General features: G+C 41.0%; 86 protein-coding genes (1 of these 86 running past the window's edge). 46 read left to right on the top strand and 40 right to left on the bottom strand.

Annotated elements, in window-relative coordinates:
- The 11 genes from EHS11_RS01855 to EHS11_RS01905 all read right to left on the bottom strand — a co-directional run.
- On the bottom strand, positions 1-457 hold a 457-nt coding region (locus EHS11_RS01855), incomplete at its 3' end, for a hypothetical protein (RefSeq protein ID WP_135762725.1).
- 106 nt (positions 458-563) lie between these two features.
- Entirely contained in the window at positions 564-1,334 is a 771-nt protein-coding gene (locus tag EHS11_RS01860) for a transposase (RefSeq protein ID WP_135762726.1), read from the bottom strand.
- Positions 1,335-1,972: 638 nt separating this feature from the next.
- Positions 1,973-3,016 carry a fatty acid desaturase gene (locus tag EHS11_RS01865; protein ID WP_135762727.1) on the bottom strand — a complete coding sequence of 348 codons (1,044 nt, stop codon included), beginning with the start codon at positions 3,014-3,016 and terminating at the stop codon, positions 1,973-1,975.
- Positions 3,017-3,124: 108 nt separating this feature from the next.
- The gene (locus tag EHS11_RS01870) at positions 3,125-4,231 is read right to left on the bottom strand and encodes a helix-turn-helix domain-containing protein (RefSeq protein ID WP_135762728.1); all 1,107 of its coding nucleotides are present in this window, start codon (positions 4,229-4,231) and stop codon (positions 3,125-3,127) included.
- 23 nt (positions 4,232-4,254) lie between these two features.
- Entirely contained in the window at positions 4,255-5,118 is an 864-nt protein-coding gene (locus EHS11_RS01875) for an Ig-like domain-containing domain (protein WP_135762729.1), read from the bottom strand.
- Positions 5,119-5,297: 179 nt separating this feature from the next.
- Positions 5,298-6,170 (bottom strand): Ig-like domain-containing domain, encoded by an 873-nt coding sequence (locus EHS11_RS01880; RefSeq protein WP_135762730.1) that lies wholly within the window; start codon positions 6,168-6,170, stop codon positions 5,298-5,300.
- A 1-nt stretch (position 6,171) separates the two neighbouring features.
- A complete protein-coding gene (locus EHS11_RS01885; RefSeq protein ID WP_135762731.1) occupies positions 6,172-7,005 on the bottom strand; it encodes an LA_0442/LA_0875 N-terminal domain-containing protein in 834 nt (277 codons plus the stop codon).
- Between the two features lie 183 nt (positions 7,006-7,188).
- Positions 7,189-9,267 carry an adenylate/guanylate cyclase domain-containing protein gene (locus EHS11_RS01890; RefSeq protein WP_135762732.1) on the bottom strand — a complete coding sequence of 693 codons (2,079 nt, stop codon included), beginning with the start codon at positions 9,265-9,267 and terminating at the stop codon, positions 7,189-7,191.
- Positions 9,268-9,620: 353 nt separating this feature from the next.
- On the bottom strand, positions 9,621-11,171 hold the full coding sequence (locus tag EHS11_RS01895; RefSeq protein ID WP_135762733.1) for an FMN-binding glutamate synthase family protein: 1,551 nt from the start codon (positions 11,169-11,171) through the stop codon (positions 9,621-9,623).
- A gap of 58 nt (positions 11,172-11,229) precedes the next feature.
- Positions 11,230-11,631 (bottom strand): response regulator, encoded by a 402-nt coding sequence (locus EHS11_RS01900; protein WP_135762734.1) that lies wholly within the window; start codon positions 11,629-11,631, stop codon positions 11,230-11,232.
- Positions 11,632-13,506, bottom strand: coding sequence for a PAS domain-containing sensor histidine kinase (locus tag EHS11_RS01905; RefSeq protein WP_135762735.1), 1,875 nt, complete (start codon positions 13,504-13,506; stop codon positions 11,632-11,634).
- A gap of 180 nt (positions 13,507-13,686) precedes the next feature.
- On the opposite strand from EHS11_RS01905, the gene EHS11_RS01910 reads away from it, so the two are divergent.
- Positions 13,687-14,040 (top strand): single-stranded DNA-binding protein, encoded by a 354-nt coding sequence (locus EHS11_RS01910; protein ID WP_135762841.1) that lies wholly within the window; start codon positions 13,687-13,689, stop codon positions 14,038-14,040.
- Between the two features lie 47 nt (positions 14,041-14,087).
- Here the strand turns inward: EHS11_RS01910 and EHS11_RS01915 are convergent, their stop codons facing one another.
- Both EHS11_RS01915 and EHS11_RS01920 read right to left on the bottom strand, forming a co-directional pair.
- A complete protein-coding gene (locus EHS11_RS01915; protein WP_135762736.1) occupies positions 14,088-15,335 on the bottom strand; it encodes a hypothetical protein in 1,248 nt (415 codons plus the stop codon).
- Between the two features lie 151 nt (positions 15,336-15,486).
- Positions 15,487-15,987 (bottom strand): DUF3332 family protein, encoded by a 501-nt coding sequence (locus tag EHS11_RS01920; protein WP_135762737.1) that lies wholly within the window; start codon positions 15,985-15,987, stop codon positions 15,487-15,489.
- Between the two features lie 125 nt (positions 15,988-16,112).
- On the opposite strand from EHS11_RS01920, the gene EHS11_RS01925 reads away from it, so the two are divergent.
- From EHS11_RS01925 to EHS11_RS01955, 7 genes are all read left to right on the top strand, one after another.
- Positions 16,113-17,606: an MBOAT family O-acyltransferase gene (locus EHS11_RS01925; RefSeq protein ID WP_135762738.1), complete on the top strand. Its 1,494-nt coding sequence runs from the start codon at positions 16,113-16,115 to the stop codon at positions 17,604-17,606.
- Between the two features lie 50 nt (positions 17,607-17,656).
- On the top strand, positions 17,657-18,007 hold the full coding sequence (locus EHS11_RS01930; protein ID WP_135762739.1) for a PilZ domain-containing protein: 351 nt from the start codon (positions 17,657-17,659) through the stop codon (positions 18,005-18,007).
- Positions 18,008-18,108: 101 nt separating this feature from the next.
- Positions 18,109-18,807, top strand: a complete 699-nt coding sequence (locus tag EHS11_RS01935) for a Rossmann-fold NAD(P)-binding domain-containing protein (protein ID WP_135762740.1) — start codon at positions 18,109-18,111, stop codon at positions 18,805-18,807.
- Between the two features lie 2 nt (positions 18,808-18,809).
- Complete coding sequence (locus EHS11_RS01940; protein WP_135762741.1) at positions 18,810-19,541, top strand: lysophospholipid acyltransferase family protein; 732 nt, start codon at positions 18,810-18,812, stop codon at positions 19,539-19,541.
- 32 nt (positions 19,542-19,573) lie between these two features.
- Positions 19,574-20,740 (top strand): methionine adenosyltransferase, encoded by a 1,167-nt coding sequence (gene metK, locus EHS11_RS01945; protein WP_135762742.1) that lies wholly within the window; start codon positions 19,574-19,576, stop codon positions 20,738-20,740.
- Positions 20,741-20,743: 3 nt separating this feature from the next.
- Positions 20,744-21,709: a transketolase family protein gene (locus tag EHS11_RS01950; protein WP_135762743.1), complete on the top strand. Its 966-nt coding sequence runs from the start codon at positions 20,744-20,746 to the stop codon at positions 21,707-21,709.
- A gap of 17 nt (positions 21,710-21,726) precedes the next feature.
- Positions 21,727-22,053, top strand: coding sequence for an ATP-dependent Clp protease adaptor ClpS (locus EHS11_RS01955; protein ID WP_135762744.1), 327 nt, complete (start codon positions 21,727-21,729; stop codon positions 22,051-22,053).
- Between the two features lie 408 nt (positions 22,054-22,461).
- On the opposite strand, the gene EHS11_RS01960 is transcribed toward EHS11_RS01955, so the two are convergent.
- Positions 22,462-23,337, bottom strand: a complete 876-nt coding sequence (locus tag EHS11_RS01960) for a glycogen-binding domain-containing protein (protein ID WP_135762745.1) — start codon at positions 23,335-23,337, stop codon at positions 22,462-22,464.
- Positions 23,338-23,482: 145 nt separating this feature from the next.
- On the opposite strand from EHS11_RS01960, the gene EHS11_RS01965 reads away from it, so the two are divergent.
- Positions 23,483-27,112, top strand: coding sequence for an ICP22 family protein (locus EHS11_RS01965; protein WP_135762746.1), 3,630 nt, complete (start codon positions 23,483-23,485; stop codon positions 27,110-27,112).
- 2 nt (positions 27,113-27,114) lie between these two features.
- Here EHS11_RS01965 and EHS11_RS01970 read toward each other — a convergent pair whose 3' ends face one another.
- Positions 27,115-27,930, bottom strand: coding sequence for a WecB/TagA/CpsF family glycosyltransferase (locus EHS11_RS01970; protein ID WP_135762747.1), 816 nt, complete (start codon positions 27,928-27,930; stop codon positions 27,115-27,117).
- A 135-nt stretch (positions 27,931-28,065) separates the two neighbouring features.
- Here EHS11_RS01970 and EHS11_RS01975 point away from each other — a divergent pair, with 135 nt between their 5' ends.
- Genes EHS11_RS01975 through EHS11_RS01990 form a run of 4 tightly spaced genes read left to right on the top strand, consistent with a single transcriptional unit; the run spans position 28,066 to position 32,778 of the window.
- Positions 28,066-29,082 (top strand): hypothetical protein, encoded by a 1,017-nt coding sequence (locus tag EHS11_RS01975; RefSeq protein ID WP_135762748.1) that lies wholly within the window; start codon positions 28,066-28,068, stop codon positions 29,080-29,082.
- Between the two features lie 2 nt (positions 29,083-29,084).
- Entirely contained in the window at positions 29,085-30,446 is a 1,362-nt protein-coding gene (locus EHS11_RS01980; protein WP_135762749.1) for an MFS transporter, read from the top strand.
- Positions 30,447-30,454: 8 nt separating this feature from the next.
- Entirely contained in the window at positions 30,455-31,171 is a 717-nt protein-coding gene (gene mtnC / locus EHS11_RS01985; protein WP_135762750.1) for an acireductone synthase, read from the top strand.
- 44 nt (positions 31,172-31,215) lie between these two features.
- Complete coding sequence (locus tag EHS11_RS01990; protein WP_167884314.1) at positions 31,216-32,778, top strand: hypothetical protein; 1,563 nt, start codon at positions 31,216-31,218, stop codon at positions 32,776-32,778.
- A gap of 244 nt (positions 32,779-33,022) precedes the next feature.
- Here EHS11_RS01990 and EHS11_RS01995 read toward each other — a convergent pair whose 3' ends face one another.
- Genes EHS11_RS01995 through EHS11_RS02010 form a run of 4 tightly spaced genes read right to left on the bottom strand, consistent with a single transcriptional unit; the run spans position 33,023 to position 38,955 of the window.
- The gene (locus EHS11_RS01995) at positions 33,023-35,023 is read right to left on the bottom strand and encodes a 7TM-DISM domain-containing protein (protein WP_135762752.1); all 2,001 of its coding nucleotides are present in this window, start codon (positions 35,021-35,023) and stop codon (positions 33,023-33,025) included.
- On the bottom strand, positions 35,020-36,975 hold the full coding sequence (locus EHS11_RS02000; protein WP_135762753.1) for a sensor histidine kinase: 1,956 nt from the start codon (positions 36,973-36,975) through the stop codon (positions 35,020-35,022). Before EHS11_RS02000 ends, EHS11_RS01995 begins: the two co-directional genes overlap by 4 nt.
- A complete protein-coding gene (gene fliH / locus EHS11_RS02005) occupies positions 36,972-37,895 on the bottom strand; it encodes a flagellar assembly protein FliH (protein ID WP_135762754.1) in 924 nt (307 codons plus the stop codon). Before fliH ends, EHS11_RS02000 begins: the two co-directional genes overlap by 4 nt.
- Before the next feature lie 4 nt (positions 37,896-37,899).
- A complete protein-coding gene (locus EHS11_RS02010) occupies positions 37,900-38,955 on the bottom strand; it encodes a FliG C-terminal domain-containing protein (RefSeq protein ID WP_135762842.1) in 1,056 nt (351 codons plus the stop codon).
- A gap of 554 nt (positions 38,956-39,509) precedes the next feature.
- On the opposite strand from EHS11_RS02010, the gene EHS11_RS02015 reads away from it, so the two are divergent.
- The 5 genes from EHS11_RS02015 (at position 39,510) to EHS11_RS02035 (ending at position 50,856) form a co-directional block, all read left to right on the top strand.
- A complete protein-coding gene (locus tag EHS11_RS02015) occupies positions 39,510-41,684 on the top strand; it encodes a hypothetical protein (RefSeq protein ID WP_135762755.1) in 2,175 nt (724 codons plus the stop codon).
- 279 nt (positions 41,685-41,963) lie between these two features.
- Positions 41,964-44,060, top strand: a complete 2,097-nt coding sequence (locus tag EHS11_RS02020) for a hypothetical protein (RefSeq protein WP_135762756.1) — start codon at positions 41,964-41,966, stop codon at positions 44,058-44,060.
- 232 nt (positions 44,061-44,292) lie between these two features.
- The gene (locus tag EHS11_RS02025; RefSeq protein WP_135762757.1) at positions 44,293-46,428 is read left to right on the top strand and encodes a hypothetical protein; all 2,136 of its coding nucleotides are present in this window, start codon (positions 44,293-44,295) and stop codon (positions 46,426-46,428) included.
- A gap of 247 nt (positions 46,429-46,675) precedes the next feature.
- A complete protein-coding gene (locus EHS11_RS02030; RefSeq protein WP_342775407.1) occupies positions 46,676-48,730 on the top strand; it encodes an adenylate/guanylate cyclase domain-containing protein in 2,055 nt (684 codons plus the stop codon).
- On the top strand, positions 48,730-50,856 hold the full coding sequence (locus EHS11_RS02035) for a 7TM diverse intracellular signaling domain-containing protein (RefSeq protein ID WP_246047517.1): 2,127 nt from the start codon (positions 48,730-48,732) through the stop codon (positions 50,854-50,856). The genes EHS11_RS02030 and EHS11_RS02035 overlap by 1 nt, the downstream gene beginning before the upstream one ends.
- A gap of 130 nt (positions 50,857-50,986) precedes the next feature.
- Here the strand turns inward: EHS11_RS02035 and EHS11_RS02040 are convergent, their stop codons facing one another.
- Both EHS11_RS02040 and EHS11_RS02045 read right to left on the bottom strand, forming a co-directional pair.
- Positions 50,987-52,213, bottom strand: a complete 1,227-nt coding sequence (locus EHS11_RS02040; protein WP_135762760.1) for a hypothetical protein — start codon at positions 52,211-52,213, stop codon at positions 50,987-50,989.
- 183 nt (positions 52,214-52,396) lie between these two features.
- A complete protein-coding gene (locus EHS11_RS02045) occupies positions 52,397-53,770 on the bottom strand; it encodes a hypothetical protein (protein WP_135762761.1) in 1,374 nt (457 codons plus the stop codon).
- Positions 53,771-54,855: 1,085 nt separating this feature from the next.
- Between EHS11_RS02045 and EHS11_RS02050 the strand changes: the two genes are divergently transcribed.
- The 3 genes from EHS11_RS02050 to gatB all read left to right on the top strand — a co-directional run bounded on the left by EHS11_RS02050 (position 54,856) and on the right by gatB (position 58,403).
- Positions 54,856-56,331 (top strand): aldehyde dehydrogenase family protein, encoded by a 1,476-nt coding sequence (locus EHS11_RS02050; protein WP_135762762.1) that lies wholly within the window; start codon positions 54,856-54,858, stop codon positions 56,329-56,331.
- 169 nt (positions 56,332-56,500) lie between these two features.
- A complete protein-coding gene (locus tag EHS11_RS02055; RefSeq protein WP_135762763.1) occupies positions 56,501-56,920 on the top strand; it encodes a hemerythrin domain-containing protein in 420 nt (139 codons plus the stop codon).
- Between the two features lie 19 nt (positions 56,921-56,939).
- Positions 56,940-58,403: an Asp-tRNA(Asn)/Glu-tRNA(Gln) amidotransferase subunit GatB gene (gatB, locus tag EHS11_RS02060; protein WP_135762764.1), complete on the top strand. Its 1,464-nt coding sequence runs from the start codon at positions 56,940-56,942 to the stop codon at positions 58,401-58,403.
- Here the strand turns inward: gatB and EHS11_RS02065 are convergent.
- Genes EHS11_RS02065 through cobT form a run of 3 tightly spaced genes read right to left on the bottom strand, consistent with a single transcriptional unit; the run spans position 58,400 to position 60,908 of the window.
- Entirely contained in the window at positions 58,400-58,996 is a 597-nt protein-coding gene (locus EHS11_RS02065; RefSeq protein ID WP_135762765.1) for a histidine phosphatase family protein, read from the bottom strand. The two genes, gatB and EHS11_RS02065, sit on opposite strands and share 4 nt — an antisense overlap.
- Positions 58,981-59,838: an adenosylcobinamide-GDP ribazoletransferase gene (locus tag EHS11_RS02070; protein WP_135762843.1), complete on the bottom strand. Its 858-nt coding sequence runs from the start codon at positions 59,836-59,838 to the stop codon at positions 58,981-58,983. The genes EHS11_RS02065 and EHS11_RS02070 overlap by 16 nt, the downstream gene beginning before the upstream one ends.
- Before the next feature lie 8 nt (positions 59,839-59,846).
- Positions 59,847-60,908, bottom strand: coding sequence for a nicotinate-nucleotide--dimethylbenzimidazole phosphoribosyltransferase (gene cobT, locus EHS11_RS02075; protein WP_135762766.1), 1,062 nt, complete (start codon positions 60,906-60,908; stop codon positions 59,847-59,849).
- Positions 60,909-61,090: 182 nt separating this feature from the next.
- Between cobT and dnaE the strand changes: the two genes are divergently transcribed.
- From dnaE to EHS11_RS02090, 3 genes are all read left to right on the top strand, one after another.
- Positions 61,091-64,591 (top strand): DNA polymerase III subunit alpha, encoded by a 3,501-nt coding sequence (dnaE, locus tag EHS11_RS02080; RefSeq protein WP_135762767.1) that lies wholly within the window; start codon positions 61,091-61,093, stop codon positions 64,589-64,591.
- 2 nt (positions 64,592-64,593) lie between these two features.
- A complete protein-coding gene (locus EHS11_RS02085) occupies positions 64,594-65,715 on the top strand; it encodes a helix-turn-helix domain-containing protein (protein WP_135762768.1) in 1,122 nt (373 codons plus the stop codon).
- A gap of 70 nt (positions 65,716-65,785) precedes the next feature.
- On the top strand, positions 65,786-67,681 hold the full coding sequence (locus tag EHS11_RS02090) for an AMP-dependent synthetase/ligase (protein ID WP_135762769.1): 1,896 nt from the start codon (positions 65,786-65,788) through the stop codon (positions 67,679-67,681).
- 76 nt (positions 67,682-67,757) lie between these two features.
- On the opposite strand, the gene EHS11_RS02095 is transcribed toward EHS11_RS02090, so the two are convergent.
- Positions 67,758-68,702, bottom strand: a complete 945-nt coding sequence (locus EHS11_RS02095) for a M23 family metallopeptidase (RefSeq protein WP_135762770.1) — start codon at positions 68,700-68,702, stop codon at positions 67,758-67,760.
- Between the two features lie 45 nt (positions 68,703-68,747).
- Between EHS11_RS02095 and EHS11_RS02100 the strand changes: the two genes are divergently transcribed.
- Genes EHS11_RS02100 through EHS11_RS02115 form a run of 4 tightly spaced genes read left to right on the top strand, consistent with a single transcriptional unit; the run spans position 68,748 to position 72,992 of the window.
- On the top strand, positions 68,748-69,665 hold the full coding sequence (locus EHS11_RS02100) for an RNA polymerase sigma factor (protein ID WP_135762771.1): 918 nt from the start codon (positions 68,748-68,750) through the stop codon (positions 69,663-69,665).
- Positions 69,666-69,708: 43 nt separating this feature from the next.
- Positions 69,709-70,446, top strand: coding sequence for a hypothetical protein (locus EHS11_RS02105; RefSeq protein WP_135762772.1), 738 nt, complete (start codon positions 69,709-69,711; stop codon positions 70,444-70,446).
- A gap of 12 nt (positions 70,447-70,458) precedes the next feature.
- Positions 70,459-72,279 (top strand): CHAT domain-containing protein, encoded by a 1,821-nt coding sequence (locus EHS11_RS02110; protein ID WP_135762773.1) that lies wholly within the window; start codon positions 70,459-70,461, stop codon positions 72,277-72,279.
- Positions 72,276-72,992 (top strand): hypothetical protein, encoded by a 717-nt coding sequence (locus EHS11_RS02115; RefSeq protein ID WP_135762774.1) that lies wholly within the window; start codon positions 72,276-72,278, stop codon positions 72,990-72,992. Before EHS11_RS02110 ends, EHS11_RS02115 begins: the two co-directional genes overlap by 4 nt.
- 27 nt (positions 72,993-73,019) lie before the next feature.
- On the opposite strand, the gene EHS11_RS02120 is transcribed toward EHS11_RS02115, so the two are convergent.
- Positions 73,020-73,286, bottom strand: a complete 267-nt coding sequence (locus tag EHS11_RS02120) for a sigma-54 down-regulated protein (protein WP_135762775.1) — start codon at positions 73,284-73,286, stop codon at positions 73,020-73,022.
- A gap of 112 nt (positions 73,287-73,398) precedes the next feature.
- Between EHS11_RS02120 and mtnA the strand changes: the two genes are divergently transcribed.
- Together mtnA and msrA are read left to right on the top strand one after the other, a co-directional pair.
- Entirely contained in the window at positions 73,399-74,469 is a 1,071-nt protein-coding gene (mtnA, locus tag EHS11_RS02125; RefSeq protein WP_135762776.1) for an S-methyl-5-thioribose-1-phosphate isomerase, read from the top strand.
- Positions 74,470-74,475: 6 nt separating this feature from the next.
- Positions 74,476-74,985 carry a peptide-methionine (S)-S-oxide reductase MsrA gene (gene msrA / locus EHS11_RS02130; protein WP_135762777.1) on the top strand — a complete coding sequence of 170 codons (510 nt, stop codon included), beginning with the start codon at positions 74,476-74,478 and terminating at the stop codon, positions 74,983-74,985.
- Positions 74,986-74,993: 8 nt separating this feature from the next.
- Here the strand turns inward: msrA and EHS11_RS02135 are convergent, their stop codons facing one another.
- The 4 genes from EHS11_RS02135 to EHS11_RS02150 form a co-directional block, all read right to left on the bottom strand.
- The gene (locus EHS11_RS02135) at positions 74,994-76,433 is read right to left on the bottom strand and encodes a DUF342 domain-containing protein (protein WP_246047520.1); all 1,440 of its coding nucleotides are present in this window, start codon (positions 76,431-76,433) and stop codon (positions 74,994-74,996) included.
- 94 nt (positions 76,434-76,527) lie between these two features.
- On the bottom strand, positions 76,528-77,562 hold the full coding sequence (locus EHS11_RS02140; protein WP_135762779.1) for an alpha/beta hydrolase family protein: 1,035 nt from the start codon (positions 77,560-77,562) through the stop codon (positions 76,528-76,530).
- 14 nt (positions 77,563-77,576) lie between these two features.
- Positions 77,577-78,086, bottom strand: a complete 510-nt coding sequence (locus EHS11_RS02145; protein ID WP_135762780.1) for a chemotaxis protein CheX — start codon at positions 78,084-78,086, stop codon at positions 77,577-77,579.
- Positions 78,087-79,196 (bottom strand): hypothetical protein, encoded by a 1,110-nt coding sequence (locus EHS11_RS02150; RefSeq protein WP_135762781.1) that lies wholly within the window; start codon positions 79,194-79,196, stop codon positions 78,087-78,089.
- A 79-nt stretch (positions 79,197-79,275) separates the two neighbouring features.
- Here EHS11_RS02150 and EHS11_RS02155 point away from each other — a divergent pair, with 79 nt between their 5' ends.
- Complete coding sequence (locus tag EHS11_RS02155) at positions 79,276-80,016, top strand: class I SAM-dependent DNA methyltransferase (protein ID WP_135762782.1); 741 nt, start codon at positions 79,276-79,278, stop codon at positions 80,014-80,016.
- 42 nt (positions 80,017-80,058) lie between these two features.
- The gene (gene lpdA / locus EHS11_RS02160) at positions 80,059-81,486 is read left to right on the top strand and encodes a dihydrolipoyl dehydrogenase (RefSeq protein ID WP_135762783.1); all 1,428 of its coding nucleotides are present in this window, start codon (positions 80,059-80,061) and stop codon (positions 81,484-81,486) included.
- A 367-nt stretch (positions 81,487-81,853) separates the two neighbouring features.
- On the opposite strand, the gene EHS11_RS02165 is transcribed toward lpdA, so the two are convergent.
- Positions 81,854-82,690, bottom strand: a complete 837-nt coding sequence (locus EHS11_RS02165) for an alpha/beta fold hydrolase (protein WP_135762784.1) — start codon at positions 82,688-82,690, stop codon at positions 81,854-81,856.
- Between the two features lie 47 nt (positions 82,691-82,737).
- Here EHS11_RS02165 and EHS11_RS02170 point away from each other — a divergent pair, with 47 nt between their 5' ends.
- Both EHS11_RS02170 and EHS11_RS02175 read left to right on the top strand, forming a co-directional pair.
- A complete protein-coding gene (locus tag EHS11_RS02170) occupies positions 82,738-83,127 on the top strand; it encodes a DMT family transporter (protein ID WP_135762785.1) in 390 nt (129 codons plus the stop codon).
- Positions 83,124-84,929: a sulfatase gene (locus EHS11_RS02175; protein WP_281282542.1), complete on the top strand. Its 1,806-nt coding sequence runs from the start codon at positions 83,124-83,126 to the stop codon at positions 84,927-84,929. Before EHS11_RS02170 ends, EHS11_RS02175 begins: the two co-directional genes overlap by 4 nt.
- 1 nt (position 84,930) lies before the next feature.
- On the opposite strand, the gene EHS11_RS02180 is transcribed toward EHS11_RS02175, so the two are convergent.
- On the bottom strand, positions 84,931-89,568 hold the full coding sequence (locus tag EHS11_RS02180) for a beta strand repeat-containing protein (protein WP_246047524.1): 4,638 nt from the start codon (positions 89,566-89,568) through the stop codon (positions 84,931-84,933).
- A 125-nt stretch (positions 89,569-89,693) separates the two neighbouring features.
- On the opposite strand from EHS11_RS02180, the gene EHS11_RS02185 reads away from it, so the two are divergent.
- The 3 genes from EHS11_RS02185 (at position 89,694) to EHS11_RS02195 (ending at position 94,348) form a co-directional block, all read left to right on the top strand.
- Positions 89,694-90,887, top strand: coding sequence for a CaiB/BaiF CoA transferase family protein (locus tag EHS11_RS02185; protein ID WP_135762787.1), 1,194 nt, complete (start codon positions 89,694-89,696; stop codon positions 90,885-90,887).
- A 69-nt stretch (positions 90,888-90,956) separates the two neighbouring features.
- Positions 90,957-92,036, top strand: coding sequence for a metallophosphoesterase family protein (locus EHS11_RS02190; protein WP_135762788.1), 1,080 nt, complete (start codon positions 90,957-90,959; stop codon positions 92,034-92,036).
- Positions 92,037-92,038: 2 nt separating this feature from the next.
- Positions 92,039-94,348 carry an ATP-binding protein gene (locus EHS11_RS02195; RefSeq protein WP_135762789.1) on the top strand — a complete coding sequence of 770 codons (2,310 nt, stop codon included), beginning with the start codon at positions 92,039-92,041 and terminating at the stop codon, positions 94,346-94,348.
- Here EHS11_RS02195 and tpx read toward each other — a convergent pair.
- The 3 genes from tpx to EHS11_RS02210 form a co-directional block, all read right to left on the bottom strand.
- The gene (tpx, locus tag EHS11_RS02200) at positions 94,345-94,860 is read right to left on the bottom strand and encodes a thiol peroxidase (RefSeq protein ID WP_135762790.1); all 516 of its coding nucleotides are present in this window, start codon (positions 94,858-94,860) and stop codon (positions 94,345-94,347) included. The genes EHS11_RS02195 and tpx overlap by 4 nt on opposite strands.
- 60 nt (positions 94,861-94,920) lie before the next feature.
- Positions 94,921-96,051 carry an LBF_2804 family protein gene (locus tag EHS11_RS02205; RefSeq protein ID WP_135762791.1) on the bottom strand — a complete coding sequence of 377 codons (1,131 nt, stop codon included), beginning with the start codon at positions 96,049-96,051 and terminating at the stop codon, positions 94,921-94,923.
- 297 nt (positions 96,052-96,348) lie between these two features.
- A complete protein-coding gene (locus EHS11_RS02210) occupies positions 96,349-98,085 on the bottom strand; it encodes an ATP-binding protein (protein ID WP_135762792.1) in 1,737 nt (578 codons plus the stop codon).
- 1 nt (position 98,086) lies between these two features.
- Here EHS11_RS02210 and rsgA point away from each other — a divergent pair, with 1 nt between their 5' ends.
- The 4 genes from rsgA (at position 98,087) to EHS11_RS02230 (ending at position 105,348) form a co-directional block, all read left to right on the top strand.
- Positions 98,087-99,100, top strand: coding sequence for a ribosome small subunit-dependent GTPase A (gene rsgA / locus EHS11_RS02215; RefSeq protein ID WP_167884319.1), 1,014 nt, complete (start codon positions 98,087-98,089; stop codon positions 99,098-99,100).
- A gap of 67 nt (positions 99,101-99,167) precedes the next feature.
- A complete protein-coding gene (locus EHS11_RS02220) occupies positions 99,168-100,127 on the top strand; it encodes a FecR family protein (RefSeq protein WP_135762793.1) in 960 nt (319 codons plus the stop codon).
- Entirely contained in the window at positions 100,124-101,755 is a 1,632-nt protein-coding gene (locus EHS11_RS02225; RefSeq protein WP_135762794.1) for an LIC10124 family lipoprotein, read from the top strand. The genes EHS11_RS02220 and EHS11_RS02225 overlap by 4 nt, the downstream gene beginning before the upstream one ends.
- Positions 101,752-105,348, top strand: coding sequence for a tetratricopeptide repeat protein (locus tag EHS11_RS02230; RefSeq protein ID WP_135762795.1), 3,597 nt, complete (start codon positions 101,752-101,754; stop codon positions 105,346-105,348). The genes EHS11_RS02225 and EHS11_RS02230 overlap by 4 nt, the downstream gene beginning before the upstream one ends.
- A 5-nt stretch (positions 105,349-105,353) precedes the next feature.
- Here the strand turns inward: EHS11_RS02230 and trmB are convergent, their stop codons facing one another.
- Positions 105,354-106,013 carry a tRNA (guanosine(46)-N7)-methyltransferase TrmB gene (gene trmB / locus EHS11_RS02235; protein ID WP_135762796.1) on the bottom strand — a complete coding sequence of 220 codons (660 nt, stop codon included), beginning with the start codon at positions 106,011-106,013 and terminating at the stop codon, positions 105,354-105,356.
- A 91-nt stretch (positions 106,014-106,104) separates the two neighbouring features.
- Here trmB and EHS11_RS02240 point away from each other — a divergent pair, with 91 nt between their 5' ends.
- Complete coding sequence (locus tag EHS11_RS02240; protein ID WP_135762797.1) at positions 106,105-107,052, top strand: MBL fold metallo-hydrolase; 948 nt, start codon at positions 106,105-106,107, stop codon at positions 107,050-107,052.
- Positions 107,053-107,076: 24 nt separating this feature from the next.
- Here EHS11_RS02240 and EHS11_RS02245 read toward each other — a convergent pair whose 3' ends face one another.
- The 4 genes from EHS11_RS02245 to EHS11_RS02260 form a co-directional block, all read right to left on the bottom strand.
- Positions 107,077-108,366: a type II toxin-antitoxin system HipA family toxin gene (locus EHS11_RS02245; RefSeq protein ID WP_135762798.1), complete on the bottom strand. Its 1,290-nt coding sequence runs from the start codon at positions 108,364-108,366 to the stop codon at positions 107,077-107,079.
- Positions 108,366-108,710 carry a helix-turn-helix domain-containing protein gene (locus EHS11_RS02250; RefSeq protein WP_135762799.1) on the bottom strand — a complete coding sequence of 115 codons (345 nt, stop codon included), beginning with the start codon at positions 108,708-108,710 and terminating at the stop codon, positions 108,366-108,368. Before EHS11_RS02250 ends, EHS11_RS02245 begins: the two co-directional genes overlap by 1 nt.
- A gap of 166 nt (positions 108,711-108,876) precedes the next feature.
- A complete protein-coding gene (locus EHS11_RS02255) occupies positions 108,877-109,899 on the bottom strand; it encodes a hypothetical protein (RefSeq protein WP_135762800.1) in 1,023 nt (340 codons plus the stop codon).
- Positions 109,900-109,943: 44 nt separating this feature from the next.
- Entirely contained in the window at positions 109,944-110,372 is a 429-nt protein-coding gene (locus EHS11_RS02260; protein ID WP_246047525.1) for an LIC_13246 family protein, read from the bottom strand.
- Positions 110,373-110,461: 89 nt separating this feature from the next.
- Between EHS11_RS02260 and EHS11_RS02265 the strand changes: the two genes are divergently transcribed.
- The 4 genes from EHS11_RS02265 to EHS11_RS02280 form a co-directional block, all read left to right on the top strand.
- Positions 110,462-111,037 carry a hypothetical protein gene (locus tag EHS11_RS02265; RefSeq protein ID WP_135762801.1) on the top strand — a complete coding sequence of 192 codons (576 nt, stop codon included), beginning with the start codon at positions 110,462-110,464 and terminating at the stop codon, positions 111,035-111,037.
- Between the two features lie 45 nt (positions 111,038-111,082).
- Positions 111,083-112,294, top strand: coding sequence for an NADP-dependent isocitrate dehydrogenase (locus EHS11_RS02270; RefSeq protein ID WP_135762802.1), 1,212 nt, complete (start codon positions 111,083-111,085; stop codon positions 112,292-112,294).
- A 256-nt stretch (positions 112,295-112,550) separates the two neighbouring features.
- Positions 112,551-113,798, top strand: a complete 1,248-nt coding sequence (locus EHS11_RS02275; RefSeq protein WP_135762803.1) for an adenylate/guanylate cyclase domain-containing protein — start codon at positions 112,551-112,553, stop codon at positions 113,796-113,798.
- 7 nt (positions 113,799-113,805) lie between these two features.
- A protein-coding gene (locus EHS11_RS02280) for a PAS domain-containing hybrid sensor histidine kinase/response regulator (RefSeq protein WP_135762804.1) crosses the window boundary here: on the top strand, positions 113,806-115,343 show its 5' portion. The gene runs 424 nt beyond the window's last position; only the first 1,538 of its 1,962 coding nucleotides appear in the window; the start codon lies at positions 113,806-113,808; its stop codon lies beyond the right edge, outside the window.

Consider the following 115,343-nt stretch of genomic DNA (forward strand, 5'->3'; position numbering starts at 1 on the left):
TACGAAGAGTTTTAATATATTTGGAAACCGATTTTTCCGAGATCATAAACCCTAGTTTAATCATCGTTCCATGGATTTTGGTAGCACCCCAGATAGGATTTTGTTTCGCGATTTTCCGGGTAAGTTTGATCAGATCCCATCGGATCATAGGTCTCCCTGATTTTTTAGAGGAAGAAACGAGATTCCAAAAAAGTTTCCACTTTTTCTTTCTCCAGGAAATGAGAGTATTCGGAGTAACGAGTATAAGGGAAGCTTTCCAATCGGAGCCTAGATAAGAAAGCATGACGAGCTTACATCGTTCCCAGGAAGTTGTATGAAAGACTTTTTGTTTTCTTTTGTATGCGGCAAGTTGGGTTTTGAGAATCAGGTTTTGGATCATTAAGGTTTTGTATTGCAAACAAGAACACACATATAGGAATGGAACTCCAAAAACGAATAAAAAATAAACTAAGGACATAAAGTTTTCTATAAATTTGATTATGCGCAAATAGTCGCCATTTACTAAATTTCTCAAATAACAGAAAATGAAAATACCCCCTCGCGCCACCGGCTTACTATGCGAACTAAGTCAATAAAATTTTATGTATAGATGTTTTTTTGAATAAATCGGCAGAATAAGTAGAATTCTTTTTCCAAATAGTAAAAATGATCTTTGCCCATTTATTAGAAAGAGATCGGAGAGTAACGGAATTAGCCTTTCCCTTTGCTCTCTGTGCGTCGTAAAATTGTCTAGCCCATTCCCCCCGAGTCAATGAATTGAATGCAAGCCAATAAAGAGCGTGTCGTAAATGTTTGTTACACGCACGTCGCATAACAACCAGCTTCTGCGATTTTCCGCTTTGCCTGGAGACCGGAGAAGTTCCTGCGTATGCCTGAAAAGCCCGATAATCCCGGAACCCTCTTGATTCATCGGAGAGTTCGGCGAGAAGAGTTGCACCTATCATGGTTCCCATAGCAGGGATGGAACTGAGAATGCGGCTACCGGAATGATTGTTGTAAAGACTCTCAATATCTGAATTCATTTTTGCAATCTGATGATCAAGAAGATTGATCTGCTCTATTAAATGCATCGTATATACGATACATTCGGATTGCCTGCTTGTTTCATACTCAGGTGATTCATAATTAAGATTTTCATAAATTTGAATCTTTCTTTTTTCACTCCATCTGATACTTTGAATCCCAGCAAGAAATGAATCGAGAGATAAGGAACGAAGTTTTGTAGGCGACTCTAAAAAAAGAAGAAGGGGTAAAACCGGTTTTGTAATATCCCTAAAAATCCTCGAAAAACCAGGGAAATAAGACTGCAAATTGATTCTAAGGCGAGTGGTCAAACGACGTCTGTCTTTCTTGAAACTCTCCAAATGGTAGTTTAAACCAGCTTTGTTGCATCTTTCGGTTTTTCCCGTGCTGCATTCAACAGCACTCTATCGCTGCAACGACATGACCCTTTCGATTATAACGATCGATTACTTCATCGAGCTTTTTGAATCCATCTCTTGTTACCTGTATTCTCTCTTCCAAGAGAATACTTTCACTTTCACTCAGAGCTGTTAGATCTATGAAATCACGACTCCAATCAATTCCAATGTAAATAGTTTTCATAAAAAATCTCCGAAAACGGTATCAAACCCGAGATCCCATGAATCCTATAATGAAGTTCTTATACAAAGAAACATCTTACTATGAATGGTGATGATCAGGGAAAAGGCTTCGGGAGAAAGTGAGCCTTGGCAAGTCCTGTGTGCGGACAGATCGTAGCGGAAATCAAACGGAAAACATTCCCCGCTCTTTTTCGCGGAACATCCTGTTCCGACGAAAAAACTCCGGCCATCCTTTGGCCTCCGTTACCGCGAGAATTGTTTTCCGTTTGATTGAAGCGAAGAGCCCGGTCGGTTAACAAAAGAAAGCTGGAAATTGAAAAACATTCAAGGCGCCCAAACCAAATAAATATTTCTACCGACCTTTGTTTTTAGCCTTTGGTATGATTTGTTTCCCGATTTGCGTGGGCGATGCTTTCGAAATCATTGAAAGGGATTCCGTATTTTTTCAAAATCGGTTTTATCTTAGGTGCGACTGCTTGTCTTAAGTAAAACGGTTGTGTTACGATGAAATGGTGAATCCCGTGGGTAGCGCCAAAATTAAAACAAAACAACTGCAAAGGAAATGTCAGCCAGGAATCCAATACTTGCGTTTGTCGGAATAAACTTTTCACTTCTCCGTAATAATGCATATTGGAAGAAACGATTTGTATTGCTGATTGTCTCAACCAACAAGGAATCAAATATACGACTGCAGTCGTATTTAAGACAGAATGAATGTTTGCTATAATTCCTGTTTCATGGAATGAGCTACCAATCACCAGGTTCACTAAAGAAAAAAGCCCCCAACACAAAAAAGAATACCAAAGCAAAAGATGAATGTATTGATATGGTCCTTTAGTAGCGGGGGATTTGATTTTCCTTAAATATCGAACCGCATCTTTTTTGATTTTCGGTCCTTGTAGTACGACTGCCATAATCGGATCGATCATTACTAAAATCCTTTTCCATCCCCAAGGCATTCCGTTGCTGATAAATCTTTCTTCTATATCTTCCTTGTTTCCCGATACTTTATGGTGCAAAAGATGGATTTCTTTTCGAAACCAAGGATTGACCACATTAGCTCTGAACAACCACGCCATCCAAAAAAGAAAGTTTTGTATTCTGGGGTTTTCTTTAAAGTAAATGTTATGGATGAGATCATGTTCCATTTCATGTAGGAAGGAAGCAAAGATGGCATTTCCTATGATGCAAATCCAAAAAGGAATGAGTTCTGCGATGTACAGGCTTCCCAATAGAATCATTCCCGAAGTGGAACCGATCACAATTCCAAAACCGATTGCATTTTGGTAGCGTAGGAAGGTGAATCGTTTTCTCAGTTTCGAATCGGAGTACCGTATCCATTTCATGATTCGTTTTGTTTTTTCTTTTTCGGATAACTTTTCCGTTTTTCTTTCCAGTACTAAAGAGGTCATTGCATTCTCCTATCGACGATAGATTGTATCTTAGTGGATTTTTCCAAAGCGGTCGTTCCATTTTATAAACCGGCACCCGATGAGTGGAATCGAATGATAGATTGTTACTTACAGATGGGAATTCTTTTCTCTGTATTCGGACGGAGTCAGACCGGTTTGTTTTAAAAATGCCCTATGGAATGCGGTTTTGCTTCGAAATCCCACTTCGTACCCAATGTCTAAAATCGATCTTTCGGGTTCCATTTTCAAAAGTTCGCAAGCTTCTTTGATTCTGTATTCGTTTACAAAAATGGAAAAGTTTTTTCCCATTTCTTTGTTGATCAGTTCGGAAAGCTGGTGGGGAGTAAGTGCCAGCTCCTCGGCAAGGTTTGTGAGACTTAAGTCTTCTTCCTTATATAGTTTTTCCTTTTCCATACTTTGGATTAAATTGTTTCGGAGAGTTTCCAAATCCATCCCGATGAGCAAAGAACGATTGTATTTGTGTAAGGTTTCTCTTGCGACTTCCTGCAAATTTTGGAAATACGCAGGATACCTTCTTCCGATCAAATAGGCAATGCATAAGCTGAGCGCCATCATATCTGCGCTTGCCAAGAGAAAGATTGGATCCTTATGAAAAAGATAAAGAGCCCCGACCGTATGATTTGTTATGGTAGCGAGAATGATATAAAGTAGAACACGGGCAGTCCATTCTTCTTTTAATACGCTCGATTTGAAAAGGATTCTACTTCCTCTAAACAATGCTGAAATGTAAGCACCTAATATAAGTAAGGGTATATAAAAAACAAAGTCTAACAGAGAGTTTTTTGAGATAAAAATCCGGATCGAATCAGACAATTCCCGGGTTTCCGTCATAAGAATATTTCCATACCAGACCCAGAAGAGCCCGGGCAGGATGAAATGTTTTCTTCCTAATCCCAACAAGGATTTTTCAAATTCCGAATCCTGGATGATTTTATGAATTCCGTAAAGAACGGGACCAACTGTTGCCAAGACCGGGATATGCAGGATTATGATCTTGGGAAGAAAGGAATGGAATCCCAGCACCAAACATAGCCCGGTTCCCTGCAATATGCCGAGACAAATAAATAAAATGGCGAGTAGTCTATTTAAGGAAGTTTTTCTTTCTAAGATACATTGTCCCAAACAAAGAAGAAAACCCAAATAAGTCCCGAAGACTGAGAAGGAAATAAAAACCCATAAGACGGAAAAATCCAAGGTCCCTCATTTATAGATTATAACTATAACTGCATTGCAGAAAGCATGGTTCTAAAGTTAATAGTTGTGGTTGATAAACTATTTCCTATTAGATCTTTAATCTCCGAGCTTAGGGTGATTACATAATCCGTGTCATTGGAAAGCTCGGAAATGGTCGCTATATATTCCCTTGATGTGTTCGCTATTACACTGACGGAACGCCCGGGAACAGTGACTGTAGAACTGTTAATAGTTGATGAATCCATATCTGTATTAAAGGTTAATATGAAAATTGCTTGGAAAATACCGTTGAGAGCAACGGAAGTGTTTCCATTTTCCGGTGAAGAGCTTATAAGACTTGGAACCGGGACCGTCGACGAATCATCGGAAGAAAGAGTCACTATAACGCCTAATTCATGTTTTTCTATATTGGAGACATTGAACTGGGAGTTGGAATCAGTGGTTTGTACTACCGAGTCAGCCGAGAGGGTCAGATTGAAGCTTCCCAATACCAATCCGGAAGAGTTCATGACCGAGATCTTTGTTATGCCGATAGGAAGATTCAAAAGAAATCTGCCTGCCCCGTTTGTTGTTGTGGTTACGGAAACCGCTGTGTTTCGAACCGAGCCGGAAGCGGAGCTTGCAGACAATGTTGTCCCTGAGAGAGAATTTCCATTCAAGTTTTTCAATTGGCCGGACACTTGGAAGGCAGCTGCACTCGTTGTAGCACCTCCCGCAAACAAAGCCAAAAAACCGATCGGACTTGTTGTTTCTTTCGGGGGATTTGTAACCGATTGCACTGCAGGGTTCATCAAACATTGACAAAACAAAACCAGTAAAAACGCAGCAGATAGAAGACTGATCAAAATGCTTTTACGAACCGATAGATTGGATGAATTGGCTTTCATATAACTTCCTTCGGATTGTCACGGAAAAAATAACTTGCTCCGGACAACGAACGACCTGTTACTAAGGTCCATTTCATTCTATCTATGAAATATGGATTTCAATTGTATTTATTAGAAATTTATAATTTTTTAACGAGACATAAGCTTTAATATTTTTTAAAAATTCGGATCTAAAAGGTCTACTTGCCTCCGGATGTGACAGTAAAAGGAATCGTAGTTGTCGGGAGTGAGCTTCCGGTAATACTTTTGATCGTGCTTGAAAGATTGATTGTAAAAGTTTGACTGGCGATTAGATTTCCAATTTGAAATGTAACAACTGTTCCGCTGGTGGAAAGTGAAGTAACTGTACCGGGGTTTCCCGGGTCGCCGTCGTTAATGACCTGAATCGTAGAGGAATCGATTGTAGAGGAATCCACGGATAAGCTGAAATTCAAAGTCGCATTTGTGTTAGGTGCTGCTGAAGAATCAAGCTGTGCTCCTGAGGCAGGAGTAGAAGAAGTGAGAAGAAATGTCACTGAAGAATCGGAATCGGTTGTTATATCCGGTGTTTCATCGATTGTATATCTTCTCAGGCTGGATACAACCAAAGATGAAGAATTTGATTTTTCGGTAATATCTCCTTCCGTTGGTACATTCAATTCAAAACTACCTAAATCATTTCCATTGGCATCGGAAACACTGATTTTGGGTGTACCCGGCTTCAAAGATAAAACGAATTTACCGATTGAATTGGTAGTGGTTGTAGTGGAAACGGCAACTCCTCTCACGGCAGAGGAACCATAAGAAACCGTTAGGTTTCCATTTACCAAATTGAGTCCGTCTGTTTTCAATTGTCCGGTAATTTGAAGAGTCGCTATATCGGAAGAAGTGCTTCCTCCTCCTCCCAATAGAGCTAAAACACCGGCGGAAGATGATTTGGATTCCAGTGGATTGATTATGGACTGAATCGCCGGATTGAGATAACAATTGGAAACAAATGCAATTGCCAAAACCCAGCTAATATATGTTAGTAATCGAAAAGCGGAAAAGGTTTTTGCAATTGGAGTATTCATATCACTGTCCTTGTTTTTGTTTCTCTAAATGCTCCAGGTCTTTCTCCAGGAGTTCCAAATCTAATTTTTCTTCTATATCTTGCAGATCTTGTTTTGTTTTGAGTTCCGAATCAGCGGAACTAGGTATACCTGTTTGATTGTAGGAACGGGCACCTTCACCTTCACAGATTTCGACTACCAATGTTTTTCTTGTGACTGTAATTAAAAATCCGCCTAGGAGTGTGAGAGCAACATCCTTGTAAGTGGAAACTTGGGAAATGCGAATCGGTCTGTCTTCTTTAGGAAACAATTCGGTATATTTCGGTTCTTTGAACCGGAAGGCACCAAACATCCAAAAGTATTCGGGATATTCCGAGTACGGCTGGCATTTTTGCCCCGGAGAGGCAAGTAGTATCGGATGAGTCGGATTCGGAGAATGCAATAAAAAGGAAGTGCGAAGGGAATCCGATTTCAAAGGAGTATTTGCAGATTCCAAAACTCTTTTTCTTTCTTCCGCTTTTTTTGCTGTTTCCGAGTTTTGTAGCGTTAGGTTTTCTTGGTTGCGGATTTCGAGAAGCCTTGTTTTTTCAAGATCTCTTTTGGTCTGTTCTTCTTTTCGGATCTTTGCTTCTTCTTCTTCGGCAAGATCTTTGTAGATAATTTTTAAGACGGATTTTTTAGAAACGATTACATGTTTTCCGTCGGCGCGATTGATTTCTACTGAATCCAAGTTCTGGCTTGAAACGATTCCTTTGATGGACTTTCCATTTTTCAAAAGAATTGTATTAATGGCGATTAGGGGCAGACTAGATAAAAATAGTCCGACGAATAAGAGTAGAAATCGATATTTTTTCATTTGATTTGGCGCTCATTTTTCTGCTTATAAACAAATCCTAATGCAAGGAAAGTGTTTGGGAAGAAGAAAAGTTATTTCCATACAAAAAACCAGGACTTCGACTGGAAATTTTTTATCCCCCGTTCGAGTAGTGTTTTTTATGGATTTTCTGTGAAAAAATATATTACATTAACATCGGTAAGGTTATATTCTCCGCTCTTGATTTAACAAATGAATATATGATTTCGACTTTTCTAAAAAAATCCTGGAAACGGAATCATGAGGAACTTCATCGAGGATGCTCGAAAAACCTTCTTCCGCTTCTTGATAGTCCTCTCTTCGGTATGCTTCAAGCGCGATGATATAGTCATCCTTTCGTTTGGAGAGTAATTCTTTTTTTTCCAGATCATATCCATCCAATACTTCCACTACGAAGACCGAATCGGTTTTCCCTTTTATGTTCACTCTATCCAAAAGCCTATAGTCATAACCTAAATCTTCCGACGCTTCAATGAAAGTATCCGCACTGATTACAATGTTTGCGCCGAACATCTTTGTTACCCCTTCGATACGGGAAGCAAGATTGACTGCGTCGGAAATGACAGTGCCTTCCATCCTTTCATGTTCTCCCAGGATTCCTAAAATCAATGTACCGGTATGGATGCCGATTCCCACTTGCACAGGTTTGTAATTGTAATTGGCTCTATGCATATTGTAGAGACGAATTTCGTTCTGCATCTGCACTGCGGCACGAATGGCATGATTGGGATCATCGGGAAAGAGCGCCATGATGGCGTCCCCGATGAATTTGTCTATAAAGCCGCCGTTATGACGGATAATAGGTCCTACTCTTTGAAGGTAGGAATTTAAAAAATCAAAATTTTCCTTAGGTGTTAGTTGCTCGGAAAATTCCGTAAAGGAACGGATATCGGCGAAAAGAATGGTCATCTTTTTCTGAACTTGTTGGCCTAGCGAGATGTCTCTGATATCGGTTTTTCCGAGGAAGTTTAAAAATTCCTTAGGAACAAATCTACTGTAAGAAGAATTGAGAGAACTTAATTTGAGAGCTAACTCTTTGCTATGATTCAAACTTTTGCGAAAGGATTTTCCGAAGGTGAATACCTGTAAAAAGACAAAACAAACGACAGTTAGAGGGCCAATGTACGTCGTATGCCAGATCGCTTCCGCATGTAACGTATCGTTGATCGCACCGATGAGTAGGAGAGCTGTTCCGAATAATAAGGTTTGTGAATCAGATCTTTTTTTAAGATAACTTTTGATCAGAAAAAAGAGCAAAAAACAACCGTTAAGTATGAATATGATCGGATAAAAGGAGGCGGTCTCCGTGAAATACTCGGAAGGAAGAAGCAAAACAAGTGTTAATATCAGAGAAGTCAGATAAAAAACATTTCCGATCTTTTTTGAAAAGTCAATCGGGAAGATAGTTTGGAAATAGTGATATAAAACAGGAGCGGACCAGAACCAGGAAAAGTATTCGATTCGTAAAATAACCTGATAGGGAAGATGCACCCAATCCAGTAAAATCCTTTCACCTGTAGAAATATTTCTAAGCAATATGATAAAGGAAAAAGCGAAAATTCCCAATGTATGGGTTTCGTTTTTATCAAAGAAATAGAAAAACAAAAAAAACAAAGCAACGAATCCGAGAACGGAAGCAAGGATTGTTTCATTCATCTTTCTGTTGGTAAGTCTTTCCTGTGCTTTTTGGAAAGGAGCGAGAACGATATCATTCCAAGGTCCTCCTTTTCTATGTGCAAAATTGGAGACAACCAAATCCAAATCGATTTCTTTGGCACCGGTAAAAGGAATGATTACGATGGAAGATTGTACTTGGGAAATGGTAGTTTCTTTGGAATTGCCCGGTTTCCCGGATCCGCCTATGTATTTCCCATTTATATAAATCGCGTGTGAGCTATCTTGTTCTCCCGTTAAAACCGCCAAAGGAAAAACAGTCTGGTCCTTGGGCAAAAGGATATGGACTCGGAATGTTGCAAACCCTTGTCCTGTCAGTTCCTCTTCTTTTTCCTTACGGTGGTTCCAATGCGCGGGAAGTATAATGGAACTGGGAATGTCCGTCGCAAGAATGGTTTCAGACGTTTTGTTCCAGAAAAAGTCCCATTCTCCTGTGAGCGTTAAAAAAGGGGAGTCGGTAAAGGAATGGGATTCTAAGTTTAGCGTTCCTTTTTGGATGTTTGCTTTTTCATCCCGTCCCGCGGGACCGCAGCTCAAGGAAAGAAAGATAAGCAAGATAATAAATTTCAATGAAGAATCCTACTCCTAGAAATAAGAGATGAGTAAATTTCAAATCATAAAATGATTACCGAATGAAAAATTTTGCGCTTCGAATACCGTTATGGTCTGCAAACGAGCCGGTTCCGATGCTCGGGTGCTTTGGGTTTACTGTGATGGCTTGACGTTAGGCGGAAGATTTGATTGAAGGTTCCCCAATGGTTTGGAAATCTTGTCTCTTATGCGCTTTGATGTAAGTGCAAGTTGGAGTTACCCCTAAAAAGTGGTTTGTATACGAAATTCCACATGCCATCGATGTTAATCGTGATCCAAAGTATTTGGCAAGATAGCCAGCAAAGACTACCGTGACCGGCATCTTGACTGGATTACATTCTTCCCGGAAAATCGGTATAATCGGCAAACTTTGTAAAAGAGATCGGATCCCGCTTGTAACCGAGCAAATCTTCCAAAGGCTGATAACGGTTCATACCCATACTGATTTCTATATCTCTTCCTGTAAATTGCAAGGGATGTTCGTAACCGCAGGAATGTGCGAGAGATAGAAGTTCCTTGCGGAAACCTTGCAGATATTTGGTGGCACGTTTGCCTTTGATTTCAGGGTCGACTCCTCTTTGCAGCCACCAATTTTGAGTGGCAACTCCCGCCGGGCAATGATCCGTATGGCATTTTTGCGCCTGGATGCATCCGATCGACAACATGGCTTCCCGTGCAATATGAATCAAATCGCATCCCATTGCAATTGCAACGACTGCGCGATCGGGAAAGCCCAATTTGCCCGAACCGATCCAAACGATATTCTGAGTTAGGTTGTGTTTTTGAAATAACGTATAAACTCTTTGAAATCCGATTTTGAATGGCAAGGAAACATGATCGGCATAAGTGAGAGGTGCTGCACCCGTTCCACCTTCCCCTCCGTCGATTGTGATAAAATCAGGACCTTTTCCCGTGGCTTGGATGACTTGTACAAGCTCTTCCCAAAATTCAATTTCACCTACTGCACTTTTGATTCCGACGGGAAGTCCGGTTGTATCCGCAACCTTTTCGATGAATTCGACTAGCTCCGAAACATTTTTGAATTCGGAATGAGAATTGGGAGATATGCAATCTTTGCCTATTGCTACATGGCGGATTTTTGCAATTTCTGCGTTTACCTTTGCTGCAGGAAGAATTCCACCTTTACCCGGTTTGGCGCCTTGCGACAGTTTGATTTCGATCAGGCGGATATTTTTGTTTTTTTCTACTTTCTCTTTTGCCTTTGCCAAATCGAATTTTCCATTTTCATCTCTCGCTCCGAAATATCCGGTTCCGATCTGCCACATGATATCGGCACCTTGCAAATGATATTGGGAAAGTCCACCTTCGCCTGTGTTATGATAGGCGCCTGCATCTCTTGCACCCCGGTTCAATGCCATCACGGCATTTTTGCCAAGAGAGCCGAAAGACATTGCCGAAATATTAATGATGGAATAAGGTCTGTAAGGAAATTTTCTTTTATGCCAAGCTCCGATCACCTTTAGGCTTGGAATACAAGAAGGATCTTTTCCTACGATATGAGCCTTGGCTTCGGGAAAAGGAAAGGCATGATGTTTGATGATAGGATAACCCGGCTCGTACTGCAATTCCGTTGTACCGAATCCGAAGTTATTGTTTTGTCCTTTTGCAGTAGCATAGATCCAACTGCGCTCTGTTCTATCAAAGGGCCTTTCTTCCTTGTCATTTGCAACCCAATACTGACGAAGTTCGGGACCAATCTTTTCTAAAAAATATCTAAGATGGCCTACAATGGGAAAGTTGCGTTGAATTGTGTGTTTCTTTTGAGTTACATCTCTTACAAAAACGACTATGAAAAAACTAATACATACAATCCCAAAGGAGACCCAAGGGTTTGTAGAAATCCAATTTGTTATTTGATCCATGATACCGTCCGCGGGAGTATTAGACGAAAAGGATCATACAAAAGAAAAAAATGACAAGCTAAGATTGAAAAAACGAGGTAGCTTCGATCAGTTTTTCTTTGGTAAACGGTTTGAAAATATATCCGGATAACAGATTGTTTTCCGAGGCACGTTTCGTATCAGCTTCATCCACGGAAGAACTGACCAGATAAATGCGAATGGGTTTCAGAATCTCTGCATGTATTTTTGCATAAGCTTCCAAAAACTGCCATCCATCCATATAAGGCATATTGATATCCAAAAAGATAACATCGGGCAAAATTTCTTTGTTTTGTTTGGAAGCTTCAAAAAATTCAATGGCTTCTTCTCCGTCCGAAAAAGTTAAAATTTCTTCCGCAAGTTTGGAATTGGAGATGATTTTTTTAGTGGTAAATTGATAGATTTTATCATCATCGATCAAACAGATTTTGATTTGACTCATTTATGCATTCACCTGGTTCAAAAAATGGAGTAGAAAGGTGGTTCCGTGACCAGGTTGGGAGCGGACTTCAATTTGGCCACCCATTGATTCGATTTGATATTTTGTCAGGAACAATCCCACGCCTCTTCCCGCTTTGCCTCTGTGAAATGTTTTTTTCAACTGGAAGATTTGTTTTCCATATCGCTCCAGATCAATCCCTGAGCCATTGTCAGTAAAACTAAGTGTTACGGATTTTCCGATACTGAAAGATTGAACTTGGATATAAGGGTTTTTTCCTGGCGCGGAGTATTTAAGCGAATTGCTTAAAAGATTGGTGAGAATGCTTTCCAGATAAAGTTTTGGAAAATAGATTTTGGGAGAAGAAGAAAAATCATAATCGATTTCCGCATCCAGATTTTGAATTTCTCCTATCATCAGTTTTTGGACTCTTTCGAAACTGTCTTTGAAATCTAAAAGTTGCGGTTTGATTTCATGGTTTTGTTGGATGCGAAGTGCCGAGATTAAATCTTCAAGAGTGGATTCCAAATTTTCAGCCACAATCTTCAGATGGGAATGGTATTCCGTTTTTTCAATCGGATCTTCCGTTTCGTCGATAAGCCCAAGCAAAGTTCGCAGATTGCTGATTGGTGAACGCAGATTATGAGAAACGATCTGGTTGTAAGATTGAAGTTGTTTGTTTTGATTTGTCAAAGAATTCGTAACAGATGTTAGTTTTTCGTTGGTGAGTAATAATTTAAGTTCCGCTTTTTTTCTGGAATCAATATCAAAAACCTGCGAGATAAAGTAAATAGGATTCCCTGTTTTGTCCCGGACTAAAGTAGCGGAAAGATGTCCCCAGAGAATATGGCCGTCTTTGTGGACATATCGTTTTTCCATTTCGAAAAAACTGGATTCATTCGCGATTACCTTCCGGCGTAATTTCATATTTGCTTCGAAGTCCGCAGAATGACTGACAGATTCGATTGTCATATTTTTCAGCTCTTCTTCGGAATGACCGATGAATTTGGAAAAAGCCAAATTGACTTCGAGGAATTTTCCTTCGATCGAAGTGATGGCGAGTCCCCCCACTGAAAAATGAAACGCTTCTCTGAATTTTTTTTCAGAGATTTCCTTTTCCAATTCCGCATTTTTTTGGGCGGTGACATCGTATAACGCACCATAAATGCGGGAAGGTTTGTCATTTAAAAATTCAACCTTGGCAAGTGCACGAACCCATTTGTGTTTTCCATTGGCAGAAACGAAAGGCAATGTTAAATCATATGGAAGGCCTTTTTCAACCGCAGTCATAAGGCTTTCCCGAACGATTTCGTCCCCGGGAGAAGGAAAAAAAGAAATACAAGTCTCGATCGGAGGAATATCGGGAGGTTCAATTTCATGAATGTGAAATATCATTTCACTCCACATAGGTTTCATGGTAATCAAATCCAATTCCCAACCGCCTACCTTTGCCACGTTATTGGATTCACGGAGTAGTCTCTCCCGTTGGATCAGTTTTTCGCGTAGTTCTACTTGGTTGGAAACATCACGGGAAGAGGTATGGATTTTTACAGATTGGTTTTCATTGTTTTTTACAATTTGACTGAGAGTTTGTAACCAGACATACGACCCGTTCTTGTGCAAAAATCTATATTCTGTTAGATTGTCTGTTTCTCCCTTTAAAATGGGCAAATGGGTCTCTTCCAGGATTCTTTTTCTATCTTCCGGATGAAAGAAATCGTATGCGTTTTTCCCTACCAGTTCGGAAGGAAGGTAACCAATGATTTTTTCGGAAGATGGGCTGACAAAGCTATATGTACCATCTTCAGTGTGGAGGCAAATTAGCTCCCGACTGATATTACTAAGAAGTTGATATATCTCGTAATCAGGTACTAACATAGTTCTCCCTAAATTTGAATTTGGATTTAGGTTTGTCTATTCTTTCCATAAGTTAAAGTGCGAACTTTCAGAAATTTATTTCTAAAAAATAAAAAAAAAGGGGTCCAAAGACTCAAGTTTTTTTACCCATTTACGTAGTAGGCGGCCACCTAAATTAGTTTAAAGGATCACTCTATGAGTATTAAAAATCTATCATATATCATTCTGGATGGGAATTTAACCCAGGACCCGGAATTAAAACGAACAAACAATGGCAAAAATGTTACGAATTTCACAGTTGCTGTGAATCATTCCAACCATTTTGGAGAAGAAAAAGACGCAGATGATGTGTCTTTTTTTGAAGTAGAGGCGTGGGAAAAGCTGGGAGACAATTGTTCCGAATATCTAAAGAAAGGGAGCAAGGTCACCGTCATGGGAAATCTGAAACAGAACCGTTGGAAAACAAACGATGGAGAGAACCGATCCAAAGTAAAAGTGGTGGCATCCACCGTGCGGTTTGACAGTCAGAAAAAAAAAGAAGCCAAGGCGGCCTAAAAAGAGAGCGGTGTGCGAGTCATTTGTTTGACTCGCACATTAGAATATTATGGTGTATAGATAGTCTTTTTTTTGTGTTTCGTATGGTTCGGTTTATCAAAAATACTTTCAGGATGTTCCGATGTCGCGTCTTTGGTTTTTTCCGATTCGGAATTTTCCTTAGGCAGAGTGGGTAGGATCTTTTTTTCCTCTTTGTCTTTCGCTTCTTCTACTACGGATTTTCCGTTTTTGATTATGGATTGGATTTTGAAAAACCGTGGAAAAGAAACCAGATTCCATTCTCTATAAAAATATTTGTTCCCATCGTAGTTCTGAGTTTGGTCTACAAATGCGTTGATAGTGCCTACTTTCTCCGACCCATTAACAGTCGTTTTGGTTTCTTTGAAGACTGTGGGTGCAAAACCTGAACCGGGAAAGGAGCGGTTGCTTTTGATATTGGCCGGTTCTTGGGGAAGGCTGGAGTTCCGCGAATTGTTGAGAGCAAAAATCTTATCTTTGATGATCTTTTTCTCGGATTCCACTTCTTCCGCCGTTAGAGATTTGAATTTGCGAAAATCTCCTTCTTCATAGCTTCCTCGCAGAGATTCCAATTCGAGCCTGTTTCTTTCCGCAATATGACGAAATACGATCACCTTGTCTTTTTCGCAGTCCAAATTGATTTCATCGCATACACCTTCCAAGAACGGATTAACGTACGTTATTTCTAAAAATATACTGATGAATTCTCCTGCACTAGGAACTTTTTTCTGATCCAGTTCCAGGGCTTGGGGGATGGGAGAATCGTCCGAATAACGTCTCGGTTCGCTTTCCTTGTAGGATTTGCTTTCTTTGCCAAGGTCGGAGAGTTTGAATTTTTCCTGGGTTTCGCCGATGACGACTTTGTTTCTGACTTTTTCAATTTTGGTTTCGGTAACTTCGTAGGCTTGGAAATTCACCGGTTGAGCGGAGATTGTTTCGCCCTTATGGTTTTTCACAACGATTTTGTGCTCTAGTATGGTTCCGTTTTTGATTTCTTCAATGATATTGAGTCCGGAGTCTTTGAAATAAAGTTCCAATCGGATGAACGGTTTGTTATTTTCCGAGTATTCCACGTTGACATAGGGGTCGGGAGATAATTGGACTTTTTTCGTGTCCTCGGAATCCGATTCCGCCTCCTCTTCTTTCGCAGCTTCCGCAGCGGTGATCATCTTCACCAAATTTAAGTTTATCTGTTCGGAGGGAACCTTGTAAACTATCGTCTTACAGTCCAATAACCAGAGTAAAACGAAAAGCGGAAGAATTTTGGCATATCTCATAGTTTCATTATCGGTAATGACTCGGTATGAGGCAAATATCTTTCTCTTGTTTTTAGGGAGGGATTTTGTTCGGGAAAACTGCCGGGAGCTCCCGATTCGGGAACAAGAAGAAAATCAATTCCTTCTTGTTTGTGAAATCATTTGATACTTTTTAGAGCGCGAATCCGGGAGGAAGAGCAGGACCTTCCGCTTCCGTTCTTTCTACCAGAGTTCCGTTTTCTTTTTGGAAAAGTTTGCCTGGTTTTTCAGCAAAAGCAAAGAAGGTTACTTTTCCTTTATTCCCTTCCGCTTCGATCATCATTTCTTTTCCCCATTTCGTATAAGTCAAACGCAAGGATCCTCCGTTCTCACGGAATTCTTTTACTAACTTTCCTTCAAAGTCATATTCTGCGGCAGCGATCGGGTTGCTGTCTGTCCAGAATTCAATCAAATTGAAAAGAACCAGGTCAAGGAAACTGGCAAATCCGTAGACCCAGAAGAACGGGATGTACATTAAAATCGTACGAACCAATTTTGCAACAAAACCCGATCCGACATTGATTCCCGCGTGGAAGCCGTACATGGTTTTAAGAACACCGAATTTACCAAAACAATTTGCGAAAGATCCGAAAGAGAACATTAAAATGCTTAAAATTACAAGTAGCTTTTTCATTCATTTACCTCAAGAATTTGTGATTTTTAGAAGATTCTTGCGAAAGGGAATGAGATTAGCAAGCCGAAATGATTGACGTGTATCTTTTTTCTGAGTGAATCGTTTGAGTATTAGGAAAATTCTTTTTGATCTTCTCCGACTTCGAATATTTCATCTTTTTTCTATTTGTCTTTTTGACAGTCTGGTATCTTTTTCCCGCTGTTTTCAAAGATCCTTCAAAAGAAACCCGCATCCTACATATATTTTTGCTGATCGCCAGTTATTTTTTCTATATGTCCTGGGACTACCGGTTCGGGGCTTTGATTTTACTTTCCACTTTTATCGATTATTTCGTGGGATGGAAATTGGGAAAAACGGAAAACCGAAAGTTCAGACTCTTCTATTTATATTTCAGTCTTATCACCAATCTTGTTTTCATTTTAGGGTTTTTTAAGTATTATAACTTTCTGGCAAGTTCTACCAACTCGATTTGGACTCCTCTTTTCGGAAAAGAGGCGTTGCCTATTTTAAATATCATTCTTCCCGCAGGGATTTCCTTTTTCACATTTCAATCTTTGAGTTATACGATTGATGTATATAGAAAAGAAATCAAACCTGAGTTGGATTTTATCAAGTTTTCCCTATTTGTAAGTTTTTTCCCCCAATTGGTTGCAGGTCCCATCGTCACTGCAAAAACATTTATCCCTCAGCTTTACGAAGAGAAAAAATTTTCAGACATTCCCTTTCGGATAGCGATTCGTTTTTTTATATTAGGTTATTTTAAAAAAGCGGTTTTGTCCGATCAAATTGCTCCTACAATCGAGGCGATTTTCGGAAATCCTGCAGGCCACCATACATCTGCTTTGTGGATTGGAGCTGTACTCGGAGGAGTGCAAGTGTATTTGGATTTCAGCGGTTACTCCGATATGGCGATCGGCAGCGCTTTGTTACTCGGTTATAAGCTGCCTATCAATTTCAATTTGCCTTTCATTGCAACTTCCGTCTCAGGGTTTTGGAGACGTTGGCATATGACGTTGAATGCCTGGCTTCGTGATTACGTTTATTTTACAATGGGGGGAAGCAGGGTTGGTGCCGCGAGACGAAAGCTCAATCTTTGGTTCACCATGTTTGTCAGCGGGGTTTGGCATGGAGCGAATTGGACCTATGTTTTCTGGGGATCTCTGAACGGAGTTTTTTACGTAATCGAAGAATTTTATCATGATTTTTTCCCTGTGAAAAAAGACGCAAAAGCGGAGCCGAAAAAAGGTTCTGCTTTAAAATTAAAAATTTTAAAATGGATTCAACCTCTCCAATGGGTTTTGCAGAATAGTTTAACAAACATTGCATTCTTTGTAGGGGCGGTATTTTTCCGTTCATTGACTTGGGATGCTTCTTGGATTCATATCAAGGGATTGTTTTTTTTCCAAGAGGGGACGATTCGTCCTTATATGTGGAAAGATTTCGCCTGGATTGTCGGCTTACTTGCGGTGGGTCACGTGATCGGGCATTGGATTTTTGAAAAAGGAAGGGGAAAGAACATCCCCAGAACTTTGGAATTTTGCTTTTATCCTGTAATTGTGCTCATTCTTTGCCTGGCCACTCCGGAAAATTCAGTTCCTTTTATATACTTCCAGTTTTAGATAATGGCTTTTTTCGTTTTCACGAAATCACTGTCTTTTACATTGTTTCCATGGGTAGCGAAAGCGAGCGCAGACTTCCAAGGATCTCTCCGAGAGAATTTCGTGATTTCGAAGTTCAATTGGATTTAGAAGGGATCACTCTTACCGGAAAACTAGGCAATATTTCCGAGGAAGGGCTTTGTTATCTGGGCGAAGACGATATGCTTTCCGATGAATTGGATAATGTCGTAATCGGGACCATTCTCTGGTCTCTGGGCAACAAACGTATGTTTTTTGAAGGCAAAATCGTTTGGACCCAAACAGCTGTCATCCGAGGGGTTCAATACTTTCTGGCAGGGATTCAGTTTTCGGAAAAATTAAACCTAACGGATTCAATGCTTGCCCGTAGCTTGGAAATTTAGCAAGTGTCCTTTCGAAAACTTCCTTTTATCGTTCCAATCATTTCCCATTTTCATTGCAAAACCGTGGAAAAGCACAATTCCAAAAAAACAGAGGCGTCTTTATGAGCGGATACAAAGTATTATTGTTAGGTGGGACCGGGCTTGTAGGTTCGGAAGTGCTGAAGGTACTTCCTTTATTTAAAGAAGTAAAAAAGGTTTTTGTTTGGGCGAGGATTGAAAATCCGAGTAACACCGAATCTCCGATTGAAATTCAAGCTGTTACCTGGGAGTCTTTTTCATCAGGAAAAGTACGGATACCGAAAGGAATCGATGCGGTTATATGTTGTCTTGGCACTACAATTGCGAAAGCCGGAACTCAGGAAAAATTCAAAGAAGTGGATTATGAATATCCTTTGCTTGCGGGACGAAAGGCAAAGGAAGCAGGTGTTCCTGCATTTCTGATTGTGACTGCAATGGGAGCTAACTCAGGTTCGTTTGTATTTTATAATCGGGTCAAAGGTGAGATTGAAAATGCTCTGATCGGTTTAAAATTTCCTTATCTGGGGATTTTCCGCCCTTCCGTTCTTGTGGGAGACCGGAAAGAAACAAGGATCGGGGAAAAAATGGCCGAGGCGATTGCTACGATCATACCTTTTTCACTTATAGGTATGCGTAAATACAAACCGATTCCCGCTCAGTTTGTAGCTGTTTCCTTATTAAAAAGCCTAATCGCGGGCCTTGGTAAAATAAAAGAAACAAACACTCCCAAATTGGAAATTATAGAATCCGATCAAATGTTGGATTTGGGAAAAGGATTATAAGAATGGCAAGTGCGTCTCCGGGAAAACCATATAACAAAACAAAATACATCATCTTAAGTTTTGTGGTTCATTTTATAGTTCGCTTTTGGTATTTATTCGTCAGAAACAGAGAGCTTTTGATTCCTGCCGCCTCACAAAAGTTTATCGATTCGGGAAGAGGGTTTATCATCGCCGTTTTCCATGAGACTACTCTTTCTCTTTACAGGCATGCCACAGTGTATTTGCAGAAAAAGAAAAAAGCCTCTATGTTTGCACTTGTATCCCAATCCAAAGACGGGGAGATCATTCACCAAACGTTTGCTCGCTCGAATTTGCGAAGCGTTCGGGGCAGTTCCACCCGAGGGGGAACGGGGGCTTTTCGAGCTATCCTCAAGGAAATGAAATCGGGTGGAGTTCCTATTTTCACAGTCGACGGACCCAAAGGTCCCAGGCATGAAGTGAAACCTGGTGTAATCGCCACGGCTTCTCTCACAGGTGTTCCTATTTTGTTTTTGGACTCGCAATACGACCATGCCTGGCGATTCAATAGTTGGGACCGGCATTTTTTCCCAAAATTCGGGGCAAATCTATACATCTCTTACGGGGAGCCGTTTTTTGTTCCTAAGGCTTTGGATGAAGCGGGAATGGAAGAATGGTCTAAAAAATTAGAGGAAAAGATGAAAGAAAAGCGTAAAGAACTGGAAGCATACATGCGGGAAAAACACCCGAACAATTCTATTGACAGTGCATCATAATTGAAAAGTTTAGCGAAGTAAGGTAAAAAATAATGTCTTCTCTACAAAATTTCATTTTTACGTCCGAGTCGGTTTCCGAGGGACACCCAGACAAAGTCTGCGATCAAATTTCAGATGCCATTTTAGATGCATTTCTTGTACAGGATCCAAAATCCAGAGTTGCTTGCGAGACTTTAGTAACTACCAACCTTGTAGTGATCGCAGGTGAAATCACCAGTAAGGGAAAAGTAGACACTTCCGAAGTCGCTCGTGATGTGATCCGTAAAATCGGATATAACGATATCAATTTATACTTTGACGCGGATTATGCGGTAGTTTCTTCCCATGTTCACAGCCAGTCTCCCGACATCGCACAAGGTGTGAATGAAGGAGAAGGTTTGTATACGGAACAAGGTGCCGGAGACCAAGGTTTGATGTTTGGTTTTGCCATTGACGATACACCTGAGTTTATGCCGGCTCCTATCTTTTATTCACACAAACTTTTGGAAAATTTATCCGAACTCAGACATTCGGGAAAAATAGGATGGCTTCGCCCTGATGCCAAATCCCAAGTTACCATCCAATACGTAGATGGAAAACCTTCGAAAGTGGATACTGTTGTGATTTCTACACAGCACGCACCTGGTCTCACTCAAAAACAAATTGAAGAAGCAGTGATTGAAGAGTGTATCAAAAAAGTGATCCCTGCAAGTCTTTTGGGAAATCCTCGTTATTTCATTAACCCTACCGGTAAGTTCGAAATCGGCGGACCTCATGGAGATACAGGACTTACCGGAAGAAAAATCATAGTAGATACTTACGGTGGAATGGGTCGTCACGGTGGTGGTGCTTTCTCCGGAAAAGATCCTTCGAAAGTAGACCGTTCAGCAGCATATATCGGCCGTTATATTGCGAAAAACGTAGTGGCAGCAGGACTTGCACGTAAATGTGAAGTGCAACTTGCCTATGCGATCGGTGTCGCCGAGCCTGTATCCGTACTTGTGGATACTTTCGGAACGGGAACCGTTTCCGATGAAGAAATTTCAAAAAGAGTAAAAGCAAATTTCAAACTCACTCCGAAAGGAATTGTGGATACTTTGGATCTACTCGGCAAGGGTAGAAAGTATCAAGAGACTGCTGCATACGGTCACTTCGGTAGAACAGGTTCTACATTCACTTGGGAAAAAACCGACAAAGCGGAAGCTCTTAAAAAAGGATAATCAATGGGTGCACCTAGCCAATCAACTTCAGATAAAAAAGCAACTCGTGACGCTTACGGCGAAGCATTGGTTGAGTTAGGTGGTAGTCGCGCTGATATCGTAGTTTTGGAAGCTGACTTATCAGGCTCCACCAAAACTGCCGATTTTAAAAAACATTATCCCGAAAGATTTTTCAATGTGGGAGTTGCAGAACAAAATCTTGTAGGTCATGCTGCCGGATTTGCTCTGGCAGGTTACACTCCGTTCGCTTCTTCCTTTGCCATGTTTTTGTCCGGAAGGGCTTGGGAAATCGTTCGTAATAGTGTCGTTTATCCTAAGTTAAATGTAAAGCTTGTTGCTTCTCATGGTGGGATCACTGTGGGAGAAGACGGCGCCTCTCACCAATGTATCGAAGATTTCGGTACAATGCGAGTCATCCCGGAGATGACTGTAATTTGTCCTTCTGATTTCAACGAAACCAAACAAGTGATTCATGCCATTGCGGATTATAAAGGTCCCGTATACGTACGAGTGGGAAGACCGGCCATTCCTGTGATCCAAAGAGACAACTATCAATTCCAAATCGGAAAAGCCGAAGTTCTTTCCGAAGGAAAGGATGTTTGTATCATTGCTTGCGGGATCATGGTTTCGGAAGCGATGATTGCAGTAGACGCTTTGAAAGAAAAAGGTATCTCTGCGAGCTTGCTCAATATGGCGACCATTAAACCTTTGGACAAAGATGCCATCCTTGCGAAAGCAAAGGAATGCGGTGCGATCGTAACCGCTGAAGAACATAATGTAATCGGCGGACTTGGTTCTGCCGTTTCCGAATTCCTCTCCGAAGAATTTCCCGTTCCAATCGTAAAGGTAGGAATGAAAGATAGTTTTGGGAAGTCCGGTACTTGGGGTGGGCTAATGGATTACTTCGGACTTAGATCCAAAGATATCGTTTCTCATGTAGAGTTAGCAATCTCTAAAAAACTAAAATAATTAGGAAGGCTATCTGGGTGATATTTGCGAATGCCCAGCCTGGTGTCTTAGAAGAGACGGAAACGATCGTTAAACTGGGGTTTGACGGTCCTTGGCTTGTCGTACTCTGGGATGATGACCATCATACTTACGATTATGTGATCGAAATGCTTATGGATGTTTGCCAAATGCCCTGGGAAAAAGCCTTTCAACATGCCATTGAAGTGGATACAAAAAAGAGAACAGTCGTTTTTTCCGGCGAATTGGAACATGCCGAATTCGTGCAGGAAAGAATCATCGGCTACGGGCCGGATCCTCGCATGGTAAGTTCCAAAGGATCAATGACAGCCACTTTGGAAAATTAACGTTCGATGTTCCACGCTCCTGTGCGCGTAACCTCCGTGTGTGCACTCGCTTCGGCATCCCTGCCTCCGCCACCGCGAGAAACATCTCTCTTGCTTTTAGAGAGGAAGGGGCTTTCTTTATATTCGGTTGGGCGCCTCGGATGTGTTATGTGGATATAAATGAAATTGATTATCCGACCCGGCTCTCCCTCGGCGGCAACGCTCGCTTCGCCGGTCGATCCTATATGCGGGGCTGGTCAGACAAAAAGGCGAACTTTTCGGAAGAAAAATTTGTAAGTTTGGGATAGGGATGGTGGGAATTGGAAATTTGTGTTAGGTGGTTGTTTGCAGCCCACGAGCCACACCCCCCAACCCTAAAAAGGGCGGGGGATTTTAATATTCCGCGCTCTTAAATTATGTCCCTTCTTCCTAATCCTTTCTTTCCAGAGGAAAGTCCCTTTCCGGAACAACGAGTGTGGAAACTTGTTCGTTCGTATCTATTTTAACATTTGTTACTGAATTATAAGTATCTACTTGTATATCCCCATCTACGATGAACTGGTAATGGTATTCTCCCGGGAGCAATTTTTTTTCGAGGACGAAGAGACCATTTCTATCTTTTTTTAGAAAGTCATTTTCCGGATTCCAATCGTTGAAGTTTCCTACAAGGCTTACCACTTCCGCACTGGGAAGATAAATCTGAAATCTAACAGTTCTTAGATCTCTTTCCTCTGCATTGGAATCTTCCAAAACGAATGAATGGGACTGCCTATTTGTATCTTTCCTTTCCAAGATATAACGCGAGATAAAAGACCCGGAACCGTCTTCCGCTTTGTCTTGGTTTTCCGGATCAAAGGTGAGTAGTCCGTTTACCCTATATTTGTATTCATAAACCGTTTCATCTTCATAACCCGGTGTTTGCAAATTTGCATCTACCACCAAATAGTAGATTCCGTATTTATTTCTTTTCATTGGCAAACAGTCCCAATTGGAAAAATTACCGCAGACTTCTACGGATTCTTCCCTGAGACCGTTATAAGAAAACAAAATTCCTCGTTTGAGCAAGTTGGTTGTTTCCAAATAGGATTCCACGTCCAGGTAACGGATATAACGGGGAGAGATATTCTTTTTCAGACTTTCGAGTTGCCAGAGATAATAGACTGTATCCTGGTTTTCTATATCATCTTGCATTTCCAGTTCGTTTGAGGAAAAACTACCGACCCAATCCAGTGCATCCTGTCCCCAAAGTCCTAGGGAGAAAAATAGAAGCACAGAGGGGATAAGGTAGAAAAATGATTTTTTCATACGTTTCGGGATCACTTTTCTTAATTTCGGCAGAAACCCGGAAAGAGAATAAATGTAATTTTTCTTCAACCGATCCGACATAATAAAAAAAAATTCTGCCAATTTTATAAGAGTCCGATATTAAAGTAGGAAATACGTCCTTCTCATGGCAGAGCCGAAAGATAATTTACAACCAGAAGAGATCCAACAGATCGAAAGTCTGCTCTCTGCCTTAAATAAAAATCCACAATCTTCGGAAGACCTAAATCCGATGGCAAAGCTGCTCCGTGAAAAATTAGGTTATTCGGAGCCAATCCAACATATCGAAGAAGAAAGCGCTTCGGAGGAAGAAGATTCCGAATCGGAAGCGGATAGCGATTTTGGAGGAGAAGATGATCCATTTGCGGATTCCGGAGAGCGTTCCGGCCCCCCTCCTTTCCGTAACTTGGAAGCCGATGATGACATTGACTTAGATGAATTATTAAATGAAGACGGTCCTAAAAAAGCAGAACCAAGTGCAACTGATTTCGATGATTTTGATTCGTCAACCGAAGAATCAGAGTTAGGTGATTTCGGCACTCCGACGGCTGACGCGGGGGATGCTGACCCATTTGCCGATTTGGGGGGACCAAGCGATACCACTGATTCCGAAGACCCTTTTGGAGGATTAGGCGATACTCCAACAGAAGAAGATCCGTTTGCTTCTTTGGGTACTCCTTCGGAAGAGGAAACTGCTTCCGATGAAGCGGATCCGTTCGCAAATCTGGGTGAATCCGACGAAGCGCCGGCAGAACCGGGCGGATTCGACGATGACTTTGCACCTGCAACCGGTACTGAACCAAGTTTTGGCGGAGAGGATCCATTCTCTGATTTGGGTGGCGGGACTTCCGAAGATGCTGACCCATTTGATTCTTTAGGAGCAGGAGAAAGCGCTGAAGGGGAAGACCCTTTTGCAAACCTAGGTGATGCTCCGAGCGTTGATGACGGATTCGGATCCGGTGCGGAATCGGATCCATTCAGTGATTTGGGAGGAGGGGATTCCGGTTTCGGAGAAACCGCCGCCACTGATTCGTTTGGTGATGATGATCCGTTTAGTTCTTTGGGGGAACCTGCAAGTCCTGCAGGAGGTGCAGATTTTGAGGACTTAGGAGGCGGATTTGATAATGCGCCGACTTCTTCCGCTGCAGACGACTCAGGATTTGATGATCCTTTCGGTGATTTGGGTGTGGGAATGGAACCTCCCGGATTGGATGATGAATCCTCCGCACCTTCTTTTGATGATTTTGCTCCATCCATAGATGATATGCCTGTTTCCTCCATGGAATCCGATTTGGGCGGAGACGGAGGATTCGAAGATGATTTGATGTCTCTCGGCAAAGAGGATGAGCCCCAGGAAGATTTGGAAGCGGGCTTGGAAGATGAAGATCTTGCCATCATCCAAAGAGAGCTGATCAAATATCCGCCTAAGCTAAGACGTACGATCATTGATACGATTGTCAATAATCGGGTTCCCGTTCGAAACCAAAAAGAACTCATCGAGTTAATCAAAGCTCAACAAAAGCCGGAAGACGTCGCAATATTTTTAAGTTCATTGCTCGGCGAAAAAGTCGAGTTATCGGACTCAACTGGAAAATTTTCACCCGAAGGTATCCCTATTATTGCATCCAAAGATGCATACACCAAAGAAGGTGCCGTACGTCGTCGCGAAGTAATCCGTAAAACGATATTTTCCTCTGTAGCGGCCATTCTCCTGGTATTCGGAGGAGTCGCTCTCTATAAATATGTAATCGTTCCTTTCCGAGCGGAAGCTCAGTATGTTCTTGGTCTTGAAAAAATAGAAGAATATAGCAAAGAAACGGATGCTTTGGAAAAAAAGAAACTTCTCGCAGACGCTGAAAACTATTTTATCAAGGGAGAGGAAATCTTCCCGCATAACCTGAAGTATTTGAACGAATACTGTATGGCATATGCGCGTGCCGGTCAATATGACCGTGCTTTTGAAAAATGTTTCGGTAAAGTGGAACCCGACTTCGGATACGAGTTGGAAGATAAAGAACATAAACGTGCTTGGGAAAACAGAAAAGAAGTACCAAACATCAGTTTTGCTAAAAAAACCGAATGGAACGATGCAGGTGTGGAAACAGCCGGCAGAAAACCACTTTCCGAATTGGCATTTTACCTGACTTCCCAGGACAAAGTTCCCAGAAAGGTTTTAAAAGCGGGAGCTTATATTGCTTCCCGTTTGAAATACAACGTTCATGATACGCAAACCTATATCAGCTTGGGTAAGTTTCATTCATTCAATCGCAAGGATTTCATCGATGTTCCTCCCGGTTCCAATCGCAAAAAATATAAAAATGATCATCTGGCGATTGAATATTTCAAACGTGTTTTTACCGACGCAAATGAACCCAATAACGTAGAAGCAATTTCGGGAATAGCTCGTATTTTTTATAACAAACAAGAGTTTGGTACAGCAGTTAAATATTATAATGACATTATAGAAAAATATCCGAAAGATCCGATCGGTCATGGTGGTATTTTATCCACTTATATTGAAATGTGGAAGCGTGATAATAATCCTCAGTTCGTTCTCAACCACCACAGACAGGTTCGGAATGCACTTGATATAGAAGATGAACTTTCTCTCGCAGTGCTTGCAAAATTGGCGTCATTCTACATTGATTTGGATTCGGAAGAAGTCCGTATCAAATACAATATCAATCCGGAAGACCAAGTGACCGGCATGGAGATTGATGATAATGTGGAATATCTGTTAAATATCGCCTACGGAAAAGAAGGTGGTAATAAGTTTGCGGAAGGATATTACCAACGTGCCAGATATTATCTGAAGATCGACGAACCGGCAAGGGCTTTGAAACAATTGGAACTTGCTTCTACTTATGACACCCGACATTATCTGGCGGTTTTGCTTATGGCCGAATACTATATCAAAGTGGAAAACTATGATGAAGCGGTGAAGTTGTTAAGAGAATCTGACACTCGTTATGAGCTTTATAAGGATAAATTGGGTGAAAGAGACGAGGATGAAACCTTGTTGGAAGGAAAACCCGGTAGAATTTCTTTTGATTTGGGCAAAATCCAATTATTGGAATCCGCAGGAATCAATCAGGCAGACAATATAAGAGAATTTCCGGGTCGCAAAATTTATCCTGAAAGAAGTTTGGGTGTTCTTTCTTTTGAAGAAAAGGAAAGAAGAAACGGACTATATGCCGCGCGGGAATCCTTTCAAAAAGCAATTGAACGCGGAATCAGCAATGATCCCAAGATACAAAGAGAATGTTATTATTTTCTTGGTTGGATTGATTACAATCACGGTGAATTCGCGCAAGCTTTGGATTTTTGGGCGGAATTGCCGGAAGAAGATATTTATAACAATCCTACTTTGGTTCTTGGAAAAGGAAATTCATTCTTCTATACAAGGCAGTATAACGCGAGTTTGGGTAACTATCTGAAGCTCAAAGATGATTTTGAAATGAGAGAACAGACTCTCGGCAGAATCGAGCCTGAAAATTCGGAACACAGGGAAGTATACGAATCCCTTGCCGCGATCTATAATAATATAGGTGCCGTTTACGAAAAGAAACAGGATACGGTAAACGCATTGAAATACTATTGGAAGGCTATGGAAACCGCTCGTAAGATCAATTCAGTAAGTGAAATTGCAACTTCGAATAAGGATCTTGTATTTGCGCGTTCCAGACTGGACAGAGAACCTTTACTTGAGGACTGGCTTCCGCCAACCCTTGATAAGATGGTCGATATCAAAAAATAGACTTAGGATTTTTTTCTAAGTCTTTCTCTGATTCCCAAAAGAATGAAATAGAATGTCTCCCAAAATCTTTGGATTCGGTAAGGCCTTGTGATGATTCTCCAAAGCCACGCGAGTCCACGGGATTTGAAATACTCGGGCGATTTTTTATCTGCACCGGATAACATATCTAATGCGCCGCCGACTCCGATCACAACCGCTTTTCCTAAAAAGCCGGTATTGTTTTCGATCCAGACTTCCTGTTCGGGAAAATCATTTGCTATGAATATGATATCTGGGCCGGTCTTTCGGATCGCTTCTTTAACGCGCATCTCTCTCTGGCGATCCAGATGTCCTGCTTGTCTTCCTACGATTCTAACTTTCGGAAAATGTCTGGTAAGATTGAAAAATACTCTTTCTACGTTTTCATCTTTGGAACCGAAAATGAAAATAGTAAATTCTTTCAGTTCTGCAAGGCGAATGAGGTCCATCATGATGGCAACCGGAGTGACCCTTTCTTTCAGACGTCCCGAACTCATCCAACCTATACCTGCGCCTTCCACAAGAATGGTGCCTGCTTTTTCAGTAATTCGATGCAATGCCTTTTTAGGGCGCATCCTCATCAACTTGATGGGATCAAGAAAAAGTACATGATGCATCGCTTCTTTTTTTTCAAGAACTCTAAATAATTTTGCAACGGCTTCATCGGCCGTCACATTATCGATCGGTACTCCAAGGATTTTCAGAGTCTCCAATTTGGTTACATCGATATTTTGGTATTCAAGTAGGATGTCCCTTTCCTCTTTGGAAGAGTTGTGGACGATTTCATTCAATTGCTTCATGGATCCTGCTTATTTCCCCTAGAACCTTCTAAAAAAACATACCCCGAGCACGTCTGGTGTCGCCTCTAAAATTTTCTGGCCATATCTTTTTTTCACTTGGATTTTTGATAGTGAGACGGAGATTCAGGGAGAGTTATGAATCGTTTTTTTATTCAAGCCATAGTCTTTCTTTTATTATTACCAAGCATTAGTTATGCGGAAAAAGTCTCTATTTTCGGTTCTTTGAAGAATGGTACATTCGGGGGGCCGGGAAAAGCGGATTCGATCAAACTACTTGCTTTGCAAAGTGCCATGTTGCCTTTGGCGGAAATAGGGCCACAGACGGGTTCGTTTCGCTTTCCGGCAGTGGAGGCTCCCGAGGGTTCGCCTCTTTTGGTGCAGGTGGTGTATAAGGGAGTGAATTATAATAAAATCATTCCTCCCGTTGCCAAATTTCGTAGTGCATCGCAAGAAGTGCAGGTTTTCGAAATAGGGAACGATTGGAAAGACGTCAGCGTAAAGAGTTTAATGCAGGTTATGCGAGAAAAAACGGGAGTTCGCATTTTTAAATTGTTTCTTTTGGACAACGCGAGCAAACCTCCCCGATCTTTTCAAACCGATACCCGCCAGATCGAATATTTTGTTCCTAAAGAAGCAAAGGAAGTATTTGCACAAGTCCAACAACCCGGAAGTAAAATGGCGATTCCTCTCGGTCAACCGGAAGGGAAAAACGGAGGCAAAATTTTAGACAGAGCTTTGCTTCCCGGAGTATCCGAGCTTCAAATTTCCTATCTGATCCCCAATGAAGTCGAAGTAATCACCGAACAATTATTACTTGAGGGAGAGTCGGGCAGTTATCCTATTTTTTTAAAACCGGAAGATATGAAACCAGAAATTGTTTCCGGCGGAACTTTGACAAGACTGGAAAAGGATATCCCTCCGGGACTCAGCGCTTATAGCCTGATTGCATTGGATTCTTCAAAAATCGTAAAACTTAAGTTTGTTGGTGGCAAGGCAGTTCCGACTATGACCAATTCCTCTCCTGAAATTGTTAATGGAACCATACTTACTTCTTGGGACAGTTCATTATTTGCCGTCATCGGTTTCGTTTCGTTATTATTTACCCTCTCTTTTGTTTTTGTTTATAGAAAATCTCTTAAAAAGGAAACCTAATCATGAACCCAAAAAGCCCGGAAAAATCTCTCTTACGTTTTGTAGGACTTGGTGAACTTGCTCCCCATGGAGGAAAAGGGATTTTGGCGTTTTGGATGATTTTGGGCCTCGCCTTTTTTCTGTTCGGTGATCAGAATCTGATCGCCCCCAATTTAAAGAACATCGGAGCTTCACTCGGGATTACCAATTCGGAGGATGTTGATTGGAAATTGGGGGGGATCATACCGATTCTATTTTTTATTTTAGGCGGAACGGTTTCGCTTTCCATGGGATATCTATCCCAAAAGTTTTCCAGAAAGCGTTTGTTAGTTGCAACTGTTCTTTTGGGAGAAATTCCCTGTTTTCTGACTGCCTATGTCGAAACCTATGACCAGTTTCTCATTTTGCGAACGTTATGTGGTTTTGGGTTAGGGGGAATTTTCCCTTTGTTATTCAGTTTGATCGGGGATTATTTTTCCACTCAATCCCGAGCGATAGCATCCGGTTACGTATCTCTTGCGATGGGACTTGGAATCGGAGTAGGTCAGCTTTTGGGAGGAATTTTAGGGGAAGCGGATCCGATTAACGGATGGAGGACATCTTTTATATACATGTCCGTGCCTTCTTTTCTGTTTGTGATCATCTACATTCTGTTTTGTGAAGAACCTAAGAGAGGGGGAGCCGAGGAAGTAGGTCATGTGGATGAACTCTCACATAAGGTAACATTGGAAGATTTTAAATTATTATTTTATAATAAAACCAATTTAGGTGCATTTCTGCAAGGAATTCCCGGTTGTATCCCATGGGGGGTGTTTTTCGTATTCTTGGTGGATTTTTACGAAAATACATACGGCTTGGGGAAAGCACAAGCATCCGGTCTTGTTACATTTGCGGCAATCGGTGTATTCATAGGAACTTTTTTCGGCGGTTTTCTCGGCCAATGGCTTTACAATCGAAACAGAAAATGGCAGCCTATCCTCTGTATTGCGACAACAACGATAGGAATCGCCCCTGCAATCGGTTTGCTATATTCCCATGGACTTTCTCAAAATACGTTAGTATTCACGATTTTTAATATATTAACGGGTATTGTTATTTCCATGACGGGACCGAACGTAAGAGCGGTCCTACTGAATGTCAATTCTCCAAAAACAAGAAGTTCCATCTTTTCCATTTACAACCTAACGGATGATTTGGGGAAAGGTCTGGGACCTGCATTGTCCGCTATTATCCTAGGTTTGACCACTGATCGTGCGCTGGCTCTTTCCATTTCCATTTTATTTTGGATTCCTTGTGCTCTTGCTTGGTTTTTGATTTATTTCAATTATGAAAAAGACCAAACCAATATGGAAAGGCAACTAAAGCTCGAGCTTGAACATAAGTAAGGTAATCTTTGAAACATTTTCTACTGGATATTGAAGGTACGACGGCACCTATTTCTTTTGTACATGAAGTTTTGTTTCCTTTTGCGAAGGAAAAATTGGATGAATTCTTGACCGGTTTCGTTTGGAGCAGGGATCAGTTGGAACTGGTTCGCTCCGAATTTGAAAAAGACAAGTTGGCAAATGATCCGGATTTTGTTTCGCATTTGGGGAAGGGTGCTGTTTTTTCGGAAAAGATTATACCAACTTACTTTCGTTATTTGATTTTAAAGGATCGTAAATTCGGTCCTTTAAAGGAAATCCAAGGCAAAATCTGGAAGTCAGGTTATGAATCCGATGCTATTAAAAGTATAATTTTTCCTGATGTAGCGGATTTTCTAAAAAAAGCAAAAGAGAAAGGGATCGCCTGCCATGTATATTCTTCGGGAAGTGTTGAAGCTCAAATTCTGATCTATAAATATTCCGATATCGGCGATTTGAGGGAATACTTTCAATCTTACTTTGATACTGCCATTGGCGGCAAAAGGGAGAGTAGCAGCTATCAGAACATAGCAGAAAAGTTAGGTGCCGATATCGGCGATATTGTTTTTTTTACCGATACAGTGGAAGAAGCAATCGCGGCAAAATCCGCTGGTATGAGCGTTTTTATTTTGAATCGTCCGGGAAATTTACCTCAGATTAAACATGAGTTTCCCGTATTGAAAGAATTGGGATTGTTCCAAGTATAACATGAACAATCTGTTTTATTCGCCTAAATCCCGTTAAACAAAATATGTTTGTAAACAATAGAAAAACGATTTGGAAATTGGTAATAATTGTATTTTCACTTTATTTTTTTGATTTAAAGTCGGATTATCTTTCATTTCCCAATGATGTACGTTTGTACGATGAATCCAATAATCTGGAAAGAGGATTGAATCTTTCCTTTGGCGAAAAACTGCATGATGGTTATTTTTATTTCGTATTCTATAAGTTTTTAAGTCTTTTTGAAAAGAGCAATATAGATCTGTATTTTTTGATGTACTACTGCCTTTTTTCCGGCTTGATCGTTAGTATAGTTTTCGGCATTAAAATCGCACATAACAAATTTGCACCGATTGCCATCTATTTACTTTACTTTGTTTTTTTTCTGATGAGTCCGAATATCATTCAGATGTGGCCTTTTATTACCATTTTTTCCAGTTTACTCCTATCGATTCTTCTTTTGATCTCTAATAATAAAAATGCCTATAGTCTTTTGCCATTATTAACATTCGTTTTGGTTTTTACGAGACCTGAATTCATTTTAAGTTTTTATATAATTTTAATATTTGCATTATTTTATATTTGGAAACACCGTAATCAAATTTCCAGAAAAGTTTATTTGTATTTTATACCGCTCATTGTTTTACTTCTTACGCTTGTAGTTTTATACGATCCTACCAAAGGATCGCGTTCTATTGTAGCTTTTGGTCAGCATTACTCATTGAGGCTGGCTTTGAATGGAACGATTGTGATAGACCCTTGGACGAATTGGGAAAACATTTTGCTGGATCATTTTCAAGAAAAAGACAGCTTGATTAAGATAGTCACCAATCATCCGCAGAAATTTTTCCAGCATATGAGGGACAATTTTGAAGATTTTCTTACTGAAGTTTCCAATATTCTCCATCTTGGTATTTTTCCTTCATTCGTATTACTTTTGTTTGTTTATTCTTTTTCTTTTTGTCTCGGGTTGTACCGATTGGTATTTTCCCGGGAAACGAAATATTTGGCAGTTGTAGCTTGGATCTTATCATTGCCATCGCTTGTCGGCGTTTTGCTGATTTATCCCAGAACCCATTATATCTTGCAGTTATCCATTCCGTTTTTGTATATGATCTATGATACGTTTGAATTTTTATTTTCTAAAGTAAGACTAAAGAAAATTCATCATGTTCTTATTTTGTCGCTTTTAGTTTGGCTATCATTGGATAAACTTTATTTTAAGGCGAAAGGAAAAGAGGATGATACGAGCAATCCTTGTTCTAATATTTCTCTTGCCTCAACTTTGAATAACAGTCGGTTGGGCAAAATTAAGTTCTTAACGACACGCGGTCCGATTTGTATGTACTACAAGGGATTTTGCGAAGACATAAGGGAGTATAATAAAAGTTCACCATTCGGGGCTTTCATTAAAAAACACGATATCAATCTTGTTCTTATTGATGCTGCATTGATTCAGGACACTCGGTTTGTGAATGATTTGGAGTTTAGAGATTTTTTAAAAAACAATTATCAGATTCACCAATATGATTTCAAACCTATGAAAGCTTGGAATTGTTCCGATCAGATTTTACTCAGAAGGAGTGATTGAAGAGACATAATGTAACGCGGGAATCTTTAAAACCCCCGCCGTGAAGATCGGCTTCGCCGATGATTCTTCGAATACTTCTTCGCTTCTATTGGCACAGGAGAAGGGGTTGGGGGGTGAGGCTCGTGGGGAACACTCTTCAAACAACCACCTAACACAAATCGTCGATTCCCGCTACTTCCTTCTTATTATCCCAAAAAAAAATTAAAATAAGTTCGCCTTTTTACCCGGAACCTTGATTAGGAAGTTATTTTCTCTTTTTCTTTAAGTCCGGTAGTTTGATTTCGATTTCTTTTAATCGATTCCAGATTTTTTTCAAAGTAACCTTCCAGTCTTCTTTGACAGTCGGAACCCTGACCGAAGAAGGGGGTATGCCCGGTTGTTTGACAGGCATTTGTGACTGATTGGGAGCAGTTGCCCTGAGTCCGAGATCGATCTTTAAGTATTTACGTTTGATGATTTTAAAGTCCATTTTTGCACCCAATAAACGTGCAATCTCCCGAATGATTGCCCACTTTACCTTATTAGGCGACAGAGTTTCATAACTTTCTATCAGTTCGTTGAAAAGTCTTGTTGTGACTTTCGGATTTGAGTGGAAAAGTAAAAATCGAAAATGCACATTTCCTTTTAAGTCTTGAGTGATGATTAAATCGTTATGGGAAAATTCTTTGAAAGGAGGAAAGTCCACCAAACGAACTACAATCGAATTTACCAAATCCAAACTATTATAAATTTCCGTGTCAGGGTGCACCTTGATGGAATATGTGATTTCGTCATCGGGGATTACATCTTTGATAAAACTGACAAAGTTGATTTGATCGCGGAACGGAACTTCCTTCATTACTTCCAAACGGGAAAGCTCGATGATATCATCCATTACCGAATCGATGGAAGATTGAATTCCCATCACTTCTTTCAGGATGGTTTTTTCTTTTGTCTTTTCCACACCTTCCCGAAAAATCTTTAACTTTTCTTTCATATTGAGCAGCGGTTTGGTGATCATTGCGTCCATATAGAAAAAAATCTTTTCCCGCATGGAATCCGCTTCTTTCAAACGGTCAAAACGATTTTGCAGTTTCCTCTTCATAAGTAAAAACTGAAAACGAAGTGCAAGCGTCATAAGAAGCAGATAAACCAAAAAAGAAGTCTCTAACGAAGAAGCAGCTCCCAAGTAACCCCTTTCAATCAGAACCTCTTTCAGGATGGCATATAACAAATAACAGAGAGCGATGATATGAATCCAGGCACCTCTCATATTGTCTTTCAATTTCTGGATTGTCAGATAAACCGCATATCCGATCACAAACAATAAATGAATGTCCCAGTATCCGATAAAATTATACCAAAAGACCGGTTTGGGGATGATCAGAAATACCAATAAAAATACAAATTGAAAGACAAGATAAACCAATTGATATTTGAACCGCTTCAGTTCAAAAAAATCCTGAATGAATTTGAGAAATGCATAAGGTAGGATAAGTAAAAATCCGTACTCAATAAACTTATAGCCCGCGAAGCTGTCCCAGAGGAAAAAGCGACTTTCGTTACGAGCCAATTCAAAGGCTGAGAAGATCAATGCGAGAATACTGAAACTCAAGTATTCTTTCTTGTCTCTCATTTTGAAATAATTGATAAAGAAGAATAGCGCAATAAAAAGATAAAACCCGACAAATATAAGTTCTACGAGAGAATCATATAGATTTTTTTCTATCGCTTCTTCATAAGTCAAAATCCGAATCGGACCTGTTATGATTCCGGCAGAGGTGCTTAAGTCCGAATCAATTTTGATAACGATATTGTTTTCACCTTCCAGTATCAAATTATGAGGAATAGGATAAATGCGTGGCCTGCCGAAGGAATATAGATCCGGATTTTCGCCAAAAGGAGAATTGTTTTTACCGATTAACACTCCATTGATGAAAACTTCATCGGATTGATAGATTCTTCCCAGTTGGAGTGCAAGAGACTGATCATGTTGGTCTTTTGTAATTTCAAAGGATTTGCGAATCCAAATCGGGCCCCTATAGGAGTGGTTAATATTTCTGAAATTTCCCGGAACCATGGTAAGTTCCAAAGAGCTAATGTTAAAATCAGGATTTAAAATTTCAGTAGAGGGATCAAATTGAATCCCCCAATCTTCTCCTTGCAAAGAAACAGCGATCGAGCCTTCATTCCCTGTCCGGTTGCAATTCAGAAATAAAACAAAAATAGTTGTTAGTGATAAGATACTTAAATGGCGTATCTTCATATTTTTTTACCTTTCTCAGGTATTTTTACGGTAAATTTCGCACCCATACCTTCGGCGGACTTTAAGGTAACGTATCCACCTAAAAAGTTTGCCGTCGCTTGTACGAGTGTTAGACCTATTCCCGCACCCGGTATTTCGTTTTTGCTTTCTTTATAACCGCGTACAAATTTCTGAAATATGGTTTCCATTTCGATTTGACTCATTCCCAAACCTTCATCGGTGACCACAAGATAGTGAAATCCGTCTCTATTATAAAATTCAATACTTACTTCCGTCTTTATGTCCGTATAAATATACGCGTTTTCGACTAAGTTCCGTAACATGGCGAAAATCAATTCGGGAGCTTGGAGTATTTCAAGATTGTCGGGTTTTACTTCAATACTTGTATTTTTTCTTCTTTGGCCCAAATGATTTTCAATGGAGGACACGCAGGAATGAATTAATTCTTTGATACGGAAACTTTCCCATTTCGGTTGGTATGTTTTTTCTTCCAGTTGTTTTAAAAGCAGAGCTTCCTCTACCATATAACTCATGTAAGATATATGATCTTCCGCTTGTTTGATTATATCTGCAGTAGGGGTAACGACAACCTTTGCGGATTTTGTTTTGGCCTTGGTTTTCGGTTTTGGAGCCGGTCTTGAAATTTTATCCAAAGCGAGATAGATTTTTTCCATTCCCGATTTGAATTCACTGGATAAGTTCAGCAAAAAGCCTGTTTTTACTCTTTCCATTTGGATCAATTCTTTTTCCTGACCCATAAAATTACGAAGTCCGAGAACCATATCGTTGGAAAGCTGAATTGAGATCATAACAAGGAAAACCAAAAACCCGAGAAAGAGTGTGCCTGGAAAATTGATGATCTCCAAAGCGGATAGACTATCGATTAAAATCGTGGGAAGTAAAGATATAAGTCCTATGATGATATAACGAAGTTTTGCGATGTTTTCTTTTCCGTGTTTTATAAATAAATAAGCACCGAGTCCCAACGCCACCGGCAATCCGTAATTGAAGAGTGCAATTACCAAAATCCAAGACTTGGGTGTGCGAAAGAATAGAGTGACGACAAATAGAATGCTAAGATAAACTTCGTATCCTAACAATACTATGTTTCTTTTTATCTTCAGATATTGGTGAAGAAAGTTGATAAAGAAAACAGGAAGACATATGAGTATCAAAAGCTCGGCTACATAAGACCAGGTGAAATTTTCAAATAGAATATTTCTGTGTTGTGTGCGAAGTAATACATACGTTCCGATAAAAATGGAGAAAAGCGCAAAGAAAAAGTTTTCACCCGTGCGTCCCCTTACTATGGAACCTACAAGGAAATAGATCCCCATAAAGATAAACACATAGCCGCAAATCATCGGAAATACTTCACTGATAAAGATAGACTCGCGTAATGTGCGTTCTTTGCTGATGATTGGCGCGACTTTCAACCCGTTTAAATTGGTCGCGGCATAGATTCTGATTGCGATTGTATTATTGCCTGCTTTTAAAAGATGAGTCGGCAGAGAATAAATTCTAACTTTTTGAAAATCAACGTCCAGTTTGGGAAGGACCGATCCGGTTTTTCCCACCAGAGTTCCGTTCAAATACAATTCATCGATGTCTCTGATTCTTCCCAACTGGATTGCAATAGGTTCTGTGGGCGTTGTGAAATTTTCAGGAAGTACGAAATTACAACGATACCAATGATATCCTGTTAGGTTTTCCGTTTTTGAAATTCCGTAGTCAGGAACGGATCTTCTTACCCAAAAACTTTCTTCTACAACTTCATCTCTCCAATCCAGGTTGTCGCCTTTTCGAAACTGCCAACTATCTACCAGCTTGATAGGTTGGTCCCAGGAAGAGATGAAAGCCCCGCAAGACTCTGCCTTAAGTTCAGAAGATAGAAATACTGCGAGGAGGGTGGCACCTAACCCCAGTTTTGATAAAAAAGACAAACGCATCATATCGGTTCGACGTTTCGAATTGCCTCTTCAATTTCTTTGAGCTGAGTGGAAATACGTGCGTCAATTGCACCAACGTCGGTTTCAATGATAACTCCGCCGCGATCCACACGGGAGTCTTCATAGATATTGACCTTACGAAGAGATTCCATGAGTTTGATAAGTTCGTCTTTATGAGCTGTCGTGAGTTCAAGATCGGCAAAGTTAACGCGAATGTCGATACGATCTCTGTCTTTGATGCGTTTCATAGCTTCGCGTATATTATTGAGAACGATCTCCTTACGTTCGATGATTTCGTCCTTGATTACTTTTCGCGCAATGACCAGAATCATTTCCACCATTTGTTTTTCGGAAGCAGCGATCATCTCTTCCCTAATGTCGATCGCCTTACCAATGATAGTTCCTAATCTGTCGATGAGTCGTCTGACTTCCCCTTGGCCTTTTTTGAATCCTACTTCACGCCCCGCGTCGTAACCTTTTTGATAAGCTTCGTGTTCGATCTCAGCCTGTTTCATTTCGGCTTCTTTGATCATCCTTTCCACTTCCATTTTGGCGCGGTCCAGGATTTGCTCGGCTTTGGCACGTCCCGAGTCCTCTTCCAGTTTGATTTTCTCTTTCGAGTCCTGGATCATTTGGAAGGCTTTGGTTCTACCTTCCTCTTCGATTTCTTTAGCGTGTTTTTTTGCGTCTTCTAAAAGTTGTCTGACTTGTTCTTCGGTTTCTTGTCTGTATCTTTGGAGCTCTGCCTCGATCTCTTCAATGGAAGGACCTTGGTATTGTTCGATGATATTTCCTTCTTGGTCGATTTCAAAATCATCTTGCTCGTCTGTTTTATGAAATTTTTTATACTTATCCGGAAGTTGAATCTCAACTTCTTCTTGTAAGTCGGCAATTTGAATGGGTTTAAATACTAGCTTTGCCATGTCCTTACTTCATTCTCCAAAGTTTCAATTTACCTTCTTCGATTTCTTCCCGCAAACGATCGAGTACGCCTTTTTGGGCTTCTTCAATCTCAGCCAGAGAAACGGGACCTAACGAGTCCCATTCGACACGGATGTCCTTCGCGAGCCATGCCTCAAGGTTTTCAAAGATGGACTCTTTAAATGAAGTCTCAACTCCTTTCAATGCACAGGCTATCACTAAAGGATGGATCTCCGAGAAAAAACGAGTGAGGCTCGTCCTTCCCAAATAGAGCAGATCCTCCATTCGAAAGTAATGTTCTATTATAGTTTCGGCAAATTCCGGGCTTTTTTTCTGTATTCGATCGATTAAATTTTGCGTTTGGGAAAAAGGAAGGCGGGTCAGTATCTCGCCTGCTGTTTTGGCTTTGCGGTTTTTTACCTTGGAAACGGGAAGTTTTTTGGAGATCAGATCCGATTTGAATCGCAGAAACCGTTCCAGTTCGTCCCTCTCCCGTTCCGAGTGAAAATCAATCTGGGAAATGGCAAAAATAATCTCTTCACGGATGGGATCGGGATAATCGGCGATTACAAGGGACGCTTCTTCCGGGTCGGAAAAGGAAAGTAGCCGTGCAATTGTCCTCGGGGATTCTTCCCTTGCCAAATGGGCCAGTTCCTCTCTGGTCTTTTTTTTCAAGGAATCAAGATATGATTCGTTCGAGGTTTCCTCCTTTAATATCTCTTCCAAAAACCGAACCAATTGTTGATCGTCGGATTGATTCGGCGGATAAGATCGGTTGGATCCTTGTTGGGTATCTACAGGAGAATACAGGCGGTCTACCGGGATTTCGGGAAGAGGCTGTTGTTTGGATGTCCCGGATGTTCGTTTTCCCTTTAAAAATTCGTTAAATGAAATTAGAATGTTTTGTTCTTCTTTCGCAGTCGGCTTCTGATCTGGACTTACTTTTTCGAGTAATTTTTCGATCTCTTCCGATCGTAAGTGATCAAATACGGAATCTGGCAAATACCTTCCTAAAATTTGATAGGCAAGTGCTGCTTTGTTTTTACCAGAATTTCTTTGCATTTGGGTGACATAGTAAGATGTACTCATCCGTCGTACAAACTAATTTTTTAGTTTTTGAAAGAGATTTGGTAAAAATTAAATGAAAGTTATGTGAACTCATTCCGTTCCTTCCGAAGAAATTTTTCCTAGGGAGAGCCTTTTCCTTTTTTAAATACGTTCCGTTTTTTTGCGTCGCCTTCGGTATAAATCCGGGCATATCACGAATGCGGACTTCATAAAAAGTCGGCTCTTGTTTGTCCGAAAATACGGGACGTAAAGAAAATCCCTACTTGCTTTTTTCGTTTTCTGCTCCGGGACAAATGCAAATGGAACGGTTTTCGGATTCGGCAGTCTTTCGTATCTGTTGAAGGGCTGGGCAGATAATCCAATAAATATACGTTATACGTTGTTATTATCTATATTATTATGTTAATATATATTAATATAATGATAAATCTATGTCACTGTCATAGTAGTGTAACGGATCTACAAAAAAATGTTGCAGAAGCCGGGTAATTTCCTTTTGGGTGGTTGATTGTGAAAATTTCATATCACAACGGAAAAAGGAGATAGTGATGAAAAGTAAAGCGTTTGTTGTTAGTATATCATTGTTAATCGTTCTTGGTTGTTCCAGCAAAGGGGACTTTTCGAATGATCTGGAAATGTTCGGTACCCCTCCTACTCATAACATCGTCTCTCCCAAAGGAATATGTACGGAAAATTGTGTGTTAGGTTATGTAGGAGGTTCGGATGGAGAAATAGTTTATGATGTAAAAAAATTCTATAATTCCGGAGGAGAAAATTTCGAAGGAGCAGAGCCGCGTAACAGGGATTGGTGGGTTTACGACAGATTTCCTCATAAAGTGATGGGACTCACTTTGAAGATCAGAGCGACTTGTCCTGAATTCTCTGTGGAATATTCGGATCAATTCAAGGTAGAATCCCATTGCAACGACAGAATCATGCAGATTCAATTCGGAAAGAATACGGTAGCGCATACTATCTCTGAAGATGCGAAGAAGATCGCAATCGGCTGGGATGTTTTGCCGGGAGAGGAGGCGTCAATGCAGGTGGTCCAGTTGGATTCCCGAGGCCAATCGCTGAAATCTTCGATCGTATATGATGTCATATACGGAGAAGGTTCTGAGGAACAAAAACAGAATGATAGTCCTGTGATTCGGGTTAAAAACTTATCATATAAGCCAGCTTCGAATGGTGACGAAATTGGAACTCTGGAAGTCACCGGTGCTTCATTTGCGGTTAGAGAAGATCTTTCCGGTCGAAAGTCCGGTTATGCGAACCGCCCTATCCGTTCTCTGGATGAGTTTGCTTGTACCAATCCTCTCTTAGCGTTCTTTGATTTTATGTTTACCGGGTATTGTGACAAAGTAGGGGACAATCGTCCGGCTCAGAATCTACACGAGTATGTTCCTGAACAAGGTAATTCTGTCTATGTATCCGGATCTCATCCTAACCCTGTGAAGGTGGATGATCGAAATATGAAACAAAACCCGTCCGAAGAATTTTCACTTAGGAGGGTGGTAAGTGCAGAAGATATAAATGTTGCTGCGGCCGTTGTCACTACTTTTAAATGCGGGGTTCCGTATCGTGAAGTGATTGGACACCGTAGTACAGTGATTAAACATCGCAAACCGCGCGGTTTAGACGAGTCGGAACCTGCGACCCGGCGTTGTATAAGTTATAGTTTCGATATTGTAACTCCTTTTGTCCGTTTGTTTAGGGGTAGAATCGGCACTATGTTCGAGAACACCGAACAGGGTGTTCGGGAAATGGTACAAAGTATCCTGGATGGTCGTGGAACCGGGCATCCTATTTCTTCCAACCAAATGGATACGGAAAGTCAACTTATTTCTGCGGTTCAGGAACTAACAAGAATTATGAATGATGGAGGGAGGGAGGCACAATCTTTGCTTTCTTCTGCAGTGGGAGTCGGCCGGTATTGGGATACAGTAGAATCTCAGGGAGATTCCGCAGAACAAATACAAGATGCAGAGGGAGAACTTATCCGAAGTATCAATTTTATTTCCGGGGGTCCGAATCTCCAAAGACTGATACTTGGGGAATATGAGCTGGATATGGGCAGCCTGGTCAATTGGGTGCGTACGGACCAGATCCCACAGCTCTGGTCGGGTAATGGGTGGAGATCTTCCTCGGAGCGGTTTACCAGCGAGATTTTCTATAGCAGGAACTTTCGTCGGTCAAGAGCAGATATGTTACCTCCTGACTTAATGCTTACTTTACGGGAATGGGATGATCAATACGACGCCGCCACGAAAAGAAAAGTTCTCTCTGAGGATAAAATGAAATACTATGAAGAAGCATATTCGATCTGTGATTATTTTCAAGAAATGTTAACTCATTTTACTACCAGAAGAAATGAGATACTTGTTGTTGTTCGCTTTAGGGGTAGGCCGGTATCGTTTCTATTAGGGAATCTGGATTCTGTGAATGATGATGGAACTGCCGACCTCGAGCTTATGCTAAGTGGTCCAGATAAGGTTGTTGAAGAATATCGTCAAGAAGATGTTTCTGTTCAAGGAGCAGGAGCACAGGCTATGGGTTTGTTTTTGGAGGAAATGAAAAAAAACAGAGCAATAAGGATAACCTCTAATGTAGTGACTCAAGCTTCCGCAAGGATCCATTTAAGATGGAACTTTCGAAGACCTGTAGTAATTTTTTCAACTACCGCTTTGCCGCCGAGTAATGATAGTTCCACGGATTTAAGGTAATCAAACTACCGGGCAAAGAGACTTTGCATATCATCCTATCATAGGAATGTCGGTTTCTTTGTCTGTGTTATGCGGTAAATAGCAATCAGATAAGATTTTTTAACGATTTTGGTTAGGTCGAATTTATGTTATTTGTTATAATATTATTATATAATAATTTATTTATGTAATTGTCAGGGTAGTGTAACGACCTGACAAAAAATTGCTGCGAGTATGAATCATCTTTCTTTTGTTGGTCGCATCATGTAAGGCTTCCGCCCGAAGATCAAGGAGATGATAATGAAAGTTGAATTATTTCTTATAGGGGTGCTGCTTTTCCCTTTTATCAATTGTTATGAAGGAAATTCTGTTTCAGATGGTATTGGTGGGGGAATGTTAAATGATGCATCGTTGGTAATCGATAGGTCCATTTTTAATGTAATGCCTCCTTTTGGAATTTGCAATGAAAATTGTATGTTGCACCCGAATGGAGGTCCACAAGGAGAGATAAGTTATCCGGTAAAAAGGTTTTACAATTCAGGCGGAAAAAATAACGAAACAGCGGAACCACGTAACAGAGATTGGTGGATCTATGATAAATTTCCCCGTAAGTCAATGGGCTTGACTTTGAAAATCAAGCCCATCTGTGCTGCATTTTCTGTAGAATATTCGGATAAATTTCAAGTTCAATCTTTCTGCGGCGATAGGAAGATGAAGGTCAAATTCGGAACGAATACCATAGAAGATACGATTTCGAATAATACTAAAACGATTGCTATCGGCTGGGACGTTTTACCAGGAGAAGAAGCATCAATGCAGGTAGTTCAGTTGAATACATTCGGACAACCAGCTAGAATTTCGCCTATCTATAAAATGGTCTATGGCGATGGTCTTGAAGACGATATACGGAAAGACAGCCCGGTCATCCTAGTTAAGAATATAGCAAATCAAATTCCCGCAGATTTATTGGAGGATTATCCCGGGATGTTGGAGATAAAGAATGTATCATTTGCAGTTCAGGAAGACTTTTACGACCGAGCACCCCGTTCTGTAGTGGATGATGTTGTCTGCTCTGATGTTTCTTTAGCTTTTTTTGGTTATCTATTTTATGATTCCTGCAAAGCGCTGCAAAATAAAAGAATCGCTCAAAATCTAACTTTTTATAATCGGGGAAAGCAGACGGCTGTTCATGTTTCTGGTTCCTATACGGAGCCTATTAAGATCAAAGAAAATAACAAAGGTAAGGAGTCATCGGATGTATTCACTTTAAGGCAACTGGTCGACACTGGGGATAAAAATCCTGTTGCTTCCGTGGTCGCGGCTCATAATTGCAACGTTCTTTTTCAAAAAGTAATTTCAAATCGCATAATGCGCGGATTAGGTGATTCGGCAACTAGAGATTGTATACATGATGCTTTGGATGTGGTAACTCCTTTTATCCATTTGTTTTGGGGTAGGATTGGTATGATGTTTGAGAACAGCGATCGAGGTATTTTGGGTATGGTCCAACGCATCCTTGATGGAAAGGGAACGGGTCAACCTATTTCTTCAAATCAAATAGAGACGGAAACCCGTTTGATTTCTGCAGTAAAGGAATTAACAAGAATTAAACGTGATGAAGGGCATGAGGCGATAAAACTAATTGTCGATGCGTTTGTGGTCGGCTCCTATTGGGAATCTGTGGAATCACAAACGGATGTTTCTGCGGATGGGCAGAGGTCTGAGGAAGAAGAACTCATCAGAACGGTCGATGCCGCTACTACCGGTGATCTACTTGTCGGACAGTATGAGTATGATATGAGAAATTTCCAAACATCTGAGACAATCATTCCCAGGACTTGGAGTGGTAGGGAATGGAGGGAGACAGCAACGGATCGGTTTACCAGTAGGATTTTTTGTAGCGGAGTCGAACATCCCGATGAAGAGAGGACCGAGTTAAGTCATCTTATCTCTGTTATCGGGGAATGGCTGCTAAAATATGAAGTAGCCGCGAATAGAGAGGATCTTTCCGATGAAGATAAGCAATATTATAAGAATGCAATGGGGATTGCTTCAAGATTGAAATTGATACTAAGCCTGCTTGATGCCCATAAAGATATGATTGTTATTGTGATTTCTTTTCGAGGGCAACTTGTCTCTTTTTTTGTCGGAAACGTTGACGGAAGAAATGCGGATATCCTCTATTCGTTAACTAATCCCGAGAGTGTTGTTCCGGAATATTTTGTGCCGGAGGTTTCGGTAAGAGGAGCCGGAACAGAGGCCGTACAGTTGTTTTTGGAAGAGTTAAAAAAGAGAGGAGTCGTGAAAGTAAGATCCGATGTAATCAGCAAACCGTCCGCTAAGGTTAAGCTGAAAATAGGATTTAAGCCTGTTTTGCCTACTAGTGGGGAACTTTGATGATGCCCAAGCAAGACTACGGACAATCTGACAATAAAAGATACGATGTCTTTGATATCAAAATTTTTGATAACTATATATTTTAATATTAATATATAAAAATATTATGATAAATATATGTCATTGTCACGGTAGTGTAAGGGCTGAATAAAAAGTTGCTGTAATAATAAATCGTTTTTTTCCGTTGGTTTTGTCATGCGAGATTTTTCATCGTAAGGCCAAGGAGAAGATAATGAAATTGAAGTTACCAATTATCGGAATGTTGTTGTTCGCCTTTGTTAGTTGTGGTAGTGGCGACCCTAGCGATGAGAGTCCCCTAAATGGTTTGGAGATGCAAGGGAACCAACTACTCCAAAATATTTTACTTCCGGCAGGAATATGTACTGAAAATTGTATGTTGGGTTTTGAGCGAGGTGCAGCATCGGAAATGGTCTACGATGTAAAAAAGTTTTATAACTCCGGAGGTAAAAATACCGAAACAGCAGAACCACGTAACAGAGATTGGTGGGTCTACGAGAAATTTCCTCACAAAGTAATAGGGGTGACTTTGAAGATCAATCCGACCTGCGCCGCATTTTCTGTAAAATATTCGGATAAATTCCGGGTAGAATCCCACTGTGGCGGAGACAGAATTATGTTGATTGAATTTGGAATGAATTCTGTGACACATACGATTTCCGAAAATGCGAAAAAAATTGCGATCGGTTGGGATATTTTACCGGGAGTGGAAGCGTCGATGCAGGTAGTCCAGTTGGACTCCCGCGGTCAATCTCTTAAATCTTCGATTATATATGATGATATTTATGGAACCGGTCTTAAAGATCAAAAACAAAACGATCAGCCTATAATTCGAATTCAGAACTTGGCAAATACGGTTGTACCAAATCATTCAAGTGAATATCTCAAAAAATTGGAAATAACGGGTGTTACGTTCTCTGTCAGGGAAGATATCACCGGAGATCGTCCGCCTCGTTCGCTTGAAGAGTTTGCTTGTTCCAATCCACTTTTGGCATTTTTTGATTTTCTGTTCGTCAAAGCTTGCGAAAAAGCAGGAAATATTCGCCCTGCGCATAATATAGATCAATATGTTCCAAATACGGGGAATCCTGTGTACGTCTCGGGATCTTATCCGAGCCCGGTCCAGGTGGATGAGGATAAGGTAGAACAAAACCCATCTGACGAATTTTTACTCAAGAGGGTAGTAAGTAGCGAAAATGTAAATCTTGCTGCGGCTGTCACAACCACTTTTAATTGTAGGGTTCCGTATCGTGAAGTGATTGCACATCGCAGAACGCGCGGGGTAGACGAGGAGTCGGCTGTCCGACGCTGCATACGCACTAGTTTGGATGTAGTAACCCCTTTTGTTCAGTTGTTTTGGGGCAGAATCAGTACGATGTTTGCTGATCGCACGACCATCAATGATATGGTTCAAAATATCCTTGGCGGTCACGGAACAGGCCAGCCTAGTTCTTCCAGTCAGACAGAAACGGAAAATCAACTTATTTTCGCTGTCCAGGAACTAACGAGAATTAGTGGTGATGGGGGGAGAGAAGCACAGCGTTTACTCTTATCCGCTATTCAAGTCGGCAGTTATTGGGAAGTGGTAGAGTCACAAGGTGATTCCGAAGAACAAAGAAATGACGTAAGGGATGAATTCATCCAAAAGATCGATACTAATTTTGCAAGTGCAAAATCCCAAGACCTGTATATTGGAGAATATGAATTAAATATGAGTACCTTGACAAATTGGGTGCGTCCTGAGCAGATTCCTCAGGTTTGGTCAGGTAATCAGTTTCGAAATTCCCCCGAGCGGTTTACCAGCGAAATTTTATATAGCAGAGATTTCCGGCCAGGGTATGGTCGGTCCCCTTTTCTTAATGATTTTAGAGCTATTTTACGGGATTGGGACACGCAATTCATTACAGCTGCGGGAATAGGCGGTCTTTCTAGTGCTAAAAAGAGCTATTATTTCTCTGCAAGCTGGCTCGCTGGACTCTTTCGGGAATGGACCGATCCGTTTGATTCTAACAAAAATCTGATTCTGATTGTAGTTTATTTCAAAAATAGACCAGTCTCTTTACTTTTGGGGAGCATTGATTCTTCGGGTAAAGTTGCAGAACTCCAATTATCGCTCAGTAGTCCATATGATGTTGTTGAAGAATATCGTCAGGAAGGTTTCTCAATACGGGGTGGGGGAACGCAAAATATACTCTTGTACTTCGAAGAAATGAAAAAAAAAGGAGTAGTGCTAGTAATGTCCAATGTAGTGAGTCAAGCTTCCGCAAGGATGAAATTAAGATGGGGCTTTCGACCTGCCTTTGTTCCTTATACTACTATGAGTCCTTCTCCTCCGAGTCCTTTGAGGTAGTGGAAAAGTAATGTTCGATTTGGCGGGAAATGTCTTGCAATAAAGCAACCCAATGTTACGATCTTTCTTAGCATTGGGTTCGGGATACCGGTTTTGTTTTGCGTCAATCCAAGCGATTGAATTAAATATATAAAAGATGTATGTTGCCGCCCCGACGATTTTGAAATCTATACAAATAAACCTTTGGCGGAAGTCTCTCTTCTTGGGGTGTGTTTTTCTTTTCCTCCAGTGCAATATCAAAAACCAGGTGGATATTGTTAAAAACGGAGTTGCGGATCTGCGTTCGTTTCCTTTTGAAGAAGGTGGAATCGCCTCATTGGAGGGAGATTGGGAATTTTATCCGAAAGAAATCCTTTCTCACGACAATCTACAGACAACTAGCAAGGGTTATTTCAAAATTCCGGGACTCTGGAATAATTCTCCCGTGTCTTCTTCACTCAGTGACGGAGTCGGGTTTGCCACTTACAAGTTGGAAGTCATTTTGCCTCCGGAAGAAGCCAGGTATGTGGTTTATGTTCCGGAACAAAGAACTGCCTATAGGTTGTATCTTACGGAAAAAGTGGGAGTTAGGAGCGGTATCCCCGGTTCTCTTGCACTCAGTTCGTATCCTAGTTTGCAAGGTCAATCCGTATCCATTGATGCCAAAGACAAGCTAACACTCGTTCTCTTTGTTTCCAATTTTCACCATAGAGAAGGTGGAACTCTTTCTCCTCCGCTCCTTGGTACCGGGGAAGCCATTCAAGGTTATATATTCGCCAACGGAACGATCGATCTGGCTCTGACAGGGGCCATTTTTATGTTCGGGATTTATCATTTCATAATATTCTTCTATCGAAACAAACAGAAAGAGGCTTTTTTCTTCGGTTTGTTTTGTTTGGTTTTTGCTATTCGTATTTTGTTTACCGGAAACAAAACGATCTATGCCCTAACACCTGCTATTCCCTGGGATTTGATGATCTTTATGGAATACGCAAGCGTATTTGTTTTGACGACCCTGTTTTTATGGTTCGTAGAGGGGCTTTTTCCCAGATTCATCAGTATCAATCTGATCAAAACCATCAGTGCTATCGCGATCCTTCATCTGATTCTTTTTCTGATTGTAAAGCCGCTTTATTATACCAGATTCGAATTTGTATTTCAAATTTTCGGATTGGTTCTTGCTTCTTTGCTTCTTTTCCGTTTGATTCAGATGTACAATCGAAGATTGCCCGAATCGGGATTGTTTTTGTTCGGCTATATCTTGTTATTCGTAGGATTTTCCATCGACATACTTTCCGCTTTTTTGGCGGAAGCCGAATTATCCGTTTCACATCTTACTTTGTTTTTATTTTTCGGGGTTCAGTCTTCCATCATCACTCTTCGAACGGCACGCATATTCGAAAAAAGAAGACAGCTGAAAGAGGAATTTGAAAAATCAAACGACATCTTTATAGAGACAAATCGTTTTTATGAAAAATTCATCCCGAGAGAATTTCTCACCTATTTAGGTAAAGACAGTATTGAAAATATTTCTTTGGGAGACAGCAACCAAAGGGAAATGACTGTGCTCTTCGCCGATATTTGGGAATATTATGATATTATTTACAGCAATCCTGTGGAAACTCGTATCCTGTTTACAAATTCTTATTTGGGTCGGATCGGTCCCAATATTTCGAACAATAACGGATTTATAGACAAGTACATCGGAAGTGCCGTCATGGCCTTGTTTGACGGTGGTATCCAGGATGCGGTAAGAGCTGCGGAACAAATCCAATGGGAATTGGAAAAATACAATGAACGTAGAAGAGGAAACGGTTTTATTCCTCTTCATGCCGGGATCGGGATTCATTCCGGGGAAACCATGCTTGGAATTATAGGCGAGTCGGAACGTATGGAAAGTACGGTGATCTCCGATACTGTCAATCTTGCGAGCCGCATCCAAGGACTTACCAAAAAATATTCCGCAAGAATCCTTATTAGCCTAACATCTCTTATGCTGCACGAAGATCTGGACAATATCCCCTATCGGATTTTGGACTTTGTCCGGGTGAAGGGGAAAAAAGAAACGGTTATGATCGCGGAAGTTTTGGTGGAGGGAATAGATACCGTTTCCGATAAAAAAATAGCTAACAAGGATCTCTTTGAATCGGCTATTTTCGATTATGAGAGAGCCAATTTCGAATCAGCTTTGGAAGGTTTCAAGGCCGTTGCATTGGATAATCCCGAAGACGTTGCTGCCGAAATTTATGTAAAACGCGCCGAATACAATTTGAGTGCCGGTGTTGGCGAAGATTGGGACGGAGTCTCGGATTGGGAAAAATAATGAAGTATAGAATCAGTCTGGTTTTCCTGATTTTTATCGCTTTTGTTTCTTTCGTCTGCACTGGGAAAAAAGACATCAAGATCGCCAAACAAGGATTTTTCGATCTATCCGGAATCGATCTTTCCGATTTTTACAAATACAAGTTGGAGGGAGAATGGGAACTTTATTGGAACAATTTGGGCAACTTCGAAGCCATAGACAAAACAGCTAAGGAGCAAATCAAATATGCCGAAGTTCCCAAATCCTGGAATTCCTATCGCCCGGAAGGGAAAGGCGGGGAGGGTTTTGCCTCTTATCGGTTGACAGTACGTTTGCCTGCTTACGGAATCCGTTATTATCTCCGTATCCCCCCACAAACAAGTGCTTATCGGTTGTACGTGAATCGGAAGTTACTCACTCATTCTGGCGTGGTTGCGGAAACGAAGGATGGAGAGGAACCGAAGTACAAAATGCTTTTTTCTTCTTTTGAACCGACTTCCTACGATACTGAATTCATTTTGGTGGTAAGCAATTTTCATCATGCACGGGGAGGTTTTCGAAAGTCGTTGGAATTGGGCAGCCGATCGGCGATCCAAGGCGAAAACATCAGGTTTTCGGCAGGAGAAATATTCGTATTCGGTGCTTTGATTTCAATGGGGCTTTATCAACTAACGGTATTTATGCTACGAAGAGAGGAATACGGTTCTTTGTTTTTTGCCATATTCTGTTTTTTGACGAGCATTCGTTTGGTGGTGCTCGACAATTTTTACATTATGTATGTGTTCCCCGATTTTTCCTGGGAGCTGATGCAAAAGATAGATTATATCTCTTCACCCTTTCTCGTTACCGCCTTTCTCAGTTATTTCAAGTCGCTTTATCCGAACAAGTCGGATGTTCCCAACTGGCTGCTTGTCAGCTCCTGGGTCACCTCGATTCTATTCGGTTTGTTTGTGTTATTTACGAATGCGGTTGTATTTTCTAAGGCGAATCTTCTATCACTTATAATGGTTCTCTTGTTTTGTTTTTCCATATTATTCTATGTGATTAAGGTTTATAAGGAAAAAAGAAAAGACAGCGAACTTATCTTTTACGGATTTTTGATTTTGATGATCGGAGCCATGAATGATTTATTTGCCGGAAATTTTTGGCCAAATGCTCCTTCTCTTTTGGGTTTTTTTCTGTTTTTCTTTTGTTTGATTCAAAGCGTATTATTATCCAGAAGGAATGCCCGTATCTATTCTTCGATGGAGAAATTAACGGAAGAATTGATAGAGATCAATAAACGATTGGAAGAATCGAATCTCGCCTATTCAAAGTTTGTTCCTCTGAAATTTTTGGAAACATTTAATAAACCGAAGAGCATAGATGTGGTTCGGGGAGACTATGTTGTACGCAACATGACGGTTCTGTCTTCCGACATCCGCGATTTTACTTCCATTTCGGAAGCTTTAAGTCCTTCCGATAATTTTCTGTTTTTAAACGATTATCTGAGTCGGGTGGGTCCGGTGATCCGATCCAACCAGGGCTTTATTGAAAAATACATCGGTGACGCCATTCTTGCTTTCTTTGACAAAGGCCCTGATTCGGCGATATTAACCGCTATTGAGATGCACAAAGTCATTGCTTTATGGAATAATAGCAATCGGGCGGAAAATTACCCGGAAGTTCAGATCGGTGTCGGGATTCATTACGGTGAATTGATGTTAGGTGTAATTGGAGAAGAACAAAGAATTGAAAGTGCTGTTCTTTCCGACACGGCAGGAATTTCCAACACTTTGGAGTCCATGACCAAAAAATACGGCGCCAAAGTGATCATCAGTCTGGATGCACTCTTGGAGACAAAAAATCCGGATTCGCACCCTCATCGTATTTTGGATTTTATAAGGGTCCCCGCCAAAAACAAGTTAGTTGGGATTGCTGAAATTCTTCTGGAAGGTTTGGAAGACAATGCACATCTTAAAATATTATCCAAAGTTCCTTTCGAAAGAGGAGTGAACGCGTTTTGGGATGGGAATTTTGCCGAGGCATTGGATGAGTTCAATTATGTGTTGAATATCAACTCTACTGACAAAGCTTCCAAACTTTATCGTGAAAAATCCATTCTTTATATTCAGAACGGTGCTCCTCCCGGTTGGGAAAAAGGTTAGCAGGTTGTATAAATCGGTATTTGGCGTATAACATCGCATAAGACGATTTGATTTCGATTTTTATTTCAAATTTTTGCAGATTGCCGATCAATAATCAGAACACTGCAATTGGTCGTTTCTTTTATTGAAATCAGAAAAGTAGCTGACCTTTAAATCTGATCTGTTTTTCCACTTTTACGGGAATCGCATTTCCCATGTATGGTGCATATCTGTCAGTAGTATTGCTGAAAGTTTTTGCCGTATTCAATTCCAACTGTATCTTAGCATGATCTCCTTCAATATAATAGTTGATAAAAACTCCCTGTTCCGTTCTTTTCAAATTCAGTAAATTTTCGGATAAAGGGACTGCATCGCTTTTATTTTTATTAAGAATGTATTGAGAATACCTTCCTCCGATTTCCAAACCCGTCTTACCGATTAAAACTCCAAATTGAAGAAAAAAACCGTCGTCATTCCTTCTATCCGATCGTGATCTGCGGGCAAACACGGACCTTCTGATATAATACCCTCCCTGACTTGTAAAAAAAGAATACCTTGCTCCAAAATCGTAAGTATAATTATAAGAAGTATCTCCTTTATTCAAATAGATGTTAGGGATATCGTAATCAATCGGACTGAAGATAGTGGCACCTCCTACGGACAATTTAAAAATATCTTCAGGTGTTGGATTCGAACCGGTATAACCGTAACCACCTCCCATTAAATTTAATTCCAATCGCCCCATGGAAGAAAGCCTCTTATTTGTTTCTTCTTGGTGACCGGGTTTTGAAGAAGAATTCTGCATGAGTTTTGGAGTCCGGTTGAATGTCATTAAATAGTATTGAACGTGATTATCCCAAAATCCTCCGTTTGCTAAAACACCGCTTGCTCTGGTAAGTGCAAACTGATCATCGGTAATAGAACTACTTGTTGAAAGATTTCCACTCGGATGAGTGTACCATTCACGACTGTAAGGAATTACGATCCTGCCGATGGCAAGTTTTAAAAACGAATTGAACTGGTAACTTATTTGTGCAACGACAAATTTCGGTTCCAAGTCCGAAGTAGTCTTTGCGGGACTTGCCTGCAATTGTACCACATATCCAATTTTTTCATTTATCAAATTTCCGTTGAAAGTAAGTCTCGCCAGTCCGAAATAAAAACCATAATCTTTATTTTTTTTATTTCCCTTCTTTTCATCCCTTCCATCTTCCAATTTATCGATATACTTAGTGCTAAAGTAACCGGCTATTCTTAAGGAAGCGTCGTTGGTAATTACCGTTTTTCCGGTTCCGCTGTTATCTTGCGAAAATAATTCCAAAGCAACGAAACAAAAACTAAACGAAACGGTAGTTAAACGGTTAAAGCCAAATTGCATTTGCATAAAGTTCACCAAAGGTAACGATTTTTTTTAAAAAAAAGCCTCTTTTCCATTAGCTAGCATCCAGCAAAGGGAAACACCAACTAACGGAAAATAGACCCCTAATAAACTTACTCTCTTAACAAATAACAATTTGGAATATATGCAGATTCGTATATTATGTTATTTTCAATGTTAATCTCAGTTTTTACCGGATAACAAATCATTCTTGTTTTGATTCAAAGGTGTTACAACCCAGTCCGCATTAAATAAAGCGGGTCTGTCCTCCCTGCTTGTATCACACGTCACGATGCGTAGATCTCTCGATGGTCCGGGTGTAATTACCATGGAAGGCCAGTGACCTGTATTATTTCCCACTCCGGCAGCGGTAGATGCGTCGATATGCTCGCAATGATCACCCGCTAGACCGCAAAAAAACATAGATAACTTGCCGGAATTTCCTCTGTTCCAAGTCGCAATTCGTAGCATCTGGTTCTCCGGATCAATCACTAAAGAAGGGGTTAGGCCGGAATTTAAGCCCGCTCCGGTTGCGGTCGATACATCCGTATGTCTGCAATTTTCCACACTCCGGTCGCATTGAAACAAAGATAATCTATTCGAATTATTGGCATTCATGGTAACGACGGACAACCTTTGATTCGTCATATCGAAAGCCAAGGAAGGATAGCCTCCTGAGCTTCCACCTGCGCCTGTGGCAGTTGATACATCCGTATGACTGCACCCTGTTCCATCCAAATTACAACGAAACACGGAAAGTTTTCCTATCGTGGTAGGATTAGTCGTATTACGATTGTCAGTTGCAATATAAAGCATGTTGTTTGCCGGATTAATTGTTATAGAAGGATTGGTTCCGGAGGATGCTACGGAAGATATAACATTAGCAGTGCAATTGGTTCCGTCAAGATCACATCGGAACAAAGAAAGGGTACTTTCTGCATCGGGAGTGGAATCGGTGCTGCTAGTAAAAGCAATCAGGAGTTTACGGTTGATTTCGTCGATTACGGCTCTAGGATCCAAACCCGTTTTAAGCTCATTATTGCTGTTGCTTGCACGAAGCGCATGACGGGAACAGTTGCTTACATCCAGGTCGCACTTAGTGAGAGCTACAGCAAATAACCCTGGCGGATAAGGCGAGATCACCAATATCTTTCGATTGAACGGATCGACCAAAATCGATGAACTATAAGTAGTATTTCCCGGTGTCTGTCCTGCAGCCGCAGTTAAATCGGTATGCGTACAATCCGTTCCATCCAAATTGCAACGGAAAAGAAATTCTGTCCTGCGATTAAGATGGAGATCAAACATATTTGTAGTAGAAACCAATAATTTGTTATTGATCGGATCAATTGTTGCGGAAGGAAACCAACCGGAACGAGGACCCTGTCCGACAGAAATATCCTTATAAGAATACATAAGTATCTTAGGTAAACCGATGAGCGATAACCATGCGGAAAACTTGTCAGATGCCTTCTTTTGTTCGTGTAGCCCACATCCACATAGACAAAAATAAGCAAAGAGTAACGAACAACTTAAATTTACAAAGCGAGAATTCATAATTAACCTCTAATATCAACGGATTTTATATTTATTTCCATGCCCATCCACTTCAACAAGAAGACAAAGGCGGCATATTTTTTCGCTTATAGGTTTTGTTTTTGTCACAATAAAGAACAAAACTAGATCGTCTGATAAAAAAATAGCAGGAAATAAAATCAATAAAATATTAAAAAAACAACATATAAGAATTATCTAATTTTAAATTATTATAATTTAATATCAAAATGCTTTCTCGGAATATTATTTCTTTTTTTAAATTTCAGTAAATGACACAAGAATCCGTTAAACAACATAATATGGCCAATATCGCCATGAAATAACGATGATATAGAATATAGTTATAGAATCATTCTTATTCTAAATATAAAATCAGTATTATCAAAACTCAGTGCCTAGAGATATCTGAATGTTTGTTTCAGAGATGATCCAAGAGATTCAGGAAAGCGAATCCAGTTCTATTAAGATTACAAAAATACATCATCGATTTACAGAACAGGTAAAGGCGCTGGATTTTCCTCGGAATCAATAGAGGTGACACTTCAGGAAGCGGAGTTTAATCAAAAAAAATTTCAAGATCAGATTTACAAAGTCGCCAAACAGAGAATATGTAAAATAAAATTACGGGATTGGTGATTTACACATAACAAGTATTTAATGAATTTAATTGGATCATCAGAAATATCAAATGATTCGGAAGAACGTTCTTTTTTGTATCATTTTCATTTGTTTCTAATTACCGTTTGAGAGAATACCCGTCCTTGGTTGGAGAGGATTGTCTTCGAAATCCCGCAAAACAAAGTAGAGGTAATGTTTTTTGGATTTGAGTGAAGGAGAACATAGTGGTTCGGGAAAGGCACAAAATCCTCTCGAAATTGAAACTGACCCGTTCAAACACGAATCATCACTCTTCCCGTTTGTTTTTCTTTAAGGCCGGTTCCTTCGAAATGGAGCGGGTAGACCGAGCGGACTCCCTATTTTATACGCAAATTGGTTTAAGATAAGGCTAATTTGACACAAAAACTGAAAAAATCCTTGTCCTCTTTTCTTTCTTAGGTCAAGATTAAACTCTAACGGAGTTTTCTATGTCCCAAGCCACTCTCTCTCATTCGAACGGATCGGTCACCCACGTAAGCTCAATCAAAAGTTTTACTCCTTCCGATATCGGCCGCGTTTTTCCCGCACAGAAAGCGAAATCCCTGGAGCTTCGCCTATCTACTGCTAAAGAACGAATTGCGAAATTGAAAAAATTAAAAAACGTCATCTTCAAATACCAAACCGAAATCCAAAAAGCACTCTACGCCGACTTTCATAAGTCGGCAAGGGAAGTGGATATTTCGGAAATCCTTCCTACGATCGGTGAGATCAACGATGCGATCAAACACGTGAAGTCCTGGATGAGACCCGTGAATGTAAGCACTCCGATCACTCTTTTGGGATCTTCAAGTAAAATCGTTTACGAGCCGAAGGGAGTTTGTCTTATTATCGCTCCTTGGAATTACCCGTTCCATTTGGCGGTGGCGCCGATTGCTGCCGCGATCGCTGCGGGAAATACTATCATTCTCAAACCTTCCGAGTTCACCCCGAACACAGCTGCCATCGTCAATACGATGTTAGCTGATATCTTTCAGGAAAACGAGGTGGCTGTTTTTGAAGGAGATGTTTCCGTATCCACAGCACTTTTGGAACAACCCTTTGATCATATCTTTTTTACAGGCTCTACTCCTGTCGGTAAGGTAGTGATGGAAGCAGCTGCAAAACATTTAACTACTGTTACTTTGGAACTGGGAGGCAAGTCGCCTACGATTGTTGCGGACGATGCCGATTTGAAACTTGCTGCAGAACGTATCATGTGGGGGAAATTTTTGAATGCAGGTCAGACTTGCGTTGCTCCCGATTATGTTTTGATTCCCAAAGCAAAAGTAGACAAATTCGTATCTTTTGCAAGAGAAGCTACCGAAAAGTATTTTCATTCCAAGGAAGACAAGTTTGCCGAAAATCCCGATTTTTGCAGGATCATCAATTCCAAAAACTTCGGAAGGGTTTCTTCCTATATTGATGAAGCTGTAAAAAAAGGAGCAAAAGTCGCATTCGGAGGCAAACTGAAATCCGATGAAAATTTCATTGCACCTACGATTCTAACAGATGTTCCTTTGAATGCAAAAATTATGGAAGATGAAATTTTCGGGCCACTCCTTCCTATCGTCACCTACGATCATTTGGACGATGCGATCAAGATCATCAATGACAAACCGAAACCGTTGGCATTGTATATTTTCAGTGATAAGACAAAGACCGCAAAATACATTTTGAAACGTACAAGTTCCGGCGGTTCGGTGGTAAATGATGTGATTTTGCATTTGGTAAATTCGAACCTACCATTCGGAGGGATCAATCATTCCGGTCACGGAAGTTATCATGGCCTGTTCGGATTCAAAGCGTTCTCTCACGAGAGATCAGTGCTTCAAACTCCCAAACTTTCCATCGTAAAATTGATGTACCCGCCTTATACCGGTTTTGTGAAAATGGTTGTGGATTCGACAACCAGATTTTTTGTTTAATCCGTTTTAGCTGAAAGCCGTATATTGAAATGGGAATTTCTGTTTCGTATACGGCTTTTCCTTTCTATCCGCTTCCCGCCTTAGTTTGACAAATATCAATTTCTTATTTATATCGAAGTGCTGAGAAATACTTGGAAAAGTAAGCCGTTTTCTTTGGGAATTCCCATCTTTGACTTACAATATATTTGGCTGGTCAATACCATCATCAAACTTGAGTTTGTTTTATCCGAATCTTGAGGAACATATCAAAGGACATAGAAGATTTGTAAAGAGGCTGATTGAAAAATTTCATAGTTCCTATGAGACGGAAGCGGCGGCGTTAGGTTTGCTTCAGATCCTGAAAAAATGGTTGTTCCGGCATATTTTGCACGATGACAGGGAATGTGCGGAATACTTTACGAAAGAGTCAGTTAATTTGAAGAAATACTGCAATGAATTATTGAAATCTCGGGGAAGCACAAAATCTATACAAGGCGGTCGTGCAGAAACCTTTCCATCAGTCCTTAGAGAAAGGGAGAAGTTTTTCCAAAAGGCAGGGCAAAACCCCTTTCTTTCGATTCTTTTTCATTTGCCATCCTGTTTTTTATGAAAAATCCTGTAATTCATCTATGGAATACGAAGTTATCATCGGGCTGGAAGTCCACGTTCAGCTCAATACCAACTCTAAAATTTTTTCGACTGCCACCAACGAATTTGGCGGTTCTCCCAATACTCATATTTCCACACTTTGCGTGGCACTTCCCGGCACTTTACCAGTGTTAAATGAAGTTGTTTTGGAAAAGGCGGTTCGTGCAGGACTCGCTCTCGGATGTGACATCACCCAGTTTACTAAATTCGACCGCAAAAATTATTTTTATCCCGATCTTCCCAAAGGTTACCAGATTTCACAATTTGACAAACCTTATGCGACAAAGGGAGGACTCCATGTAAAATGGAAAGGTCAGCCCGAAGAAAAATTCATTCCTCTCACTCGCATTCATATGGAAGAGGATGCGGGAAAACTCATCCACTCCCACGATCCTTCTATCCACCACTCTTATGTGGATTACAATCGCGCGGGCACTCCTTTGATCGAAATCGTTTCGGAACCTGATATGCGTTCATCGGAAGAAGCTTACGCTTATCTGAACGAATTGAAAACAATCCTTCGTTATGTGCAGGTTTCGGATTGTAACATGGAAGAGGGATCTCTCCGATGCGACGCAAACGTATCCATTCGCCCGATCGGGGAAAAGGGATTCCGTACCAGAGTTGAAATCAAAAACCTGAATTCATTCAAGGCCGTAAAACAAGCAATAGACTATGAAGTGGAATGGCAAAAAGATCAGTATTCCAGAAACCAGACTTTTGTTCAAATGACAAAACTTTGGGACGCTACTCTTCTCAAAACCATTCCTATGAGAACCAAAGAGATGAGTCATGATTATCGTTATTTTCCGGAACCGGATCTTCCTGCGCTGGAAATCAGTGATCAGTACATAGATGACATTCGAAAGACTTTGCCCGAACTACCTCGTGCCAAAAAGGAAAGATATATCAGAGAGTTCGGATTGCCTGAATACGATGCGGAAGTTCTCACCAGCGAACGAGAGATAGCTGAATATTTTGAAAAATCTTTGGAGATATCCAAAGACGCCAAAAAAACATCCAATTGGGTCAAAGACGAAGTACTGGGCATTGTAAACAAGGAAAACATTTCCATAAGCGAATTCAGCGTCGGCCCTGATCGTATCGGAAAGTTAGTCGCTCTTATCAACTCCGGTGAGATTACAGGAAAGATAGCTAAGACTATTTTCGAAGATATGTTAACTTCTACCGATTCTCCTGAAAAGATTGTGGAAGTCAAAGGTTTGAAAGTGGTTCGCGATGACAAAGCGTTGGAAGAAATCATTGTTCGGGTGATCGCTTCCCAACCTGAATCCGTGGAAGCTTGGAACAACGGCAAAGACCGTGCGCTAGGTGCTATCGTCGGTGCAGTTATGAAAGAGACTAAGGGAAAAGCGGATCCCAAGCTTGCCAATGAATTGATTCTTGCCAAGCTCGGACCTTTGGGAGAAAAGAAAAAAGTTTAGTATTCCAATTTGACCTTATGCACCGAGCCAAAGTCGATTTTGGCTTGGAATGCGTCTTTGTATTCCAAGTTGTGCAATTGGCATAGTATCGCTCGAATGGAGCCTGAGTGACAAACAACTATTAGCTGGTTGATCGGGCTTTTTCGTTTTTCTTCTTCCTCTTTTCTTTTGATTCCTTCTTTTCCCCAGTCTTTTAAAAACGCATTTGTTCTTTCGATTACATCCGTGAATGCTTCGCCATTGGGAGTCTTCTGATTCACAAAGTCCTTCATCCAGGCAAGGGTTTCTTTTTTGGGAATGGAATCCCAAAGTTTTCCGTCCCAATCTCCGAAATCCATTTCCTGAATCCGTTCTTCCGTTTGTAATTCGGGATGAATTGAATTTTTTTCCAAATGAAGAAGAGAAAGCTCCTTTGCAAGTGCTTGCGCGCGAGGCGCTGGGCTTACAATCATCAGAGGGATTGTGCCTGGTAAATTATTTATCGTTTGTTTTGCGGTCTCGATCGCGGGATTTAAAAGAGGAAAATCCACCCTACCGTAACAAGTTCCCTTTGGCGCCGAAGTTTCGGGATGACGAACTAAATAGAGATCCATAAAAACGCTCCCCAAATCCAAACCAATGTTTCCGTGCCTTGTTGAACAGCTCCCAAACAATCTCCTGTAAATCCACCGATCCACTTTCTCATTAGAGTAGAAAAATACATCCTTACCAGAAAACAAGGAATAAAGATCAAAAGGAATAAAGGGGAAAAATAACTTAAAATGAGGAGTGGTCCCAGACCTGCGATTGCTGAAAATAAAAACTGTCCGTATGTCATGCTTTTTGCCATCGGCTTCGCATAACCTTCGTCTTTCGCATAATCGTGCGTTAAGAAGAAACTCAAAGAAACGAATCTGCTAAACGAATGGGCTGTGATAAAATACAACCAGGTTTGCAGGATAAAAATCCATTCTTCAGAGAATAAACTCACGGCCGTTTCAAGAGAAGTAAAGAGAATTTGAAAATGGAATATCCCATCCAAAATTTCTAACGATTTATAACCTGCCGCCACTTTCAAGAGTAGAAGTAGGCTGAGTCCTGCAGCTCCGAAACTACCGACCCGACTGTCTTTCATGATGCGCAAGATGTCTTCCCGCTTCCATCCTCCCCCGATCCCGTCGCAAAAATCGGAGAACCCGTCTTCATGAAAACATCCTGTGAGTATGACGAGAAGTCCCATACTGAGAATGAATGCGACTAAGCTTCCGAAAAATATCTGAAAGATAAAAAAGGAAACGAATCCGATGCTGCCTAAAACAATTCCCACAAAGGGAGAATATTTGATGGAAGTATCAAGCCATTCTTCCTGGAAACCGACCCATTTCGGAATGGGGAGCCTGGATAAAAACCAGATAGCGATAAAGAACAATCTCAGTTCATGGGTTAAATATTTCAAAATGGAATTCATACTTCTTTTTCGCTGACCTTTGCTTCTCCGAAGGAAGCCATTTCATTCAGAAATTTTACGCTGAGTTGTAGGATGGAATATGCTGCAAGCGCACCCGTTCCTTCTCCCAATCGCATGCCAAGTCGCAAAATAGGTGTTACTTGGTAATGAGACAAAATCTTTTTATGTCCGATTTCTTCCGATTCATGGGAAAAAATACAAAAATCCTTCAGGTTCGGTTCAATCAAGTTTGCGATTGCAAATGCGGCGGTGGCAATGAATCCGTCTACCAAGATCACCTTCTTCGATTTTCCTGCTGCAAGAAATGCTCCTGCCATCATAACAATTTCAAACCCTCCGTACTGAGATAAAATTTCCAAAGGATCTGCCGGTATTCCTCCTCTCTTAAGAGAAGACTTCAAAATTTCAAATTTTCTTTCCCTTCCTTCCCGATCCAGTCCGGTCCCTTTTCCTACCAACTCATCCAAAGGAATGCGGGAGATGCAATGATGAATGAGAGATGCGGAAGAAGTATTTCCAATCCCCATTTCTCCGAATACAATCACATTCTGCGAATCTGTCGTTTGAGTTCGGATGATCTCGGAGCCGGTTTCCAAACAGAGAAGGGCTTGTTCGATCGTCATCGCATTCGTTTTGTTAAAGTTAGCTGTTCCATTTGCGATTTTTTTGATGATTAGATTCGGGTTTTGCGTTTCCCATTCATGATCCACTCCTGCATCCACCACTTTCATGGAAAATCCGTGGAAATTGGAAAATACATTGGAACAGGCTCCTCCCGTAAGAAAGTTTTGTACCATCTGCCAAGTTACTTCTTTGGGATACGCACTTACTTTCTCCTCTGTAATTCCGTGGTCTGCGGCAAACAGGAAAAGAACTGGATTTTTCAATTCGGGAGAAGTTGTGTTTTGTATCAAAGCGATTTGGAGAGCGATTTTTTCCAACTCTCCCAGAGCACCTAACGGCTTGGTTTTCTGATCGATTTTTGTTTGGATCTGACTGGAAAGATCCTTTTCCAAGGGAGGAAAGGAGTATTTCTGTAGTGTCGAAGAGGAATTCATATTTCTTTCTCAGGGTTTTCCATTAGGGGTGAAAATCGAGAGATATTTCTGGTGCGGCGGAAATTCTTCCTCTGTCCTAGAATCTAGCGATTTTTCCTACTCAATCATCGTTTTTGTCTGTTACTTTTTCCAGAAAAAGTCGTTCCTTACAGCCGCGCCAATGTCACTATGTCACTTGAGCTATGGAAGATTTTGCCCACCTACACCTTCACACTACCTATTCTATGCTGGATGGAGCCATACGCATCCCCGAGCTGATGAAAAAAGTGAAGGAACTGGGAATGAGCTCCGTTGCCATTACGGATCACGGCAATATGTACGGTGCCATCGAGTTTTACAAGGAAGCTGTCAAACACGATGTCAAGCCTATCATCGGTTGTGAATTTTATGTTTCCCCGTCCCGATCCATTGAAACGGAAATGGATGAGATAGCCGACGGTGGAGCTTATCATATCATCCTGCTTGTTAAAAATTCAGTAGGATATCAAAATATTATTAAATTGGCAAGTCGTTCCTTTACGGAAGGATTCTACCGCAAACCCAGAATCGATTATGATTTATTGGAACGGCATAGTGAAGGTTTGGTTTGTTTGACGGCTTGTCTTGCAGGTGAGGTCAACCGCAAGATTTTAGAAGGCAAAGAAGACAAAGCATATGCGTTAGCCGGCAAACTTCATGAAATTTTCAGAAAAGAAGATTTCTACATGGAGATTCAAGACCATGGAATTCCGGAACAAAAGATCGTTGCCGAAACTGTAATCGGTTTTGCCAAACGCACTGGCATTCCTCTCGTTCTTACCAATGACTCCCATTTTTTAACAAGAGATGACAGAGAGGCGCAAGACATCTTATTACGCATCGGAATGCGCAAGAATATAGATGACGAGATGCGTTTCGGTTTCAACGAAAACTTTTACGTAAAAAGTCCGAGAGAGATGTTGTCTCTTTTTCCGGATCATACGCAAGCGTTTTACAATACTTTGGCGATCCGTGACAAATGTTCGCTCGGCTTTCAATTCGGAAATCCTCTGCTTCCTCCTTTCGAAGTTCCTCCCGGATATGACACGGATAGTTATTTGGAAAAACTGGTTTGGGACGGAATCGAGAGAAAATACAAAGAGATCACTCCTATTGTCAAAGAAAGAGCCGACTTCGAATTGCAAACTATCCGTAACATGCATTTTGCGGGATATTTTTTAATCGTTCAGGATTATATCAATTTTGCAAGGCAGACCGGAATTCCGGTAGGTCCGGGCCGGGGATCAGCTGCAGGTTCCATCATCGCTTACGCACTTGGGATCACAAATGTGGATCCTATTCGTTACAATTTACTATTCGAGAGATTTTTAAATCCGGATAGAAAGGATATGCCCGATATCGATACGGATTTCTGCGTAGAGAGAAGAGAAGAAGTTATCAATTATATCAAACAAAAATACGGGGAAGACCGTGTAGGCCAGATCATTACTTTCGGTTCTCTTGCAGCGAAAGCCGCGATCAAAGACGTCGCCCGGGTATTCAATGTTCCTTTCTCGGAAGTAAATGAGATGAGTAAACTTTTCCCCAAAAAACTGGGGATTACCATCCAGGAAGCGGTCGATACTTCGAAAGATTTAAAAGATCTGGCTGAGAAAACAGATCTTAACAAAAAAGTATTTTCCATCGCCCAGAGACTTGAGGGTAACTATCGTCAGGTGGGAAGACATGCGGCGGGTGTTGTGATTTCGCCTGTACCTCTGGAAGAAATTGTTCCTCTTTCTACGGTCAGCGAAGCGGGCAAAGACGGCAGATCGATCGTTACCCAATACGACAAAAACATGTCGGAACAGGTGGGTCTTATCAAGATGGACATTTTAGGTTTAAAAAACCTAACAACCATTTACCACGCCACCCAAATCATAGAAAGAAGACATGGAATCAAAGTCGATTTGGACAATATACCTTTGGATGATCCGGCTACGTTCAGTCTTTTGCGGAAAGCGAATGTCTTGGGTATTTTCCAGTTGGACTCTTCCACCGGTATTCGCGACCTATTTGCAAAAGCGCAAGTTCAAAAATTTGAAGAGATTGCCGCCTTATTAGCATTATATCGACCTGGTCCGATGGGATCGGGGATGTTGGATGATTATTTGGATCGTAAAAACGGCAAAATGAAGGTCGTATTCCCTCATGAAAGCCTTGCCGATGTGTTATCCGAAACTTACGGAGTCATCGTATACCAAGAGCAGGTGATGGGGATTTCCAGAATCATGGGTGGATTTTCCGTCGGAGATTCGGATGTTCTTCGTAAGGCGATGGCAAAGAAGGACAAGTCCAAGCTCCCTGCGTTAAAGGAAAAATTTGTAGCGGGTGCCGCAGAGAAAAAAATCAATTCCAAACTAGCCGTAGAACTTTTCGAAACCTTGGAAAAATTCGGTGAATACGGATTCAATAAATCCCACTCGGTTGCTTATGCATTTGTTACTTATCAAACTGCTTATTTAAAAGCAAATTACGCAATCGAATATATGACTGCGTTACTTTCCGGAGACCATTCCAAAACGACTGACGTTGTAAAATATATTAATAATGCTAAAGAGATGGGAATTCGCATCCTCGGCCCGGATGTAAGAGAATCGGAAGTATCTTTCAAAATTACGGATGATAAAACGGTTCGTTTCGGGCTTTCTTCCATCAAAGGAGTGGGAGAGCTTGCTGCCGAGAATATTCTAACCAATAGACAAAAGTTAGGTGGATATGTTGCATTGGATGACTTTGCAAAGGATTTGGATACGAGACTTGCCAATAAAAAAGTTTTGGAAGCGCTCGCGCAAGGAGGAGGTTTCGATTCTTTCGGGTATTCCCGAAAATGTATTTTCGAATCTACGGATTCCATTCTTTCCTTTGCACAAAAAAAACAGGCCGAGGAAAAAGAGGGCCAGTTTTCATTATTCGGAGCAAGCACTCCTAATTCGGGCTTTGACTTAACCCTCCCGAAAAATGCCACCGAATGGGAGTTTGACGAAATTCTCAAAAGAGAAAAAGAAATCACTGGCCTTTATCTTTCCGGGCATCCTCTTGACAAGTTTACGGAACAATTAAAAAGCCTAAAACCGATCACCATTGAAAGATTGGAGGACGTTCGTCCTAAGTCTAAAGTGGAAATTGCTGGCGTACTGTCCAAAAAACAAATCAAACTCACTAAGAAGAAAGAAGAGTTCATCAATTTTGTGATCGAAGATCAAACCGGCGAGATCGAATGTGTCGCTTTTCCCAGAACATACGCCGACTTTAAACCTCTCTTTATCGATGACAAAACCCTTTTTATCAAAGGTATTTTGGAACGGGTGGATATGGAAGAGTCGGAACTCAAAGGCCAGATCATTGTCAATCGGGTAGAAGAACTCAATTTGATCACTATCGAAAAAAAGATGGAAAAAACGCTCCATCTAACGATTGATATGGGAGAAGAAAAAAACAGAGAAATCATACTTCGGTTGCAGTCTATTTTTACCGAACATAGGGGAGACTCCTCCGTGTTCTTTCACCTGGTGGGTCTCGCTGGAAATGAAAAAAAAGTAATTCGGGCGCACGATCATTTCTCCATTGAAATTACGGACGATTTGATGAATGTCTTATCGGAAATACTAGGCAAAGGCACAGTTCGTTATACCATCGGGGAAGAAGTGAGAGCTTTTGGTTGAATATGGATCTGAAAGAAGCGATCGGCTTTTTATGGTTAGGTGCTGGAGGGATTTTTTGCATTGTTTGGTCGATCGCATTCTTAGTTAAATTGGAAGAGAGTCCTTCTCTTCGGTTTCGGTGGGCGTTTGTTCTTTTCTCAACGGGTTTATGGCTCGTCTCCGGAGCTTTTTTCTTTTCCGAATTATACGTTTTGTTTCCCGGGATTACTTTATTTCATATTCCTTTTGTTTTAGCAACGGCACCTGTTCTTTACGAATATTTTGTTCTGCTCGTGGTAGACAAAAAACCGAAACTAACTTTATTCTTATATCTTCCTGCGGTATTTTCCGTTTTTCTATTGGTTCCTTTTTATCTAAAATCTACTGAAGAACAGATTTTATTTTTTTCTTCTACTCCTTCCTCCGGTTATCAGGTTTTGGTTTTATCTCTCAATCTTGCAATCAAATTGGGCATACTATTGTCAGCAGGTTTGTTTCTTTATAAGTATATACTACCATTTATTAGTTGGGGAATGTTTTTGAAAAAAGGAGGAAGGCTCACTCTTATCTTTTTTCTACTGGTCTGTTTGGATCTTTTGTTAGGAACATCCGGGTTTTTATTTAAGATTTCTTTCTTGCGGGAACTAAGTGCACTTTTGCTTCCTTTTTTGATGTTCTTTTATTTTATCGCCCGCGAAGTTTGGAAACCCTTTATCTTCCAAGTCAAAGAAGAAATCAAACGATCCAAATACGAAAAATCAAAATTAGTCAATTTGAATATTGAATCTATCAAAGATGAAATACAAAGATTGATGTCGGAAGAACGGATCTATTGCGATGAAGATTTAAATCTGACACGATTTTCCGAGCTGGTAGGTATCCGTCCTCAGCAGATGTCCGAACTACTCAATATTCATTTTGAGAAAAGTTTTTTTCATTTTATCAATGACTATCGCATCGCCGAGGCTAAGAAGATTTTACTCGAAGATCCCAAACGATCCGTTCTCTCCATCGCAGATTCGGTCGGATTCAATTCCAAATCCACGTTCAATCGCGCTTTTTTGGAAAAAGAGGGAAAAACTCCCACCGAATTCAAAGAAAAGAGTGCGAAAGAATTCTCTAAGACAAAAAGAAAGGTATCATAGAATTCTCTAGGACGATTTCCAAATCGTGATCTGTTATGATAGGAACCCACTCAGATAGGAGACAGGTTCCATGCAAAATCTTTTAGAGTTTTATTTAGGTCTCAAAAAAAAATACCCGAATAAGCCGGCCTTTGCTACAAAACAAGCCGACAAAACATTTCTTTCCAAATCATATTCCGAACTGATAGATGACGCCTATAGTTTCAGCGAGGGTTTGGATAATATAGAGCCCGGAGACAGGATCGCTTTATTTGCTGACAACTGTTATGCTTGGATGGTCACGAGCATTGGAATTTGTTTCTCGGGCGCTGCCGATGTACCCAGAGCTTCTGATGTTACGGAACAAGACATAGAATACATTCTCAATCATTCCGAATCTAAAATTCTGGTTGTGGAAAATGCAAACGTATTGAAAAAAATTCTCCAAGTTGAATCCAAACTTACTTCTCTCAAAGAGATCATTGTATTGGATGAGTCCGGTTTGGAGTCAGGTTCGGTCAAATCAAGTAAATTCAAATTACAAAACTTTATCGATGTGATTGAGAAAGGAAAAATCGCAAAATCAAAATCCCCTAAAGCATTGGAAGAGAGGTTGAGTCGGATCAAGGGAAACGATCTTTTCACTTTGATTTATACTTCAGGAACAACGGGCGCTCCCAAAGGTGTAATGCTTAGCCACTCAAATATACTTTCTCAAGTGGATTATATGCCTATCAATTTGGAAGAGGATGATCGGGCACTTTCCATTTTGCCCGTTTGGCATATCTTTGAAAGGATATTTGAAATCTTCAGTATGGCCAACGGAGCTTGCACTTATTATACGAGTGTTCGTTCCTTGAAAGAAGACTTGGCAATTGTGAAACCTACATTTATGGCATCCGCACCCAGGTTGTGGGAAAGTATTTACGGAGGTATCCAGGGAAATATTTTAAAAGCTTCTACCACTAAAAAATTATTTTTCTCCATAGCTACGAACCTTGCTAGAACTCATTTTCGGACTCTACAGGTTTTGAAAGGAAGAGATCTGCGACTCGTATCAAAACCGTTTTTTCGGAAGGTATTTGATTTTATCTCCAGTCTTTTTTTGTTTTTGGTTTCTTTGGTTCCTTATCTTATATTCGATTCCATTGTATTATCTAAGATTCGTAAGGCGACTGGCGGCAATCTAAGAGGCTCGGTTTCGGGCGGAGGGGCTTTGCCGTTTCATGTGGATGAGTTTTTCAATACGATAGGAATCCCTGTTCTGGAAGGTTACGGAATGACGGAAACTTCTCCTGTGATTGCAGTGAGAACACAGGACAATCTGGTCGCAGGAACAGTTGGTCCTCTCTACGGAGGTACTGAGATCCGGTTAGTAGATTGGAAGACGGGTGAAGTGTTTTTGGACACTACCTTGGGCCTTATCGAATATGGTAGAAAGGGAGAGATCCATGTAAACGGTCCTCAAGTGATGCAGGGTTATTTCAAAAACCCGGAGGCTACTTCCAAAGTTTTAAAAGACGGTTGGATGAATACGGGGGATTTAGGAATTTTTACGGCAAACGACTGTTTGAAAATCGTAGGCAGAACCAAGGAAACCATCGTACTTTTGGGCGGAGAAAATGTGGAGCCTGTTCCTATCGAAGCAAAACTTCTGGAATCCGAATTTATCGACCAATGTATGGTAGTCGGACAAGATCGTAAATTTTTATCAGCACTGATTGTTCCCAACATACAGGCATTATCTGAGTATGGAACGGATCTATCTCAAATTGCCAAAACGACAAAGGTAAAGGAAAAGATAGAAAACGAAGTTAAAACCAAGATCAATGCGGGGGAAGGATTCAAATCTTTTGAAAGAGTAGTGGAGATTGCAGTTCTATCCAAACCATTTGAAGTAGGGGACGAACTTACCGCCAAACTTTCCTTAAAGAGACATGTGATTACCGAAAAGTATGCAGAAAACATAGAAGAGATGTACAAATAATACTTTATTTTCTTTAGATCCGGTTCCTTCCCGCGGGGAAGTTCTCCCCGCAAAATTTTTGGTCTGCGGTCTTTGCTCAGTTTCCGGAAGCGATCCTGGTTACATTCACGCTAAAAGTTCTTTCCGATTTTTGGTTGGAAAAGTCGGAAGCGATGACCTTGATGATGTTTTCCCCCGTTTTTAAATTCAAGACTCCTACCAGGTAACGATCTTTGAAGTAAAGGTCATCAAAGCTAAGCCCATTTGCAGTTTTCCATTTTCCTTTATCGAAATGAATGGAGTCGAAAGATGTTTTGCCCATCGGTTCTCCGTTGAAGATATATTCGATATTTCGAATTCCCCTGCGTTGGCTGTTTTTCACTCCCCCGTCAAACACGCTGACCGTCAGTGGAAATGCTTTGGAAACATTGATATTGTCTCCATCATTGATATTTGTATAGGTTTCTCCTACGTGGATAAAGAGATTTGCAATTTGAGGCAACATTGTATCTTCTTGCGGAGGAAGGTATGCCAAAGGGTCGAGTAAGGTTTTTCCGAAATCCTTGCCCAAAACAAAATGCAAATGCCCCCCCGTGGAATGACCCGTATTTCCGGAAGAGCCGATCACTTCCCCGGCTCCTATTTCTATTTTGTTTCGGATATTTTCGTGACGAGAGCCTGCTAGGTGATAATAGCCGCTGATATAACCGTCTTTGTGCGCCACCCAAAGAATATTTCCCGAACCTCTCTCTTCTTCGAATGGATTGTCTTCTCCGTAACGGGAGTAGAGAACATAGCCGTTTTCCAGACTATGCACAGGTTGAAAGACGGAGGAGATATCCAATCCGTTATGAAAATGGTCTTTTCGGGATTCCCCAAAGCTACTTGTGATCAGGGAAGGAAGATCCAAACCCTGGATCGGCCACTGAAATTCGGGTTTCCCAACCGTTTGCGAATGAAGTGTTATAAAAAGTAAAGAAAACGGTATTAAAAATAAAAGAAAACTTGCCAGAAGGGCAATCTTTCGAAGACTTCTTTTCATATTTATGAAACTATTCCGATCGGGTTCAAATCAGGAAAGAAGATAATGCCAGCTGTTGCATATTCGAATGAAGAAATCCTAGACATTGTAAAAAAAAGCGGAACAGGGGAAGAGGCCGCACTTCGGAAATTTTTTGACATTTTTTCCCAAGATATATATAACTTCCCGATCCGGGTTTTTCATCTTTCGGAAGATGATGCCTCCGATTATTATATATATGCGTTCGAGAGGCTCAAAACCGGAAAGAGATTCCAAAGTTTCGTCGGCAAATCCAGTTTCAAAACTTGGTTTTTTTCCGTATTAAGAAACCTTCTCATTGATTGGCAAAGAACCAAACGGGAATTAAAGATCCATTCCTTGGGAAAGGTCAATAAAGACGGGAAAGAGTATAACACGATCGAAGACGAACCTGATACCCGCGCAGAGCAGCAAACGCAAGCGATCGACATTTCCGAAAAATTTCAAGTCGCACTTCAGGAAGTGAAAATAGAAAGTAGGGTTGTATTCAAACTCTCTTTTATTTATTACCTTCACCTAACAGAAGAAGAGGTGAATTACATCTCGGAAAAGGCAAATATCAGTACTGTAGATTTGCAAATAGAGATCATGGCCTTACGGGAGAATCTTTCTGACAAAGAAGAGGACAACCTTCGCAATGAAGACAAAATCACTTCATTATATTTAAATATACTTGATTTAAAGGAACAAAAGAAGACAAAAGCAACTGGTGATTCGATTGAAGCGGCTCATTTGCGGGATCGGATAGATCACTCACTAAAAAAGAAATACGAGCAAAGACGAAAATTGATCGAAAAAAAGCAAAAAGGGCATTTCCTAGTACGTACTCCTTATCGCGAAATATCCCGCATTTTAGGGATATCCGAGGGTGGAGTCAGTGTGACTTTACTTCGAGTGGTGGAAAAATTTCAGAAAAATTTTCGAGATTTCAGTGAAGAAAATTGAAAAAATTCGTCTCCTTATTAGGATTCTTAGTTGAGGTGGGACAATGGAAGTTTCGGATTCAGATAAAGCGCACGACGATTCGCAATTAATCAAGCAATTGTTTGTGGAAGGCAAAGACATCTCCTCAGATCTGCTTTTGTCCTCAGAAGAAAATTTTGCAGAATATGTATCATTAGAAGAGACTTTAGTAGGATTATTCGGCGACTTATCCCTGCATTTCAAAGAGGATAGCTTTGCTAGCTTTCGGGAAAAATTGGATTTGGCAAAAGCCGAATTCTCTCTCGGATCTGGTGCAGGAAACGAGTTGCCGGAGTTCTTAAAACACTATACTGATGAAAATCTGGTGCAACCGCAGAGGAAGGATAGTTTGATTCTTCGTCTTTCCAGCAAAGGCATCCAAATCATAGACAGTCTGCTTGAAACGATACAGATTCGAGAGTCACTTGTTATGACTCCCAGCTTACGTGCGTCAGCGGAAGCAACTTCTCCGGACACGAATTCCGTCGTTTTCGAAGAAACCACCACTCAAAATCAAAGGTTTTATTATCAGATCGTCAAAGAAACCCCGGAAGAAATCTATTTGAGCGTAAAAGCCGAAACAAACGGAGAAGGTCCGTTCCATCAGGTGAATCTGAAAAAAGACGGTAGATTCATTCTCTCGAGCAAAATCTCCCAAGAAGGAACTGCTAGTTTTTCCGGACTCAAACCTGGAAATTACAGTATTGAGTTTCTCGCCATTGGACGCTCAAAATCATTTGACTTGTCCGTTCTAGTTGGCTAGTCTTTCGGAGAGATGCTTTCTCTCATCATCGACCGAGTCGGAAATGTAAATATATTCAATGTTCTGGAAGGAAATATTCCGGGCGAAGAATCTCATATTCAATCCACCATCGACGATGATCTTATTTTAGAATATATCAGCGAAGTCGACAGCCTAGTACGTGTTTCTCAGGCAGTACTTAACAACCAAAACCAAGTAGTCAATGCGGATGTTCTTCATGACCTTCGGATTTTGGGAGAAACCTTCTACCAACAGTTTTTTCCGGAAAGCATCGTTCAAAAACTCAAAAGCACATCCCAAAAAAGCATTCATTTCAATATAGATCCGGCTTTGGCGCTCATTCCTTGGGAACTTTTGCATGATGGGAATTCCTTTCTGTCGGATCGTTTTCGGATCGGCAAGACGATCCGAGGGGGACTTCATCTTTCTCCCCAAAGATCCAACGAAAAAATCAAAATGTTGATCATTGCCGATCCCACGGAGGATTTGCCGGGAGCTCAAAAAGAGGGGGAAGTTTTATTTTCTATCCTGAGCCAAAAAGTCCCCGCCCACCTTCTGGAATTGGAATTTATCGGGGGAAGACAGGTCACCAAACTCAAGTTACTTTCTCTCATCAAAGACAAACATGTGATTCATTATTCGGGGCACTTGCATTTTTCAGATGATTCTTTGGAAAACGGATGGTTGCTTTCCGACGGTAAAATACTGAAAGCACGTGAAATCAAATCCACAGGGATCAATACTGATATAGTATTTTCAAACTCTTGTATGTCGGCAAAGATGGCGGGCAAAAAACTCAATACAGATATTTTGAATCAATACGCGGGGGCATTTTTAACTGCAGGAATCAAAACCTTTATCGGAACCAATTGGGAAATTTTGGACAACGAAAGAACGATTGATTTTACGATTCGGTTTTATACTTTTTTATTCACTGAAAAATCCGTGGGAGAGTCTTTGTTTTTGGCAAAAGAATTTGCCAGAAGGAATTACCATTCCAACGATTTGACGTGGGCCAATTATGCGTTATACGGCAATCCCGACTTTTTATTGATCACGCAGCCAAGAACCAGCTTGCCTGCTCAGAAAATTTTGAATCCTACACTTGTATTCGAATTTTATCCTTCTCCGATAGCACTTGCTTATTCCAAATTTTTATCTCTTCAGAAAACCGCAACTCCTCAGATCGATCTTTTGAAATCTTTGGTATTTATCTTTGAAAGTTTTTCCAAAGTGCTAGGTATGATCGTATTCAGCGATCATAGATTTCATTCCATGGACAAGGCGATCCCAAATAACCCGGATGATGCGGTTAGCATTCGCAAATGGTGGGAATTGGTTTATAGTTGTATTTGGGATTTTCAGAAATTGAAAATTTCCACGTTTATGGAATCCGTTTCGGATACTTTGAATGCGCAAAAAGACACCATATTCAAAATCATCGGTTGGATGGAGTCTTGGGAAGAAAAGCAGATTCCTAAAGACGATTTGGAATCTTATCTCATTATCTTTCAATTTTTCCAAGAGAATTTGATGTTGGAATTTTCGGAACTGGAAAAAATAAATATACTTTTGGTTTCAGAAAGCAACCAACATCATTATTTTTTCAAAGGAACCAAACCTACCTATGCACTCATCAATGCACCCGGTGTGAAAGACCGAACGATCGATCAACAGTTGATCAATTATCGGGGCAGCTTGGTCTTATTTCATGATAAGAAAAAAACCGCCATTCCCTATCTTACTTATTTCAAAGAAAAAAAAGAAACAGGTGATTTGGAATTGGTATTTAGCGGACTGGAGACTTTTAAAATGGAAACATTCCCCGGTTGAGTTTATGCCATCCTAACAAGGGCAACGTATCTTGCGGTGCCTGTTGTGGTCTTTTTAATTTGGAACTGGACACAGGAGGTTATAAAAAACTTCTCCAAGATAGAACCGAGGAATTTCATTCCAATGTGAATTTTTCCATTCGCCATAGTTTTCCCGCTTACAGACAATCCAGAGAAAAGTTGGAAAACGGGATTCCCAAAAAGGATGAAATGACTTATAATTGTCCGTTTCTCGGTTATGTGAATCGGGACGGGAAAAAGATAGGATGTATGATTCATCCTATCTTTACGGGAGATCCTAAAAGTCAGAATTTTTCCTTTTACGGTGCTTCCATCTGCCAGGCTTATGATTGCAAAAACAAAGAACATGAGTTGGCCCTTCTCTGGGAAGATTTGTTTGTAAAGATCGCAGAGGATTCGGTTCAATTTTCCCATTTGGCTTCCGATCATATTTTGATCTATGCAATAGAGAAGTGGATGGGTTTTAAAAATTGGAATATGGAAGAAGGGATTTTACGATTTCAAGAACTTATCCTGTCCTTACTTCATCTTCGTTTGAAGCAAATCGCAAATTTTAATCCTACATCTTTCGAAGTCAGATACAATAGTTTTTCGGAAGAATCTTCCGTTTATGTTTTTTTAAGAGAGAGCTTGGGAGAAGGGTTTTGTGATTTGGAGGAAGAGATGAAAAAGGCCCCGGAAAGAATCGCCTAACCGGGGATTATTGAACCCAAGGGATTCTTAAGCTTTAGAAGTTGCAGAAGCTACTTTTTGTTTCGCGTCAGCAACAGTAGTATTTACTTTTCCGATAAGGGAATCAATTTGTGAAATTCCGTCTTGGAGGTATTTTCTCAAATTTACAGATACTTCGCTTTGGTCTTGTGCACCTTTTGCGGCTAGGCTTTGGAATTCAGTGTTGATTTTGGTCCACGCTGATTCTGCTTCCGTTTTTGCAGTAGTTACTGCGCCTAAGATAAAGTTTAAACTGTCTTTTACTTGTTTTTCCATTTTCGGTTCCTCGTTTTAGTTGTGCAATGCACTATTCATTTTTGTGCGCTGCTCCATAGAATGTCAATGTTTTTTTTAATTTTTTTCCGTCGGGTTTAAAAAAAAATGACCTATGGTTTCTGACCGATTTTCGCCCATCTCCTGGAAAACAGGGGAATTGACCCTTCTCGACCAACGTTCCCTCCCTAGAAAAAAGACATTTCTGAAGATTACGACTTCAAATGAGACTATCTCAGCTATCCGTGAAATGGCGGTTAGGGGAGCGCCCGCCATTGCCATTACAGGAGTGTTCGGGCTTGCTCTCGGGGCGAAATCAAAATCAGGAGAAGTCTCACCGAACGATTTAAAAAATCTATTGGCAAGTGTAATGGAGTCCAGGCCCACGGCAGTCAACCTTTCCTATGCATTGAAAGAAGCGGAAGATAGAGTAAAACACTCGTTAAACTGGGAGGAAGTTTCCGTCATTTGGGAAAAGCTTGCTTTGGAACTTATGCAGAATGATCTTTCCGACAACCTGAGCCTGGGCAAAAACGGATTAAGTTTGTTTTCAGAATCCAAAGACGAAATTCATATCGTCACTCATTGCAATACAGGAGCGCTGGCTACGGCAGGACACGGAACCGCATTGGGAGTGATCCGGTCTCTCCGGGATGCGGGAAAAAAAGTAATCGTGTATGCGGATGAGACGAGACCTTTCTTGCAAGGTTCGAGGCTGACTGTATTTGAAATGATGGAAGAAGGAATTGAATGTTATATCATTACGGACGGAATGTCCGGATGGCTGTTTAACAATCGTAAAATCGATGCAGTTCTGGTGGGGTGCGACCGTGTTGCTGCAAACGGTGATACAGCAAATAAAATCGGAACTTATACATTGGCTATATCCGCAAAACAACATGGGGTTCCTTTTTACGTATGTGCAACGAAGGATAGTTTTGATTTGAAATTGGAAACAGGATCTCAAATCCCGATTGAGATGAGAAGGGAAGAAGAGGTAACTCGTTTTGATTTTTTGAAAGATGGAAACGGAGAGATTTTTGTACCCGAAGGAATGACCGCACCAGTGGGGGCTCGGGCGCTCAATCCGTCTTTCGATATCACTCCCAGCTCGTTTATTAAAAATTTTATTACAGAGTTCGGATGTTTTCCTCCGGGCGAAATCAAAACTCGTCTAAAGAAGTGAGGCATTATGGAAGAAGAAATTACATTGGGCGGAGGATGTTTTTGGTGTACCGAAGCGGTATATCTTAGAATTCCCGGAGTTCTTTCGGTAAAGTCCGGTTATGCGGGCGGCACCGTAAAATCTCCCACTTACAAACAGATTTGCACTGGTACCACAGGTCATGCAGAAGTCATCCAAGTAAAATTTGACTCGGACCAAATAGATCTCTCTCAGATTTTAGGTATCTTCTGGAAGGCTCATGATCCTACCACTCTCAATCGACAGGGGAATGATGTCGGAACTCAGTATCGGTCCGTTATTTTTTATAAGAATGAAGCTCAAAAAAAGATAGCTGAGGATTCCAAAAAGAATGCGGCAAAGTCATTTTCCAATCCGATCGTTACCGAGATTTCTCCTCTACCGGAATTTTATATGGCAGAGGATTACCATCAGGACTACTTCCGGTTGAACCCGGGGAATCCATACTGCAATTATGTAATTCCTCCGAAGCTGGACAAACTTGGTTTAAAGTTGTAGAAAGGGAGTTATTTTGCTTTGAAGGCTGTCATCATTGCTTTGTCCTGATTGGGGAAAAAGTTCATGATGAAAGCAGTTTGCGCTTTTGTCAGTTTTTCAATCTGCCGTCTGTACTTGATAGTTGCCCCGGGGTGCGCGGTATTTCGAACCACAACTTTCACATTCTCATTGTTATAACGAGTCATTTTGAGTTCTTCTACTTTTGATTTTAAAAGTTCAAGGGTTCTCGATTTTTTTTGGTAATTATCGAATACTTCCTTGAATTTAAGTTTGCGGGCATCGTCTATTTTTCCGCGGGATCTTTGTACAATGTCTTTGATCTTTTGAATTTCAGGTAAAACCGCTTCCAGTTCTTTTTCCAATTGGACGAGTCTGCTGGAACCTTCCGTAAATAACCGGTCGTTTTTGTAATGAAATCCCACTTCGATGGTTGTATCCATTTGCGCTGTGGAACCAAACGAGGATAATGTGACGCCTTTGAAAGCAAGGACTTCCGATCCGACCAGAGAAGATGTCTCTCCGGTTAGGATTATGTTTCCCAAACAAAAGATTTTAGAACCGAGGATAAAGTTTTCTACGATACAGTCTCCGTCGATTTCTATAATTGCATTTTCAATGAATTTGGTACGAAGATCTCCTTTGATACGGATGATTCCTTTTCCCTTTCCTTTGACTCCGCCCTTTACTTCCAAGTCTTCGCCGACCGTAACTTCGGAGGACTCGACGTTTCCATCCAAGTAAAGAGATCCGCTGCATACTACAACGGCACCTTCTTCGATGGTTCCTTTTACTTTAATGGTACCGTCAAAATTGATATTTCCCGTTCCAAGTCCTATGCTTGAATCAATATTTAACTCGGAAGATACGGTGAGTGAATTGTCTGTGGAGAAAACGGCACCGCTGACTGCGGCATAAAATTCTTTTACGGTATAACCCGGGTTCTCGGCATCTTCCACAGTCTTGGGAAGTACATTTCGTCCGAGAGTGATCTTGGGTCTGTCGATCGGATTGGGATAAACTGGCTTTCCTTCAACATCTGTCCCCTGTTCGCCGGCAACTCCTTCGAATAAGGTAGCTAGTTTGTCTCCCTCTTTGACATGTATGTATTTATTGATATTTCTGAAATCAGCGCTTCCGTCTTCTTTTACTACAACTCTTTGCGCTCTCGGGAAAAAAAACTTGATCCAACCGCTTTTACCTTGTTTGGCGGGAATCCCTCTTGCAATAATGAATTCGATTTGGGCTTTTTGTTGGCTGGCATCTTTAGTCGCACTGTCAATGGCCGTAACTGCTTTGTCAAGTTCATTCATTGTTATGCGATCCGGATGAATTCCGACTTTTTCAATAGATTCCAATATCACATATTTGTCCAATATCCCGCCGATCAACCATAATGGTTTTGCTACTAAAGTAGCTGTTAGACGGTCATCAGAAATTTGAACTCGCAAACCCCTTTCCGGATTGAATTCTGGGTTTTTGTTCTGGGCGCTATCCATTCTGGTTAAATTATCGGCAAATTGCTATAAAAAGCCAAGAATAATCTCAATTCTTTAACCATTTGAAAAAAGATCCGAAGGTTTGCAATAATGCCGGAATTCCTGCAATTTGGGTGTGAAGGGGCAATTGGTCGCCATGGACAAGCGCACTTGAAGTTCGGAATATGAATTTATGGTTTTTTTCTTGAAAATAGTCGGCTAATTTCTCCGATTCTTTAGGCGAAATGACCGGATCCGTTTCTCCATGCAAAAGGGAAACCGGTGCTTTGAGACCTTTTATATTATGATAGGGAGAAAAGGCTTTGAGGATGCTTGTGTCGTACGAAGCTAACATACGTTTGGCAACTTCTTCGCGGAAGGAAGTGGAAGTCGTTACTTTGTGATAAAAATCCTGAGAAACCTTTTTGGTTTTTTTCAAAAGCACAGGTGCTTTTGCAGTTTCTTTCGTTCGAAGTAGAGCATTGTCAACTGCAGCTTCGTAAAAAACAGGCAAAAGTTCGGATGCTAGTTTGGGTTCCAAACGATTGATTAAGTTGTAAAGTAAAACCAGAACTCCATAATTATCTACATCGTAATTTTCGAAAACAAAGGGGAAGGTATCTAAAAAGTCCGAATAAGCACCTACTGCCATAATGGAAGAAACCCGTTCGGCCAATTTGGGGCGTGAAAAAGCGATAAGGCCCATTCCACCCGAAAAACTCACGGAAAAATATCCGAATCTTTTTCCGTCATACCACAACTGATTGTCCGAAAGTTCGATTCCCAATTCTTCTATATGGTCGACTGTTTCTGCTTTAAGTAACAATCCTCTTACTTCTACTAGTTCGGGAAGGATGACGCTAAATCCGCAATAAGCAAGATTCTCCGCGAGGTCGATGATTCTTTGATCATCAATTCCAAGAATGCTCATCCCATGTTGAAGGTAAATGCCCGGAAGCTTGTTTCTGTTTTTGCCCGCGGGCCAATATACGCTCGCTCTTCTTTTGTTTTTCAGAGTGAGCGATTCGCTTTGAATCTTTTTATTTTTTATGAGTCCGCCGTAAAGGGAGATCAGTGGAAAGGAGAGGAGATATTGCCTCATGCTGGCTCAAATATTTATTTCTGCGGGTATTTTTCCAGCAATAAAATTGTATAAAGTCTTCCCAGGTATTCCTCTTCCCGTCTGTCTTTCAGAAAAAAAATCAAAATGTATTGTCTGTACCTTTCCAAAGAGATAGGGACAAGCTTGTGGTTTAAGTTTTCAGGAGGTAGAATGTCTATTTCAAATCGCCCGAGTCGCATTTCGGAAATAAGTTTCCCACTAATTTGGTTGGCAAATTCCATCATGATGGAGGAGGAATGTGCTTTGGATGTGGAATCAATTTGAAACGATTTTGCAATACGAGGAAGTAACTTAAGTTTGGTGTAGCCGTCCAATCCCAGATAAACTTTTCCATTCAGATCCCCCACAAATTCTACACAGGTGGCATTTTCATAACAAAATCCTTCGTTTTTTGAAGGACCGTAAGCCTCTCTCTCCGCCTGGACTTGGAGTGTTTTCTGAAAATGTTCCGGCAGAACCTGAGAAACGCTTAAGATGAATTTTTCGTCTAGGAGTGGATCCATCTATGCCGCATTATGCAGAATGCTGTCTTCCAAAGATCGATAGGCTTTTTTGATCCATTGGTCGAATCGAATCCCCGGTTCCGTCTTTGAAGAATAACCTAATGCCAGTTCGCAGTTGAAGTCCAGCGAATCCAATTCTTCCACAAAGGATTGAATGAAAGTTGTAAATTTTTCCAAATTGGAATTCGGAATGAAGCCTGCGATGATGTGATCTTCCAGTTGGAATAAGCCGATATCGCTGAATCCTTTCTTTTTTACGGCTTCGTTCAAGCAGATTGCAAATTCCTGCGAATGAGAGGAGTTGATAAATTTGAGAAGGATCAGATTTTGGTGAAGGTGGGAATAAAAACGATCCTTTGCAGTAGTATAAAAATGAGATTTGTTGAATAGATAAGTTTTGGGATCACGAAGTGCCTTATGGTATTCTTTTTTCTCCAAAAGTTTTTCGGACAACAGAATGGTTGATTCCCAGAAAGAGTTGATTTCATTTTCAAAAAATCTGTCTTTTGTTTCCAGACAAATCAAACCGAATAGACTTTGGTTCAAAGAAAGAGGCAAATAAAGTTTACGACCCGATCTGTTTAGTGAAGGCAATAATTCTAATATTCTGTTTTGTTCATATTCTTCCCAATCCAAGTCGTTGGATTCCGAATCGATGAGAAGACTGTCTTTTTGCCAAAAACATTCCGTGAATCCGAAGCCATCATAATACGCGTATAAGGTGGAGGATATCTTTTTGTTTTTTTTCGGTAGAATGTATTCTTTGACCGTTTCCGAAAAAAGGTTTCGGTTGTCCCTATTCTTTAATTCCTTTGCCATGGAAACAGGATCGGTGTCGGAAAAGAAAGGAATCTCGGGTATCAATTCCGAATTTGCGGTTTGAGTCTCCGGGTTTGGATCTACCGGAGCGGTTTCTTCAGAAACCATAGTGGAAACATTCTCTTCAAATTGAGCCGGAACCGTGCTCATTTCTGAGATTGCATACATAAGAAGGCAAAGCAGTAATGTGGAAGTGAGAAGGAGACCGAATGTGGTCCAAGAAAAATACAACCAAAATTGGAGTAAAAGCCCCGTGCTAAAAAAAATAATAGGAATTAAATATCGTTTCATGATAGATTTGCCGTTACTCTTTATAACGGGCAGATTTCCAAATCTCTGAAATGATTTTCTCTCCGAAAGCAACCACAGAATGAAACTTTATACCGAGCTCGCCGAATACTATTTTACCATTGAAGAAGCCGGCAGAAAGTTCTCGGAAGAAGTCGATTTTCTCAGGGAAACTTTCAAAAGACATAAAATCGGAACCATCATCGATATAGGTTGCGGAACTGGGGAACATGTAAAGGAAATCCAAGCCATGGGTTTCAAAGTTCTAGGTGTGGACGCATCCCAAAGGATGCTCGAAATTGCAAAAGTCCGATATCCCCATTGCCATTTCGAATATGGTAAGATGGAAGATTTTGTAGCAAAACAACCAGTAGATGCCATTGTGTGTCTTTACGGAACTTTCAATTATCTATTGAACGATGATGCTCTCATCGGTTTTCTTCGCAATACTTATAAAAATCTGAAACAAGCGGGACTTATCGTCTTTGAAATTTGGAATGCGGATCCAATCCATCGCATCAAAAGAAAGCCTATAACCGTTGTTAGCAATGTTCGTCAGGGAAATATTTCCATCCGCCGTAACCGTGGATTTCGTATGACAAGAGCAGACGATATCGCCATTGTGGAAGTGAATTACATTTATAATCTGAATTCGAAAGATGTGAAGGACCGTCATACGATGAGAGTCTTTCATTATCCGCAGATACAAACTTTTTTAGATGATGCCAAATTTGAAATATTGCATGTTTATGGAAGTTATGCTGAGGAGAAATACTTAAAAACAGGGGCAAGGATTCTCGTCGTAGCAAAAAAGAGATCTTGACTTCCTTTTTCAATCTGTTATCCCAATGAGTTGGGAGAATATATGACTGATACATCCAAATTCCAAGTAGTAGTGATCGGAGGAGGACCGGGAGGTTATGTCGCGGCAATTCGTTCCGCGCAACTCGGACTCAGTACTGCAATCATTGAAAGAGAAAGACTCGGTGGAATTTGTTTGAATTGGGGATGTATTCCCACCAAAGCTCTGTTAGAGAGTGCGCATGTTTTGGAACACTTGAAAAAAGCCGCAAGTTTCGGATTGAAAGCGGAGAACGTATCCGTAGAATTCGAACAAGTCATCAAACGTTCCCGTTCCGTTGCGGATCAAATGGCAAAAGGTGTCGAGTTTTTGATGAAGAAAAACAAAATCACTGTTCTCAGCGGAGATGCGATTCTCAAAGACAAATCCAATATTGAGATCAAAAATGAAAAAGGCGAAACAAGTTTGGTTTCTGCCGAATATATCATACTTGCCGTAGGAGCCAAAAACAAAGCTCTTCCTTTTTTGCCATTTGACGGAGATAAGGTGCTTTCGGCAAAAGAAGCAATGATCCAAAAAACCGTGCCTAAAAATCTTGCTATTATCGGCGCGGGTGCCATTGGGGTGGAGTTTGCCGATTTTTACCAGTCAATGGGTTCCAAGGTGACGATCATCGAATTTCAAGATCATCTTTTGCCGAATGAAGATACGGAGATATCTCAGATTCTGGAAAGAAGTTATAAAAAAAGGGAAATAGAACAATACTTGAGTTATGCGGTCGAGTCTGCTACCGTTTCCGGAGCCGAGGTGGAACTTGTATTGCAGGACCGTAAGTCTGCAAAGAAAGAAAAATTGAAATTCGATAAGGTGATCGTCGGCGTAGGGATTGCACCAAACACAAGTAATATCGGTCTGGAAGCGATCGGTGTCAAAACAAAAAACGGATTTATTGATGTGGATGCGAAGTATAGAACGTCAATAGATACCATTTATTCCATTGGGGATTGTATTGCGACTCCTTCTCTTGCCCATGTGGCGAGCGCCGAAGGGATTCGTGCTGCGGAAGATATTTCCATTAGAAATGGAAACCCGCATAAGGTCAGCATCCATCCTTTAAATTATAATTATATCCCCGGATGTACTTATTGTCATCCGGAAGTGGCGAGTGTGGGGCTATCGGAGGCAAAAGCACTCTCGTTAGGTTATGAAGTTCAAATCGGTAAGTTTCCATTTACCGCCAGCGGTCGTGCTCAAGCGCAAGGAGATACTACCGGTATGGTAAAGATCGTTTCCGATAAAAAACACGGAGAGATATTGGGAGCACATATCATCGGAAGCGGCGCTACGGAATTGATCGCAGAGCTAACATTAGGTGCCAATATGGAAGTCACGGTTCGCGAACTTGCAAATACAGTTCATGCCCATCCTACCATCTCGGAAGGAATTATGGATGCAGCGGCGGCGGTCTTCGGCGAAGCGATTAATATTTGAAATCCGAAATTAGTTTCCGCTTTGATCGCATAACCAGCTATTTACGAATTAAGATCTTCGCGCCAGGGATTGCAGTGGAAACCCTTCGCTTTCATGCGAAGGTTGGAACGGAAAGCCCGGTCGGGGGTTCGATCGGTTTTTGTCATCCGATAGATCCGAGGCGCCCAAAAAACAAAAATCAGAGAAAGCTTTCCGGAAGGGAGGTATAGGATGGATTTTGGTATCCCCGCCCTGATTTGGGTGGGGAACTACACCCGCCTCCCAATGTGTTCCTTTTAACATATGTTAACTTATTTGTAAAGTGGAAGTCTGTTTTCGTTAAATTTTTTAAAACAAAGTTCGGCTTTCTGCCGTTTGGGGGTGGTGGTTAGAGTTCTAACTTCATTCTCAGCCAATCTAACGTTTGTTTGGGATTTTCAAAGGGGAAAAAATGAGTGATCTCGGGCCAAATGGTGACGGAGGAATTCGGATTTTTTTTGGTGATGAGTTTTGCGAGGTCAGGGCTGCAGACTTCGTATTTTTCAGGGATCAACACATGGACTTCCCGAGAGACCCTATAAAAATTTATGAATATATGATAATGCGAGTCGCCGAATATCTGCGCTTCCACTCTCGGGTCACAGCATAGTTCCACTTCGTTTCCATTGCCCGTTTTTTTAAGGCAAGAGTTCAAATAATCTTCAAAGATAGTGTCGTTAAACTTTGCGAAGGCGGGAAACTGACGATAGGATCTTTTCACTAGTTCCATGGAGCTGAAGATTTTTCTTCTTTTTGATGCGCCCTTTTCCAGGGGGCTCTTTAAAAATTTCCCCATCGTTATCATTTTCCAACCGAGGATGACCGGGTCGAATGTTATCAGTTTTTCAAATCGTTCCGGTTCTTTGACGGAAGCAAGTATTGTAGAAGCGCCTCCCAAAGAATGGCCTATGGTTTGAATCGAATTTATCTTTTCGTGGTTGAGAAGGGATAAGATCTGGTCCCGAAAGAAATTCCAATTTTTAAAATCCAAACTGAAATCACTTTTTCCATGTCCTGCAAAATCCAATGCAAGAACCCGGTAGTCTTTTTGCAAGGCCTCGTGGTAATACTTGTAACAACCGGCGCTGTATCCGTTGGCATGGCAGAACAGAAGGGGAGGTTTGTCTGATTCATAGTCGTAGTATGTTAGATTGATTCCTCGGAAAGCAAAGGATTTTGTTTTCATTTTTCTATTTGACCTGCTTACAAATCATTCCAAATTGCCAGTAACTCATGCAAGTCCAGATCATCCTAGTCTTCTGTATAGCTGTATTCTTCAACGCTCTTGCGAATATATTGATTAAATCCTCTTCCTTACAAGATGCGCAAGGCCAAGGCACTTCCTCTCCGGTTGGAATCATTTGGACGATTTTAAATCCTTATTTTATTGCGGGTCTTGCTTCCTTCGGACTGGCACTTCTCGGTTATCGGTTTGTTTTGGGCAAGGGGCTCAAGCTTTCTCTCGCCTATCCGGTGTTCACTTCCAGCGGATTTATCATCGTGCTCATGGCATCTGCTTTCTTTTTCAAAGAAAGGTTGAATTGGACTCAGTGGATTGGGATAGCTTTCATTATGATCGGTGTTTGGCTTACCGCCTTGCAAATGTTTGATGTTGAATCTTGAAACCTACTTGCTTTTTTCTGATATCCCTTTGCCTGTTTTTTTGTAAACCCTCCCCGAAAGTTTCTTTCCCCGTCCCCGAAGTTCCGAGCAAACCCAACATCATCTGGATTGTAATTGATTCCTTGCGGGGGGATGTGATCGGAAGATACGGGGTTACCCCCGAATTGGAAAAATTTTCCAAAACTTCCTATGTATTTGCAAACCATCTGGTCAATGCGGCTTGGACAAGACCCTCCACTCTTGTATTTTTTACCGGCAAGTATGCTTCGAGAAACCCTGTCAATTTTTGGGATTACCCCGCTCCTAAAAACGAAGTAACAGCTTTTTATGAATCCGAACTTTTTCCTTTGCCAAAACTTTTATCACAAAACGGGCTTAATACGGTCATGGTGGGAAACAATCCTTTCGTTACGGATAAAAACGGTTTAGGTGTGAATGTTGGTTTTCAAACTCTGCATGAATATTCCCATTTGAGCAATGACACTCCACAGATTACAAAAAAAAGTTTGGAAGTCATTGCCTCTTTTTCGGAAACTAAGAAACCTTTTTTCTTTTTTTTGAATTTCAACGATCCTCATAAACCTTATACTCCCCCCGCCGGCTTTCGGGAAAGAATAAAGTCGGATGAAATTATGGAGGAAAGAAAGCGGGATTATCTCGGAGAAGTCGCTTATGTAGACGAAGAGTTGTCCGTTATATTTGATTCTTTAAAAAAGAACGGACTTTGGGACAACACTTGCATCATCATAACGGCTGACCATGGTGAGGTGATGCATCCTGAACATGCGATCTCTCCTTTTACAGGAACAAATACTTTTTTCGGACACGGGCAGGATTTATTTTTGGAAAATATTTCCGTTCCTCTCTTGATCAAATTTCCAAATCAAACAACAAGCGCGGTTTTAAAAAACAGAACTCGTTCCATTGATTTGTATCCTACGATTTTGGAATTGTTGGGAATGGAAAAAAAATCAGGGCTCGACGGAGAAAGTTTGTTTCCTATCATTCGCGGTGAAGAGACCAAAAAACGGTTGTACTACGGAGAAACAAGATCCACTCAAGGAATCGGAATTGAAAACGATTTTCTTCTACAACGATCCTATCGTTTCCATGAGTTAGGACGATTTTGGGAAGGAGGAGTCGGTAGGGAAACTTTCTATTTTTATGATGTTTCCAAAGACCCGGAACAAATCCATCCGATTCGATTTTTGGACATTTCCGAAATTAAAAACTCGGAGCTTGCAAACGATAAGAAGACAAGGATTGAGTCTTTATGGTCGCGTATCCGATTGACGGAACCAACTTTGACCCGTTATACGATTCGCCTGAATCCCGGACAATTTAAAAAAGGGACTTTGAAGGCTGTAGCTCAGGTGAATGTGGGCCGAGTCCGTATCCTTAAAAAAAACACCAATCCTGCTTTGGAAATTTCCCAAACGGAAAGACAATTGACCGTTCTTTGGAATTCGGATAAATACAAACAATTCGAAGGTAAACCGCAGGATTCGGAAGTTATCTTTGAAGTCTACCCTGATGTGACTTTCCCAAGTTTTCATTTGTTTCAAAATGATTTGGAAATTACCAACGGACATTTGGGCGCGGGCTCTTTTGATTTAACACCTGTTGGCTGTAGTTTGAATTGCGGAACCTTGTATGATTCTCCTATCGGTTCACCGATTCCTGCAAATGAAACCCGCTTGCAAGTTTGGAGATCCGGAAATAATAAAAAAGAATACGTTCGTTCGGATAAATTGGAGACAGACGCGGTGAATATACTTCGCAAACAAGGTTATATTCAATAAATCAGTCGTTATCGTTATTGGTTGCGCTGACGTCCGTCGGATTGATTCCGTTATAATTCGTATCTCCGGAAGTGATTGTTCCTGTGATAATAGAGTAAAGAATATTTCCATCTATCGCACCTGCATCTTCTACTCCGGTGATCGTAATCGTTTTGGGAGTGCTCCAACAATCCACACCGGGACAACTTCCGTCAAATTGAACATTCGCGACTGCGATCGTTCCTTCCGCCGTATTGGAAGAGCTGAGAGGAATCGTCACAGTGCTACTCGGTTGACTATTCAAACGAATTGTAAAATTGGCAGTGCTTCCCGACTCGGTTGTCACAAGCCCGGCTGTTGGAGTGATGATGACGGAAGCAGTATCATCGTCCGTATTGGTGATGGAAACATCAGGTAAAGTTTGACCGTTGAAACCGGTTCCTCCTCCTGACAAAGAACCCAGTTGTGCTAAAAAATTGATATTTCCATCTACACTGAAGTCGTCGATCCCCGTTACATATACATCTTGCAAAGTATTCCAATTGCCAGTTGTAAAACTAAGACTTGTCGGAGAAGTGGTTCCTTCCGATGTGTTGTTGCTCGTGATCGTTCCAAGTGTGACGCCGGATGCGGGTCTTGCGCGAAGTCTGACTTGAAATCTTGCCTGCCCGCCCGCCTCAGTTGTGTTAAGTGCCGGGCTTCCCACAAGTCCACCGCTTGCATTGGCACCGCCTGCGCCCGGGCAGGAAACTATGCTCGAACAAGGAATGATATCGAATATGGTTTCTATATTACTGCCGGAAGTAGGCAGTGTATAGGCGGATAAGGATTGATAAAGAACGGAACCGGTGCCTCCTGTTGTAACTTCACCGGAAGACGAGGTCAGCGCGATGGTAAAATTCTGATCTCCGGATACTCCTGTATTTACGCCTGTCATTGTTACCGTTTGCGATGAACCATAGTTAGATGGAGTGAACGTCAAAGTCGATGGACTGAACGTTACAATTCCGCCAGGAGTAGGAGTGTAACTCACCGTAATATCGGCAACCGGTTGGGAACTTAAGATCAAATCAAAAGCGGACTGTGCTCCCGACCAGGAAGTGAGGAAAGGGCTAGGGGTCTGGTTGCTGACTGTATAACCTGAAGTATCGTTGTCGGTTAAAGTCAAACCGGGATCTGTCGGATCGTAACCATTATAATAAGCGTCTCCCGAAGTGAGTGTGCCGACTTGGATCGGACAGGAAATCGTTCCGTCATTTGCTGCATCGTCATTTGGAGTAACAGTGATTTGGTTGTGAGTGCCTGCTGTATTCCAATTGGAAGAGTCCAACGTAACAGTCGTTGAGGAAATGGCAAATTGATCCACTGTCGGACTGGAAAGTAGTCTGCAGGGATAAGATGTACTCAAGGAAATCGGAATCGTAACGGAACTGCTGGGAGCTTGTACCAAAAAAATATATATTTGGAATGCGGCGGCATTTTCCGCCATGCTCATGGAAGCAGGAGTGGAAATAGTCACCTTGCTTACAGCAACATCATAGTTGATCAGATTGGCTGTTGCGCCCGTAGCTCCTACAAAACTATTGTACCAGGAAGGTGTGCTTCCCGACTCGGTTCCCCCCGATACCGTTACCGTATAACTAACATTTGCTGTATCCCCGTTATCCGGCTCCCCCCGGATTATAACGTCGACGGGAATATTCCAATTGGTGGAATCAAAAGTATACACATTTGAGCTTGCAAGCACATCGGGACCCGTGGATACAAGGATTCTTCCTTCTGCGGAATTCGTACTTGTGACTGTTACTGTGACGGAGTTTCCCACAATCGGTGAAGTAGCCAATTGCAGCTGATAGGTGGTCTGCAATCCGTTCTCTGCTGTAAATGCTTGAGAACCCGCTTTCAAAGCGAATGCTGCTTTGTTAGGTGACGGATTATCGTCATCTGTAATGGATACCGTCACATCGCTCGGGTCCTGCCCGTCATAATCCGTGCCGGAAGAAGAAATCGCACCTAAAGTAAAAGTATGATTTCTTGTTAAAATCTCATCATATGAATCGTTCGATGGAATGATTGTTACTGTTTGATTTGTGTTCCAGTTTGCCTGAGTAAAAGTAAGACTTGCTGGAGAAAATGTATATTGAGTAACGTCCGGTGCGGAAAATACCTCCGAGCTCATAGGAATCGTGACGGAACCTGTCGCACAGTTTGCTAAAGTCCCGGGGGTGTCACAAGGTGCTGAATTGAGTCTTACAGTAAAGGTTCCGTTGGCGCCTCCTTCAGTAACAGAGACAGTTCCTGTGGAAATGGTAAAACCTTTTGTGTCATTATCAAGCAATGTAACCAATAGATTTCCGGTTGCAGGTGTGTAACCGGAAATGATTTGATCCGGCCTGAGCCCTGCATAAAAAGAACCGACGGCTACCGGGATATTGATGTTCACCGGAATGTCCCCGTCATCGAATGCATCCGTAACGGAACGTATTGTGATTGTTTGTGCAATATCCCATCCGCTTGTTGATGAAGATCCTGTAAAATTATTTGCCTGTCCGTTCGTAGTAGTGAATGTTAGGCTGCGAGAAGTGGTAGGATTGCCACTGCTATCCAAAACAACGATCTCGGAAGTGTCCGAACTTACAATGGGTCCGATTGTAACGGTGGAGCCGGGTAAAATAGCGAGTTTGATTTCAAAAGTAATCGTAGATGTACCGTTTTCGGAAAGAGTCAACCCGGAAGAAATATTTTGCAGTATTACTTGAGGAGTGCCGCTATCAACATTGGTTGCACTTACGGAAGAAACGGACATCCCGCTGTACTTGGCATCGGCCGAAGTGGCATTGGCAAAATTGATATTTACACTTCCGTTTCCATCCAGGCTTCCATCTAACACTGATGTGATTGTAACCGTTTGGGCAACATTCCAATTGGCAGTAGTAAAACTGAGACTGGAAGGAGACACGGTTATCTCTGCGGTATTGCTGGATGTAATACTTGTTAAGTTGACGGTTGCTGTCGGTTGGGAATTCAGAACAACTGTAAATGTCGTGGATATGGGGCCAGCATTTTCATTTACAACCAAACCGGATGCAGGCGACATTGTAAATCCCGCCGTATCGTCGTCTGTAACCGAAATACTGACCGAAGAAGGAATTGTAACGGAGTCGTAGCCTGTATCCCTGGAACCGGAAGACGTATCCACGGAACCGAAGGAAATCGTCACAGATCTGGTATCCTCATCAATCGCATTGTTTTGTCCTGTAGCCGTAATGGATTGGGGCACATTCCAGTTGGCGGAAGAAAAACTCAAAGTAGCCGGACTGACTGTCACTAGTCCTGCGTTAGACGAATTGATGCCAGTGATATTTACTGTTTGGCCGGCAGGAGGTCTGGAAGTCAGACTGAATGAAAACACCTGGGATCCTCCGTTTTCGGAAAAGCTGACAGCGCTTGTCGGAGTGAGTGTAAATCCTCTGGTATCATCATCCGTATTTGTGACATTGGGAAAACTCGGAGCAACGGGACAAAGTGGCGTTGCAGGAGGAATACAAAGTGTACTATTATAATATCCGTCACTTGATGTTGCGGAACTTGCAACGATTGTAACTGTTTGATTTCCATCCGCTTCGAAATCATTCACACCTGTCACAGTGACAAGCTGGGGAACATTCCAGTTTGCGGAAGTGAATACCAAAGAGGACGGCGTTGCTGTTCCTTCCGTCGCAGGGGAAGCGACAATGGATGAAATGGTAACGTTCCCGGTAGGAATCGTATTCATTACGACTGAAAATTGTGCGAGACCACCTGCTTCTGTTATAGTTAAGGGAGTGTTGCTGACGACTGTAAATCCGGCAGTATCATTGTCGGTATTTGTTCCTGTCGCAACGGGAACAGATTTACCATTGTAAGACGGATCATCGGAACTGGTAAGCCCGGCGGAAATTGTATAATTTTGGGCACCGTCAATGACAGCTCCGTCATCCGCACCTGTTATTTCAATGTATTGAGCGGTGTCCCAATTATCATAAGTAAATGTAAGAGTCGTGTTAGGTGTTGTTGCATCTGCAGGAACGGAAGAAGAAAATCCGCTCAAGGTCACAGGTCTCATCGGTCGTGTTTGCAAAACATAATAGATTTTTGCGGTAGTTCCGTTTTCGGAAGTGAGAAGTCCGCTCACAGGATTTGTGGCGACTCCTGATGTTTCATCGTCTGTGTTCACTAATGGAATGATGGGGAGACTTTGTTCCGCAAATCTTCCATCCTCAGTAAGCCAATTCCCCAAACTGACCTGATAGGAAATGTTTCCGTCACTGAGTGAATCATCAAGTCCTTTGATCGTGATTGTTTGGACCGTATTCCAATCGGATGGAGTGAAAGTCAGATAATTGCCACCGACTAAGGCGCCTTCCGTAGTATCCGAAACGGAGATCGGCCCGATACGAACTTCGCTTTTGGGTTCAAGGTTGAGTTTGACTTCGAAGCTGGCTTGTTTTCCGGATTCACTTGTAAAAAGGTAAACATCTGCATCGTAGATCAGATTGCCTTTTTCCGAAGAGCCGCTGAAGAATGCTCCGAGCCAAAGGAAAAGATTGGAGCGTACGATAGTTTGGCAGGAAAAAGTGAAGAATAAAATACAAGCTAACGTTAGGTGAATTTTTTTCATCACTGAATCCGAACGACAATTACCAGAATAAAAATCGCTTTTCTTTTCCGATACTTCTCTTTATATATAACGTATCAAACCCTTTGGATTCCCGGCTCTTTTTTAAGAAACGGTAAATAAATATCATGACCAATCCCAAATCAAATCCATCTGCAGGTCCCTTGGCAGGTGTGAAAATTGTTGACTTATCCTTGCTACTTCCCGGGCCGCTCTGTTCACAGCATCTTGCCGATATGGGTGCGGAAGTAATCAAAATTGAAAACCCCAGGGCTTATGACGGCACTCGCGCGATGTTAAAAGGTAACTTAGGTTATTCGGCGTTATTCATGATGTTGAATCGCAATAAAAAAGCCATCACTTTGAATTTAAAACGTCCTGCTTCCCAAGAAATTTTATTCAAGCTCCTTGCCGATGCGGATATTCTTTTGGAAGGATTTCGCCCGGACGGAATGGATAAGATGGGGATAGGATACGATGTCTTGAAAGAAAAATTTCCAAGACTTATCTATTGTGGAATTTCCGGATACGGAACTTCGGGAAAATACGTAAACTTTGCGGGACACGATTTGAATTATTTGGCGCTCTCGGGAGTTCTTCATCAAACGGGAAATCCTCCTAGGCCCGCCGGGTTCCAGCTTGCAGATATCGGAGGGGGAACTTTGACAGCTGTCTCCGCCATTCTCGCAGCACTTTATCATCGGGAAAAAACGGGAAGAGGTCAAAGGATCGACGTCTCAATGACGGATGCATCTTTACAGTTTCTTTCTTTGTTCGGAGGAATTTATTCTGCCTCCGGAAAATCTCCCGAGCCGGGAAATGAAATTCTCTCGGGAAAACTTCCCAATTACAATATTTACGAAACCAAAGAAGGGAGATATGTGGCATTGGGTGCTTTGGAAGATATGTTCTTCCAAACTTTTCTTCGCGCTGCAGGATTGGAGAACCTAACCAAAGAGACTCCTCTTACGGAAGAAAACCTCCATATCGTTAAGCAAACGTTAGTTGATTATTTCTTATCAAAAACCTATGTTGACTTGGAACCTATTTTTTTAAATGAAGATTCCTGCCTTACCCCTATTTTGTCTTTGGAAGAAGTGGTGAAAGATTCTCATTTCAGAGAACGCAAAATGATATTTGAAACCAAAACCGACAAATACGGGGATGTGCTTCAATTCGGTTCTCCTTTTCATTTTTCGGAAACCCCTGTCACTTATCGAAATGACCCTCCTGACCACGGGGAACATACGAACGAAATTTTGAAATCTTTGGGATATTCCGAAGGAAATATAGAAGAATTTAGAAAAGACAGAGTCATTTAGTTTTTCTTTTTTCATATGCCTTGCTATTTTGTCCCATGTCTCCTGTAAAATGGATTGATTGGGTATTATATGAAACTGATTCAAGCATCCGACTTGCATTTATCCGCTTCCAATGACAAGGAATACGGATTAGATGTTCTCCGGGAAATTTTCCGAACTGCGGAAAAAAACAAAGCCATAGCAGTATTGTTATGTGGTGATATATTCGATACTTATTCAGACCTGGAATCGCTTCGTACGGTCTTTGTCGAAGAGACAAAGCAGTTTAGCGGCAAAGTTTATTTTCTTCCGGGAAATCATGAAGCTCTGCGCAGGAAAGGAACTGAAAGCGGGTACGGGAAATTCGATTGGGGTCCCCAAGTTCAGGTAATTGATCGGGAGCCTTACGAATTGATTCCTTTGAATGACGAAGTTGAAATCTTGGGAATTCCTCATCAGGAAAACTACGGTAAATTATTAACCGGCAATCCACCTTCCAAAAAAGCAAAACTCAGAATAGGAATGGCACATGCGACCGTGTCCGGGATGAGTTTTGCGGGAATCAATAATGAAGAAGAGGACGGAGGGATACTGGATTCCAATCAGTTACAGTCGTTGAACTGTGATTATGTGGCAGTCGGTCATATCCATTCGGCACGTTCCCAAATGTTTGGAAATTGCGAGATTGCTTATGCGGGATCTTCCCGAGTCTGGAGAAAAGGGGAAACCGGTCCGAGACAAGGGTATTTGTTGGAAGTAAAAAACAACCGCATTCAAAAATCACCTTTGATCTGGGAAAAAGCGGGACAGTTTCGGGAAGTGAACATTGATCTGGCGTTAGACGGAAAGCCTGAAAAAGATCCGGAATTTTACTTTGAAGGATTCGGTCCGAACGATTGGGTCTATATCCGATGGAACGGTTATGTGGAAGATATGAATCCTAAAAAGAATTTTGAATCAAAACTCTTGAAAGAATGGAAATCGAAATTCAGAGCATTGGATTTTGACAAGGAAGAGTCGGGCTTACGTCTGATTTCCGGAATCCAGGAAAATACATTTATCAAACGTTTTGTGGACGAGATGGAAAAAAGAAAAGACAGCGAAGATCCCAAAACCTGGGAAAGAATGAAACGGCTCGGTTTTGAAATGTTGGTATCGGGAAAAAATTAAGAATGGATATCAGTTTAAAAAAATTCGGACTATTCGTTAACAAATCTTTTTCATTCAAACGGATTACTATTTTTTACGGAGGAAATGAATCAGGGAAAACCACTGTATTTGATGCAATCGTTTCCTCTTTAATTAAAGTTAGTGGAACAACCGTTTATGGAAAAAAAATAAATGCCCGCTATCAGAAAGACAAATCGGTTCAATCTTCCATTCCTGCTTATTCCATCTCGGCTCCCAGTTTTCTGCATACCTATGCCATTCGGGAAGGAAATGTTCAGTTCAATTTGGATGAAGATAAAAACAAAAACGAAGTGATCCAAGTCATTCAGAATTCATTATTTGATACGGGATTTGATCCGAAGAAATTAAAAGAAAAATGTTTGGAGTCCTCTGAAAAAACAGGAATTAGAAAAGCCGCCAAAAATTACAAATCACTCAAAGAATCTTTGGATAAAGCGGAAGCCGATTTTCTGAGAATTGATCGGGACCGAATGAATAGTTTAAAGGAATGGTCTTCCATTCCCGATTTGGAAACCAAAAAGCAAAATTTGGAAGAAGAATTGAAAAAGATGGAAGATTTCCTGATACAAACAAACGCTCGTTATGAGATTTTGGAAAAAAAAGAAACTCACTCTTCTTTGGACAAATTGTACGCATCCGTTCTTCTTTGGGAAGATAAATCCAAAAATATTTCCAGTCTGAAAAAACTATTGGAATCCAATTCTGAAGGTTTGCTTACTTCCTCCGAAAAAAAATCCTCCGAGCTTTCTTTTGAAATCAAATCTTTGAAAAATGCATCGGAAGAAAAAGAAAAAAGAATCGCTTCTCTTTCTCTTGAAAGACAGGAAGCGGACAAGAAACTGAATTCTCTCTCGTTGTTTGAACCGATGGCTCGAAGTTTTGAAAAACGATTGGATGAAATTTTATCGGCAACGATTGTAAAAACACAGATTATTTGGCAGGTTCCTTATATTATTGCCTCTATTTCAATTTCCTTTATAGGTTTTATTGCAAGTATACTTTCTGTGAAGGACGGATTCACCGTTACTCCCTTGTTCATCGGCGGGTTGCTGCTTGTTTTGACAGGGGGACTTGTATTTCTTCTTTTCGCTAAAAAGATAAATATAGAAAAAGATGAAGGATCTGTAAACGCCCATGTTAAATATTTATCGGAAGATATGATCCTTCAAACAAAGGATACGATTCGGCCGATTCTTGCTACAAAGGACGGAATCAGAGAAGCATTGAAAGGTTATTTTTCCGATTTGGAATCCGAACGAAGACAAAATCAAATAAAGGAAGATGCTTTGATTTCCGAGAAGAACCATCTAACGGATGTTTTGAAAAAGATCCGTAGGTTGCAGGAAGAGTGGGAAGAGACCAAAACGATCACAGAAGAAATTTTAAAAAAATCCGATTCTATTTCCATAGAAGAATACAAGGATAAAATCAGATCGGCGAAATCTGTTTTGGAGGAATTTTCGGAATTGGACTTGCGTCTTTCTCAAATTGCCAAAGAACACCTAACACACTCGATTGAAGAATTAAAGTTAAGAATAAAAGACAAATTAACAAATTTCGAAAAGGAAAACATACCGAAGGATTTTTCTTTGGATGAAAAAAATGAAAAATCGAATCTGAAACTCACGATCGAATCTAAAAAAAAGGACAAAGAGATAAAGTCCAAAGAAGTTCATGAACTGCAATATTCTTTAGCAAGTTTGGTCGCCACTTCCACCGAAAGGTTGAATCGGATTTTAAAAGAATGGGAAAAATCTTCAACTGACTTGGATCAGGCGAAAAAGGACTTTGACGATGCAGAGCTGAATTTTAGCGCTTATCAGAATCTGGCAAAGGTATTTGCTGATATGGATGCAAATTCGGGCAATCAAATGCAAGTTTTGATCGAGTCTTTAGGAAAGAGATGGAATGAACTTCTTTCAGGAAATGAACTTAGAAAATTGGAATGGGATGATATTGCCAAAAAACCTTCCAGTTTCGACAAAAGAAACGAATTAAGGGATTTTGACAATCTATCCACAGGCACACAGGAATTATTATCCTTTGCACTTCGTTTGGAATATGCAAAAAGGATGTCCGGTGAAGAAAAGATACCTTGGATTTTATTGGATGAACCTTTCCGACATATGGATGAAACGAGAACCCGTTCCGCAGTGAATTATTGTTTGGATTTTTTAGGGAAAGAAGAATGGAACGGAGTGTTTTTTACCTTTGATTCGAATCTGGTAAAAACGATTCAGGAGAATGCAAAATCAAAAAACCTGGACTGCATTCTCCATGAATTAACTTAGATTAGTTTTTTTGCTTCTGTAAGTACTGTCTCATAGTTTGGCTCGCTTCCTATTTCCGGAACAAGTTCTACGTGACGGATTACATCCGATTTGTCCACAACGAAGACAGCGCGCGCGGATAGTCCGGTCAATGGTCCTGTCCCTATATGTGTTCCGTAGTTTTTGGAAAAAGAAAAATTTCTAAACTGAGATCCTGTTATAAAATTCGGAGAAGAAATTCCTTCCGTGGCGCAGAATCGTTTCATTGCAAAAGGAAGATCGCCTGATACGATTAAGGTGGTGATCTCGGATTCTTTTGCTACTTTTTCGTTGAATTTTTTTGCTTCGATTGCGCAAACGGATGTGTCCAGACTTGGAACTGCTACGAAGATTTTTACTTTGCCTGCAAAATCTTTTAAAGAAATTTCACTCAGGTCCTGAGCGGTTACATGAAAGTCGGGAGCTTTGTCTCCTGCTTTAGGAAGATTTCCTTCCAAAGAAATAGGATTGCCTTTTAATGTTACGGATGCCATGATTATTCCTTACCAGTCTTTTTAATTAGACGGTTTTTCCAAAAATAGGGGATTTAAAAATCATTGCATCATTTTTTCGGTGACAGAGATGGCATCCTTCAATTCTCCCGATCGAATATGCTGGGATAATTCTTTCGTGGATTTCCATTCTTCTTCGGAAAAATCAGGATGGATAGCGGGCAAAATGGATTTTTCTTCTTCACTCAGATTTCCGTCAAAACAGGAACCGATTAGAAATAAGTGAAATGCTAATTTTCTTTCGAAAGGATTGCACAGGGATAATGTTTTCTGAAACTCGGACAATTTGTCCAGATCTTTTAAATCGGAATTCAATCCGAAGCATTTAACAAGCTTTAGTAGTAGAAATTCGAAATTAGGATGAAACGTTTTTGTAAACACGATTGAATTTGCAATTGCCTGGAGACAGGCTAATTTTCCGTTTGCCGTAAGATTTATGGAAACCGCGTTTATTTCTATGATGATTCGTTCCGCGATCTTTCTTGTAATCACTCTCATCCTTAATTCTTTTAAGATCAGGAATGTGACATACGCATCCCAAAAACCTGTGATCGGCGCTGAAACATATTCTATATAAAGCCGTAACGAACCTCTTCCGATGAGAGCCTTTAACGCAAATTTTGCGAGAATGTTTGAAAGTATCACTTTGATCTTGTAAAGCAATGTCTTCAAAGCCAGGGTTCTGCGATTCAATCTTTGATACGGATCAATTCCGAATAATCTGAGTTCCGGGTCCGGGATTTCAAGAGCGATGCGTGCAAGCATTCCCGGAATCGGGGTTACAAGTTCCGGCTCGTCTTCTAGCTCGATATTTGCAAGTTCAGCTATCCGATAAGATTCGTACAACCCCAGCTTGAATAATAAATAAAACTCAATAAGAGTAAAAAATACGATCAGTAACAAAACATAGATTATATGAACGATTCTTGACTCTAATACGGACTCTTCGGCTTGCGGGAGTAAAAAATTGACATATACAAATAAAAACGAAGGCACAAATCCTATGAGAAATGATAGAAAGCTGCCCCGCCAAATGATCCGATTCGAACTTTGCCGAAAATTGAATTGGTCGTTGGATTTTTTGTCCGTTTCTTTTTCTGCAAAGGAAAATAAAACCTTTCTTCCCCATTTTTCCAATAAACCGGGTGAATGAATTTTTTTTTGATTTTCCATTGGGTCTAAATGAATTTTCGGGAAGTAGAATTGTAAAGTGGATACATTTACTTTGCTTCCGCAGTTTTTCCGTGATTCAATGGCAAAAAGGCGAACTTATTTTAAAAATTTTTTGGGAGAGAAAGAAGAGAGTAGCGGGAAACTGGAATTTGTGTTAGGCGGTTGTTTGCAGCCCACGAACCACACCCCCCAACCCCTTTGAGCGCCAATAGAAAAGCGAAAAGTATTCGGAGAATCATCAGCGAAGCTGATCAACAGGGCGGGGGATTTCAATATTCACTGCCACATTATGTCGCATCACCCTCGTATCTCCCGGATCATCTCTTTTGGGATCATTGGAACATCCCCAGGGCCTGCCAACGGAAGATACACCAAAAATCTGGTTGTATCCGAGCCGGACTCCAGTTCGATCCTTCCTTTGTGTTTTTCTATGATTCCTTTTACGATTCCCAACCCAAGTCCCGTTCCTTCCCCTTGGTCTTTTGTAGTAAAGAAAGGGTCCCAGATTTTGTCTTTGATATCATGGGAAATTCCGCATCCGTTATCTTCAAATCCGACTAACACATAGTCTTCGCCTATCCTTCGTGTAGAAATGATTAGGTGAGGTTTTTCCGTTTTCTTCATTGCATGAAGTGCGTTCGTGATCAGATTGGTCCAGACTTGGTTCAGTTCGTCAATATTGCATTTAATGAGCGGCAACTTTTCATATCTGCGATCAATTTCCACACCTTGTTTGATTTGACTTTGCACTATGATCAATGTATTCTCTATCCCCTCATGAAGATCGGCTTCCGAATAGGAAGATTGGCCCAAGTGGGAATAGTATTTAAGCGCTTTTACAATCCGCACCACATTGCGTATGGCATACTTGATATTTTTGACATTGCGGTGAAGTCCGGCGCTATTCCGCAAAATCTCATACACTTCCTTTCCACCTTCGTTCCAAATGGAAACCAATTCCGATTCCAAATGTACAATGGAGTTTTCGATAAGAAAGGTGGCAAGCTCTGAAGCATCGTGTTCCGACAATCCTCTTTCGATGAACCTGTGTTTGGCTTCTTTTTTTAATTTGAATTTATCTTTCGGATCTATTTTTCCTTTCGATTCTTCCCGAATCAAACAATAGAGCACGTCCATGTATTTTTTCAAAAGATCGGGGCTTTGAATCAGTTTGGTAAGATCCGCCAAATGTGAAAAAATATAAATCAAATTGGATTCCAGATTTTCGGCACTACCGTTGATTACTCCCGCTGGAGTATTGATTTCGTGTGCAATTCCCGCAACCATTACACCGAGAGAAGCCATCTTTTCCGATTGAACCAGATGGGCTTGCGTTTCTTCCAGTTCTTTGGTTCTTTCCCGAACTTTGGCTTCCAGTGTTTCAGTGAGATGAACTAACTGTTGATAAATCATCGAATTGGATAATGACATAAGAGAAACGGAAAGAATTTCCAGAATGGTTTCGATTTCCGCTAGTCCGTAACTATGCTTTTTTGTGTTTTTGCCGAGCAGTATGAAACCTACCAGGCTGCTTTTCATTGCAAGAGTAGCAACTAACATGGAATTTGTTCTGTCAAAGAAACTGAGAGCGGCGTTTTTTATTTTCGAGTGATTATGAGTTTTTTCGTTTTCAAAATTTTCTTTTAAATGAATTCCCTCACGGTCGGAAAGCCAAAGCAAAAAAGGATCGAACACGGGAAGCGATGTGAGAATGTTTGAATTGGCACCGTCGGGATAAGGCCTTGGTCGAAAATGTCCTTCCTTTTCATCCCAAGTATAAACCAAAACGAATTCGGCCGGGATTTTTGCCGCAAGAAAGTTGGCGATCGTTTGGCTGATGATATCCGGATCGTTATAAGAAATCAGATCTTCTTTGAATTTTTCGAGTGCAAATAGATTTTGTACCAGTTCATCCCGTTTCTTGGGTCCCTTCTCATCTTCCTTTGGAATTTGCGGACGGGTATGGGTGGGGATTTCCGCAGTTTCTGATTTTTTTCCACCGAGAAAAAATCGAAAGATGGCTTGTATCTTCATGATGGTTCCTGATAACTTGAAAGAAGAACCTCACTCTATTAGGAATTCATCTTTGGGTAAAGAACAATTTACAATCGCACGCATCTTCGGAGCCTATTATGAGTTATACTCAAAGGATAGATTGTATGTTCGCGCGGTTCTCAAAGGCAAATTGAGATTGAAGAGCACGGAAGACAGACATCCGTTTGTAGTCGGTGATCTTGTGACTGCCGAGTCAGGCTACGGAGAAGAATGGATCATTCTTGAAAAAGAAGAAAGATCGAACTATCTCACTCGCAGAAGCGAACATGGAGACAATCATGTTTTATGCGCAAATCTCGACCAAGTGGCAATACTTGCTTCCTATAAGGATCCTGAAACAAAAGACGGGTTTATTGATCGGCTGTTAGTTGCTTGTTATCATACCAAAATCAAACCTCTTATCATTTTTACAAAATCCGATTTGGTAGACTCATCCTTGAAAAAAGAAAAGGAGGATTTTTATTCCAATCTGGGTTATGATGTGATGAGCATTTCCATTGAAGATGAAAAATCTTTCCCTGTTTTATGGAAAGTTCTGCAAGGAAAGAAAACCTTTCTTTGCGGAAACTCGGGAGTCGGTAAATCGACCTTGCTGAACCAACTAACAAAAAAAAGTGTTCAGAAAGTTCAGAAAACGAATGAGGTCAGCGGTTCCACCAAAAAAGGAAAACATACGACTACAAACTCGCTTGCAGTGTTTTTAGAAGAAGACACCGTGATCATTGATTCTCCCGGTGTGAAGGAATGGGGGATTCTTCATCTATCCAAACAGGAGCTTTTGGAAAGTTTTCCCGAACTTTCTTTGGCAAAGGAAAAATGTTCTTCCCCGTATTGTTGTGACTTGGGTCTCGAATGCAATATGGTGCGCTTCATGGAGACCGGTTTATTGGAATCTCGTAAAAAAAATCTCGAATCCATGTTCGAAAGTTTGGATAAACCCCACCGTGTGACCAGAAGAGACCATTGGTCCCAGGCAATCACAAAAAGATATTAGGTAAAAGAGTTGCAAGGCTCTCAGTTGTTTATTAAAATTAGGATGTTCTTTCGTTAGAGGAGGCGCTATGAAACTCATTCTTTCCCCCAAAAAATTCACTCTGGTCTTCGTGGCAATTTTTGCCATATTCAGTCTTTTTTGTCAAAAGGATTCCAAGACTTCCAATCCCGAGGCACAAGTAGAACGAGCGGCCGTTTTTGCCTTTATCAAAGGCGATGTCGTTTTGTTACGTGAAGGAAACCAAATAAAACCCAGCTTAGGCGATGCTTTGGTTGCAACCGACACGGTGGTAACGGGCGCAAATGGTGCAGCCGAAATTCTGTTAGGTGAAGACGGCGTGTTGAAACTTGCCAAAAACACTTCCCTCAGTGTCAATTCCGCTTTAAAAGGTCGTGCGGAAGAACGAAATACTGAAGTGAATCTTCAGTATGGAAAATTAGTCACCGTTCTCAGGAAAGAGCGTAAGTCCGAATCCTTCTACGTAATCACTTCGACTTCGATTGCGGGTGTTAGAGGGACTTCCTTCTTGACCAGCGTAGAAAATCCAAGTTCGAAATCAGGATCTGTTCCTTGCAGCCAAAGTAATTGTGTTGTTAAATACACAGTTCTTGACGGAGCGATTGCCATTAAAAAATCAAATTCGGAAAACGAATTGGTTTTAGACAAACAAAAGAAAGCAACAGTCGGTCCCAATTCCAAACTGAGTGAAAAATTAGTAGAACCTTTGGATTCTCAATCTCTTGGAGAATTGAAAGAGATGCTTGTTTTTGAGAACACCAAGATGTTGGAATTCGAATCCTTATCCGATGAGTTGAGATCCAATAACGAAGTGTTGAAACAAATGGATGCAGGATTTTCTCTTGACGAAGTGGAAACTTCCGTTCGTAGAAAAGAAGCTACCCGAAACAAATCGGATGAAGTGATCACCACTGCAAAATCCATAGAAGAATCCAAATACATTCAAAAAGATGTACAAAAAGATTCATTGAAATTACCAGCCAAAGAAGGTTTTGATAAGACTAGATGAGATTTATTTTAATAGCGGTTTTCGCTTTTGTTTTCCAGGCTTGTGCTTCCGTTTCACAGATTGAGACCTTAAACTCTTCAATCGCGAAACCGGTCTTCCGAAGTGCGGAGCCTGGACTTTCCGAACCAAATCCTTCCGGTAGAGACTACCGGGAAAGATTACTGATCAAACAGGCCCCTCACTTTACGATAGTTTGGCGGGAACTTTCTCCCGGTGTCAATCGGGAAGAAATCAATTTGTTGGAAGAACGGGTTATCTCTTCCCATGCTTCTTTCGGAAAATATGTTTCCGTAGATCCTTCTCGGATTGGGGACGGAGAGGTTTTAAAAGCAAATGATATTGATGTGATTTTGGAATTACAATTTTCATCGAATAAGGATGAAATTGCAGTCAATGTCCAGTACAAAGACCCGGTTCTTTCGCAAAACTTCGGATCGGCTTTTTACAGTTACCATCAGATCCATGATGAAACAACGATTGCGACAAAAAACCAGCGAAAGACTTTGGAAATCTTTCAGGCAAAAAATAAGTTGGTTCCCCTTGTTCCGTCGGTTCATTCTTACTTATCCGAAGTTTCCGCTCCTTCAAATGACGAGATTCAAAAAATCTTGGAATCCACTGTACGCGGAAAAGTTTCCGTTTTTTCCTCTTCTCCCGGGACTTCCATTATGTTGGATGGTAAGGAAATAGGCAAAGCTCCTCTTATCGATTATTCCATGTTAAATGGTAAACACCAATTGTCTTTTTCCAAACCGGGAAAGGATCCGGTTTTTCGTTCTATTTTGATTCGCGCAGGAAAGACCAGCCGTGTATTCCAAGAGTGGAATGACGATATTTCTCAGGGAACGGTTCTATTATCCAGCTTTCCGACGGGATTGGATGTTTTGGTATCCGGTCAGAAAAAGGGAAAAACCCAATATGCCGAATCCGGTGTTCCTTACGGAAGTTATAATGTACAATTCGTACGTACAAGAGAAAATAATAATTACGAATACGCCAGTTCCGAAATTTCAATCCGTCCCAAATCCATTGCAAGTCTGGCGCTTCCTATTGCTTTGGAAGAAGGTGCAGGTTGGGAAGCGGAAGAGTTCTGGGAAACATCGGGCGGTTCCCCTCATTTTGTGGCTTCTTTTCCGGGCCAACTTCTATTCCAGAAAAAACAGGACCTGCCCAAAGGTTGGTATGGAGTTTTTTCGGAAGATATCATTCCTGATCGTGTGGAATCCAGTATCAAACTGGGACTTGCAGGCGAGTTAGGCGGAAGATTGGGAATCTATCTTACGGACAAAGAAGGTCATTCCATTCTTGTCGTCGTAGACAAAACCGATTTTCATTTGGTTAATTTTGCCAAAGACGAAAAAGAATCTCTTGTAAAATCTTCTTACCGTTGGAAATCGGAAGACGTTGAAAAGGGTAGAGTGTTCCGTTGGGAAACTGATCCCGAAAAGCAACTGTTACGCGTTTATCTGGGCAATTCCTTGATTCAGGAAAAACCTTGGAACTTTAAATCCCTCTGGCGTATTGCCATCCTCACTCCTTCGGATTCCTTTCTTTCCGGAAATCCGGTCCGAGGTGTTAAAATTCATTATCCCGATATGGTAAAATTTGAGGAGAAAATCAAAAAATGAAAAAACCTCTCCTGTCTTTATTTATTGTTAGCTCTGTTTTTTTATGGAACTGTCAATCGCGTGATTTTCGATCCGTTTCCGTTAGTGACAAACTTGCGGATAAAGCCACAACTGCATCCGATAAGGAAAACCTGGAAGCGGCAAGATTGATCTTGGCGGCAGGGAATAATGATTTCCAAAAAGGAAAATTCGAAGAAGCAATCGCGCATGCGAACGAAGCTAATGGGAAGTATGAAACTGTGGAAGCCTATTCTTTGCTTGGTGCCTCCAAATACCAATTGGGAGAATATGCGGAATCAAAGGAAGCATATGGATTGGGAGAAAGATTGGATTCCCAAAATGAAAAATTACTCATTGGTCTCGGGACGGTTCAGTCTACTTTGGGAGAGAACGAAGAGGCTACCACCACTTATCAAAAGTTAGTTGATATTAGGCCGGATGAGCCGGTTTACAAATACAAGGTGGGAACTTTACTCAAAGCCCAGAAAAAATATCAAGAGAGTTATGTTACTCTAAAACCCTTGGAAGAAAACAAGAATTTTCCTTATCCTGTAGAGTTACTCAATCAACTGGGTGATGTTTGTTTGGAACTAAAAAAATATGATGAGGCGGAAAGCTATTTTGCCAAAGCAGAAGCGCTCCAGCCGGATCTAAAGTCTGCAGGTTTAGCCAAACAATCCACAAAAATTGCATCCTTGGTCCAAAAAGGAAACGATGCGGTTTCCAAAAAACAATATGATATTGCCATTTCCGAATATAAGAAGGCGACCGATTTGCAGCCGTCAAATGCTTCTCTTTGGACATTCCTGGGTAACGCTTATTTTCTAAAAACTTTATACACTGATTCCGAAGCTAGTTTCCGAAAAGCTTTGTCATTGCAGGACAGTCTTGCTGCTGCTTATCTCGGTTTAGCGAACGTGCAAATTCGTAAAAAAAGTTTTTCCGAGTGTTTGAAGACGACCGGCATTGCGCTTAAAAAATCTCCCCGGAATGCAGAATTGAAAAACAAACAAGGGATTTGCGAGTGGAAATGGGGACAAATCCAGAAAGCAACTCTCAGTTTTCAAGATTCTTCCGTTTGGGACAAAAATTTCTTCGAACCGAAATTGAATCTGGCATATGTACTTCTCGACCAAGGCAGAAATGCAGAGGCAATTGAAGTTTTGAAAAAAGCCGAATCCCATCCTCACGCAAATAAAGAAGATCTTAAAAAGGCTCTCTCGATTGCCGAAGCACAGTTGTTTGTCGCTAATGGTGATCAGTTTTTAAGACAGGGAAAGAAGAAACAGGCTTTGGAAGAATACGGTCGGGCACTCGGTCGTTCTCCTAAAGATCCTTCTCCCCATAATGCATTCGGTCGCGCTTACTTCGTGTTTGGTGAATATAAAAAATCCGAGTCTTCCTATCAAGAAGCATTGCGCAATGACCCGGAGAATTTGGGTTCCGTCCAAGGACTTGCACGTTTGTATGCTAAAACAGGTGATTCTAAAAAAGAGAAAGAATACATCAAACGTCTTGAAAAACTTTCCGCGGACGATCCCTTTGCTGCAATTACACTTGGTAGGATTGCGGAAGACGCCGGCAAATACGAAGAAGCGGAATCCACCTATCTTGGTTTGAAGAAAAAATTTCCGGACAATGAAGCTTTGAATTATCGTCTCGCAAGTCTTTATTACAAAAAGGCAGTAGAAGAAAACGAGAAAGAAAATTATTCGAATGCCGCCGACTATATTCAAAAATCCAAAAAGTATTCCAAAGACATTCCCGAGGTGACTCAAACGGAAAAGACAATTCAGGAGAACGCGCGTTTTGCGGAAATTCTCCCTTGGGTTGCGGAGGGCAATTGGCTTTACGATAAGAAAAAATACGATGAAGCCATTGTTCCTTACCAAAAAGCCTATAATAAAATCCCAAAACCGTCTCTTCTGGTAAAGATAGCGGAATGTTATATGGCTAAGGGTGAAGAAGAAAAAGGAATCGCCATTCTGGAAAAAGCCGCAAAAGAAAACAAAGACAACGCATCTTCTTTCAAGGAAGGAATCTATGCTTTCTTTTACAAAAAAGGGGAAACTTCCAAAGCGGAAGAAGGATTTAACAATCTTTTAAGGGAAAAGCCGGATTCGTTTTACAGCTATTATATGTTAGGTTTGATTGCGATGAAAAAGAAGGAATACGAGCCTTCCATCTCCCAATTGGACAAGTCGATTTTACTCAATGGAAATTTTGCTCCGGCGAATGTAGCAAAAGGACTCAGTTTGTACAAACTGGGCCAAACCGAGCCAGCCAAAAAAGAATTCGAAAAAGCACGTGTGAAGGACATCAATTTTTCCTTATCTTCTTATAATTTGGCAGTTGCCTACTTTAATGAGGATTTGGTGAAAGAATCGAAGGTACTCCTTGAAGACTTGAAAAAGAACAATCCCGATTTTACAGACGGAGAATTGCAACTTGCTTATATTTACTTCAGAGAGAATCGGTTGGATGATGCGGAGAAATCGGTTCTCTCGGTTTTAAAAGAAGAAAGGTCTGCGGAAGCATTGTTTGCTCATTGGAAGATTTTGGATGCGAAATACAAACAAGATCCCGATGATAGCATCCATTCCAAACGAATTCAGATTCAAAATCAGATTTGGAAGGAATATCCTGAAACAAAATATGCCCGTCTTCTTCCTACGCAAGATATGGACGATGTTCCTTTTGTTGTAACCGATTTGACTTTGGGCGGAACCGTGGTCGGAAATCCGATCCTATACCCGAACCGGGTGATTGTGAACTACGGAACCGCACTTGCCGGTTTGGATCGAAATACAAAGGAACCTGTTTGGAAACTTTCTACTCCTGAAGCCTTCACTTATCTTATCCCCAGCACACAGTTGTTAGCATTTAAAAACGGTGTGGTGCAGAAAATCTATCCTGACACTGGAAAAAAAGGGATCACTCTCTCTTTGCCGAATACATATCCGATTTTACAAGCGGATTTGGGCGGTGATTCCATTCTTGTTCTGAATGAAAATCCCAAAGACAAAGAAAGGATTCTTTCCATTTTGGATTGGAATGGAAAGAAAAAATCAGAACTAAAATGGAAGGATTTGAATTCTTTTGCTGTTACCAAATCGGGAAATTTGGTGACTCTCAGAGAAAATAAAAAAGAATTTTTGTTTTCTTCCACTCCTCTTTCCGTCCCGAACCCGAATCCGCCGACTGCTTCTTTACTTAAAAAAGGCTCAAGTGATAAGATCGGATTTCTTGGTTGTGGAGCAAATTCCTGTTTGGTGAAAGTGGAAAATCAAATCTTTGAAATCGATTCCAAATCGAAGCTAGGGGCACTTCCGAATGTAGGAAATATTCGCGGCTTTTACGAAACTGAAGATACGGTTCATATCAAGACGGAAGAAAAGATATTTGTCTGGAAATCCGGTTTGAAGTGGTCCGATTCTTACCCGAGTGATGCTGAGTTTCGTTTTCCTGTGGGAGAACATATTGTGGAACCGAAATCCAAAGAACTCACAGTCACTACTGACGGTAAAAAGAAATCCGTTCCTTGGAGATCGGAAAAAGACGGAAAACGCCTGACAACGATTACACTTAAATGAGTGATCTAGACTTTGTTTCTTTCTAAATAGTATATTTGTTTCCCCTCGTTTCTTTTTTCCGTTTCGAAAAAAGATCGGGGGAATTCGGGGCGGTCAAAAAAATATTCTTCCATTCCTTCCCAATTGAATTTGCTTGTTTTGCGAAACAGAGAAATACATTTTCTGGCGTAAGGACCGTAATCCGTTGCAAACAAAAGACGCCCGTTTGGTGCCAAAAGGTTATGGACTTCTTCTAAAAATTTCGGCTTCATCACTCTGTTTTTATGATGTTTTCTTTTGGGCCAAGGATCGGGAAAATTGATCAAAACTGTTTCAAACATTTCTTTTTCCAAGAGTTCTGAAAAAAACCATTGGAAGTTGACTGTCATATAACGGATATTTTCCAAACCCAATTCTTTCCTTTTTTCTTCCGTAGCGATCACTCGGTCAATTTTTCGTTCCATTAATAGAAAGCCCGTAGTCGGATTTTTTTTTGCAAGTTCGATTGCTACTTCTCCCCAACCTGAACCCAGTTCAAGCCAGTAGTTTTTTATGTGGTCGGGGAAACATTTTTTTATGTCGATTTTTTTTCCCCACTCTTTAGGTTGCAGGAGATAGTCTGAAGAATAGGGCGTTCGTAAGGTGAACTTCCATAGCTTTTGACGAATTTCAGGATTTACTAACAAGGAACTTACCACTTTCTACCGATATTTGACTTTAGAATACAAGTTCTGAAAACAATCTTCACAGGAAACAAAGATTTCCCAAAGGAATGGAATGAAAATTACTCTTTTTGGTGTTCGAGGCTCGTTACCGACTCCAGTCGGGAAACGGGAACAGCAGGATAAACTGCTGAAGATCTTAAAACAAGCCAAAGCCGAGTGGACCAAAAATCCAAATGGTTTTTCCGAAGAGAAATTTCTGGAATCCCTTCCCATCCCCCTGGAACAAGACTTAGGTGGAAATACCACCTGTGTATATTTGGAAGGGGAATCCGGAGAAAAAGTTATTTTCGACATGGGGACTGGAATTCGTGTTTTGGGAAACCTTCTCGCTCCGATTGCTTTCAACGGACAACCTCTCGATATCAACATACTTGTGTCCCACACACATTGGGATCATATCCAAGGCTGGCCTTTTTTCAAACCGGCTTATTCTCCGACCACTAACATTCATTTTTATTCTGCGATTGCGAACTTGGAAGAAAGACTCGTTCGCCAGCAACATCCTGAAAACTTTCCCATTACCTTCAATCAGATGGCTTCCAAAAAAGAATTTCATCTTTGGAAAGAATTTCAATCTTATCCACTCGGAAATTTAAAGGTCATTCCTTTCGGACTCCGTCATCCGGGCAGTTGTTTGGGATATCGTGTTCGTGAAGGGGAAAAGAAATTTTTGTTTTGTACGGATGTGGAATACAGAGAAGAAGACCGCGGTCAACTTTTGGAATTGAAACCTCACATCGCCGGTGCAGATTTGCTTGTGATTGATGCGCAGTATAGCACTGCTGAGGCGGAAAAGAAAATCGGTTGGGGACATACCGCTGTTCGGCAAGCGGTCGAGTTTGCTGAGATGATGGAAATCAAATCAGTAGTACTCACTCATCACGAGCCTGATCATGAAGACACGGAAGTGGTTCGAATTATTTTAGAAGAAGGAAAACCTTCCAATCCCAAAAATATTTCGATCCATATAGCAAAAGAAGGAATGAGTTTTCATTTGTAGATTGTTTGTAACCAAGAACTGTTATTATTTTTTGATAAAGCGTCTGTGTAGATTGCCGATCTGCGCTGCATTTTTTTCCTGTATACCTGCCTTCTCAGCAAAATCCGGCCACTTACATACTGCTTCCTCTACAGCTTCTATTATGATACGGGGACGTTTTATATCTGCAAACTTAGCTGCTTCCAATAAATCTTCCAACATAAAATGCTCACGTTTTCCATTACATGACATCTGGTGTTGTTCTATAAATTGATTTCCCGGTTTATAACTGAAACAAAGGTCATACGCAGGAGACAACTGCCAGTTACCATCTCCGAACATCAAAAAAGCATGGTTTTTGGTATGATCATCTTGATTGCGGCTGCAAATATTGAAAACCATGCGGCGATACATTTCGTTAAGTGTATCCTGGCCCAGCCCCATCTCTCGTATTGTTTGGAACAATCTTTCATATCCATAACTGCCCGGCGGATCACGATCAGCATGGATCATTCCTGCGAAAGTTAAAACATGCACTTTGTCATTGCCATTGACCCTATCAAATCGTTTTGTCATGAAGTGTGCCTTTTTTCCATCTTTCAATAATTGGCACTCCATCATATTGATCCCTGATTCATATGCCATTTCACTGTAAGCGAATTCGATTCGACCGATTTGTGTACCGGTTGCATGTTCTTCATTTTCCATTTCATCGAACTTGATCAACCAATGTTCGTAATCCTTAGGAACATTGGCTTGACCTGATAATACATCTTTGGTCTGACTATTGATTGCTATAATCGCTTTTGCTTTTGCTCCTCCGGCGCTCGTACCAACTGCAATGAGCGCATCTATTCCATCATTCACCAAACTGGCATTTGCCGATTTATGTTCATTCAATACTCCTTTAGCTACTTCGACCAAATCGCTTACTTGTATGGGAATCGGTTTATTTAAGTTTCGGGTTTCCAAGTCCGGTTCATATTCCAATGCCCCCATTCCACGGGTTCCCACATAACACAATCGTTCCAATGGATTCATATCTTCCAGTTTACGACCATGTTTTGCCAGATAGGCATCTAACAATCGATTGCCGAATTTTTCCGGCAAACTATCGGCGATTACACCCGGCAATCCCTTAAATGTTTTTGTATCTTTCAGCTCAGGGTATTGAAAAACCCGGGAGGAGAGAGGCAATAAGAGCGGACTGATTTCATAGCGACGGGATCGGATAAATTCAGGGTCATATTCAAATAAAGCGAGTCCTCGATTTTTATCCCAGACCAATCCTCCTACCCGCTCCCCCCATAAATTGACAGCAACAGGTTGTTCCATTATGATTTGCGCCGCCCCATCACTCTGCTTGTCGGTCTTTTGGATTCGAATGATTCCTGGTTACCAGGTTTTCTTTTTTTTGTAAGCTGCTCCATTGGCGATTGTATCGGTGCATCAAGAAGTGGCAATAACCAGTCAGTGAAGCCGAGAACTCGGGTAAGTCGGATCAGTGTAGATAGTTTCATATCGTTACCAGATAGAGCAGCGCTGATCGTATTTCGGTTCAAGTCAGCCAACTTGGCGAGATCCTGTTTGTCTTGTTTTGTCTGCTTCGCTCTCTTTTCAAGATTTTCGGCGATTGTCTGTAGCAGGATCTCTATAGGGGCGTTACGATTTGTTTGCATAGTTTGATAGGCGTATATTCGATTTTGTTGTGAATATGCCTAGTATAGCAGGCGTAAAAAATTAGTCAAATATTTGCTTACGCATAGTTTGATAGGCGCACCTTTGATTTTATCACAAATATGCATAGTAAACTAGGCATATTTGTGATGATTCTGATTAACATCTTCATTTATTAATCAGATAATACGAATGCATTCCTTTGCCTTTGCCGGACCAAGATTTACAATTTACTTCCAGTTCGGTTTCGGAATGGATTTGGTATGGTTTTGCAAAGAAGAGTTGGATAAAAAAACGAAGCAATGTTGAAATATTTTCCAATGCACTCATACTTGCTATATTTTTCGTTCGAATCACATCCATATAACAAGAATCAGATTCTCCGAAATACAATCTTTCTTTCTTCGGTAAAGTGTAACCGGAAACAGACTCTGTTTCTTCATTCAAAATCTCGGATCTTGAAACGGTTCCTTCTAAGATCAAATCTCCTTTTTTGGAAAGAACCGCAATTTTTCTGAAAAATCCTCCTGGGATTTTTTCATTTCCTATAAATCCACCGGTAAAAATGCGGGTTCCGTTATCTGTGATTGCTCGAACAATCTCCCATTTATTTGAGTATTTATGTACTTCGTAATTGGTAAGCAGGTGTTCCATCCCGCCTGTGCCTTCCACCGTTTCCACATTTCCATCATGTATGATTGTACCTTTTACTTTTACGAAAGAGAGAGGAATGTCAGCCTGAACAAATCGTCCGTCTTCTGTTAGGTTCAGCTTTCCTCCGGAGATAGCAATGCCTGTCCTTTGGTTGGGAAAAAAATCCAAGTCGATCGTCCATTCGGGAAAAACCATATGGATGGAATATTTTCCGTCCTTATAATCCATCCGGTTTTCTCCGCTTTGTTGAAAGAACCCCCCTTTTTTCATTTCAAATTCATCCTGACCGAACTCTTTTGTGGAATAATAGAGAGGTTCGTTGTCATGTTTGATGATGACACTGATTCCGTTGTTCTTTGTTCCCGGACCGAAATTGCTGACCAAAAAAGTAGCGAATAGTTTGTAGGATCCGTTTTGTAAGGAAAAATTCCAAGCCTGTAAGTAACCTTCTTCCGAGTAAATCTGAGTTCTAAAATCGGAAGGGTTGCCCAATCGAACCAAGTTGGTTCCGTCCGCTTCTAACCGCCAACAAATCATAAAAAGAAAACAGAACGAACAGAGCTTTTGCATTGGCAAAGCTTTCATTTTGATTTGGACTTTGCTAGTTTTTTTTCATTTTTAGAGATATGGAACTCTTCTTTTACGGGCTCAGTATTTTTAGAAAACAAATCCCCTAGGCTGGTAATGGAAAAAACGGGGTGTTCCAGGTTTCCAATCAAAACCATTCTGGATCTCTCTTCCGAAATCCCGTCGATATGAATCCAGGTGTTGGTTGGGAAAGAACTTTCCAGGATGCAAGCCGATACATAGTATTCATAATCTCCTATTTTTGATAAAAAAACTCTGATTTTTGCGATCGGGCTTTCTACCAAAGCCTGCCGGAACTTTTGCAGCTTTGTATTTTGAATGTTACAGGTTTCGTAATAATGATTCAAAACCCTCAAGATATGTTGAAATTCCTCTTTTCTGGAGGTAAGCTCCCTCCAGAGAACGGTTTCCTTTTCGCGCATGTTTTTTACCTCATTTAGAGGGGTAAAGAACTCTGCCGATTGGTTCCCAAATTCGATTCTCACTTGAAAAAAAGTTTCCGTTCGTAATCATGAACGAAACGGACATGCTGACTCATATTTTAGAAATATTTTGGATCGAGAAGCTTCGTTTTACCCAGTATACAATTAATAAAATCGCAAAAATCCCGGACTCCGAGTATGAGTTTTCTTCCGCAGACCGGCCCAAATCGATTGCATGGGCTGTGGAGCAGATGGTTGCATTTGATCGCAACTTTGCTTTCTATCTTCCTCTCTCTTTGCGGTTCGGAGCTTTGTTTTCTTTCCCTCCTTATAAGGAATTGGATGTGGAAAAGGATGTGGAAGACATTCGGGATAAATTTACCCCTCCCGCATTCCCGCTCCGTTTTTTAGATATTTCTATTGATTCCGCAAAATTATTAAATATAACAAATGTAAATGTTTCCAAAGAGAAATTGATAAAGGACTGGCGACTAACTTTGATTAGAATTGAAGACAGGTTGGCCGGTCTTTCCGAAAAAGAAGCGTTTAAAAAAAGATACGCGTCTCTTTCGGGCATTCATACTCTACCCGGTGCAATCAACAATTCCACCGAGTTTTGTCATTTTCTATGGAACAAACATGCAGCACCTTTTCTAGAATCATGATCGTAAGCGAAATTATAAATCAATAACAGCTATTAGGAGAGTTACATGGGAAAAATTAAAGTAAAAACACCGCTTGTCGAATTAGACGGTGACGAAATGACAAGAATCATCTGGAAAGAAATCAAAGAAAGATTCATCTACCCTTATTTAGATATTACACTTGAATATTACGACCTTGGTGTCGAATACCGGGACAAAACAGACGACCAAGTAACTGTGGATTCCGCAAATGCGATCAAAAAACACGGAGTAGGTGTTAAATGCGCAACCATTACTCCCAATGCAGACAGGGTAAAAGAATACAGCCTGAAACAAGAATGGAAATCTCCGAACGGAACCATTCGTGCGATTTTGGACGGAACCGTCTTTAGAAAACCGATTATAATCAAAAATATTCCCGCTGCCGTAAACTCATGGAAAAAACCGATCGCAATCGGTCGTCATGCTTACGGTGATATTTACCGTGATGTGGAAATGATCATTGACGGACCAGGTAAAGTGGAACTGATTTATACGGATGCATCCGGAAAAGAAAAACAAAGATTGGTTGTAAATGAATACAAAGGACCGGGGGTTGCGCTTGCTATGCACAACTTGGACAAGTCCATCGAATCTTTTGCACTTGCTTGTTTCAATTACGCTCTTTCTGAAAAAATCAGCATCTGGTTTGCTACAAAAGATACTATCTCCAAAAAATACCATGCACGTTTCCGCGAGATCTTTGACGAGCTTGCGGCAAAGAAAGACGCAGAAATGAAAGCTGCCGGCATCACTTACAATTATTTTTTAATTGATGATGCAGTGGCGCAAATTATGAAAAACGAAGGCGGCCAACTCTGGGCGCTGATGAACTATGACGGAGATGTAATGTCCGATATGGTTGCTTCCGGATTCGGATCTTTGGGACTTATGACTTCCGTTCTTGTTTCTCCTGACGGAAAATACGAATACGAAGCGGCTCACGGAACTGTAACCCGTCACTACCGTAAATACCAAAAAGGGGAAACTACTTCCACCAACTCCGTTGCATCTATCTTTGCATGGACAGGTGCCCTTGCGAAAAGAGGCGAGTTAGACGGAACTCCGGATGTCGTGAATTTTGCAGTAAAGCTGGAAGAGTCCATCATCGAAACCATCGAAGGGGGAGAAATGACAAAAGATCTACTTTCTCTTTCGACTGCGGCTAAAAAAACCGAATTGGATACTTTCCAATTTATGGAAGCTGTTCAAAAAAGACTCGATTCTAAATTGAAATAAGAAACTTTTACCCTACCTCTTGTTCTCCTTGAGGTAGGGTACCTTCCTTTATAGGCTTTGGCAGTTTGATTGCCGATCATGCGAAAATCCGGTCCAATGGGCAATTTGTTTTGAATCATCTGGAGGAAATATGAAGCCTTTCGTCTTAATCTTTGGCAACCCTTACCGTGTGTTCATCGGTGTATCTGGCGCAAAATATATATTAGATGGCGTATACGAATTAAATATAGATTTAAAATAATACAGACAGAGTTCAATGTACAATCGATTTTTAGACTGGTTTATGGAAGAAAGCCGAAACGCCAAATCCGCTTCTTCCTATTTTAATTCATTTATTGAGTTTTTGATTCGGGAAGATTTTCGGATCATACGTTCAAGTATGGGAACGAGGACGGTTCATCCTCAGGTGGAAACAGTTTCCTATCTTTGGGCGCCGAATGATAGATTGTCTATTTTTGACAATATAGCGGGGGATCTCGAGGTTTCCTCTCGGGTATTTACCTTCGGAATCGGTTCTCTCAAAGAGATCCGTTTCAAACAGGGCACTTCACGAACAGAACCGTTCAAACTCAGCCCCATTTACCGTATATTGCAGTCCAAGAAGACTTATGTATTTTCTTTTTTGGACTATCAGGAAGAGCCTTTGCCTTTTCCCATCTTGGAAGATTTGAAAGAGCACAAAGCGACCGGCTACATAGCAATACCTGCAATAGAGGCTGGGAATCCGGTTGCATTCAAAAGTTTTGTTACGGATCATCCTGAAGGATTTACCCCCGAAAAGGTCGCTTTTTTGGAAAAAGCGAGTAATGTAATGTATGTTAAATGGTCGAATTTTATGCGAGCCGAGTTTACGGAGACACTTCTCAGCGTTTATTTGGGAAAAAGGACAGGTTCTCTCGTTTATTCGGGAAAAGTCCATTTAGGAGATGTGGAAAATATGAATTCCGTTATCTGGTTTTCAGATATTCGTAATTACTCCGGATTAAGTGAGGATTTATCTCCGTCGGATATAATACACATGTTGAACGATTATTTCGGAGCAATTATCCCTTCCATTGAGAAAAACGGAGGGGAGGTTCTGAAAATGTTAGGGGACGGCATTTTGGCAGTTTTTCCCTTTGACGAAAAAAATAAAAAAAGGGTCCGAATGAAAGCTTTACTTTCCGTTCGGCAAGTCTTTGATGAATTGCGAAAATTAAACCGGATTCGTATCAAAGATTCAAAAACACCGATTCGCCACGGAGTAGGGCTCCATAAAGGACAAATTTTATACGGAAATATCGGGTCCAGAGATAGATTAGACTTTACAGTGATCGGAGAAGCTGTCAATCTTGCAAGCCGGATTGCAGGGATGTGCGGAGAGTTGAAGAAGGCTGTTCTCGCTTCCGAAGAATTTGTGAGCGATATGAACATTCGATGGGAAGATATCGGCGAACACAAGTTAAAAGGGATTGCTGTCCCGAAGCGGATTTTTGCGATTTCGGAAGAAGTAAAAAGAATGTAATGCTTTTATGAACAATAGTATTCTTACAAATATTTTAGAGTCGATAGATGCTCTGGTCTACGTGTCCGATATGGGGTCAGGGAAGATATTATTTGTAAATGAGTATGGAAAATCCATTTGGGGAAATATCCCTTCCGAACTGGATGAAAACGAAGACGTTAAATCGAATTCAATCTCGACACTTTTTACCTGGAATGCGTCAATTTTAGGTTCAGAAACGGTTTCTTCCAAAAGCGAACCTTATGAACGTCAATTCGGTCCTGAAGGTCAATTTTACGAATGCCATGATACTGTGATCGTCTGGGGTTCGGGAAAAGCACGACTCACTTGCGCGATCAATGTACATGACAGAAGAGAGCAGGAAAAACTTTATAAAACCGTTTTTCAGGCAGTGTCCGATTCTATTTTTATCCTTAGAGTGGAAGAGGAAGGTTTGCTTCGCTTTCTAGGAACCAATCCTGCCTTTCAAAATGAATGGCAATTACCCCTATCCAAAATCTTCGGTAAAACGATTCATGAAGTTTTTTCTTCCGAAGTAGCAAACCATCTGTTATCGCAATGCGAACAATCCTTGGAAGACAAAAAACTGATTCAGTTCGAACTGGAACATAGAATCCGGGGGATTTTAAAAACATGGTCCGTAAAAATAACGCCCGTTATTGATGAATTCGGAGAAATTTCCCTTTTGATCGGTGTGGCGGACGACATATCTGAAAGAATCCGCTCCGAGAAAGCCATCAAACAATCGCAAGACGACCTAAAGGAAGCCAATCAAAGACTTCTGATTGCAATTGATCATTCCAATAAAATGGCTGATACTGCAAGAGAAGCGAGTGCTGCCAAAAGCGAATTTCTTGCAAATATGAGTCATGAGATCCGTACACCGATGAATGGAATCATTGGAATGACTCATCTTCTTTTGGAGACAGGCCTTACCCAGGAACAAAGAAAATATTCCGAACTTGTGAAGACGAGCGCCGAGTCCTTATTGTCCTTGTTAAACGATATTTTGGATTTTTCCAAAATAGAAGCCAAAAAGTTGGAATTGGAATACACCACTTTTAAAGTAAACAAAACAATCGAAGAAGTACTGTCTTTATTTCAAGCGAAGGTAACGGAAAAGATGATTTCCTTAAAGCATAGTTCCAATCTATCCGGGGAAGAGAGTTTTCTGGGAGATCCGAGCAGGCTCAAACAAATTTTAATTAACCTGATCGGCAACGCGATAAAATTTACAAGAGACGGGGGAGTTAGTGTCACCGTTGAAAAGAAAGAGGTCGTGGAAAATCGGACCAAGATTTTATTTTCCATCGAAGACACAGGGATCGGGATTCCCGCTCATGCGATCGATCAATTATTTTCACCTTTTCACCAAGTGGAAAGTTCCACCACAAGAAGGTTTGGTGGAACAGGACTTGGCCTTGCCATTGCCAAACAACTTTCGGAACTTATGGGTGGAACGATTGGAGTTGCAAGCGAACTGGGAAAAGGTTCTAGATTTTGGTTCACTTGCCTGTTTGAAAATAATGTATCTCATTTGAATCC

It is taken from the genome of Leptospira ilyithenensis (assembly GCF_004771005.1).
Taxonomy (GTDB): domain Bacteria; phylum Spirochaetota; class Leptospiria; order Leptospirales; family Leptospiraceae; genus Leptospira_A; species Leptospira_A ilyithenensis.

Coding starts and splice junctions, on each gene's coding strand:
- EHS11_RS02265 (WP_135762801.1), top strand. CDS start 110,462: ATGAACGAAACGGACATGCTGACTCATATTTTAGAAATATTTTGGATC.
- EHS11_RS02225 (WP_135762794.1), top strand. CDS start 100,124: ATGAGATTTATTTTAATAGCGGTTTTCGCTTTTGTTTTCCAGGCTTGT.
- EHS11_RS02260 (WP_246047525.1), bottom strand. CDS start 110,372: ATGCGCGAAAAGGAAACCGTTCTCTGGAGGGAGCTTACCTCCAGAAAA.
- EHS11_RS01975 (WP_135762748.1), top strand. CDS start 28,066: ATGAATCGTTTTTTTATTCAAGCCATAGTCTTTCTTTTATTATTACCA.
- rsgA (WP_167884319.1), top strand. CDS start 98,087: ATGGTTCCTGATAACTTGAAAGAAGAACCTCACTCTATTAGGAATTCA.
- EHS11_RS02110 (WP_135762773.1), top strand. CDS start 70,459: ATGCTTTCTCTCATCATCGACCGAGTCGGAAATGTAAATATATTCAAT.
- EHS11_RS02220 (WP_135762793.1), top strand. CDS start 99,168: ATGAAACTCATTCTTTCCCCCAAAAAATTCACTCTGGTCTTCGTGGCA.
- EHS11_RS01965 (WP_135762746.1), top strand. CDS start 23,483: ATGGCAGAGCCGAAAGATAATTTACAACCAGAAGAGATCCAACAGATC.
- EHS11_RS01935 (WP_135762740.1), top strand. CDS start 18,109: ATGAGCGGATACAAAGTATTATTGTTAGGTGGGACCGGGCTTGTAGGT.
- EHS11_RS02000 (WP_135762753.1), bottom strand. CDS start 36,975: ATGATGCGTTTGTCTTTTTTATCAAAACTGGGGTTAGGTGCCACCCTC.
- EHS11_RS02045 (WP_135762761.1), bottom strand. CDS start 53,770: ATGAATTCTCGCTTTGTAAATTTAAGTTGTTCGTTACTCTTTGCTTAT.
- EHS11_RS02190 (WP_135762788.1), top strand. CDS start 90,957: ATGAAACTGATTCAAGCATCCGACTTGCATTTATCCGCTTCCAATGAC.
- EHS11_RS02020 (WP_135762756.1), top strand. CDS start 41,964: ATGAAAGTTGAATTATTTCTTATAGGGGTGCTGCTTTTCCCTTTTATC.
- EHS11_RS02085 (WP_135762768.1), top strand. CDS start 64,594: ATGGATCTGAAAGAAGCGATCGGCTTTTTATGGTTAGGTGCTGGAGGG.
- EHS11_RS02185 (WP_135762787.1), top strand. CDS start 89,694: ATGACCAATCCCAAATCAAATCCATCTGCAGGTCCCTTGGCAGGTGTG.
- EHS11_RS02195 (WP_135762789.1), top strand. CDS start 92,039: ATGGATATCAGTTTAAAAAAATTCGGACTATTCGTTAACAAATCTTTT.
- cobT (WP_135762766.1), bottom strand. CDS start 60,908: ATGAATTCCTCTTCGACACTACAGAAATACTCCTTTCCTCCCTTGGAA.
- EHS11_RS01995 (WP_135762752.1), bottom strand. CDS start 35,023: ATGAAGATACGCCATTTAAGTATCTTATCACTAACAACTATTTTTGTT.
- lpdA (WP_135762783.1), top strand. CDS start 80,059: ATGACTGATACATCCAAATTCCAAGTAGTAGTGATCGGAGGAGGACCG.
- EHS11_RS02205 (WP_135762791.1), bottom strand. CDS start 96,051: ATGGAAAATCAAAAAAAAATTCATTCACCCGGTTTATTGGAAAAATGG.
- EHS11_RS01905 (WP_135762735.1), bottom strand. CDS start 13,506: ATGTTAGTACCTGATTACGAGATATATCAACTTCTTAGTAATATCAGT.
- EHS11_RS01980 (WP_135762749.1), top strand. CDS start 29,085: ATGAACCCAAAAAGCCCGGAAAAATCTCTCTTACGTTTTGTAGGACTT.
- EHS11_RS02065 (WP_135762765.1), bottom strand. CDS start 58,996: ATGGATCTCTATTTAGTTCGTCATCCCGAAACTTCGGCGCCAAAGGGA.
- EHS11_RS02015 (WP_135762755.1), top strand. CDS start 39,510: ATGAAAAGTAAAGCGTTTGTTGTTAGTATATCATTGTTAATCGTTCTT.
- fliH (WP_135762754.1), bottom strand. CDS start 37,895: ATGGCAAAGCTAGTATTTAAACCCATTCAAATTGCCGACTTACAAGAA.
- EHS11_RS02270 (WP_135762802.1), top strand. CDS start 111,083: ATGGGAAAAATTAAAGTAAAAACACCGCTTGTCGAATTAGACGGTGAC.
- EHS11_RS01990 (WP_167884314.1), top strand. CDS start 31,216: ATGTTTGTAAACAATAGAAAAACGATTTGGAAATTGGTAATAATTGTA.
- EHS11_RS01895 (WP_135762733.1), bottom strand. CDS start 11,171: ATGGATCAAATAACAAATTGGATTTCTACAAACCCTTGGGTCTCCTTT.
- EHS11_RS02210 (WP_135762792.1), bottom strand. CDS start 98,085: ATGAAGATACAAGCCATCTTTCGATTTTTTCTCGGTGGAAAAAAATCA.
- EHS11_RS02120 (WP_135762775.1), bottom strand. CDS start 73,286: ATGGAAAAACAAGTAAAAGACAGTTTAAACTTTATCTTAGGCGCAGTA.
- EHS11_RS01960 (WP_135762745.1), bottom strand. CDS start 23,337: ATGAAAAAATCATTTTTCTACCTTATCCCCTCTGTGCTTCTATTTTTC.
- EHS11_RS02090 (WP_135762769.1), top strand. CDS start 65,786: ATGCAAAATCTTTTAGAGTTTTATTTAGGTCTCAAAAAAAAATACCCG.
- gatB (WP_135762764.1), top strand. CDS start 56,940: ATGGAATACGAAGTTATCATCGGGCTGGAAGTCCACGTTCAGCTCAAT.
- EHS11_RS02140 (WP_135762779.1), bottom strand. CDS start 77,562: ATGAGGCAATATCTCCTCTCCTTTCCACTGATCTCCCTTTACGGCGGA.
- EHS11_RS02250 (WP_135762799.1), bottom strand. CDS start 108,710: ATGCAAACAAATCGTAACGCCCCTATAGAGATCCTGCTACAGACAATC.
- EHS11_RS02165 (WP_135762784.1), bottom strand. CDS start 82,690: ATGAAAACAAAATCCTTTGCTTTCCGAGGAATCAATCTAACATACTAC.
- EHS11_RS01865 (WP_135762727.1), bottom strand. CDS start 3,016: ATGACCTCTTTAGTACTGGAAAGAAAAACGGAAAAGTTATCCGAAAAA.
- EHS11_RS01950 (WP_135762743.1), top strand. CDS start 20,744: ATGGGTGCACCTAGCCAATCAACTTCAGATAAAAAAGCAACTCGTGAC.
- EHS11_RS02180 (WP_246047524.1), bottom strand. CDS start 89,568: ATGAAAAAAATTCACCTAACGTTAGCTTGTATTTTATTCTTCACTTTT.
- EHS11_RS01900 (WP_135762734.1), bottom strand. CDS start 11,631: ATGAGTCAAATCAAAATCTGTTTGATCGATGATGATAAAATCTATCAA.
- EHS11_RS02100 (WP_135762771.1), top strand. CDS start 68,748: ATGCCAGCTGTTGCATATTCGAATGAAGAAATCCTAGACATTGTAAAA.
- EHS11_RS01915 (WP_135762736.1), bottom strand. CDS start 15,335: ATGAGATATGCCAAAATTCTTCCGCTTTTCGTTTTACTCTGGTTATTG.
- EHS11_RS01875 (WP_135762729.1), bottom strand. CDS start 5,118: ATGAAAGCCAATTCATCCAATCTATCGGTTCGTAAAAGCATTTTGATC.
- EHS11_RS02245 (WP_135762798.1), bottom strand. CDS start 108,366: ATGGAACAACCTGTTGCTGTCAATTTATGGGGGGAGCGGGTAGGAGGA.
- EHS11_RS02010 (WP_135762842.1), bottom strand. CDS start 38,955: ATGCAAAGAAATTCTGGTAAAAACAAAGCAGCACTTGCCTATCAAATT.
- EHS11_RS02150 (WP_135762781.1), bottom strand. CDS start 79,196: ATGAAACGATATTTAATTCCTATTATTTTTTTTAGCACGGGGCTTTTA.
- EHS11_RS02170 (WP_135762785.1), top strand. CDS start 82,738: ATGCAAGTCCAGATCATCCTAGTCTTCTGTATAGCTGTATTCTTCAAC.
- EHS11_RS02255 (WP_135762800.1), bottom strand. CDS start 109,899: ATGATTTGTTGGCGGTTAGAAGCGGACGGAACCAACTTGGTTCGATTG.
- EHS11_RS01920 (WP_135762737.1), bottom strand. CDS start 15,987: ATGAAAAAGCTACTTGTAATTTTAAGCATTTTAATGTTCTCTTTCGGA.
- msrA (WP_135762777.1), top strand. CDS start 74,476: ATGGAAGAAGAAATTACATTGGGCGGAGGATGTTTTTGGTGTACCGAA.
- EHS11_RS01880 (WP_135762730.1), bottom strand. CDS start 6,170: ATGAATACTCCAATTGCAAAAACCTTTTCCGCTTTTCGATTACTAACA.
- EHS11_RS02105 (WP_135762772.1), top strand. CDS start 69,709: ATGGAAGTTTCGGATTCAGATAAAGCGCACGACGATTCGCAATTAATC.
- dnaE (WP_135762767.1), top strand. CDS start 61,091: ATGGAAGATTTTGCCCACCTACACCTTCACACTACCTATTCTATGCTG.
- EHS11_RS02025 (WP_135762757.1), top strand. CDS start 44,293: ATGAAATTGAAGTTACCAATTATCGGAATGTTGTTGTTCGCCTTTGTT.
- EHS11_RS01885 (WP_135762731.1), bottom strand. CDS start 7,005: ATGAAAAAATATCGATTTCTACTCTTATTCGTCGGACTATTTTTATCT.
- EHS11_RS02040 (WP_135762760.1), bottom strand. CDS start 52,213: ATGCAATTTGGCTTTAACCGTTTAACTACCGTTTCGTTTAGTTTTTGT.
- EHS11_RS01930 (WP_135762739.1), top strand. CDS start 17,657: ATGGGTAGCGAAAGCGAGCGCAGACTTCCAAGGATCTCTCCGAGAGAA.
- tpx (WP_135762790.1), bottom strand. CDS start 94,860: ATGGCATCCGTAACATTAAAAGGCAATCCTATTTCTTTGGAAGGAAAT.
- EHS11_RS02240 (WP_135762797.1), top strand. CDS start 106,105: ATGAAAATTACTCTTTTTGGTGTTCGAGGCTCGTTACCGACTCCAGTC.
- EHS11_RS02050 (WP_135762762.1), top strand. CDS start 54,856: ATGTCCCAAGCCACTCTCTCTCATTCGAACGGATCGGTCACCCACGTA.
- EHS11_RS02230 (WP_135762795.1), top strand. CDS start 101,752: ATGAAAAAACCTCTCCTGTCTTTATTTATTGTTAGCTCTGTTTTTTTA.
- EHS11_RS01970 (WP_135762747.1), bottom strand. CDS start 27,930: ATGAAGCAATTGAATGAAATCGTCCACAACTCTTCCAAAGAGGAAAGG.
- EHS11_RS02275 (WP_135762803.1), top strand. CDS start 112,551: ATGTACAATCGATTTTTAGACTGGTTTATGGAAGAAAGCCGAAACGCC.
- EHS11_RS02155 (WP_135762782.1), top strand. CDS start 79,276: ATGAAACTTTATACCGAGCTCGCCGAATACTATTTTACCATTGAAGAA.
- EHS11_RS01940 (WP_135762741.1), top strand. CDS start 18,810: ATGGCAAGTGCGTCTCCGGGAAAACCATATAACAAAACAAAATACATC.
- EHS11_RS02095 (WP_135762770.1), bottom strand. CDS start 68,702: ATGAAAAGAAGTCTTCGAAAGATTGCCCTTCTGGCAAGTTTTCTTTTA.
- metK (WP_135762742.1), top strand. CDS start 19,574: ATGTCTTCTCTACAAAATTTCATTTTTACGTCCGAGTCGGTTTCCGAG.
- mtnA (WP_135762776.1), top strand. CDS start 73,399: ATGGTTTCTGACCGATTTTCGCCCATCTCCTGGAAAACAGGGGAATTG.
- EHS11_RS02145 (WP_135762780.1), bottom strand. CDS start 78,086: ATGGATCCACTCCTAGACGAAAAATTCATCTTAAGCGTTTCTCAGGTT.
- EHS11_RS02035 (WP_246047517.1), top strand. CDS start 48,730: ATGAAGTATAGAATCAGTCTGGTTTTCCTGATTTTTATCGCTTTTGTT.